We start from the raw sequence: 115,343 nt of genomic DNA, 5'->3' as shown, positions 1-115,343 counted from the left end.
CGGTGATGACGCGATCTCAACAGCATCACCGACCACCAGTTCGGCCATGCGTTACTCGGCCGATGGTCAGCAGTACATCTTCAACCTGGCGACCAAGACATTCCTCGCTGGTCACTACCAGATTCAGATTAGTGACAGTTCCTTCCGGACACCTGTCACGGCAGAGTTGTACCTGAAGAAGTAGTTCCACTGTTTCGATCCTGAAGGGGTGCTGCCGCATTGAGGCAGCACCCCTTCAGTCTTTTTGTAGCTATCACCGGCCCGCTACCCGCCATCTGGCGGCAGCAGCGCGGCTCGTCCCCCGTGGGCTGTGCGCTCGACTTCGCCTAGAGTTCGCCCATGAGTAGCCTCTGGGTCAATGTGGCTATCGTGCTGTGTTTCATCCTGATCGCTGCATTCTTTGTCGCTGCTGAGTTGGCGCTGGTAACCCTGCGGGACAGTCAGGTAGTGCGGCTAAGCGAGCAAGGCCGTCGAGGTCGACGGCTGGCGATATTGACCAAGAATCCCAATCGCTTCCTGGCTGCTGGCCAGGTAGGTATTACTCTGGCGGGCTTCATTTCGGCGGGCTTCGGTGCTGCGCAGATCGCACCCATCATCACGACGAGTTTGGTCGGCTGGGGGATGAATCCTTCCTTGGCGGACCCGCTCGCATTCATCCTGGTCACCGTCGTCATTGTGTTCATGTCCTTGGTGTTTGGCGAACTCGTGCCCAAGCGCATTGCTCTGCAAAGAGTTGAGGCAGTGGCATTGTTCGCTGCTGCGCCCATCGACATCACCGCCAAGATCTTTCGCCCGTTCATCTTCGCGCTTTCGCTGGCTACTGACGCTGTCGTGCGCTTGTTCGGCATCGATCCAAAGGCGGCCAAGGAGCAGATCAGCGGCGAGGAACTGCGCGATCTGGTTGCCGCACACGAAGATCTGACTGCGCAAGAGCGCGAGCTCATTGACGATGTGTTTTCAGCAGGCGATCGCGAGCTGCGAGAAGTGATGGTTCCGCGAACTGAGGTCGAGTTCCTGGCTGCCAGTGATCACGTTGCTGACGCCGCAAAGCAGGTAGTGGATCAACCCCACTCGCGCTACCCGGTGATGCGCGAATCATCAGACGACATCATCGGCTTCGTCCATATCCGCGACATCTTTGCGCCGACTTCAAGCAGTTCTGCCATCACGGTAGGTGAAATCGTGCGTGAGGTTCCAGCCTTCCCCGGCACCAAGGGAGTGTTGGCCACGCTGGCAGAGATGCGCCGCCATCGTCAGCATCTGGCTGTTGTTGTCGACGAGTATGGCGGCACCGCGGGCATCGTGACCCTTGAGGATCTCGTTGAGGAGCTCATCGGCGACATTCATGATGAGTACGACGCAGACGAGAGTCACTCCGATGCTCTTGCCTTTGGCAGCCTGGTAGTCGACGGATTGCTGAACGTCGATGACTTCACTGACGAATACAGCATTGAACTACCTGAAGGTCCTTACGAGACGGTTGCTGGCTTTGTCGTAGCCTGCCTCGGACACCTTCCAGAGCTGGGTGATCAAGTCCAAACAGCGACGCACCTATTTATCGTCGAGGAACTTGATGGCCGTCGACTCGCCCGCGTACGCGTGCAGCCACTGGCGATCACCGAAGACCTGGTGTCCGAGCCAGGCAGCTCTTTGCCAGAATGACGGACATGCCTCGACCCTCACGCGTGTTGTCCGGAATCCAGCCCACCGCTGATTCTTTCCAGATTGGCAATTATCTGGGCGCACTGCGGCAGTGGCTTCAGATGCAGCACGAGAACGATGCCTACTACGTCGTGGTTGATCAGCATGCGATCACCGTCGATCACGACCCCGCATTGCTGCGGCAGCGAACTCTGCTCTCGTACGCGCAGTTGCTGGCCATCGGCTTGGACCCTGAGCAGTGCACGATCTTTGTGCAAAGTCATGTGCCAGAGCACAGCCAGATGGCATGGGTGCTGGAATGCCAGACTGGCTTTGGCGAGGCCAGCCGGATGACTCAGTTCAAGGACAAGTCGCAAAAAGGTGGAGCTGATCGATCCACGGTTGGGCTTTTCACTTATCCGATCCTGCAGGCGGCCGACATCTTGGTGTACCAAGCCGACGCCGTGCCGATTGGCGAAGACCAGCGCCAGCATCTGGAACTGACTCGTGATCTTGCACAGCGCTTCAATGCCAATTTTGGTGAAACGCTCACCGTGCCCAAGGCCATGTATGTCACCGATACTGCAAAGATTGTCGATCTTCAGGATCCGGCGTCAAAGATGAGCAAGTCCAGTCCCGCGGGCTGCGTCTTTCTGCTCGATGATGACAAGACGATTATCAGGAAGATCAAGAGTGCAGTTACCGATTCCGAGCGCGAGATACGCTTTGATCCCGAAAACAAGGCAGGGGTCTCCAATCTCCTGACAATGCAACAAGCCTTGACTGGCAAGAGCATCGATCGGCTCGTAGTTGACTACGCCGACCGCGGCTATGGCGATCTGAAGTCTGAGACCGCTGAGATCGTCGTTGATTTCATCCGACCGATTCGAGACGGCGTTGACCAACTGATGTCAGATCCGGCAGAACTGCAACGACTCATGGCTCTTGGCGCGCGCAAGGCGCGCGCAACTGCTGCTCAGACTCTTGCATCTGTTTATGAGGCGATTGGCTTTGTGACTCTGCCGAGTTAGCGGAAGCTCGACCGGTTAGCGCAAGCGGCGGCGGCGATTTCTGCTGGCGTTGAAGCCCAGCAACAACGCGCCGATTACTGCAAGCACGATCAATCCAAGCCACCATGACGGTGACTGCGCAGGCGTGGTCGGAATCTTCAGTGCGGCTTGGCTGATGGCTGCCGATGCCACCGGATCTGGAGTAAGACTCGGTGCTGGGATAACCGTGGCGACTGCTTCTGCGGGTTGCTCTGCCTGCGGTGTTGCTGCCAGCGCGGAGCTTGAAGTCTGGGGTAGCGGCGTAGTGGGATCCACGAGGGTGCCGACCGGTGTGAGTTTGCTCAGGTTTGCAAATCCCCAGGCAAGTGCATCTTCGGCCGCGGTCTTGGATGCCTCCTTGATGCCCATGCCGACAAAGATCAGCGTGTGGCCTTTGCGTGTTGCCGCACCAACAAAGGTGCGACCGGCCTTGGTGGTGAAACCCGTCTTGACGCCGATAGCTCCCCGGAAACCGCTCGTGAGCATCTGATTGAGGTTGTAGATCAGGTGAGTTCCACCGCCCTTTGAAGGAAAGGCGTAGCGCTTGGTGGAAACGATGGTGCTGAAGTCAGATCTGGCCAGCCCTGCTCGCGCTATCAAGGCCAGGTCGTATGCGCTGGATACCTGGCCGGGACTGTCCAGCCCATTGGGAGTCGTGGCTTGAGTGTCAACGGCCTGCAATTGGTCGGCTAGCGCGTTCATCTCGTCAACAGTTGTCCGCACTCCGCCATTGGCCTGAGCGAGTGCCACTGCCGCATCGTTGCCGCTGGGCAGCATCATCCCGTAGAGCAACTGCTCGATCGTGTATTGCTTTCCGGCCTGGACCCCCACCTGAGCGCCATCGCTGTTGGCTGCTTTTGGCGTTCCAGTGAAAGTCCCATTCAGGGCTAGGCGCGGCAGGAGTGTCAGGGCGGTCAGGGTCTTCAGGGTGCTCGCCGGCGATCGTTGCTTGTGGGCTTTCTTGGCCGCCAGCACCTGACCTGTCGTGGCATCGGCCAAAATCCAAGTGTGGACTTTCAGCGCTGGTAGCGCATCAGCGCCCCCGCTCAAATCGACCTGGATACCGGGAAGATCGAGCTGCGCGCCGCCAAGACCTACTGCTGATGCAGGGCTAGCCATCAGCCCGAAAGCCAGGCATCCGGCCAGGCCCGCCACCAGAAGCTTGCGCATAGTTCCGTCATCGTAATAGGCCCGAATATTTGTGAGCCAGTTCGCACAAGGCCCACCCCTGACCCCCAGGTTCTAGCCCTATGATGCGTAGCGCAGTATTTCGCGTTTGATCTTTCGAAAGGTCTCACCTGTGAGTAGTTCACTCGATATTCCGCCGGCCAACAGTCCAGCAACTCGCACCAAGGCGAAGATCGGGGTTAGAACCCTCCGCACCGACCGATGGTGGCTGATGCCACTGGTCACCGTCATCGTGATCACGAGTTTTGTCGGGTACTCCACCTGGCGAGCCTTCGAGAATGCCTACTACTACGCCGAGCCGTTGATCTCTCCGTTCTACTCCCCGTGCCTGTCAACAGCCTGTACACCCGAAGCAGCGCAGTTCTTCTGGACTCCGTTTGGTAGTTGGACCATCTTCGGGATGGTCATCTCGCCAGCGCTGTTCATCCTGATCTTTCCCCTCGGCTTCCGCTTGACCTGCTACTACTACCGCAAGGCCTACTTCCGCTCTTTCTGGATGTCACCGCCTGCCTGCGCCGTCTCCGAGCCGCACACCAAGTACTCCGGTGAGACCCATGTTCCGCTGATCTTCAACAACGCGCACCGTTGGTTCTTCTACGCCGGTCTGGTGTTCAACGTAATCCTCACCTACGACGCGATCCTGGCCTTGCAGAGGCCTGGTTACTCGGGCTGGGCTCACGTGAGCATCGGCACGCTCGTGCTCCTGGCCAACGCCACTTTCCTTTGGCTGTATTCACTTTCCTGCCACTCCTGCCGTCACGCCATGGGCGGGCGACTGAAGCACTTCTCCAAGCACCCGGTGCGCTACAAGTTTTGGACCTTGGTCAGCAAGTTGAATGTCCACCATCCGAGATTCGCATGGATCTCACTCTTCGGTGTTGCGCTTGCCGATCTGTATGTGCGCGAAGTCGCCATCGGCGCCATCTCAAACTTCTACTTCTTCTAAGTCGACAAGGACATCTGACTCATGGAAAACATCGAGCGCATCGAACGCTACAAATTCGACGTCGTGGTCATCGGTGCCGGCGGCGCAGGTCTGCGCGCGGCAATCGAAGCCCGAGCGAATGGCAAGAGCGCAGCGGTGCTCAGCAAATCCCTATTCGGCAAGGCGCACACGGTCATGGCCGAGGGTGGCATTGCTGCATCCATGGGCAATGTCAACGACCGCGACAACTGGCAGGTGCACTTCGGCGACACGATGCGTGGCGGCAAGTTCCTGAATCACTACCGCATGGCCGAGCTGCACGCCAAAGAAGCACCTGATCGCGTATGGGAACTTGAAGCTTGGGGCGCGCTCTTTGATCGCACCAAGGATGGCAAGATCAGCCAGCGCAACTTCGGTGGCCACGAATACCCACGGCTGGCTCACGTCGGCGACCGCACCGGCCTGGAAATGATCCGCACCCTGCAGCAGCGCATCGTCGCTTTGCAGCAAGAGGACAAGCAGAAGACTGGCGAGTTCGAGTCAGGTCTGAAGGTCTTTGCAGAGTGCTCGGTCACCAAGATCTTCATGACCGGTGAGGGCGATGATCGTCGAGTTGCCGGCGTGCTGGCCTACTGGCGTCCAAGTGGCACCTTCGTACTGTTCGAGTCAGAGTCGGTTGTCATTGCAACCGGCGGCATCGGCAAGTCCTTCAAGGTCACCAGCAACTCGTGGGAGTACACGGGCGATGGCCATGCAATGGCACTTGAGTGCGGCGGCTCGCTGGTCAATATGGAGTTCTTGCAGTTCCACCCCACGGGCATGGTCTGGCCTCTGAGCGTCAAGGGCCTGCTCGTCACCGAATCAGTTCGTGGCGATGGTGGAGTTCTGACCAACTCTGAGGGCCGTCGCTTCATGTTCGACTACATCCCTGATGTGTTCAAGTCGAAGTACGCGACCACTGAAGAAGAAGCTGATCGATGGTACACAGATCCCGACAACAACCTGCGTCCGCCGGAGTTGCTGCCTCGCGATGAGGTGGCTCGCGCCATCAACTCCGAGGTCAAGGCTGGCCGCGGAACGCCACACGGTGGAGTGTTCCTCGACGTGTCCAAGCGTCTGCCAGCCGATGTCATTCGTGCCAAGCTGCCTTCGATGTGGCATCAGTTCAAGGAGCTGGCTGACGTCGACATCACCCAAGAGGCAATGGAGGTCGGTCCGACCTGCCACTACGTCATGGGTGGAGTCGAAGTCGATCCCGATACTCAGGCTGCGGTTGGGGTCAAGGGCCTTTTCGCTGCTGGCGAGGCCAGTGGGGGCATGCACGGCTCCAACCGACTCGGCGGTAACTCCCTGTCGGATCTGCTTGTCTTTGGTCGTCGCGCCGGACAGTTCGCAGCCGAGCACGTCGATGAGGTCCGCGGGCAGGGCAAGCAGACCCACGTGAGCGAAGCCGATCTGCAAGCCGCGCTGGATTGGGCACTGGCACCGTTTACTCGCGTTGAAGGCGAAAGCCCATACGCAATCCAGTACGACCTTCAAGACACCATGAACGCTCTGGTCGGCATCATCCGCACCGCTTCGGAAATCGAAGAGGCCCTGGTGAAAATCCAGGAATTGAAGGTGCGCATGGCAAACATGAAGGTCATCGGCGGCCGGGCGTACAACCCGGGCTGGCACTTGGCCCTGGATCTGCCCAAGCAACTGCTGGTCTCGCAGTGTGTTGCGATGGCAGCGCTCATTCGCGAGGAATCACGCGGCGGTCACACTCGCGAAGACTTCCCTGAGATGAGCGATGAATGGCGCAAGGTGAACCTCATCGTGCGCGCTGAAGCTCAAGAAGTCACGATCGTCAAGCAGTCACTGCCAACGATGACTTCTGAGCTCGCCGGACTGTTCGATGAATCTGAGCTCAGCAAGTACATGACTCTTGAGGAACTCGACTCACTAGTGGTAAGGACTCTCTGACAATGGGTTATACGGCGAAGTTCAAGATTTGGCGCGGCGACAATGGCAATGGCGCCCTTCAGGACTACACAGTTGAGGTCAACGAGGGCGAAGTCGTCCTTGACGTCCTGCACCGCGTGCAGGCCGAGCAGGCAAATGACCTTGCCATCCGCTGGAACTGCAAGGCAGGCAAGTGCGGCTCATGCAGCGCAGAGGTCAATGGCAAGCCACGCCTGATGTGCATGACTCGGATGAACACCTTCGAAGAAGAGCAGACCATCACAGTCACGCCGCTTCGTGCCTTCCCAGTCATTCGCGACCTCGTGACAGACGTCTCCTTCAACTACAAGAAGGCTCGCGAAGTCCCTTCCTTCCAGCCACCAGTTGGCCTCAAGCCGGGCGAGTTCCGCATGGAGCAGGAAGATGTCGAGCGCAGCCAGGAGTTCCGCAAGTGCATCGAGTGCTTCTTGTGCCAGAACACCTGCCACGTCGTGCGCGATCACGAAGAGAACCACGAGGCTTTCGCTGGCCCTCGCGTACTCATGCGCGTTGCTGAACTCGACATGCACCCGCTTGACACCTTGGACCGCAAGAAGATGGCGCAAGATGAGCTCGGTCTGGGCTACTGCAACATCACGAAGTGCTGCACTGAGGTCTGTCCAGAGCACATTCACATCACCGATAACGCACTCATTCCCCTCAAGGAACGAGTTGCCGACGTGAAGTACGACCCGATTCGCTGGCTCGGAAGCAAGATCGGCGTTCGCAAGAGCACTGATTGAGTTCATCGCACGGTGGGGGATCAGCCTGAGTTCAACAGTCTGCTGCCCACACACCGCCGTGCGTGAGTAATCTTGCCTGTTGTGACTTCCGTGAATGGTCTGATCCTGGCCGCAGAATTTGATGAGCCCACCCGCGCGGCCTGGATGGTCGAGGTCGACAAGGCAATCAAAGGGGGTGACTTCGACAAGATCCTGGTCAGCACCACTCTCGATGGCATTCGTATTGAGCCGCTCTACACCGCGGACGACGTCGCGGTTGAGTCTGATGAATCTGGATTCCCTGGCTTCTCTCCACTGACCCGCGGTGGTCAGATTTCCCCCCGTGTTGACGGTGCTTGGGACATCCGCGCCTCCATCGCACATCCCGATGTCGCCATCGCAAATGCACAGGCGCTGACAGAGCTTCGCAATGGCGCGACCAGTCTGGATCTTCACCTTGATCTCACCGGTGAGGGCGCTGGTGTGAGTGTGCGTTCGTCGGAGGATCTTGCTCGCCTGCTCGAGGGAGTACTGCTGGATCTCGCGCCGATTTCCATTCGCGCTGGCGCATTGTCAACAACTGCTGCGGCTTGGCTGGGCGAAGTACTCGAGGCTCGAAATGCAGTTGGCGTGCTTCCGGCTGGATGTCTTGGCCTTGACCCACTCAGCACACTTGCCTCGCAAGGAGTGCTGCCACAGACACCGACTGAAGCCATTGCCGAAGGCGTAATGATCGCTCGCGAGACCACCACTCCGCGCGTGCGCACCTTCCGTGCTTCGGCAGTTGTTGCTGCTGATGCAGGCGCCAGCGAAGGTCAAGAGCTCGCCTTTGCACTTGGCTCGGCCACCACCTATCTGCGAGCACTCGTTTCCGGCGGACTTGATGTGAGCACTGCCGCCGGGCAGATCGTGATTGAACTCGCGGCCGATGTTGATGTCTTCGCGACCATCGCCAAGCTGCGCGCGCTGCGCCACTGCTGGTCAACGGTGCTGGAAGCAAGCGGCCTTGAAGTTGATACACAGTTCCCGGGCCTTGTTCAGGTTGATGCACATGCTGGCGGTCGATGGCTCACGGTCATCGATCCTTGGGTGAACCTCTTGCGTGGCACTTCGGCCAGCCTTGGCGCAGTCGTTGGAGGCGCTGATGTGCTCACTGTGTCTGCATTCGACAGTGCGGTAGGGCTTCCGAGTGATCTCGGGCGACGACTGGCACGCAACACCCAACTCCTGCTGCAAGATGAATCCGGTATCGGTCGGGTGCTGGATCCCGCAGGCGGCAGCTACTACGTCGAAAGCCTGACCGACGCGCTGGCGGCCGAAGGCTGGAAGCAATTCCAGGCCATTGAAGCCGCTGGCGGGCTGGAAGCCGTGCTTGCAGCCGGCACTTTCCAAACAGATGTTGCTGCAACTGCAGCCAAGCGCGACAAGCTCATCTCCAATCGCAAGCAGGCGATCACCGGTGTCAGTGAGTTCCCGCTTATTGGTGAGCGTCGCCCAGAAAGCAGCGCTACGCCGCCGCTGGATTCACGGCCCGGCCTCTCGCAAGACGGCACAGTCACCACCGTGGCCCCGCTCAAAGCGCGTCGGCTTGCCGAGTCCTATGAAGCGATGCGCGTTGCAGCCGAGGCGGCCGCAACCAAGCCCACCATCTTCCTTGCCAACATTGGCGTCGGGCCCTCATATGTCACCCGTGCAACTTTCTCAAGCAACCTATTTGCCACCGGCGGCGTTGATGCGGTCGGTGATGGTGGCTACGCAGATGCCGCTGCGGCAGCCCAAGCCTTCAAGGGATCAGGAGCCACGGCTGCTGTCATTTGCGGAACCGATGCTGCCTACAGCGAGCAAGGCGTCGCATATGCCGAGGCGCTGAAGAGCGCTGGTGCCAGCTTCATCTATCTGGCCGGTCGAGCTGGTGATGCCAAGGATCAATACGAGGCCGCCGGTATCGATGACTTTGTCTATATGGGAGTCGACGTGCTCTCCACCTTGCAACGCCTACACACCAAGTTGGGAGTCTGAGATGGCGACCGTTCCTGATTTCAGCGGTATCGAGCTCAGCGCGCGCCAGCCCGGCAGCGATCATGCAGCCTGGGCAGATGCGGTCGCAAAGTTAACTGGCTCCCTGCCGGACAAGCTCGTGTGGGAAACCCCAGAAGGCATTGACGTGTCGCCGCTGTATTCGGCAGCCGACCTCGAAGGCCTGGACCACCTGCGCACCCTGCCCGGCCTGGCACCCTTCCTGCGCGGTCCGTACCCGACGATGTATGTCAATCAGCCGTGGACAGTGCGTCAGTACGCAGGCTTCTCAACTGCGCGTGATTCCAACGCCTTCTACCGCCGCAATCTCTCGCAGGGGCAGAAGGGGCTGAGCATCGCCTTCGACCTCGCGACACACCGCGGCTACGACTCCGATCACCCGCGCGTAGCAGGCGACGTCGGCATGGCTGGCGTGGCAATCGATTCAATTTTGGACATGCGCGAACTCTTCGATGGCATTCCGCTTGGCGAGATGAGCGTGTCGATGACGATGAACGGCGCTGTACTGCCGATCCTCGCGCTCTACATCGTGGCTGCTGAAGAACAGGGTGTACCGACTGAGAAACTTGAGGGAACCATCCAGAACGACATACTTAAAGAGTTCATGGTTCGCAACACCTACATCTATCCGCCGACCCCGTCGATGCGGATCATCTCTGACATTTTTGCGTACACCTCGGAGAAGATGCCGAAGTTCAATTCGATCTCGATCTCTGGCTATCACATGCAAGAGGCCGGAGCCACGGCTGATCTTGAACTGGCCTACACCCTCGCTGACGGCGTTGACTACATCCGTGCAGGCATTGCGGCCGGTTTGCCGGTCGATACCTTCGCCTCGCGCCTGTCCTTCTTCTGGGGCATCGGCATGAACTTCTACATGGAGATCGCCAAGCTACGCGCGGCCCGACTCATCTGGGCAAAGCTGGTCAAGGGCTTTGACGCCAAGAACCCAAAGGCGCTGGCGCTTCGTACGCATTCGCAGACTTCAGGCTGGTCGCTCACGGCTCAGGATGTCTACAACAACGTGATGCGCACCTGCGTCGAGGCGATGGCCGCAACCCAGGGGCACACGCAGTCGCTGCATACCAATGCGCTCGACGAGGCTCTCGCGCTGCCAACTGATTTCTCGGCTCGCATTGCTCGCAATACGCAGCTCTTCCTGCAGCAGGAGTCAGCCACTACTCGCGTGGTTGATCCTTGGGGTGGCAGTTATTACGTCGAGAAGCTCACTCGTGAACTCGCCGAAAAGGCATGGGCGCACATTCAAGAGATCGAAGAGCTCGGTGGCATGACCAAGGCCATCGAAGCTGGCATTCCGAAATTGCGCATTGAAGAGGCCGCGGCACGCACTCAGGCGCGTATTGACACGGGTCGTCAGGCCGTCATCGGCGTGAACCTCTTCCAACCAGAAGAGCCCGAGGACATTGACGTCCTTAAGATCGACAACGCGGCCGTGCGTGAAGATCAACTCGCCAAGCTCGTTCGGCTGAAGGCTGATCGCGATCAGTCAGCCGTTGATGCTGCACTGAAGGCGATCGAAGATGGCGCCCGCGAAGGCACTGGCAACCTGCTGGAGCTATCAGTCAATGCAGCACGTGTGCGCGCGACGGTTGGCGAAATCAGCATGGCGATGGAAAACGCCTGGGGCCGTCACAAGGCGGAAATTCGGACCATCTCTGGCGTGTACCGTCAGGAGATGGGCGAGAACGACGAGATCGTGAGCCGGGTGCGCACCCTGGTTGATGGCTTCGAGAAGAAAGAGGGTCGTCGCCCGCGCCTGCTGGTGGCCAAGATGGGACAAGACGGTCATGATCGCGGCCAGAAGGTCATCGCTTCAAGTTTTGCCGACCTTGGTTTCGTCGTCGACATTGGCCCGATGTTCCAGACTCCTGATGAAGTTGCCCGGCAAGCAGTTGAAGCTGACGTCGACATCGTCGGCGCCTCTTCCTTGGCCGCGGGTCACCTCACCCTCGTGCCAATGTTGAAGCAGTCCCTTGCTGACATGGGTCGTCCGGACATCATGGTTGTGGTTGGTGGTGTCATCCCGCCGCAGGATTTCGATGCGCTCTACGCGGCTGGCGCTGCCGCGATCTTCCCTCCCGGCACCGTAATTTCGGCAGCCGCAGAAAAGCTCCTGCAGCAATTGCTTGAATCGCGTGCATGAAAAAACCGCTGCCGCCGACTTCGGAGTTGGCTGATCTGATTTGCAGCGGTGATCGCATGTGGTTGGCACGTGCCATCACCCTTGTTGAAAGCCGCAAGGCCGAGCATCGCGCGCAAGCCGCCGAGTTGCTCACCACTCTCATGCCTGAGGTGGGCCGGGCCGATCGTATTGGCCTGACTGGAGTTCCAGGGGTTGGCAAGTCGACCTTTATCGATCAATTCGGCAGCAATCTGACTGCCGAAGGCCACCATGTGGCGGTGCTGGCTATTGACCCCAGCTCATCGCGTACGGGTGGTGCGATTCTCGGCGACAAGACACGAATGCAGCGTCTGGCCGTTGATCCCAATGCCTTTATCCGGCCCTCACCCGCGAGCGGCTCTTTGGGTGGAGTGGCGCGCTGCACGCGCGAGACCATGTTGTTGTGCGAAGCAGCCGGCTACGACGTGATCATCGTCGAGACGGTTGGCGTGGGTCAGAGCGAAACGACTGTTGCTGACATGGTCGACATCTTCGTGGTGCTCATGCTCGCCGGTGCAGGAGATGAACTTCAGGGAATCAAGAAAGGCGTTCTTGAACTGGCCGATCTCATCGCGGTGAACAAGGCTGATGGCGACAACGTCAAGAAGGCCAAGCTCGCGGCCTCTGACTATCGGCGGGCTATTCGGCTCATGACTCCAGAATCCAAGAACTGGACTCCGCCTGTGTTGACCTGTTCGGCGGCCGAGAACTCGGGCCTTGAAGAGATCTGGCACGAGATCCTGCGCCACCGCGAGATCAAGATTCTTAGCGGCGAACGTGAGTTGCGACGGCACGAGCAGCACCTGCGTTGGATGTGGTCGATGATCTCCGATCGCTTGCTTGATGAGTTCCGCGAATCTCCAGATGTCCAGTCGCAACTTGGCCAGATCTCCGAGGCGGTTCGTAATGGTGAACTGCCTGCCGCGGTCGCGGCTGATCGCCTTCTTGAGACGTTTTTGGGCGACGACACACCACTCGCGTAACACCAGAAATTTGCCAGCGGGTTCTCTCGGCATCACTAGTGCGCGCCACTAGGGTAGCCACAATCGCTTCATCCCGATGTTGTAGTTCTAAACACTCCGAGGGGGAGATGCATGAAAACCAACCTGAAGATTGCTGCGGCATTTGTCGCCGTGGCAGCACTTGGTCTAGCTGGCTGCAGTAGTACTACTAACAGCGCTGAGCCATCCGCGAGCTCCACAGTTTCTGACTTCAAGGCCTGCCAGGTCACCGACACCGGTGGTGTCGACGACAAGGGCTTCAACCAGACCGCATACAAGGGTGTGACTGACGCTGCATCACAGCTCGGCATCCAGGGTTCAGTACTTGAGTCACAGGCTGAAACCGACTACGCAACCAATATCCAGTCCTTCGTTGATCAGAATTGCAACGTGATCATCACGGTGGGCTTCTTGCTTGGTGATGCCACGGCTGCTGCAGCCAACGCAAACCCAACGATTCCTTTCAGCATCGTCGACTACGGCTATGACAAGGGAGTCATCAAGAACAACAATGTGCTGGCACAGGTCTTCAACACCAATGAGGCCTCATACCTCGCTGGCTACCTTGCAGCAGGAATGACCAAGACCGGCACCGTGGGTACCTTCGGTGGATTGAACATCCCGACCGTGACCATCTTCATGGATGGCTTCTACAACGGCGTGCAGAAGTACAACGCTGACAACGGCACCAAGGTGAAGGTCCTCGGCTGGAACCCCAAGACCAAGAAGGGTCTGTTCACCGAGAACTTCGAGAAGCTCGATGACGGCCGCACCTTCGCTCAGAACCTCGTTGATGAAGGCGCTGACATCGTGATGCCAGTGGCCGGACCAGTGGGCCTGGGCTCAGCAGCACTCGCCAGTGAGCTTGGCATTGACAAGCTCATGATCATCGGTGTGGATGCAGACCAGTTCCTGTCTGACAGCGCCAACTCTGGTGTGTACCTCACCTCGGTGCTGAAGAACATGGACGTCACCACATTCGACGCCATCAAGCAGGTCGTGGATGGCACCTTCAAGGGCGGGGTCGTCGTCGGCACCCTGGCCAACGGCGGTGTCGGACTTGCTCCGTACCACGATATGGAATCGATGGTTCCGGCAGCATTGCAGGATCAGATCACTGCTCTGCAGACTGGAATCATCGACGGTTCGATCAAGGTCGGCTAGTTCCAACGGAGGTGGGCGGGGTTCGGTACATCGGATCCCGCCCACCTGCATATCCGCATCAGGCATCTTCGTAGCGTGGGGGAGGGTGGCAATGGATCTTGAGTTGCGCGGTATTCGCAAGCAATTTCCTGGTGTGCTCGCCAATGACGATGTCAGTTTGGTGGCTCGCTCGGGCAAGGTCCTGGCCCTCATTGGTGAGAATGGTGCTGGCAAGAGCACGCTGATGAATGTGTTGTCAGGCATCTACCGCCCAGATTCGGGTGAGATTCTCATCGACGGCGTGCCGCAGACCTTCCATGACCCAGGCGCAGCGATTGCTGCGGGCATTGGCATGGTGCATCAGCACTTCATGCTCGTGCAGATTTTCTCGGTGGCCGACAACGTGGTGCTCGGAGTTGAGCCGACCACCTTCGGCGGCGTGATGGATCGCAAGCGCGCTCGTACTGAAGTGCGTGAGATATCAAAGCGCTACGGCTTGGCCGTTGATCCAGATGCAATCGTCGAATCCTTGCCCGTTGGTATTCAACAGCGAGTGGAGATCATCAAGATTCTGCTTCGCGGAGCGAAGATCATCGTTTTCGACGAGCCAACTGCCGTGCTCACCCCGCAAGAGGTTGAAGAATTCTTCGGCATCGTGGCCGAGCTCAAGTCGCATGGAGCCGCAATCATCTTCATCACCCACAAGCTCAAAGAAGCCTTGGCAATCGCTGATGACATCACGGTGCTGCGAGCCGGCAAGGTCGTGGGGCATGCCGATCCTGCCACGGCCACACCAGAAGAGTTGGCATCGATGATGGTGGGTCGAGACATCGATCTTTCTGTCGATAAGACTCCAGCGAAGCCCGGTGCTGTCGTGCTTGAACTGAACGAAGTCACGGTCACTGATGACTACGGCCGCAAGTTGCTCGACTCTGTGTCGATGACTGTTGCCGCCGGAGAAATCGTGGGCGTTGCCGGCATTCAGGGCAATGGTCAAACCGAACTCGTGCAGGCCATCACCGGACTCCTGCAGATAGAGACTGGCAAGGTGATTTTCGAAGGCCGAGATGTCACCAAGCTCGGTCCGCGCAAACTTCATGAAGCCGGCATTGCGCATGTGCCAGAAGACCGCAATCACATGGGCATGGTGGGCTCGTTCAGCCTGAGTGAAAATCTCATCCTGGATTCGTACTACAGCGATGAGTTCTCGCGAGGCATGCAGATGCATCGCGACGCCATCAAGGAATCGGCAGTTGCCTTGGTCCAGGCCTACAACGTCCGTCCGCCAAACATCGAAAATACTGGCGATGCGCTTTCCGGCGGCAATGCCCAGAAGATGATCGTTGCCCGCGAATTCAGCCGCGATGTGCCGCTGGTGATCTGTGCTCAGCCAACTCGGGGCATCGATGTCGGCTCGATCGAATACATCCATGAGCAGATTGTTCGCAAGCGCGATGAGGGTAAGGCCATTTTGATTGTCTCGACAGAACTCGATGAGATCTTCTCGCTGGCCGATCGCATTCTGGTGATGTATGACGGTGAGATCGTTGCCGAGCGCGTGACAAGTGAGACCACGCCAACGGAAATCGGATTGTTCATGGCAGGGAATCAGGCATGAGCGAGCAGACTCCATCGACTCCGGGCCCAAGCGCGCCAGATGCTTCGCCGCCAGTGATCACAGAAGAGTCGCTCAAGCAGAATCGCGGCTTCCTTCAACAGCTGACGACCAGTGTCAACTGGCGCGCCGGCATTCTGATTCCGTTCCTTTCCGTTGTGACGGCTCTGCTTATCGGCTTGGTGATCATCGTCTTGAGCGGTACTCCTTTGAGTGAGGCGCTGGAGGCCTACGGTGCTCTCCTGCAGGGTTCGGTGGGCTCCATCAAGGCGATTTCGGAGACTCTCACCGCTGCTACTCCGCTGATTCTGGTCGGCCTGTCCGTGGCAATCGCCTTCCGTGCTGGCCTGTTCAATATCGGTGGCGAAGGCCAGATGGCCATCGGCGGCATGTTCGCTGTCTTCGTCGGCTTCAGCTTTACCGGCTTGCCGTTGATCATCCACCTGCCGCTGGCGATTGTCGCTGGCCTCATCGGTGGTGCGATCTGGGGCTTCGTCCCCGGCGTCCTGAAGGCCAAGACCGGCGCCCATGAAGTGATCGTCACGATCATGCTGAATTACATCGCCATCCTGCTCGTCGGCTATTTGCTCAAATCATCGCTGTTCCAACGTGAGGGTCGCAGCGATCCGGTCTCCAGGACCATTGAGGACAGCGCAGCAATGCCGCAGTTGCTCGACTGGATCAATCCGTCCATGCGAATCCATTTTGGCCTGATCATTGCCTTGCTTGCCGCAGTGTTTATTCACTGGTTGCTTTTCCGCACCACCACTGGCTTTGAGTTCCGCGCAGTCGGAGCCAACCCAGCAGCGGCCAGATATGCGGGCATGTCGGTAGCGCGCGTGTACGTCATGGTGATGGTTATTGCGGGTGCACTGGCGGGGCTTGCTGGAGGTGGGCAGGTGTTGGGCGTACTGGAGCGCGTCACGCCGGGATTCACTGCTGGCGTCGGCTTTGACGGAATTGCGGTTGCGCTGCTTGGCCGCTCGAACCCTGCCGGAGTAGTGGCAGCAGCTGTGCTTTTCGGTGGCCTGCGCGCCGGTGGTCAGCAGATGCAGGTGTCGACTGATGTCGGCCTTGACATCATTTCTGTGATTCAGGCCTTGATCATCATCTTCGTGGCAGCGCCGGCGCTCATCAGCTGGATCTATCGGTTGAAAACACCGATGGCTGCTACCCAGATCAGCAAGGGATGGGCATCGTGACCGCTGCGGTGGAGTCCTACGAGGTGACCGGTCGCAAATCCAAGATCTTGTCGCGATCGCAGATCCGGAAGGCTCGCATTTCCGGTGTAGCGCTGTTTCTGATGGCGGCAGTGATTATGTTGGTTCTTGTCCCAGCCGTGAGTGGGGTTTCGACCTTTGGCATCAGCACGGTCACTGACTTCATTCAGCTGAGTCCGATCTCGGTGCCAAGTGCTGGGTCCTTGTGGATTCTCGCTGGAGTGCTGGCGTTCCTGGGCGCCAGCCAATTCATGCGCGGCTTCCAAGCCAAGACCACGATTTTCTTAGGCATGGGCTTCGGCGTCTTCGTGCTCGCGATGATGGTGTGGGCTTCAGCTGGTCAGCAATTCAGCCTTGTCAGCATGCTGGTGGCCACGGTTGCCCGTTCAACGCCCATTGCTCTGGGCGCTCTTTCAGGAATCTTGTGTGAGCGCTCAGGCGTGGTGAACATCGGCATCGAAGGCATGCTGCTTGGCGGAGCATTCACTGGTGTTGTGATGGGTTCGATACTCGGCGGCTGGATCGGGCTGATCGCTGCCACCATGACAGGCGGCATCCTGGCGCTGTTGCTCGCGGTGCTGTCGGTCAACTTCAGAGTTGATCAGATCATCATTGGCGTGGTCATCAACATCCTTGTGCTGGGGCTGACGTCGTTCTTGACCTCACAGTTGTTGATCAAGAACCCCGGCCTCAACGACGCTCCAATCTTTCCGGCCATCAAGATCCCAGTTCTGGGCGATATCCCGATCATCGGCCCGATGTTCTTCAACCAAACCGTCATTGTCTACGGGATGTTCTTGCTCGTGGGCTTGACCACATTCTTCCTCTTCCGCACGCGTTGGGGGCTGCGCACTCGCAGTGTTGGCGAAAACCCGAAAGCCGCGGACAGCCTCGGCATCAGCGTTGCGAAAGTGCGCTATCTCTCGGTGATCTACGGCGGCATGGTCGGTGGCTTTGCCGGCGCGTGGTTCACTTTGGGAACCGTCGGTCGATTTGATGAAGGGATGACGGGAGGCCGTGGCTTCATCGGTCTTGCAGCAATGATCTTTGGTGGGTGGAACCCGATCGGCGCCTTCTTGGCCTCGCTGGTCTTCGGCTTCTCCGATTCGCTGCAACAGAAGTTCGCCGTGCTAGATACTCCCATTCCGACGGAGTTTCTGGCGATGGCGCCGTATCTGGTGACGATCATCGTGGTTGCCGGACTTGTGGGCAGGGCTCGACCGCCGGCCGCTGACGGCCAACCATTTGAGAAGCAGTAGTCATGAGCGAAGTCATTGATTGGGATGGGCTGCGGGCTACTGCGATTGACATCATGCACAAGGCATACGCCCCTTATTCACACTTCAAGGTGGGTGTTGCGGGGCTGATGGAAGATGGTCGCATCGTCACTGGCTGCAATGTCGAGAATGCTTCATACGGGCTCACCTTGTGTGCCGAGTGCGGAATGGTCTCGAGCATTCACGCCACGGGTGGCGGCCTGCTGACGGCGATTTCGTGCGTCGATCAGCACGGCAACTCACTGATGCCATGCGGCCGATGCCGTCAATTGCTGTGGGAGCACGGCAGTGCAGCCACCCAGATCATGACCCCAGAAGGTGTGCTCACTTTGGCTGAAATCCTGCCTCAAGCTTTTGGACCAGCCGAGCTCGATTCCCGTGCGGAGGATTCACATGCTTGAGCCATTTGCTGCGGTCGACGTCATTCGAGCCAAGCGTGATCGCAATGTGCTCACTGATCCACAGATTGATTGGGTCATCGATGCTTATGTGCGCGGTGTTGTGGCCGACGAGCAGATGGCCGCCTTGGCGATGGCCATCTTCATTCAGGGCATGAATGAGCACGAGACCGTTCGTTGGACAACGGCGATGATCAACAGCGGCGAGCGAATGGATTTCACGCACCTTCCCAGGCCCACTGTCGACAAGCATTCAACGGGCGGAGTCGGCGACAAGATCACCCTGCCTTTGGTTCCGATCGTTGCTGCCTGCGGTGGAGCAGTGCCGCAATTGAGTGGCCGGGGCCTTGGGCACACAGGTGGCACCCTCGACAAGCTCGAATCGATTCCGGGCTGGCGCGCTCTGCTGAGCAATGAAGAGATGATGAAGATTCTCACTGACATCGGTGGCGTGATCTGTGCGGCCGGAGATGGCCTGGCTCCCGCTGATCGAAAGCTCTATGCCCTGCGCGATGTCACCGCAACAGTCGAGAGCATTCCTCTCATCGCGAGCAGCATCATGAGCAAGAAGATTGCTGAAGGTGCCGGTGGACTTGTGCTCGATGTGAAGACCGGTGCTGGCGCGTTCATGAGTGATCCGGAGTTGGCTCGTCAGTTGGCCCACACCATGGTCGCCATCGGCAATGACTCAGGGCTGCGCACACGGGCATTGATCACTGCAATGGATGTACCCCTTGGATTTGCTGTCGGCAATGCACTGGAGGTGCTGGAATCAGTCGAGGTGCTCGCAGGGGGAGGCCCGGCCGATGTCATTGAGCTCACCTTGACCTTGGCTCGCGAGATGCTCGACCTCGCTGGGATCCATGCTGATCCGGCGGCCACTCTGAAGGACGGTTCCGCGATGGATGCTTGGAATCGGATGATTCGGGCGCAAGGCGGGGATCCACTGGCCAAGCTTCCGCAAGCCCACGAAAGCCAGGAATTGCTTGCCTCTCATTCGGGGATGGTCACGCACATGGATGCTCTTGGCATCGGTGTTGCCGCCTGGCGCCTGGGAGCTGGGCGGGCTCGCAAGGAGGATCCGGTCTCAGCCGGCGCCGGCATCACCTTGCATGTGAAGCCAGGCGATCTGATCGAGGCTGGCGCGCCCATCCTGACGATGTATGCCGATGACGCAGCCCGGATCCCGCAGGCCCTGGAGGCCCTCCACGGGGCCGTTGAGGTCGGCCCGGCAGATTCAGTCATCAAGCGACTGCCGCTCATTTTGGAGCGAATCGCGCCCTGACGTTCATAGTCGCGAACCCCCGTTTGTCACTTCCCTGCCGCCTGTCGATGCGCCCCCTTTCGCCGCCTCGGCGATTAGGCAGAGAGGAGGGGGTTGCCTTAGCAATGCAATAAGAGGAGGCTCCGTTTATGCGCAATTTCAAGCGCGGCTCCTGGCAACGGAAGGAGATCACACTATGACCTTTGTTCAGATTATTGAGTTCACAACTTCGCGTCGGGATGATATGGAGGCGCTCTTTTCGCAATGGATAGCTGATGGTGAGATGCACGGCCTTGTGCAACGAGTCCTGTCCACAAGTGACCGAGACAGCCCAAACACCTATGTGACCATCGTGGAATTTGAGTCCTATGAGGCGGCAATGCAGAACTCCGAGCGGCCTGCCACAGGCGAATTCTCTGCACGGATGATGGCGTTATCCGACGGCGAGCCGATCTTTCGCAATCTTGATGTCACTACTCAGTGGTCGGCGCAATAGGCGACAACTTCAGAATCGTCAACGAAATTGGTCGGCGCAGTTTGTCGAGATCGCGCGAGCCGCTGAGATGTCAGCATGCCAGTAATAACCATATGTACCGAACCAATCAACGATGTATGGATCTTTGAATGGAAGGACAGATCATGACCAATCTCTACAAGCAAAGCGTCGCGGCACCGAGTGAGACCAGAGAATTCTTAGACGGTAAGGGTCGCATGGACTTGGTGACGCTGGACGGAGCTCTCGTTGGATGCGGCACCTTCGAGCCTGGCTGGCGATGGTCGGAGCACGTGAAGCCCATCGCCGGTACTGACAGTTGTCAGGCGGCACACATGGGCTACTGCGTTTCTGGCCACATGACAGTTCGCATGAACGACGGACAGGAGATCGAATTCGGCCCTGGTGATTTCATGATTGCACCACCCGGGCACGACGCATGGATTGTCGGAGACGAACCCTGCGTATTGGTCGATTGGCAAGGTGTCGCTGATTACGCAAAGCGGTAATCCAGCTAGGGCTTCATCTCTTCAAAGAACTAGCCTCGACCCCATTGGCAATATCGCAGCGGACGAAAGCGGCTCCAGAAGACCCGAGACTGTCATCTATGTCGGTAGACATCAGTCCTCATGGAAGTAGTGCTGCAGTACTTTGACGGTTGCCCCAACTGGGTTGAGGCGGACAAGTTGCTGCGCGAAGCTCTTGCCCAGGTGGGTTCTTCTGGAATTATTGTCAAGCATCAGAAGGTAGAGACCTTCGACCAGGCCGTCGCAGCAGGGTTCATCGGATCGCCGACGATACTCATTGACGGGCGCGATCCCTTCGCGGTTGTCGGAGCCCAGGCGGGAATGGCATGCCGGGTCTATTCGACTCCGGAAGGGCTGAGCGGTTCACCGACACTCGAACAACTGGTTGCTGTACTGCTCAGATGACCAACCTTTGAAGGGCGTTCCGACTGCATTTTCTGAGTTGGAGTCCGACCTCGGTTTGCCCAGCTATTGACCATTGCTACTGCTTGACTGCCTCCTCGGCTTTGGTCGGGTGAACTGAAAAGGAGCACTGCTCCCGCCAGCTGGTCGAGCAGTTGGGTGCGCGCCGTCTAACACAGCACCCGCAAACTGCAGCAGGACTCGGCTGAGGTCTTAAGAGCTTTTGGAAGCCCGTGCATTTCGTCTGTGTCCGAGGGCAGAGATCCAGCAGTTGATGAGGCGCGCCTACGAGCGCCAATTATTGGAATTTGATCGGCTTTGGGTTTCCCGAGTCTTGACCTCGACCATGCGCTTTGAACGCGGCGCGGATTCAAGCGATCCCTTGCTGTGGTTACCGGTTACCGGTTACCGTTTACCGGATGCCGTGTTTGGCGCTGTGCGCGCAGCTCATTTAGGCAATGTCGAGTACTTGCAGATCATGGCGAGAGATCGTCGCGTTGAACTCATCGACGGCAATGGGATCTGAGATGCGCGAAGCCCCGGGCACTGGCGTCTGGCGTGAGTTTCTCTGGCTGTTCGGCAAGATTGATTCTTCAGTTGAGCCGCACGAAGCCCACTGAGTTCTTCTGGGCGATAGCGTGACGGCATGCTTGATGCCGGAAACTTCGCGCCAGTTCCCTCGGATCTCATTGCTCGAGCCCCCAAGGTCTTGCTGCACGATCACCTCGATGGTGGGCTTCGTCCGGCGACCGTAATCGAGCTCGCGGCTGATTCGGGATATGCGGATCTGCCGGCGACTGAACCCGAAGCACTCGCCTCCTGGTTTGCCGATGCGGCGTATTCGGGATCCCTCGAGCGGTATCTGGACACCTTCAAGCACACCGTGGGCGTCACGCAAACCCAGGCTGCTCTGCGCCGGGTCGCACGTGAATGCGCGATTGACCTGGCAGCCGACGGAGTCATCTATGCCGAGGTGCGCTACGCGCCCGAATTGCACACTCAACTCGGGTTGACTCTTCCGAGCATTGTTGAAGCAGTGCTTGCTGGCTTCGCCGAAGGGGAGCGCGAGGCCGCGCGCTTGGGCCAGTCGATTCGCATCGGTGTGCTGCTCACGGCGATGCGCACGGCCACTCATTCGCGCGAGATCGCTGAGTTGTCCGTTGCGTTCCGCGATCGCGGAGTGGTGGGCTTCGACATTGCTGGCGCTGAGGCTGGCTATCCTCCAACTCGGCATCTGGATGCATTCGAGTATCTGCGCCGAGAGAATGCGCACTTCACGATTCATGCTGGTGAGGCCTTCGGACTGCCGTCGATCTGGGAGGCGATCCAGTGGTGTGGTGCCGATCGACTCGGGCATGGCGTGCGCATTGTTGACGACATCACAATTGAAGCTGATGGTCAGGTCACTCTTGGACGGCTCGCCGCATATGTGCGCGACTGCCGTATCCCTCTGGAGATGTGTCCGAGTTCCAATGTGCAAACCGCAGCAGCTGCATCGATCGCGGAGCATCCCATCGGCCTGCTTCGCCGATTGGGCTTTCGCGTCACGGTGAACACCGACAATCGTCTGATGTCTGGCACGTCGATGACTCACGAGTTGGAATTGCTCGTCGATGCTTTTCATTACGGACTCGATGACCTCCAGTGGTTCACCGTCAATGCGATGAAGAGCGCATTCCTGCCCTTCGATGAGCGGCTCCAGATCATCAACGAACAGATCAAGCCCGCCTATGCAGAATTACGGGCGGTGCTTGCTGAGCGGCTGATCAACAATCCGGCATAAGTCGAAATGCGTCAAAGACCCATCGGGTGCCACACCGTCTTGATCTCCAGGAACGCAATCATCTGCAGCAGGCTCGGGGTCTTGTCGGCCCGCACAGTTGAGCGCTGTACTCGCTTCAGTGTTCCGGCGGCCTCGCGCTCAAGTTCGACGGCAAGCTCTGGATCATCCACGCCGCTGAGATCCAAGGCATTGACATCGCCGTGGCTGGCCAGCCAGGGCAGGATTTCTGCGGCGCTGCCCGTCAGAATGTTCACCGCGCCAGCAGGCATGTCGCTGCTTTCGAGTACCTCGGCCATGGTGATGGCCACGATCGGTTGCAACTCGCTGGCCAGAATGATGGCGGAGTTGCCACTTACGATGATCGGTGCCAGCACATTTACCAGACCGAGAAGTGCTGGAGTTGAAGGTGCTGCTGCCACCACCACCCCAGTTGGCTCAGGTACCGAGAAGTTGTAGTAGGGGCCCGCGACCGGATTGGCCGTGCCCACCACCTGCGTGAGCTTGTCGGCCCAGCCCGCGTACCAAACCATGCGATCGATCGCTTGCTCGACTTCTTGGCGTGCCTTCTTCGCGGAGCCTCCTCCGAGGAGTTGCAGCTCTTCGGCAAATTGCGCACTGCGACCCTCCATCACCTCCGCGATGCGATACATCACCTGGCCACGGTTGTAGGCAGTAGCAGCGGACCATGAGTTGAAGCCCTTGCGAGCTGCGAGCACTGCGTCGCGAGCGTCCTTGCGGCTTGCCTTGGCCATATTGGTCAAGAACTCGCCATCGGCGGTGTTGACCTCAAAGACTCGTCCCGATTCACTGCGCGGGAACTGACCGCCGACGTAGAGCTTGTACGTCTTGCGCACCTCCAGTCGGTCGTTCATGCGCTTGCCCCCTTCCCGTGGCCTTGCAGGTAGGGAGCCAGACCGTGGACTCCACCCTCTCGACCAAAGCCAGATTCCTTGTACCCGCCAAAGGGGCTGGCTGGATCAAAGCGGTTGAAGGTATTGGCCCAGACCACGCCAGCCCGCAGGCGATTGGCCATCCACAGGATTCGGCTGCCCTTCTCGCTCCAGACGCCTGCGCTGAGTCCATAGGGGGTGTTATTCGCCTTTTCCAAGGCCTCCTCTGGAGTGCGGAAGGTGAGCACTGACAGCACTGGGCCAAAGATCTCTTCGCGAGCAATGCGATGCGCTTGGGTGACGTTGGTGAAGATGGTGGGAGCAAACCAGAAGCCTGCTGCCGGGATCTCGCACGGTGCTGTCCAGCGCTCGGCGCCTTCTGCATCGCCGGCCGCAGTCAGTTCAGTGATGCGCTCCAACTGCACCGATGAGTTGATGGCACCGATATCTGTGTTCTTATCAAGGGGATCGCCCAATCGCAGGGTCTCGAGTCGACGCTTGAGCGCATGGACGACTTCATCAGCCACCGATTCCTGCAGCAGCAGCCGACTGCCAGCGCAGCAAACTTGTCCTTGATTGAAGAAGATGCCATTGACTATGCCTTCGATCGCCTCATCCAATGCCGCATCTTCAAACACGATGTTTGCGGCCTTGCCTCCCAGTTCGAGACTGAGACCCTTGCCGCTTCCTGCGAGGGATCGCTGGATCGAACGGCCAACAGCAGTGCTGCCGGTGAATGCCACCTTGTTCACGTCGGGATGTTCCACCAGCAGTCGTCCGGTCTCGCCGGCACCTGTGACGATGTTGACCACCCCGGGCGGCAGATCGGCCTGCTGGCAGATCTCGGCGAACAAGAGCGCTGTCAGTGAAGTCGTCTCGGCCGGCTTCAGCACAACAGTGTTGCCTGCTGCCAGTGCGGGTGCGATTTTCCAGGCGAGCATCAGCAGTGGAAAGTTCCAAGGGATCACTTGACCAACGACTCCGAGTGCCTTGGGCTCGGTGCCGAGTCCGGCGTACTCAAGCTTGTCGGCCCAACCCGCATAGTAGAAGAAGTGTGCTGCCACAAGGGGAATGTCGACATCACGAGATTCACGAATGGGCTTGCCGTTGTCCAAAGACTCCAGAACCGCAAGTTCACGGGAGCGCTCTTGAATGATCCGCGCGATGCGAAAGAGGTATTTGGCTCGTTCGCGGCCGGACATTCGCGACCACACTTTCGTGTACGCAGTTCTTGCAGCCTTGACTGCAGAGTCGATGGCTGCGGCGTCGGCTTCGGCAACGAGTGAGAGCACTTCTTCGGTTGCCGGATTGATGCTTGCAAAAGTGTCGGCACCGTCGACGAACTCGCCATTGATGAACAGACCGTATTGTGGCGCAATGGTGACGATCGACCTCGACTCAGGTGCCGGTGCGTATTCGAATGTCATGAATCCTCGTCCCTAGTCGATCGTGACGTAATCGGGGCCGGAGTAGTGACCGGTGCTCATGCGCTGACGCTGCAGCAAAAGATCGTTGAGCAGGGTGGACGCGCCGAAGCGGAAGAGATCGGGGATCAGCCAGTCTTTGCCGAGAGTCTCGTTGACCAGTACGAGGTACTTGATGGCGTCCTTGCTCGTGCGAATGCCGCCTGCCGGCTTCATGCCGATGCGGCGTCCGCTGATCTCATGGAAGTCGCGAATGGCTTCAAGCATGACCAAGGTGACAGGCAGGGTTGCAGCTGGCGTGATTTTTCCGGTAGAGGTCTTGATGAAATCGGCGCCAGCAAGTATTGCCAGCCAACTCGCACGGCGAACATTGTCGAGAGTCTGCAGTTCGCCAGTTTCAAGTATCACTTTCAGGTGTGCGGTGCCACAGACGGACTTGACTGCCTTGATCTGATCGAACACCAGAGCGAGATCGCCTTCGAGGAAAGCGCCACGGTCAATCACCATGTCGATCTCGTCGGCGCCGGCTTCGACAGAGTGCACCGTGTCTGCAAGCTTCACATCGAGTTCAGCTCGACCACTGGGAAAGGCCGTTGCAACGGCGGCCACATGCAAGGTGCTGCCGACTTCGGCTCGAGCAGTTGCCACCATGTCGCCGTAGACGCACACCGCCGCTACATGTGGCACCGAGGTATCCAGCGGATCGGGATGCTTGGCCTTGGCACAGAGGGCTCGGACCTTGCCAGCAGTGTCCATGCCTTCCAAAGTGGTGAGATCGACCATGCTGATCGCGGTATCGATCGCCCAGGCCTTTGATGTTGTCTTGATCGAGCGAGTCCCCAGCATCGCGATGCGTCCCTGTGCACCAACCTCGTCGACTCCTGGCAGGCCCGCGACCAGACTGCGCATTGCGGCACTGGACTGTCCGGCCTCTTCGAGGTCCCGAGCAGTCAGTCTTGGCACGTTCTCACCCTAGCCATTGACGTGCGTCGTCGGCGATCCTCGCGAGGGCGGCTTGGGCCGCCGTGCGTGCGGCGCCGACATCGGATCCCTGCACTGGCTCGATGACCTGCAAGTAGCACTTGACCTTGGGCTCAGTGCCGCTGGGACGCACGATCACCCGACCGCCTCCCTCGAGAGTGAATCGGAGTCCGTCGGTCGGGGGAAGGCCATCGCTCGGCAACTCGAGGTCATCAACCGCTTGTACTGCGAGGCCGCCAACGCTGGTCGGCGGATGTTGACGCAGTGCCTGCATTGCGTTGGTGATCAGCGTCGGATCAGCGAGGCGAACCGAGACCTGCGCAGTGGCGTACACCCCGTGCTGAAGCGCTAGTTGATCCAGAAGATCCTGAACGGTGCGGCCTTCGGCTTTCAAGATTGCGGCCAACTCTGCGAATAACAACGCTGCGGTGATGCCATCCTTGTCGCGCACATGCGCTGGGTCAACGCAGTAGCCCAGCGCCTCTTCGTAGCCGAACGCGAGGTCAGGTACTCGGCTGATCCACTTGAACCCAGTGAGAGTCTGTCGATACTCCACACCGGCGCGCTCTGCGATGGCCTTGAGCATCGAACCGGATACCAGTGACTGCACGAGAGTGCCACGGTTTCCTCGTTCAAGCACCCACCAGCCCAGCAGCCAACCCACTTCGTCACCGCTCAACATCCGCCAACCGAGGGTGGTCGCATCAGGAATACCTATTGCGCAGCGATCAGCATCGGGGTCGCTGGCGATTATGAGATCCACTCGCTGCGTTTGAGCCAAGGCGAGTGCCAGGTCCATGGCACCGGGCTCTTCTGGGTTGGGGAAGGCCACGGTCGGGAAATCGGGGTCGGGCTGCAGTTGCTCTGGTACGGCAATCACTGATGGAAAGCCTGCGCGCTCGAAGACGCGCTCAAACAGCTCGCCGCCAACTCCGTGCATGGCTGTGTAGACCGCGCGTACGGATCGGGCGGTCGAATGTGAAACCAAGGCCACGGCAGTTTCGATATAGGCATCAATGACTTGTTCGTCAAGAGTGAGCCATTCGGAGTCAATCTGGGCCGAAGGCAACTCCTTGGACGCGGCTACTCGATCAATCTCTGCGCTGATCTCCGCGTCAGCAGGCGGCACAATCTGCGATCCATCACCCAGGTAGACCTTGATGCCGTTGTCGCGAGCTGGATTGTGGCTGGCTGTCACCATGACGCCTGCGGCGCACCCAAGCCATCGAATGGCAAAGGCCAATAGCGGGGTGGGCAGGGCTCGGGGAAGCACCATCGCGCTGAGCCCGCTCTGAGATAGCACTGCAGCCACATCGTGCGCGAAGTCTGCTGATCGATGACGTGCGTCGTGACCGATCACCACTGAGCCACCGCCATGGGCGAGCAGGTACCTCGCCAGACCCGCAGCCGTCTGTTGAACCACGACTCGATTCATCCGATTCGGACCTGGCCCCAGAGCTCCGCGGATGCCTGCCGTGCCGAAGGCGAGCCGAGTAGCGAAGGAATCCTCAAGTTCACGAATTGCTGGAGCCGCACCAGCCTGCGCGGCCGAGATGAGTGTGCTGAGTTCGGTACGGCTTTGTGGGTCGGGATCGATCGCCAGCCAGGCTTGCGCCGCAGCCAGCACTTCGGTCATGCCAGCTCCCGAATGACCCGACCGAGCAGCACACCCATCGATGTTGAGGCAGCTTTGCCGGCGGCAAGCACTTCCTGATGGTTGAGGGCCTCCCCACTCATCCCTGCAGCAAGATTGGTGACCAGTGAGATTCCAAGAATCTCCATCCCAAGAGATCGGGCGACGATCGCTTCAAGGGCAGTGCTCATCCCGACGAGAGTTCCGCCGATCGCACGTAACATGCCGATCTCGGCGGGAGTCTCGTACATAGGGCCGCGGAACTGTCCATAGATGCCTTCAGCAAGAGTGGGATCAAGTTCCTTGCAGATTGCTCGCAGTCGGCTGCTGTAGAGATCAGTGAGATCAACAAAGTGAGCCCCGTGTAGAGGCGAGGTGCCGGTGAAGTTGATGTGATCCTTGATGAGCACTGGCGTTCCTGGTTGCCAACTGGGGTCCAGCCCACCGCAGCCATTGGTCAATACGATGGTCTTGCAGCCGGCCGCGGCTGCGGTGCGTACTGCGTGAGTGACAGCGTCAACTCCGCGCTCTTCATACAAATGTGTGCGTCCGAAGAACACGAGCACCCGCACTCCATCTGCATCGATGCTCCGTACGCGCCCAGCGTGGCCAGCAACAACTGGCGAAGTGAAATGCGGAAGCTGGGTCATCTGGACTTCAGCAACAGTGGTGCCCAAGGCTTCGGCCGCTGCAACCCAACCAGATCCAAGCACGATGGCGACATCGTGCTTCGGGATGCCGGTGAGTTGGATCAAGACCTCAGCGGCCTGCTGCGCATGTTCCAGGGCTTGGATTGTGCTGGGGTGATCGGTCACTGTGTGAATCTACCCGCGCACAGCTCACGAGTCACTGATCGCGCTGGTCCGAATGCAGGTGTAGGTGACGCGCGGCCTCAGCGATGGAGCCGGAAAGACTCGGATAGACGGTGAAAGCGCTGGCTAGTTCGTCAACAGTCATCCGCTGATGAATGGACACTGTGAGCACATGGATCAATTCACTCGCATTTGCACCAACTACTACCGCGCCGGCGATCAATCGCGATCCTCGGCGACACAGGATCTTCACGAAGCCGTCGTACTGTTCCTGCATCTTGGCTCTCGCGTTTGTATTGAGTGGCAAGATCACGACATCTCCACGGAACTCACCGTCATCGAGATCTTTTTGGGTCAAGCCAACTGTCGCGATTTCAGGGTCGGTGAACACGGTGCTCGACACGAGAAGACGATCAAGTGGTTGCACGGCATCGCCCAGCGCATGCCACATAGCGATGCGGCCCTGCATCGCAGCGACCGATGCAAGCATCAATACGCCCGTGCAGTCGCCAGCGGCGTAGATGCCGCGGGTGGAAGTGCGCGAGACCCGATCAACGCGAATGAATCCATTGGCATTGGTATCGACGCCTGCCCCTGCAAGTCCGAGCATCTCAGTGTTTGGGATTGATCCAACTGCCATAAGTGCATGCGAGCCGTCGATGAGTCGACCATCTTCAAGCTCGACGACCACGCCATCGCCCTCGCGACGGACAGCAACTGCACGAGCGCGGGACATGACCTCCAGGCCACGTCGGGCCCAGACTTCTTCGAGCACTCTTGCCGCATCAGGATCTTCTCCTGGCAGCACGCGATCGCGCGAGGAGATCAGCACCACGCTGCTGCCAAGACCGTGGTACGCGCTGGCGAACTCAGCACCCGTGACACCAGAGCCGACAACAATCAGGCGTTCTGGAACTTCGGCGAGGTCGTAGACCTGTTCCCAGTTCAAGATGCGCTCACCATCAGGCATCGCATTGAGCAATTGCCGCGGGCGAGCTCCAGTGGAGATCAAGATGGTGTCAGCGCGATAGGTGTACTCGTCGCCCTCGGAGGTTTCCACGAGTACGGAGTTCGCACCGTTGAGGCGTCCCTTGCCTCGCACCAGGCGGACTCCCTCGCGTTCCAAGCTCAGGCGGATGTCTTCGCTCTGCGAACTGGCGAGCGCTTTGACGCGCGCATTGACGGTGGCCAGATTCACGCTGAGCAGATGCGCCGCGGCTTCTTGCCCGTCGAGCAGCACGCCGAGCCCGCTTGATTCGGCTGTGGTCATCATGACGTTCGCAGTGGCGATCAGAGTCTTGCTTGGGACGCAGTCGGTGAGCACTGCCGAACCACCAACGCCATCGCTGTCAACCAGAGTGACATCGGCACCCAACTGTCGGGCGACCAGCGCAGCCTCATATCCGCCGGGGCCACCGCCGAGGATTACGACCGCTGTCACCTTGTTTTCCTTTTCGTTAGCAGCGGTAGGCGGCTATTCGCCCTTGATCTCCAGCAGAACCGTTCCGTTCGGCACGGTCGCACCAGGCTCGGCAGTGAGGTTAGTGATGACACCCGACTTGTGTGCGTTCAAGGGCTGCTCCATCTTCATGGCTTCCAGCACCACCAGGAGATCGCCTGCGGCAACCTGCTGACCCTCGGTGACCTCGACCTTGACGACAGTGCCTTGCATCGGAGCAACCAGCGCATCGCCATCAAGGACTGCGGTTGCCTTCTTGCTGCTCGAGCGTGGCGCCTTGGTGGATTTGCTTCCACCACCGATCACCCCATCGCCAGGAAGGCTGACTTCCAGGCGTTTGCCATTGACCTCGACGACCAGGTTCTGCCTGGCGTCAACGACGGCAAGTCCGCCGCTGAAGCCGCCATAGGGCTGGATCTTGTTGTCGAAATCCTCGTCGATCCAACGGGTGTGCACGGTGAAGGCTGCTTCGGGATCAGCAGGGGCGAAGTTGGCGTCGTGCACGACTGCCCTGTGGAAGGTGAGTGCAGTGGCGATGCCTTCGATGACGAACTCATGCAGTGCGCGACGGGCGCGCTCAAGGGCCTGAGTGCGGTCCTTGCCGGTGACGATGAGCTTGCCTATCAGCGAGTCGAAATTGCCGCCGATGACATCGCCCAGGCGCGCACCGGTGTCCAGGCGAATGCCCGGACCGCTCGGTGGCCGCCAGACGATGAGCTCGCCGGGACCTGGCAGGAATCCGCGGCCAGGATCTTCGCCGTTGATGCGGAATTCAATCGAGTGACCACGCAGCTCTGGGTCTGGATAGTCAATGGCGCCGCCGTCGGCGATCCGGAACTGCTCGCGAACCAGGTCAATGCCAGAAACTTCCTCGGAAACGGGGTGTTCCACCTGCAAGCGGGTGTTGACCTCAAGGAAGGAGATCGTGCCGTCCTGGCCGATGAGGAATTCGCAAGTGCCGGCATTGACGTAGCCCGCTTCTTTGAGAATGGCCTTGGACGATTCGTAAAGAGTGGTGGTCTGAGCTTCGGTCAGGAATGGGGCAGGAGCTTCCTCGACCAGCTTCTGGTGACGTCGTTGCAAGGAGCAGTCGCGAGTGGAGATGACCACGACATTGCCATGGATGTCGGCAAGGCATTGAGTCTCAACGTGACGGGGCTTGTCGAGGTAGCGCTCGACAAAGCACTCACCGCGTCCGAAGGCAGCGGTTGCCTCGCGTACAGCTGACTCGAAGAGTTCAGGGATTTCATTGAGTTTGTAGGCGACCTTCAAGCCACGTCCGCCGCCACCGAATGCTGCCTTGATGGCAACCGGAAGACCGAACTCCTTGGCGAAGGCGACAATCTCGTTGGCGCTCTTCACGGGCTCAGGTGTGCCGGGAACCTGTGGCGCGCCAGCCTTCTGTGCAATGTGCCGAGCCGAGACCTTGTCGCCGAGGGCGCGAATGGCTGCGGGTGGCGGCCCGATCCAGATCAGGCCAGCATCGATGACCGCTTGGGCGAAGTCGGCATTCTCGGACAGGAAGCCATAGCCGGGATGCACAGAGTCAGCGCCGGAATCAGCGCAGGCCTTGAGGATCTTGTCGAAGACGAGGTAGGAATCACTGGCGGTCTCGCCGCCAAGGTTGTATGCCTCATCGGCCATGCGCACGTGCATCGCGTTGCGATCGGGCTCGGCGTAGACAGCGACCGAGGTCAGTCCGGCATCGCGGCAGGCGCGAATGACACGGACGGCAATCTCGCCCCGGTTTGCAATCAGTACTTTGCGCACTTTGTTGGCCTCTTCCTCGCGTATATGCAGGTGGCACTGTATCGACACAGGGCGCTGAATGCGCACCGCCCATCGACGTCAGTCTTGGGTCGAGCCGTCTGGCTGGAGTCCGACCCAGAGGTCAGTCCACGTCACTTCAAACTGTTGTAGGAGCAGTCGCAGTAGGGGCAGGGATAGTCCAACCACATTCGATGAATCTCCGATGATCCGCTCGATGAATGGTCCCCCGAGAGCATCGAGGGTGAAGCCGCCAGCCACCTGAAGGGGCTCGCCACTTGCGATATAGGCCTCGATCTCGGTGCTGGTGGGGGTGGCATGGAAGACCTCGGTGCTGGCCACCTCGCCGAGCTCCTTGCCTGTGCTGGGTTGGATCAGCCAATGACCGGTCCGAAGGAAGGCGCTGCGGCCAGCCATCTGCTGCCAGCGGGCTCGGGCGGCTTCGGCTGAGCCAGGCTTGCCGTGCGCAACACCGTCGACATCGAGCACTGAGTCACAGCCGAGCACGATGACGTTGTCTTCGGCCGAGAATCGCTGTGCAACATCGCGGGCCTTGGCCTGGGCCAGGGCCAGACACAAATCGATGGGCGCAATCGGAGAAAGAGTCTGGGTCAGTGCATCTTCATCGACTGTGGAGACCTCAATCTGCGCAGTCACGCCAGCATTGGCCAGCAGCATCCGACGTGCAGGAGATGCCGAGGCCAGTACGAGTGAGGTCACGCCTTACTGAGGCATCGTCGATGCGCGCCAAGCAGTCGCACTTGGCCGTGGAGTGCTGTGGATGCCGCGGCTGAGGTCGTTCCAGAATGAAAAGTGATGTGGTGGTGTGGCATCGGGAGTAAGGCTGGAAACGATGGCCAAGATTGCGGCCAGTTCCTCTTCGGTCGGATTGCCACTGATGACCCGAAGCACCGGACGCTTGGGATCTGGGTGCTCGGAGGTCACAGCGGGATATTTCCGTGCTTGCGCGGTGCGCGGTTGGTGCGCTTATTGCGCAGGTTGCGCAGGGCTCGGATGATCACCACTCGAGTGTCGTGAGGCTGGATGACACGGTCGATGTAGCCGCGTTCTGCAGCACGGTAGGGGTTGGCCAGGGTCTCCTTGTATTCCTCGATCAACTCCGCCCGCTTGGCGACAGGATCGGTGGCCTCAGCCAGTTCCCTGCGGTACAGGATGTTTGCAGCACCTTCGGCGCCCATCACTGCGATTTCCGCAGTGGGCCAAGCCAGGTTGATGTCCGAGCCCAGGTGCTTGCTCGACATCACGATGTAGGCGCCGCCATAGGCCTTGCGGGTGATGACGTTGATCATCGGAACGGTGGCCTCGGCGTATGCGTAGATGAGCTTGGCGCCGCGGCGGATGATGCCGTCCCATTCCTGATGAGTGCCGGGCAGGAAGCCAGGGGTGTCAGTGAGGGTGATGATTGGGATGTTGAAGGCATCGCAGGTGCGAATGAAACGAGCCGCCTTCTCTGAGGCTGAGATATCCAGGGTGCCAGCGAACTGCATTGGCTGGTTGGCAACGATGCCGACGCTACGACCTTCAACTCGACCAAAGCCGCAGACGATGTTTGGCGCGAACAGAGCCTGGATCTCCAGGAAGTCGCCATCGTCGAGGATGTGGCCAATGACCCGGTGCATGTCATATGGCTGGTTGGGTGAATCGGGCACAAGGGAATCGAGCTCGTAGTCATCTTCGTTGAGTTCAAGGCTGACGTCGGTGTCGAAGACTGGGGCCTCTTCGAGGTTGTTGCTTGGCAAGAAGCCGAGTAGTGCGCGCACGTACTCGATGGCCTCCTCTTCGTTTGGAGACATGTGGTGCGCGACGCCGGACTTGGTGTTGTGCGTCTGGGCACCGCCGAGCGCCTCCATCGCCACTTCTTCGCCGGTCACTGTCTTGATGACATCGGGACCAGTGATGAACATGTACGAGGTCTTCTCGACCATGATCGTGAAGTCGGTGATAGCGGGGGAGTAGACGGCGCCGCCAGCGCTTGGTCCCATGATCATCGAGATCTGCGGGATGACGCCGGATGCAGCGACATTGCGCTTGAATATCTCGCCGTACATGGCCAGTGATGCAACGCCCTCCTGGATGCGCGCGCCACCGGAGTCGTTCATACCGATGACTGGGCAGCCAGTCTTGAGTGCAAGATCCATCACCTTGACGATCTTCTCGCCGACGAGTTCACCAAGGGAGCCACCGAAGGTGGAGAAATCCTGAGCGAAGACGCAGACCGGACGACCATCGACAGTGCCGTAGCCGGTGATGACGGCGTCGCCCAGCGGACGCGTCTTCTCCTGTCCAAAGTCATGCGAGCGGTGGCGGGTAAGTGAGTCGACCTGCTGAAAGGAGTGCTCATCGAGCAGCATTTCAATGCGCTCCAGGGCCGACAGCTTTCCGCGAGCATGCTGCTTGGTGATGGCCTCCTGCTGGCGGCCGTCGGTCTCAGCCTCGTAGTCAGCCAGCACCGCTCCCTTGCCTGCGGTGGTGTGACTGTCGATGCTCTTCTGGTCCTTCGCTACGGCGCTCATCGGGCCTCCTCGCGCGTTACCTTAGTGGCGTGACCGATCCGGATGCGCGAACTGCCCTGGACATGCCCGCCTTGATTGCCGACTTGCAGGCAGCAGGCTGGGCCGGCCCGATACCTACTCTCTTGGACACTACTGAATCAACGAACAGTGATGTCGCGCGGCTTGCAGAGGCCGGCGCGGTTGAGGGCTCCTGCATCGTGGCCGAACACCAATCGGCAGGCCGGGGCCGGCTGGATCGACAATGGGTCAGCCCACACGGTGCCGGGCTCTGGATGTCAGTTCTGGTGCGCCCTGCAGACATGCCTCGCTCAAGTTGGAGCTGGCTGCCGCTGCTGGCCGGACTCGCATCGGCAAATGCAATCCGCTCGGTGACTGGAGTCCAGGCAGAGGTGAAGTGGCCCAATGACCTCGTGGTCGTCGATCACAGTTCTCGCAAGCTCGGTGGGATTCTGAGTGAGGCTCATGGTGATGATGCCGTTGTCGTGGGCATTGGGTTGAACGTTTCGATGACTCGGGCCGAGCTGCCCGTTCCAACTGCTACGTCGATCACCCTTGAGGGCGGCAGCGCGGGACGCGAAGCCTTGCTTGCCGCCGTGCTCGGCAATTTTGCTCGCTGTCTGGCGCGCTGGAGGGCGCAAGACGCGCAGTTGTTTGTCGAATATCGCGATCTCTGCGCGTCGATCGGCCGGGTGGTCGAGGCCACTCTGCCCGATTCAGTAATCGTCCACGGACTCGTGCTTGATGTTGATGACAACGGACAGTTGATCGTCGATGACGGCACCGCGAACGTGATGGTCACCGCAGGCGACGTAATTCATGCCAGTATTTAGACGTAATTCATGCCAGTATTTAACTGTGACGTATCCAGCAAAACTCTTGGCGCCGGGCGAATCCATCGTCTATGAGCTCCGGCCACATTGGCGCGGGCTCATCATCCCGATCTTTTCATTTCTCGTTGAGGTCTTCATCCTGACCGCTCTATTCCTTTGGTCTGATGTCTCATGGTTCCGATGGGCTCTCGGCGCGATATTCGTCGTCCTGGTCGTGTGGAGAAGCGTGATCCCCTTTTTGCGCTGGATCACGACCGAGTATGTCTTCACTGATCGACGCATCATCGTGCGGCAGGGGCTGCTCACCAAGGAAGGCCGCGATATGCCGCTGGCCAAGACGAACAACGTCACTTTCCGCCAGAGCATTCTTGGGCGGATGCTCAACTATGGCGATCTGGACATTGATTCAGCCAACGCTGATGGGAGCTTGATCGTCAAGGACGTCACCAATGTCGAAGAGATACAACGAGATATCTATCGGCTGCAGGAAGAAGATGACACTCGTCGTCGACGCAATGGTGGCGAGTCCGGCCTCAGCTAGATGAGCGTGGCAGCGTCGCGTTCGGCGACCTCCTGGTCGGCCGGATTTCTTGGCACTAAAGGGAATACCCATTTGCGATAGCTCCAGAATCGGAACATCGTGCCCAAGCCAAGCCCGATGACGTTAGCGCTGAGGTTGTCGGCCAGCGCGCTGGTGAAGCCCAGGACGTAGTGACTGAGGTAGAGGCAGCCAATGGCGATGAGCATGCCAACGCCATTGAGCAGGAAGAACATAGCGAGTTCGCGGCTCATATGCGTGCGACCGCGATGACGGAAAGTCCAGTACCGATTGCCGAAGTACGCAACCATGGTGGCAACTGCGACGCTGACGATCTTTGCGCTGATCGGACGATCAAACATCGGGCCCTGGCCGCCTGCGAAGCGCAGATAGTTGAACAGGCCAATGTCGACAACGAGAGCTGAAAGACCCACGAGCCCGAACTTGGCCACCTCGCGGTACAGGGCGCGAAATTGATCGAGGAAACCGATCGCTGCCCGCACGACTGCAGGCCGCTGGTCGGTTGATGGCATTAATGCAGCATACCTATGCATTTTGAGCGACTTGACGATTCTGCGGCCATCAGCCGCCGGTAGATTGGGGCAGTGACGCAAGCAGATGGTGCTCCCACTGTCGGGATGATTGGTGGAGGCCAACTTGCGCGAATGAGCGCCGAAGCCGCCACCGCCTTGGGCATCGGATTTCGAGTACTTGCGGCGTCTCCTACGGATCCCGCGGCGCTGGTCGTGCACGATGTTCACATTGGTGCGCACGATGATCCAATTGCCGTCTCGGCATTCGCCGAGGGCTGCGATGTCGTCACCTTTGATCACGAGCATGTGCCCACCGCAATCTTGGAGGGACTGCTTGCCCGGGGGATCGCGGTGCGACCCAGTCCCAGTGCGCTGGCCCACGCCCAGGACAAATTGCAGATGCGGGTCGCGCTCACCGCGATCGGCGTTCCATGCCCGGCCTGGTCGCAAGTGCTTGCATCTGCTGACGTTGAGCACTTCGCGCAAAGCCATGGCTGGCCGGTCGTGCTGAAGACTTCGCGTGGCGGCTATGACGGCCGTGGAGTCTGGGTTGTGCGCAGTGCCGACGAGGCAAGTGCCGTCATGGCAACGCCGCTGTTTGCAGAATCCTTCTGGTTGGCAGAGCAGTTCGTGCCATTCACGCGGGAGCTTTCAGCTCAGGTTGCCCGATCACCGCATGGGCAAGCCGTCGCTTACCCAGTCGTGCAGACGACGCAAATCAATGGCATCTGCGCCGAAGTCATCGTTCCTGCGCCAGAGCTCAGAGAGGAACTCGCGCTCGAAGCGCAGAACATCGCCCTACGAATTGCGCGCGACCTTGATGTGGTCGGGATGCTTGCTGTCGAACTCTTTGAGACCTCGGACGGACTTGTCGTCAACGAGCTTGCGATGCGACCGCACAACTCCGGCCACTGGACCATCGAGGGCGCAGCTACCAGTCAGTTTGAAAATCATCTCCGGGCGGTGCTTGACCTGCCGCTCGGTGATCCGCGCATGCGCGCGCCACATGCCGTGATGGTCAACGTGCTCGGGGGATCCGTTGGCAATCTCTACTCCGCATACCGCCACGTGTTCGCGCGAGATCCGGAGATCAAGGTGCACCTGTACGGCAAGGAAGTTCGCCCCGGTCGCAAGGTTGGTCACGTGACTTTGCTTGGGGAGGACGCCGACGCGTTACTGGTGCGCGGGCGCCATGCAGCAGACTACTTCTCTGGCGTTATCGATGAATGAGGGAGAGACCATGGCAGATCAGCCGTTGGTGGGCATCTGCATGGGCAGCGACTCAGACTGGCCGACGATGCAGGCTGCAGCCGATGCACTCGATGAGTTCGGCGTGGCCTATGAGGTCAATGTCGTCTCCGCACACCGCATGCCGCACGAGATGGTCGAATACGGTGCAACTGCAACTGACCGCGGTCTGCGTGTGATCATCGCTGGTGCCGGCGGCTCGGCACACCTGCCCGGCATGCTGGCAGCGCTCACTCCGATTCCGGTCATTGGCGTTCCCGTTGCCGTTGGTTCCCTTGACGGCATGGACTCACTTTTGTCGATTGTTCAGATGCCTGCTGGTGTTCCTGTTGCAACTGTGGCGATTGGCAATGCGCGAAACGCTGGCTTGCTCGCGGTTCGTATGCTCGGCATCGCCGACCCCGAGCTCATGAGCTCGATGGTTGATTTTCAGCGTGAACTGAATGCCTCGGCCAAGATCAAGGGTCAGAAGATCAAGCGTTAGGTTCTTAAAGAGTTAGGCGTTTGGTCGGCCCAAGGCTCGATAGCTGAAGCCAGCATTTCGCCAAGCATTCGGGTCCAGGATGTTGCGGCCGTCAATGAGGTTTCTCTCGCGCACAACGGCGGCGACTTCGACCGGATTCAATTCGCGGTACTCAGTCCACTCCGTGCCATGCAAGATGAGATCGGCGCCAGCAAGCGCTTTGATCACATCGGCCTCGTAGTTCATATTCGGATAGACCTTGGCGGCATTGACTAGCGCCTTGGGATCATGCACGACTACACGAGCACCGGCATTGCTCATCGCCACAGCAACGTCGAGTGCGGGTGAATCGCGCACGTCGTCGCTGTTCGGCTTGAAAGCCGCTCCGAGCACGGTCACCGCCTTGCCTGCGAAGCTGCCGCCGAGGATGGCTCGAGCCAGATCCACGACATGTGAACGTCTGCGGAGATTGATCTGGTCGACCTCGCGCAAGAACATGACCGCATCTTCAGCGCCAAGTTCACCGGCGCGGGCCATGAAGGCGCGAATGTCCTTGGGCAGGCAGCCGCCACCGAAGCCAAGGCCAGCGGACAGGAAGCGATTGCCAATGCGGGGGTCGTAACCGATCGCCTCGGCAAGTTGCGCGACATCCGCGCCAGCTGCCTCACATACCTCGGCCATGGCATTGATAAATGAGATCTTGGTGGCCAAGAAGGAGTTGGCTGCAACCTTCACGAGTTCTGCGGTGGGGAAATCCGTGACCAGGAACGGGGTGCCAATGGCGATCAGAGGTGCGTAGACCTCTCGTAGACGATCCTCGGCCTCTTGGCTTCGCACGCCGACGACCAATCGGTCAGGAGTGAGGGTGTCCTCAACGGCAAAGCCCTCGCGGAGGAACTCCGGGTTCCACGCCAGCTCAACCTCGGACACTGCCACGGCCTTCAATCGCTCAGCGATGAGCGCAGCGGTGCCGACGGGCACCGTTGATTTGCCGACCACGAGCGCACCTGGCCGCAAATGCGGGGCAAGGGCTTCAATCGAGGACATGACCTGGGACAGATCAGCACGCTGAGCACCGGCAAGCTGCGGAGTTCCCACACAGATGAAGTGGATATCGGCGAAGTTCGCGGCCTCGGCTATGGAAGTGGTGAAGTTCAGCCGCCCGGCTTCGATATTGCGTTCCAGCACCTCGTCCAGCCCGGGCTCGTAGAAGGGCACATGACCGCCCTGCAGGGTGGCGACCTTGGCTGGGTCTACATCGACTCCGATGACCTCGAAACCCAATTCCGCCATACAGGCAGCGTGGGTTGCCCCCAGATAGCCGGTGCCAATGACGGAGAGTCGCAAAGTCATGCCGCAAGGCTACCGACGCGGCCACCGCCTGCCCCTCTACGCTGACCTCTGTGAGCAATCCGGTAGCAGTGCTTCGTGACCAGGGCCGCAAGATCAAGCGCGGACCGATCCCGGGCTTGCCCGAAGGCCTCACGCTCAAGATCAAGCCGAAATCGTGGCTGGTGAAAGCCGCTGGCGTTGATTCCTTGCAGCAGTTGGCCGTGATGGTTATCGGTGGACCTCCAATCACCCGTGTCGATGTCCGAATCTCGGTGTGGAATCCGCCCAAGGGATGGACGGGTGCCCCTGTGCTGCCCAATCTCTCTTCGGTCTGGCTGCATGGCCATGGCAAGGGAATCCTGCTTGAACTTGTCGTAGCCGAGGCAATCGATCCCGGACTGTTGCTGGCCGCGGCTGCTCGCATGTTGCAACCGATGGCGCCGCTGGGCATTGGTCCGATGTTGAGTTTCGCTCCTGGCCTGCCAGCCGAGGCAGCCTCGCTCGTCGCTGATCTGCACGACGTGGTGCAGCCCTCCGAACGAGCCAATGTGCACCTTCGCCGAAGCGACACTTTGGTGGCGTCGTCGGCTGTCTCGGTCGATTCGATCGAACGTGCGCGCACGGTCGTCATTGATGACTCGCGCACGACTTGGTCAGTTGATGGAGTCGACCACGAGGTGCATGTCAATCCGCTCGTCCATCGGCCGCTGGGCCGTGCCTCCACTGGCCCATGGGAATTGGGAGACGCCTCTGTTCAAGTGGGCGAACTCGTCATCGAGGGCCCAGGGATCCATGTCCGGACTGACCAGGATCTCAATCAGGCCGAGGTGCTGGAACTGTCCGCCATCGGTGGAGTCCGGTGCAATGTGCCGCTTCCCGCACGCTGGCAGGCGCAGTTGGAAGCCTGCGGAATCCTTGCCCGCCATCAAGTTTTTCCGCTGGATGACATGGACTGGCTGGTGCAATCGGTGCACGCGCGTCGGCATGTGCTGCGTGTGCACTCTCCTGCAGCAGCACTTGATGCCTGGCCCAGCGTCAGCATTATTTTGATGACGCACCGGGATAGGTTTGTCGATCACCTCGTCACTCAGCTTTCGCAGATTCGCTATCCAAAGTTGCAGATTCTCATTGGTTTGCATGGCGTGCAGATCGATCACTCCAGGTTCAGAGCGATTCCGGGCGATGTCCAGGTCATCGATATCAGTGGCGAGGTTCCATTCGGAACGGCACTTCAGCAGTTGAGCCAGCGAGCTGATGGCACCTTGATCAGCAAGATGGACGACGACGATTTCTATGGGCCCGAGCACATTTGGGATCTGGTGCTGGCGCGGATGTATTCAGGCGCGACCCTGGTCGGCAAAGCTCTGGATTGGATTCACGTCGAGTCTGCCAATGCGACGGCTTTCCGTCCCGAATACCCCGCCGAGAGTTATGCGCCATTCATCGCCGGCGGAACCGTGCTGATCTCCCGTGCTGATCTGGATGCCGTGGGTGGCTGGCGCCCGGTGCCGAAATCGGTCGACCGGGCCCTGATCAATCGGGTTCGCGACACGGGTGGCGCTATCTATCGCACCCATGGTTTGGGCTACCTCTATGAGCGGCGCGGTGAGGGGCATACTGCCAATGCCGTGGAGGAGCATTTCCTGACCAAGACCACGCGAACCTACGAGGGCAGGATTGAACACGAGGTCTTCGGGACGAGTGCATGACCCAGGCTCCGCTTGGGGAACTTCCGAAGGTCAGCGTGATTATGCCAGTGCTCAATGAGGAGCGGCATCTACGCGAGGCAGTGCTCCAAATTCTGGCTCAGGATTATCTGGGTGAAGTGGAAGTCGTGATCGCTGTCGGGCCATCCAAGGACGCGACCATGCAGGTTGCGCGTGGCCTCGTTGCTGATTTTGACTCTGTGCACGTCGTTGAGAACCCGAGTGGCAAGACTCCAGCGGCGTTGAATGCGGCAATTGCCAAGGCTACGGGCGAGGTTGTGGTGCGCGTTGACGGTCACGCGCTCATTCCGAACGATTACGTCGCCCGTGGAGTTGCGGTTCTTGAGCAGACCGGTGCTGACAACGTCGGAGGCATCATGGATGCCATCGGATCCACCCCCTTCGAATCAGCGGTAGCTCGTGCGATGACTTCGCGCTTTGGCGTGGGAGGTGCGGCCTTCCATGTTGGCGGCGAACCGGGTCCGGCGCTGACGGTGTACCTGGGTTGCTTCCGCGCCGAAGCACTTCAACGAGTTGGGGGCTACGACGAGAGCATGGAGCGAGCGCAGGACTGGGAGATGAACCTGCGCATTCGCCAGACCGGTGGCGTGGTGTGGTTCACGCCGCAGATGCGTGTTGAGTATCGACCAAGGGCTAATGCTCGAGCCTTGGCTCGGCAGTACCACGACTACGGACGTTGGCGACGCGAGGTTGCTCGTCGCCACCCCGAGACAATCTCCTTGCGCTATCTCGCCGCGCCGGTGGCTGTGATCCTGGTCGCCCTTGGTCTTATTGCGGGTGCAGTCGGCTTGGCATTGGGCGTGAGTTGGCTCGCACTTCTCGGGCTTGCGATGCCAGTGGGGTATCTGCTTGGCAATCTCCTTGCATCAGTGTCAAGTGCGCTGGGAAGTCCGCGGCTGAGTCTGCGCGCGGCATTTGCACTGCCGGTGGTCTACGGCGCCATGCACGGCGCTTGGGGCCTGGGCTTTCTTCGCGGAGCGCGCGGCGCATGAAACTTTTCCGCAGGCACAAGCGGCGCTGGTCAGTGGTGACGTCTGCTCCTGCCGGATCAGCTGGTGAGCAGTGGGGGGACACCTGGTTTGCTCGCGATCTGGTGGCTGCCCTCAATGAGCAAGGTCAGAATGCAAAGGTCATCGCCCGCAATCGCGCACACGCTCAAGAGCGTTCTGACGACGAAATCGTCGTAGTACTGCGCGGCCTCAATGAAATTACCCCGCGCAAAGGCCCGGGCGCCTTGTGGCTGCTGTGGGTCATTTCGCATCCGGAATTGGTGAGCGAGCAAGAGGCAGCTGGCTATGACACGGTCTTTGCTGCGAGCAAGCATTGGCAGCCAGGATTTGTCGATGCGGTGCCATTGCTGCAGGCGACGAACCCTCGACGCTTCACTCCTTCGGCAGCTGCTCCCGACTCCGGGGAGGAACTGCTCTTCGTCGGCTCCACGCGCGGACAATTTCGACCCGTCGTCCGCGATGCCCTTGCCGCTGAACTTCCACTTTCCCTTTATGGGGTTGGCTGGCAGGAATACGTCGGCACTGATCGCATCAGCGGGGATTTCTTGGCGAATGATCGACTGCCAGCGGCCTATGCCGGTGCTCAAGTAGTACTTAACGATCACCATCCCGACATGGCCGAACTCGGTTTCCTGTCCAATCGACTCTTTGACGCCACAGCAACCGCGACTCGCGTCATCAGTGATCGTGCACTGGGTCTGGAGGAGGTCTTTGACGGATTCGTACACACCTACGCGTCAGCGTCTGAACTGCACTCGCTGTTCACCGATCGAGATGCAGCCTTCCCGCCCTATGAGGCCCGCCTTGAGTTCGCTCGCACCATTGCGCAGGAGCACAGCTTCTCGGCCCGAGCCAGCGCGCTCATTGCACATGCGGAACAGTTGCGGAATTTGCGATGACAAAGATTGTCGACGGATCAAAGGCCACAGTGCACGCAGGTCCAGTGAGCCGAGCAGCAGGAGTCGCCTATTCGCTGGCCCGGCTGCTGCCCTTGAGCAACAGGATCTTGATTGATGTCAACAGCCAACGCCCGGTGGACTCGGCCCTGTCATTCCTGAGTGCCCGATGGAGGACGCAGCACGCAGGCATTCGTCAGGTCGTGATCACACCGAGAGTCAGAGACAGCTGGCGGCACTCTTGGCATCTTGGCCGCTCGCGTTGGTTGGTGACCAACGAATTGTTCTTCAGCCGTCTGCCCAAGCGCGAGGGTCAATTCATGTTGGTGGCAGTGAATGAACAGCCCCTTGTTCGCAGTGGACGAGACAACCCGGACTGGGTACTGCAGCCAAGCTCGGAGCGTCGACCCTCGAGGTCGCAGGTCGACCGGTGGGATCTCGTCGTGACATCGAGTCCATTCGCGACGCAGGTGCTTCGCTCATCGAGTGGATATGTAGGTGAGGTGCTCGAGGGAGTCTCAGCGTTTGCTGACGCAAGTGCTACTGCACTGGATGATCCACAATTGCGGATTCGTCTTGCCTTGAATCCGAATCTGCCAGTCGTGCTGTGTGCCCTCGCGTCATCGACGAGCGCCATGCAGGCAGAAGCGCTCGTGCAGGCATTTGCCGGGCGTATGCAATTCAGGTTCGTCACTGATGACGGATCTCGAGTTCACAGCTCTCAGGTCTTTGACGATCTGCCCTCGTGGTGTGCCGCTGCGGACCTGCTGGTGACCGATTGGTCGAGCTTGGCCATGGAGTTTGGCAGTCTCCAGCGCCCGATCGTTGCCTTCCAGCCTGACCACCTTGATGTGGTTCGGCGTCGCGGAACATACCTGGATCTCCCAACCGTGTTGCCCGGTCCAATGGTTACCACGATGAGCGAACTCTTCGAGCAACTCCAAGTGTGGCTCGCCGATGGCGATGCCGGACTAAGTGAATTTGGTAAGCGATCCAGTGCCTTTTCTCAGTTTGGCGCTCCGCCCAAGAGCGTGGCTGCAGAGCGCATCTGGCAGTCATCGATGGGCTCGCGATGAAGCAGCGATTGGTGTTGCTGGCCAACAACGTCGACGAGATTGGCGGAGCCCAGAGGGTCGTCCACGCGCTTGCCTCGGGGTTTGCTGATCGGGGCCACGATGTGACGGTCATCGGAATCGAACCGCGCGAACCGCGTTCGGACTTCTCCGCAGCGAACTATCGAGTTGAACGACTGCTCGAGGCTGCCTATGACAAGGAGGAGGGGCCAGAGCTGCAGGCGCAGCGGTTTGCCGCGCAAGCCAAGCTGCAGTCAATTCTTGATAGTGGCCCCCAGGGATTTATCGTCACCGCTCAGGTCTGGGCAATGGAGCACATCGCGCGCTGCAATATTGATGGCTGGCGCACGATCGGGCAGTATCACTCGTCATTCCAGGCGGCCAGCTTTGGCCCAGACCTTCAGCGGATCCTAGATGCCTACAGCGAGGCTGATATCTTCCTCGCATTGACTCAAGCCGATGCGCGGCTGTTCACTGCCGCCGGTCTCAGCAACGCCTCGGCAATGGCGAATCCACTGCCTCGCTGGCCCGAGGGCATGGCCGATTCTCACTCGAAGACCATCACCTATCTCGGCAGATTCTCTGCGGAGAAGGCACCGATGACCCTCATTCAGGCTTGGCGGATCCTGACCGAGCAAGGAGAACTGCCTGAATGGGAACTGCAATTCGTCGGCTCAGGCCCGCACGAAGGTCAGATTCGCGATGCCGCGGAGTTGCTTCCTCGTGTGCAGGTTTGCGAGCAGGTTGCCGATCCTTATGCAGTTCTGGCTGCCACCGGAATTCTTGCGGTGCCATCACTGGTGGAAGGCCTGCCACTGGTGATCATGGAGGCCCTTGCCTGCGGTGTCCCTGTTGTAGCCAGCGACTGTTCTGCTGGAGTTCGGGAACTGCTCGCCGAAGAAAGCTGTGGGGTGCTGGTGAACCGCGGGGACTCTGCTGATCTGGCTCGCGGATTGCTCGCACTCGGCAAGGATTCAGATCTGCGCACCGCAATGGCCAGCCGCGGCCCGACGCACATGGAGGGATATCGGCTCGAGCGCATTCTTGATCTTTGGGAGCAGGTCTTCACTGACGTATTGCGTTGAATCGCCTAGAGGTGTTTATTGGCTCGGGAGAGGTCTTCTGCGAAATCAATTTCAACCACAAAGTATTCGGTGATGTCCAGAGGTAGCACTTGCAGTGATTCCTTTTCGATGCTGATCTCGATCCCACGCTCGAAGTAGTCGCTGTCCTGGCAGGCCTCCAGGCCGCGAATCAAGGCAGCGCGATCAGTTCGGCTGATGTAGTTGATGCCCACAGCCTCGCCGAGCGCAGGGTTGACTTGCTTGGAAAGCGCATCGATGAAGCCGTTGGAATCGATGGTGTACTTCACCTCTTCTTCGGCCACTGCGGCAGTGTTCACGCAGACGAAGGATTGATCGGCATCAATCAGGGTCTTTGCTCGTTCCAACACCATTGGGTCGAACACGACGTCGCCATTGAGCCAGAGCACACCACCGTCGGAGACCTGACGCAGCGCCTTCAACAGGCTGCGATTGGTGTTGGTCTGGTCGAAGGACTCGTTGTACGCGTAGGAGACATCCGGAAAGGCCTCAAGGATCGATTCGAGCTTGAAACCCACAACGATCAGCACGCGCAGTTGCTCGCCGAACACCTGTTGCAGATTGTCCAGTTGCTGCCTCATGATGCTGCGCCCATCAGCAAGTGGGGTCAGTGGCTTGGGCCAAGGTTGCTTGCCAAGCCGAGTGCCCATCCCTGCGGCCAAGATGACTGCCTGGTAATTCACGTCAGCGCCTTCCGGTGGTTGCCCGCTGCTGGGCTGAGCACTCAAGGGAGCACCGTTTTGGGTGCTGCCCGGAGTGGTCACAGTGATCATGACTGGCAGTGACCTATCGTAACGGCGTGCTCTCTGCCCAAGGATGCTTCGACTCTCCGGCAAGCCGGGCATGCGCGATGGAGATGCTGTGAGCGATCCCGAACGTCCGACTCATCCAACGGTCGCTCAGATCCGCGAAGTCTGCCAGCCACCAGCAATTCGCGGTCGTAAGAACTCTGAGCACTGGGTGGCCGATGTCTACCTTCGCGATATCTCGCCGTACCTGACTCGAGTGCTCTTGCGCACCCCCATCACGGCGAATCAAGTCACTTGGTTGATGGTGGCCACGGGTGCATCTGCGGCTCTGTGTGTCTTGATCCCCGGGATTCTCGGCCCGATTCTGGCCGTACTGCTCGGACAGATGCAGATGCTCTGGGATTGCTGTGATGGTGAGGTTGCCAGGTGGCGCCGGAAGTCCTCGCCCAAGGGTGTCTTCATTGACCGTGTTGGTCACTACACCACTGAAGGTCTGATTCCCATTGCGCTGGGCATGCGCGCTGCGGGTTTCCCGGACGCCGGTTGGACGAATTCAATCTGGCCATTCCTGGGAGCGCTGCTGTCCGTCATTGTTTTGTACAACAAGGCCCTGAACGACATGGTGCATGTCTCGCGCGCATACAACGACCTGCCCAAACTTGTCGACAAGGAAGAGGTAGGCGTTCCCCAGAACTCGGGCCTGCGCAGCCTGCGTTCTGTGGCGCGGTTCATTCCCTTTCACCGGGCCTACCACTCAGTTGAATTGACCTTGCTGATCCTGGTCGCCGGGATTGCCGATCTCTTTGTCGATGATCTGCAGGCAACGCAGATCCTGCTAGTCGCGCTTGTGCTCTTTGGCGTAGTGACGATTGTTGGGCACCTGGCCTCGATTCTGTCCTCGGGCAAACTTCGATGAGCCTGCCCAAACTTGGCGTTGTTCTGCTGACGATGGGCAGACGGCCCGAAGAACTCGCGCGCGGTCTTGCTTCGCTGCAATCACAAGTCGGTGTGGAGTTGGACATCGTGGTGGTGGGCAACGGCTGGCAGCCGGTAGATCTTCCAGCCGCAGTCAAGGCGCTTTATCTGGAGCACAACTTGGGAATCCCGGCTGGAAGAAACGCTGGCGTGGCAGTGGTCCAAGGCGAATTGCTGTTCTTCCTTGATGATGATGCTGCGTTGGCTGATGCACATTTCCTGGCAACGATCGCCCAGAGATTTGCCGCAGACCCCCAGTTGGGCTTGCTTCAACCGCGTGTTGTTGATCCCGCAGGCTTGGCGGCTCCGGCGCGGTGGGTGCCTCGACTGCGCGTTGGTGATCCAGCCGAGCCCGGACCAGCGACCTCGCTGTGGGAGGGCGCAGTGGCCATTCGCCGTGATCTCTTTGATCGCATCGGTGGCTGGCCCGATGAGTTCTTCTATGCTCACGAAGGCATCGATCTGGTGTGGCGAGTCTGGGACGAGGGCTTCACCCCTTGGTATGCAGGTGACCTCGAGGTGCACCATCCAGTCATTGATCCGGCTCGACATGTGGAGTACTACCGACTCAATGCGCGCAATCGGGTCTGGTTGGCGCGCCGGAATCTGCCCTTGGTCTTGGAGCCGATCTATGTTGGCACCTGGGTTGGAATGACCCTGTTACGCGTTCATGATCGCCAGGCTCTGCGCGCCTGGTTCGGTGGAATGTCCGAAGGCATGCGGGTGCGCCCGAAAGGTCGTCGCGTGATGCATTGGAGCACTGTGTGGGCGATGACGAAGGCTGGTCGTCCGCCCGTCATCTAAAGCGCTGCGTCGCCTTGAGCCAGTTAAGAAGCGCAGAAGGATTCATCGCCAGTGTTGAGATTTGAGTACACGTCACCGGCCGCGGCACTGATGACCACTGGCTTGATTGAGGTGAAATCCGGCCCGATCGTCAAGGTCATCCGCTGGCCCTTGCCGGTTGCGTCTGCTTTGGCACTCGCGGCCCATGTCAGGGTCTTTGCACTGGTATCCCACTTCGGATCGAAGGTCACCGTCGTAGCCGTCACAGGTGCTGGCGCGTTGCCGACGCCCTGCACGCGGTAACCCTCTGCCTTCAGTTGCTTGGCCACTTTCTTTGCCAGGCCCTTGGTGGCCGTGCCGTTTAAGACGTCGATGTAGATGCCCGATGGTGGCGTTGAGAGAGTCGGCTGGCCGGTGGTCGTCTTCGGTGGGTAGGCAGTGTCGTTGATCATTGCCTTCCACACCGGACGAGCCTTCTTCACGTTCTCAACCACATTCGCTCCATCGCCCGCTGGCTTCCAGGGCATGGTTAAGAAGGTGATGTCGGCTGGGCGAATGTCCTTCATGGACAACGCCAATTCCTTGAGGTTCTGCAGATCAGCCATTTGCGGGTTCGCCGTCAGCGACTCTGTTGCGGCATTGAGCAAGCCGATCAGCGAAGCAGGATTCAGCAGGGTTCCGCTGGAGAGCACCTTGCGAGACAAGGACGAGATGAACGCTTGCTGGCGACGAATGCGAGAGGTGTCCGAGCCATCGCCCAAAGTCTTGCGAGCGCGCACGAAAGCCAGGGCTTCATTGCCGGTGACCAGGTGCTTGCCGGCGGAGAGCTTCAGTCCGCTCTTGGGATCATTCACCGGCTTCGCCAGACAAATCTCGACTCCGCCAATGGCATTGACAATTTTCTTGAAGCCCCCGAAGTCGACCTTCACGAAGTTGGTGATGTTCATTCCTGTCATCTCATTGACGACTTTCAATGTGCACCCCGGGCCACCGAAAGTGAAGGCCTCGTTGAACTTCACGTTGGTGCCGCTGACGGTCTTTCCCTTCTTTGTGCACGAGTAGCTAATCAAGGTGTCGCGGGGGATGCTCACCGCAACTGCGTTGCCGCGGTCGGCACTGACGTGCAAGAGAATGGCGGTGTCTGAACGCTCGCCACCGAATTGCCCCGGCTTTCCAAAGCCGCCGTTGCCCTTGCCGGTGCGCGAATCGCTGCCAAGAATCATCAAGTTGAGCGGCTTCATGTTGCCGTTCTCGTCAAAGACCAGTGGGGAGTTTGCGTCGGTCGTACCGAGCTCTTCGCTGACATCCAGAGTCGTGATATTGCCTTGCAATTGCCCGATCAGGTGGTTGACCCCTGCGCCAATGACGGCAGTGACCAGGACGGCTCCAGCGGCAATAGCGGCCAGGATTCGCGGCCAGCGGCGGCGGGAAGAGCGGGGCATGAATTCCTTCGGTCTGATGGGGGTGCGGATCATCGTAAGTCGCGGGAGCCTGAGTTACCGTGGCTAGGACGGCGTGTTGACCCAAGAGGTTCCCGTCGGCAGTCCATATGTGATGGATGTGACGCATGAGGCGTGTGATGATGGTGGTTCGCCGACCGCCGTGGCGTGGTGACGGTTTGTCCGATTTCGGCCAGAAGGGGATCCGATGGTGACTGGAGTCAACCCTCGGCGACCCCTGATCTGGTGCACCAGCCTCGCGGTGCTGGCCACCGGCTTGATTCTTCCGGTTGCCCAATGGCCCACTGCCGAACGCTCTGCAGTGACGCCAACGGAGCAATCGATCACGCTGACCGGAGTAGATCCGGGAGCTGTCAGTGACTCAGCAATAGCCATGGCATCTTGGTCAGGTGACGGCCTCGTGCAGGCTTTGCCGCTGGCCAGCCCTGCTCGCGTCACTACTGCTGCTGTGAGCACGGTTGCTCCATTGCGACCAGCCTTGGCGACTCGAACCATCGACACACAAGATTTTGGGCTGGTCGCCGTCACTGCTGATTCGCCACTTGATGAGCGAACTCGCGTGCTGGTGCGCGTGCGCGAATCAGGACAGTGGTCCAGTTGGGAACAACTCGAACCAACCGATGATCGCCCGGACCCAGGCTCCGCCGAAGCTGCAGCCGCTCGCTATGGCACGGCACCACTGCTGACTGGTACTGCCGACGGAGTCCAAGTACGCATGGATACGCCCGATGGAATTAAGCCAGCGAATGCCCAAGTGGTGCTATTCGACAATCCAGTTGTGAAGCAGGACGCTGACTTGCCAGATTCCATGGCAGATACCGGCCCCATCGCAACAGTGGAGGCTGCGACTTTGGGGGCCCCACGGCCAACGATCATCAGCCGCGCCGAGTGGGGCGCCGATGAATCCCTGAGACGTGGAGCCCCGAGTTACGCCGGCACGATCAAAGCAGCGTTTCTTCATCACACTGTGACAACCAATGACTACACGCCGGAGCAGGCAGCGCAGCAGGTTCGCAATCTGTACTCGTACTTCGTCAAGGGCCTGAAGTACTCCGATATGGCTTACAACTTCATCGTCGATCGATTCGGGCGCCTATATGAAGGTCGCGCCGGCGGCATGGATCAAGCCGTCGTCGGTGGTCACACCGCTGGCTTCAATCAGGACACCTTCGCCGTGTCGGCTCTGGGCAATTTTCAAACTGCGGCACTTGCACCGGAGCAAATGAATGCCATTGACGATGCCGTCGCTTCGCTCTTCGCGTGGAAGCTCGGCCTGAATCATCGCGATCCGAATGGCACGACGCCGCTGATCTCTGATTCGTCCGCTGGTACTTCGAAATACAAGGCTGGGCAGATTGCCACGGCGATGGTGATCGGCGGACACCGAGACATTGGTTCAACTGCCTGTCCAGGCAAGTACCTCGAACCACAATTGCCAGCTATTCGTGCAGCAACAACAGCCAAGCTAGGTGTCACTGCTGTGAATCCAGCGGTCAGTGCACCTGTGCCGTGGGGCGCGGGACAACAACTCGTTGTCAGTGCGACGACCAACGCGCCACTGACGTGGACCATGAGCATCGCTTCGCGATGCGGAACAGTCGTGCGTAATCTCTCAGGTACTCAAGCGGCAGCCGGCGCACTATCAATTGGCTGGGATGGTCTGGACAGCACAGGAGCGCAAGTACCTCCTGGCGCCTACACCTTTGTGCTGAATGGCACGAGCGGGGCCGACGCCATCTATCCCTGGACCGGCACCGGGGTCATCAGCGCAACGGCGAACTCGCCAATTGATCCTTGCGGCCCACCAGATTCCTTCTCATTGACCGGAAGCGGCTATGGGCATGGAGTTGGCCTTTCGCAATGGGGTGCCTATGGCATGGCCAAGGAGGGCTTCGACGCCAGTTCAATCGTCGCCCATTACTACCCGAACACTTCGGTCGCGCCAGTCCAAGATGACATGGACATTCGCGTGAATCTCTTCTATCGAGTGGCGACGGCACGGATGCGCGCAGAAGCACTTGACGCTGGTGGCGGAGCAATTGAGGTGACAGTTGGCGCGACTGTCGTGGCCGGTGGTCCCAACGACGTCTTCACATTCAATGTTGCTGGAGGCGCCGTGAACGTGCAGCGAACCGTGAATGGCCAGACGAGTTCGATTGGCACCGCCCCTTCAGCCACTGTGAAATGGGCGGGCACCAGAGATGCTGGATCTGCTGTCGGTCCGACTACTGCTGCCAATGTGATCGGGCCAAACGGCTCGTTCACGACCCCGGGCCACCGCTACCGCTACGGAAAGATGGAGGTCATTGCAACCTCCTCACCGAACGGTCCGCGCCTGAATGTCGTCAATCAACTCCGCCTGCATGATGAGTATCTGTACGGCATCTCCGAAGTCTCCAGTTCGTGGCCAGATGCTGCAATGCAGGCACAGGTCATCGCCGCTCGTTCCTACGCAATGGCCAAGATCGCTGCCGGAGTACGCAAAGCATGTGATTGCCATCTTGATGATGGCAATGGCCCATTCGGCGACCAGTTCTTCGTCGGCTGGGCGAAAGCCAGCAGCGCCAAGGGCGATCGATGGCTTGCGGCCGTGAATGCGACCTTGGGCTCGGAGACCACGGGCATCGCAGCGCTGTACAACGGACAGCCGATCAGCGCCTTCTACAGCGCATCCACGGGTGGAATCACCAACAGCTCAAAGGATGTATGGGGCGGGGACCTGCCCTATTCGACCAATGTCGATGACCACTGGTCCTTGAGCCCTGACAACCCGAACGCGAGCTGGACAGTCAATGTGCCGCAGGCAGCTATGGCTGCAGCGTTTGGCGTGCCCGCTGTCTGGAAGGTTGCCGTGGCCGAGCGGCTCGCGTCGGGAGCGGTGCGAACACTTTCCGGAACCATGCAAGATGGTTCACAGCGCACGATCTCAGGCGACACAATGAGATCCAAGCTCGGCTTGAAATCTTCATACATCAACGCAGTCAATGGACAAGCAGTTCCGGGCGCACCGACAATCACTCCCGGCGCAACTCCAGCTCCGGCTCCCACGACAGCGCAACTGCCAGCCGCGGCAGCAACGATCACCATGGCCATCGGCCCGACGAGCAAGCCAAAGGCCGGCACCTCGTTGAAGTTCAAAGGTCGAGTTGTTCCCGCCGTGGCTGGGCTGGTGGTGCAAAGGCAAATGAAGGTCGATGGCGTCTGGCAGCTCAAGGCGAGTACGACAACGAAGCCGAATGGGCACTACCGCTTCACGATCAAGAAGGCGGTGCCGGCCGGGGCGCAATATGAATACCGTGTGGTGGCGCTGCAGAACGGCGCTGAAATCGCGTCGAGTGCTTCGGGGATCATCAACATCCGTAAGTAGTTACTTCCGAAAGCTATTGCCAAATTCGAGTTGTGCCCTCGCGCTGTGCGGTCTGCTCTGAATCCTGCCCGTCACACAAGACCACGGCCCCAGCGCCGACAAGCGGGTGCAGCGCTGGAATCACCCACGAGGCGAATGCACTCGTTGACGCGCGGTTCAGCAAGATGCGTGCGTCGGTGCCGTCGTGTTCGACTGCCCACATCAAGGCTTGCTTGCGCGTCAGCGCCAATCCATCGAGGAGTTCAATAGCCGGACCGTCGCCACCGACAGGCTCCACAAGCAATGCGTCAGGTTGCATTCGACAAAGACTGGTTGCATCGACCACCGTGTTCGGCAGCCCCTTGTCTACAAGCCCTAGTGGATGCAGTGAGACCACCCACGGTTCTTCTGCATCTGTGCAATTCAGCGCTGAGTCCAAGTCGGCCACAAGCAACTCGCAATCAACGGGATCACCATGCTCGACAATCACTGCGCCTACCGTCCAGGCAGCCAGAGTCCACACCACTCGCTGCCAATGCCAGGGCAGATGCATCGCGATGCGCGCGCCCGGTTCAAGCTCGGCTTCAGTCACCAATGCGCCAGAAGTCTTCGCGATGGCATTCAGCAATGAGGTGCCGGAGAGCTCGGTGCGATTTCCCTCGTGATCGATCGACGTCAGGAAGGGAAGGCTCGGTTGGGTCCTGGCTCGATGAACGACAAGTGGCCAGATCGAACCATCCAGGAGAAGTGCCATGCGGCGAACCTAATGCTTGCTACCTGGCACTCCGGGGGTGTGGCACAGTTGCCGAATGACTGAAGCAGTGCTCCTTGTCGGAGGGCAAGGCACTCGCCTTCGCCCACTTACGATCAACACCCCCAAGCCGATGCTGCCCGTCGCTGGAGTGCCATTCACTGTGCATCAGATCACGCGCGCGCGTGATGCCGGTGTCACTCGCATCGTGCTCGGTACGAGCTACAAGGCCGAGGTCTTCCGCGAGTTCATCGAAGGCAGTGATCTCGGCATCGAGATCGTCATCGCCACCGAACCTGAACCTCTTGGCACCGGCGGCGCCATTCGCTTTGCCGCACGACACCTGAATTCTGGTCCAGAGGATTCTGTGCTCGTCTTCAATGGCGACGTGCTGTCCGGCGTTGACATTCAAGCCCTTGTCGCGCATCACGAACAGAGCAAGAGTGATGTGACTTTGTACTTGACTCCTGTAGACGATCCTCGGGCTTATGGGCTTGTGCCTACCGATAGAACTGGCCGCGTGACTGCATTTCTGGAGAAGCCGACCACTTTGGATGGCATCGTCACCAATAACATCAATGCCGGCTGTTACGTCTTTCGTCGAGATGTCATCGACCGAATTCCGGCTGGACGCGTGGTGTCGGTGGAACGAGAGACCTTCCCAGACTTGTTGGCTTCAGGCGCCTTGGTCTCTGGCGTGGTCGACGGCGGTTACTGGCTTGATCTGGGAACTCCATTGGCCTTTGTACAGGGCTCCCGCGATCTGGTGCTGGGGCTCGCACCTTCGCCTGCAGTACCGGTGCATGGCGATGTCCTGGCGATGGAAGGCGCAGTGATTGCCGACTCGGCGAATGTGCACGGCGGATCTGTCATCGGACGCAATGCAAGCGTGGCTGAAGATGCAGTCGTGAACGGTTCAGCGGTCTTTGACAATGCCCGCATTCTCGCGGGCGCCCGAGTCAGGAACAGCATCATTGGCGTCGGTGCGGTGATTGGCGAGGGTGCGCATCTCGACGGGGTGGTGGTGGGCGATGGTGCGGTGATCGGCGCTCACAACGAATTGCTTACTGGAGTGCGCATCTGGCCAGGTGCCGTGATCGGCGACATGGCCATCCGCTTCTCAAGTGACGGCTAGGCCTAATCGAAATTGATGATGGAGTTCTTGGGATCGCGAGGGTCGCGACTATTTGCTTCCGCGGCGGGGTAGCCCACAGCCAAGGCGCCCAGGGGCTGGTAGGACGCTGGCAGGTTCAGTACTTGCTGCACGATATCCGCGCAGAAGATGGTGGAAGAGATCCAGGCTGATCCGAGGCCATCGGCGGCCAAGGACACCATCAGGTTCTGCATTGCCGCGCCACCCGCGACCATGAACAGATCTCGTTCAGCAGCATTGCGTTTCGCGTCGGGGTACAGGTGCGCTGCCCCTGCCATTTCCAGAAAGCCAAGGACAAGTACTGGTGCGGTTCGCAGGATGTCTCCGCGGGCAACGCGAGCGGCGATGGCGGCTTCATCGATTCCTTCGGTCGCCCGAAGATCCTGAACCCATTTCTCGGTCATCGCTTGCAATAGCTGTGCGCGAATAGGTTCATTGCGAAGAATCAGGAACTGCCATGGCGTGGTGTGATGCGGCGCAGGAGCGGTGATCGCACTTGCAACTGCGTCGAGCAATGCAGCGTCGGGAACGACCTCACCAGTGAACTGCCGGATGGTCCGTCGATTGGCCGCTGCTCCGCGTTGTCCCGCCGTGATGGCCTCGGCCGTGCCGAGGGTGAACATGTCCTCGTCCAAGGGTCTAATCAAATCTGCGGCTGAACTTTGCGTTTGTGCCGAAACGTAGAAACCAAGCCCGCGAACAACAGCGACGGGACATTCGCTCAGTTTTCCTTTGACGAGATCGGCAGCTGCGGCGATTTCGTCGGCGATCGCAATCACCGTCATCTCGAGTGTGCGGCCGAACTTGTCCACGCGCCCAGTGTGATCATCGAGAACAGTGAGCCCAGCAGAGCCAATTGCCACGTCGGTGACCCCCATGCGCCAAGGACGTCCCATGGTGTCCGTAATGATCACGCCAAGCTCGCGGCCCAAGCCGAGGTTCAGCGCATCCATCAAAGAGTGCGCTGATGCATCGGGATGCTCCGGCAACAGCACGATGTGCTCGGATTCAACATTGCTTGCGTCGACTCCCGCAGCTGCCAGGACCAGGCCGTGCTTGGTCTGCACGATGCGCGTCTGGCCACCTGGATGGCGCTTGGTGGCCACAACGCGGACGGTCTCGGCCGCAATCGCTTCATCTCGAGATTGTGCTTCGACAATTCGGCCTTCGGCCTTGGCCACCACTTTGCTGGTGATGACCACGATGTCGCCGGACTCGAGCCCGGATGAGCCATCTGGCCATTGCAACGAGGCCAGGGCCGGGATGAGCAGTTCAGCGAGGTCGTCGCCGGGTTGAAATTCAGGGAGTCCGGTCACCGGAACCAGGCTGAGCGATGTCACGGCTCAGCCCACCAGAGCAAGGGTGGCGGCAGCGAGTGCCGTGGTGGCCTTCGGATCGGACATCAACAGCGGGGCTGCGACCACGCGAATGCCCGCCGCGGCGATATCTGGAGCACTTGCCGAATCCTCGTCGGCAATCAGCCATGCATCGAGGTAGCCACCGGCACTGCGTGCTCCGTAGTGCAAGGCAACAGCTGCCGCTGAGGTCGCTACGCCGATAGCTTCCAGACAGGCGTCTGCCATGCCGCGCACCGGCGCGCCTCCGATGATGGGGGAGACCCCAACGACTGGAGCACTTGTCGCGCGAAGAGCCTCAGCGATGCCTGGCACTTGCAAGATTGCGCCCACTGAGACAACCGGGTTGCTCGGCGGCAGTATCACCAGGTCGGTTTCCAGGATGGCTTCGATCACTCCCGGTGCGGGCTTGGCATCATCGATCCCGATCATCACAAAGGCGTGAGCCGTGAGCTGGGCGCGATGTCGAATCCACCACTCCTGAAAGTGGATGGCAATCCGGCCTTGCTCGGGGACGTCAACGACCACATGAGTTTCGGCTCGCTCGTCGCTCATCGGCAGCAAGGTGACGCCTGGCTGCCAGCGATCGCAGAGTGCGGCTGTGACCTCAGAAAGTGTGAAGCCTGATTGCAGTGATTGAGTGCGAATCAGGTGCGTGGCCAGATCGCGATCGCCCAAGCCAAACCACGTGGGCTCCACTCCGTAAGCGGCCAGCTCATCTTTTACAGTGAAGTGCTCGTCCTCGCGGCCCCAGCCGCGCTCGGCGCTGATGCCGCCGCCCAGGGTGTACATCACTGTGTCCAGATCAGGGCATACGCGCACTCCATGCACCCAGATGTCATCGCCTGTGTTGCCGATAACCGTCACCTTGGTGTGGCTGCCGCCTTGGCCATCGGGATTGCTTGCCCGCAGATGGTCGAGCAAGCCGACCAGAAAACGAGCCCCGCCGATGCCACCGGACAGGACAGTGATGCGCGAAGGGACGGGGTTCATGAGTGCATCCTGCCAAGCGCCAGCCCCTGCGCGCGCGTCGCCTTGGCAGGGGACATTTGGGTCGTTTTTCGGCGTGTCGTGTTAATTCTGGGAAAACCATGTCTGATATGCCGGATTTCAGGTTGACGCGAGCAAATCACAACGATGTAATACGGCCTCAAGACAATTGCAATGTTCCAGTAAGGGTCGAGGAGGTCGGATTCGTGACCGACAGCATTCCAGCAGGGCTGACCTTGCTTCCGATGACCGAGGTCGAAGAACTCGGATGGCAAGAGCAGGCGCTCTGCGCACAGACTGATCCTGAAGCATTCTTCCCTGAAAAAGGCGGAAGTACACGTGAAGCCAAACGTGTCTGCCTGTCGTGCGAGGTACGTGTCGAGTGCCTGGAATATGCCCTTGAACAGGACGAGCGATTCGGTATTTGGGGCGGTCTGTCCGAGCGGGAGCGCCGCCGCTTGAAGAAGCGCGCCATCTAGAGTGGTCAGGTGCAGTCGGATTTCGAAGAGTCAGAACTCCAATCCGCTGCTGACTTAGGCGCCGCCGCCGAATTTGAATATGCCGATTCGGTCGTAGTCAGCGCGCAAACTGCGATCGAAGATCTGGCCTGGACCGAGTGGTTCAGTGAGGGCGATGAGGATCTGGGTCCGGCCCAGCCCCGCCGCCACCATCACGTCACAGCAGTATTAGTCAGCCACGATGGGGACACTTGGCTGCCTGCCGTGCTCACCACTTTGGCCAATCAGACCCGCCAGCCCAATGCCTTCGTGGGGGTCGACACCGATTCCCACGATCAAAGTCCGGCCATGCTGCGCAACTCACTCGGTTTCGACCGAGTCATCGCGGCAGATCGCAATGCCGGATTCGGGCAGGCGGTCGCGGCTGGCCTTGAGCATGTCGGGCAGGTCCGGGTTGCGCCCTCTCAGGATGCCGGCGAGCTGATCACCTGGATCTGGCTGCTGCACGATGACAGCGCCCCCAACGCTTCGTGCTTGTCCGCCCTGCTCGATGCCGCCGATGACCAGCCAGAAGTTGCGGTGCTTGGTCCCAAGATTCTGGGCTGGCATGATCAGCGGCTGCTCCTGGAGGCTGGTTTCAGTGTCACGGGCGCCGGGCGCCGTTTCACCGGCCTGGAGCGACGTGAGCACGATCAAGGCCAGCACGATGGCGTGCGCGACGTGCTCGCCGTCAGCTCCGCAGGCATGCTCATTCGTCGTGATGTCTGGGAACGCCTCAATGGCTTTGACCCTCAGCTTCCGCTCTTTCGCGATGATCTTGATTTCTGCTGGCGCGTGCACCGCGCTGGCGAGAGAGTCATCGTTGCCACCAATGCTGTGCTGCATCACCGTGAGGCCGCATCACACGGACGCCGCACTGCGGATCTGGCTCCGCACCACCATCGGGCCGATCGCGAGGCCGCGGTGCATGTACTGCTGGCCCAGAGTCGGACTTGGGCCAGTCCCTTCATCGCATTGCGGCTGTTTCTCAACAGCGCCGTTCGCGCGCTCGTATATCTGATTGGCAAGGACTTCACTGCTGCAGGAGACGAAGTCCAGGCTGTCTTGAGCATCGTGCGGCATCCTCGTCATCTGGCTGATTCGCGCCATCGCATTCACCAGACTTCGATCGAACCGGTATCGGTCGTCAATCGATTGCGTCCTCACTTGGCCTGGCAGGCCCGTCAGGCTTGGGAGGCTCTGCTTGGCATTGCGTCCACGAGTGGGGCGTCTTCAGGTGGATCGGCAACAATCGTTGAAGCCGGACCAAGCGATGAAGCGTCAGATTTCCTTGATGTGTCCAGCTCAGGGCTGGTGAAGCGGCTCCTCTTTCGTCCCAGCGTTGCCTTGGTCTTGGCGTTGATGCTGTTTGCGGCCGTTGCCACCCGTGGCCTTTGGTGGGGCGATGGCGTCTTGCAGGGAGGGGCCTTGCTGCCCACTCCCGATGGAGCCACCGACCTTTGGGCGATGTACACCCAAGGCTGGCATGACGTCGGCCCTGGCTCGATTGCACCGGCACCGCCATTTCTTCTGATGGTCTTCGCAACTGGGGCATTGCTGTTTGGCAAGAGTGCGCTCGCCGTGCAGTTGGTGATGTTGCTGGGTCTGGCCTTTGCCGGTTGGGCCGGCTACTTCTGCTTGCGATCGCTGATCAGCAGCAAGCCAGTGCGCGTTTGGGCAGCCGTGATGTACGCAGTGCTTCCCCCTGTCACAGGTGCGATGACAGCAGGCCGACTTGGCACAGTGATTGCTGCCATTGCCTTTCCCTTCGCACTGCGCTCATGTGTGCGCTTGGCAACGACCAAGACGACATTGCGCAGGGCTGCCGGAACCGGTCTGCTTCTCGCAGTGCTCATCGCTGCAGTTCCGTTTTTCTGGCTTGTTGCTGCGATCTTTGCCATCGCACTTGGAGTCGTCAGTTGGCGACAGGATCCAGTGGCCGCCAAGCCGCTCCTGCAGCGCCTCGTGCTCGCAGTGGTGGCACCAGTCGTGTTGCTCGCGCCATGGAGTCTGCAGTGGTTTTTGCAACCGGTCCGATTCCTGACCGCCTCTGGCGAGCACAATCTGAGCGACCAAGATCTCACGCCCTTGTCAGTGCTGCTGATTCACCCGGGCGGCCCGGGCATGACGCCGATCTGGATAACGACGGGGCTCGTTGTCGCAGGTCTGCTGGCGCTGCTTCGTCGCGACCGTCTCCTGCCCATTGCCATGGCCATCGGCCTTGGGCTCGTCGGTCTTGCTTTCGCGATGCTCCAAACCATCGTGATGGTGACGCCACCTGGCGCAACTGATGTAGTGCGGCCTTGGCCGGGTGCGGCAACCTTGGTGTGGGGGGCTGGGCTCGTACTGGCCGCCGCACTCGCCGCTGACGGTCTGCGTGACCACATCGCTGGGGCCAGTTTCAGCTTCGATCAGCCGATCGCTGTCGTCGTCACCGTCCTTGCGGTGCTGACGCCGCTGGCCTGCGCACTGCTGTGGTTCCCAAATGCCGCTGACGAGCTGCACAAGTCATCACCCAGTGCTGTGCCAGCCTTTGTGGCAGCCGATTCACTCAGCCCCTCTGCGCCGCGAACCCTCCTCCTGCGAGCTGACAGTGCTGGCCGGGTGCTCTACACGATGCTTAACGGCCCTGGCCCAGTCCTCGGTGATGCAGACATGGCGCCGCCAGGAGAAGTCTGGGATCCAATCGATGCCGAAGTGGCGGCATTGGCCTCAGGCCGAGGCGGCAATGAGATTGAAGTTCTCAGTGGTTACGGCGTTCGATTCGTACTGCTCGCCAAGGGCACCTCGATGAATCTCATCCCGATTCTTGATGGCGAGCCCGGCCTTCGCCGACTGTCCAGTTCCAACGGCGAAGTGCTGTGGGGCATTGACGGCGTCACCTCGCGCGCGCGACTGCTCGCCAATGGCAAGGCATCCGAACTCAACGTCGTTAGTGGAGATCCGGCAAGGGTTGCAGCCGTCGGCGTTGGCACTGAGCCGTATCTGGATGACACTCTGGAATCGGCCACCATTGATCGGCAACTCGTTGCTGGCGCCTTGGCCAACGGCGGTTGGAAGGCCGTGGCCATTGATCCAAAGACGGGCGAGGAGACGGCACTCGAAGCAGTCACTTCGCCTGGCTCACTTGAGTGGTCGCAAGCATTCACCGTGCCTGCCGATGCCACGCAGGTGCAAATTCGATTCGATGCCTGGACCCGCACACTGTGGATGTGGATGCAGTTCATCGTCCTGATCGTGCTGGTCGTTCTGGCATTGCCGACCCGACGCATTGAGGAAAGCGATCCTGATCTGGATGGCTTCGGCTTCCCTGTCGAGGGGGTGAGCCATGAGCGCTGAGCTGCCTGAGGCTGAGCCCGGTCAAGATCTTGAAGAGTTTGCCGCTGCTCCATCGCAATCAGGATTCTTGCTGCGCATTGCTTTCATCAGTGTCGCGTTGATTCTGGGGCTGGGTCTGATTGGCCAATTTGGGATCAACTCTGATGTCGATCAAGCCTTGGCAGTCGAGCCGATCCAGTCCTCTGTCCTGCTGTGCCCTGAGCCTGGGGTGGGTGCTCAGGCTGGATCCCGAGTGACGGCAGCTGTCGTGCCCGGCCAGGCTGGTCAGGATCAAGGTGCTGGTCAGGTCAACCTGACCACGCTGGTTGGCAAGGAATCCGCCAAGGCTCGGTTGACGGCACCTGGTGCTCAGACCGAAATTTCCGCCGGCGGACGCAAACTTCCGCCGATCAGGGTCGTGGGCACTGGATCCCTGGCACCTGGTCTTATCGCTAATCAGTGGAGCCGCTCGCCGCGCGGTCAAGGACGCGGCATGGCCAGTACTCCCTGTGACTCAGCGGGTTCTGACTTCTGGTTTGTCGGTGGTGGCGCTGTTGCTGGTCGCCAAACGCGAGTCGTGTTGGTCAACCCGGATGCCTTTGCCGCTGTAGTTGATCTGGTGATCTACGGACCTGACGGCATCGTTGATGCCCCGGGCGGACGCGGGCTTGTCGTGCGCCCCTTGCAGCGCATGTATGTGCGCATCGATGCATTGGCCCCTGGAGTTGCGACTTCTGCCATCCACGTCATTGCTCGTACTGGTCGCATCGGTGCATCGATCGACGACGATCAAATGTCCGGGCTGCATTCAGTTGGCACCGAGTGGGTTCCGCGTGCTGCCGCACCGGCAATGCATGTCTACGTCCCGGGTGTCTTTCCTGGCAGAGGTGCGCGAGTGCTAGCCATCGCTGCCCCTGGAGATCAGGACGCTCAAGTCTCGATCAACGTGATGACGAGCGACGGCACCTTCCAGCCAGCCGAACGCGATCAGATCATCGTCCCCAACGACAGCGTCGTGAGCCTGGACATGTCATCGGTGACGCAGGGACAGCCGGCAACTTTGGAGTTGACTTCCGATCAACCGATCGTCGCAGGCATGCGCCAATTCTTTGGCAGCAAGAGGCAGCAAAATGACACTGCGTACGCATCTGGTGTTCAGTCGCTGACCACAACAGCAGCGGTCAGCGGTCTGCCTGTCCAAGGGGCTACGCGAGTGCGGCTGTCACTCACAGCGCCCAAGGGCGAGGCCAAGGTCAAGATCTCGCTGTATCCCTACCTCGGTCGCGATGTTGTCTCCACTGCTGTTCAAGTACGAGAGGTCACCATCCCGGCGGGCTCGGTGAAGTGGATCCCACTCAACTTGCAGCAGAACTCGGCCTGGTTCACCGCAGTGGTGACCCCGGTCAACTCCGCGCCGTTCCTGGTTGCACATGAAGTACTTGAGCGCTCCAGTTTCGGCGATCTCGTCACTGGCTATCCCTGGCAGCCGCTGCGCACCGGAGTCGCGGTTCCGACCGCGAATGAGGATGCCGCCCTTCCGGTGCAGAAGTAGGTTCGGCGCGTCCTGCCCTGTGTTCCTCATGAGTGCCGCTAGCGTGCCGGTGTGGCTCGTCGTCGCTGTTCCAAGCCCTCATGTCAGGCCCCCGCGGCCGCGACACTGACGTATGTCTACGCAGATTCCACGGCTGTCCTTGGGCCTTTGGCCACCTACGCTGAGCCACATTGCTACGACCTGTGCCAAATGCACAGTGAGCGCCTGACGGCCCCTCGAGGCTGGGAGATCGTCCGCATCACTCCTGATCCTGATGCGCTGAAGCCGACCTCGGATGATCTTGAAGCCCTTGCCAATGCTGTTCGCGAAGCAGCGCGTCCGCGCTACGTACCCGGTGGCGACATTGACCACCCGCCTGTTCCCAACGGTGCTGTGGAAGTTGCTCGACGTGGCCATCTGCGGATGCTCACCCACGATGAGTCATACGTCGAGCCAAATTCTGGCGAGGATTTCTAGCCCGCAGGCTTCGCTGAACAGACCGATAGCCTTCCTTCGTGCGCAAACATCAACAGGGCAGCCTTGAGCAGGTAATCAAAGCTTACGATATCCGTGGCATCTATCCCGATCAGCTCGACTCCAGCCTCGCCTACGACGTAGGCGCGGCCTTTGTTCGGGTGCTCAAGCTGGCCGCCCGCGATGGCGGACCTGGGGCGGTGGTCGTGGCTCACGACATGCGGCCCTCAGGCCCGGAACTCGTTTCAGCTTTTGCTGATGGGGTGCAGGACCAGGGTTGTGATGTCGTACTCATTGGTCTTGCGAGCACAGACGGCCTCTACTTTGCGTCGGGCCGGCTGAACCTTCCCGGAGCCATGTTCACCGCCAGTCACAATCCAGCCCAGTACAACGGAATCAAACTGTGCAAGCAGGAAGCCTCGCCTGTGGGGCAGGATTCCGGGCTGCGCGAGATCCGCGAGCTCATCGAGCAAGGCGTGCCCGCTTTTGATGGTCCGCGCGGAGACTCGCGCTCGCAGGACATGCTTGCCGACTACGCCAGCTACATGCGTGAGCTCGTTGACGTCTCCTCGGTGCGACCGTTGAAGGTGGTGGTCGATGCTGGCAACGGCATGGGCGGCTACACCGTTCCGGCCGTGCTACAGACCGGCGCTGGGCTACCAGCCCTTCCGTTGGACGTGATCCCTATGTACTTCGAGCTTGATGGCTCATTCCCCAATCACGAGGCGAACCCCATCGATCCTGAGACTCTTGTCGATTTGCAGGCCAAGGTGATCCAGGTTGGCGCTGATCTCGGACTCGCATTCGACGGCGATGCCGACCGGTGCTTCGTGGTCGACGAGCGAGGTGAGCTGGTAAGCCCATCAACCTTGACCGCACTCATCGCTGTTCGCGAACTTGCGAAATCTCCGGGTTCGGCTGTGATCCATAATCTGATCACCTCGCGCTCAGTGCCCGAGGTGATCCGCGAACATGGCGGCATTCCCATTCGCACTCGCGTTGGTCACTCCTTCATCAAGGCACGGATGGCCGAGACGAATGCTGTCTTCGGCGGAGAACACTCCGGGCACTTCTACTTCCGGGAGTTCTGGCGTGCTGATTCAGGCATGCTCGCAGCGCTGCACACCATTTCTGCTTTGGGCCACACTCCCGAAGGCACCACTTTGTCTTCGATGCTTGCCCAATACATCCGCTACTCGCTCAGTGGAGAGATCAACACTCAGGTTGCCGATCAGGGCGCAGTGACGGCTGCGATCAAGGTCGAATACAGCAAACTGCCCGGCGTCGAGGTCGACGAACTTGATGGATTGAGCATCACCGCCCCCGACTGGGGCTTCAACGTCCGCCCGAGTAACACCGAGCCCCTGCTGCGCCTTAATGTGGAGGCCAAGGATCCAGCGCGCATGGAACTGCTTCGCGACGAGCTGCTCCAGCGCATGCGTTCCGCGTCTTAGTCACCTGTAGGGGAGTCGCTATGAGCACTGCGCCACTTGGTCTTGATACCGCCCTGTGGCAGGTCCTTGCCTGCCCATGCGATGCGCACGGTGAACTGACTGCTAATGAGCAATCGCGGACGCTGACTTGCGTTGTCTGCGGCCTGGCCTTTCCTGTGCGTGACGGAATACCGGTGATGCTGCTCGACGAGGCGATCGCGCCCGGACAGGCCTAACGTGTCACTAGTGGTGCGGGGGGCATTGAAGGAGTCCGACTGGGGGATCGTGGATGGGCTGGTCCGATGGGCCGGTGCCGCCACCGGTCGGCCGCAGGCCGAACTCTGGTACGGAGCCCACCCAGGCGGACCTTCGCCCCTGGTCGACCCAGAGGGTGTGGAGACCGGTGCAGTTCTGGACACTGATCTCATTGGCGGGGATGTGCCAATCCTGGTGAAGTTCCTGGCTGCTGCCCGACCTCTGTCGATACAAGTGCATCCGCAGGCTGAATTGGCCGCCGACGGGTACAAGGCGCAGATCTCCAGCGCTGACTCGCCTGCGGTGTATGCGGATCGCTCTGAGAAGACTGAGATGCTGATCGCCCTGGAGCCCTTCGAGGCCTTTGCTGGTTGGCGCGAGCCGACGGAGTGCGTGAGTTTTCTTCGCGCGCTGCAGTCTGCGGTGGACGACTTCGATCCGAGTGCAGCGATCGCAGCCATCGTTGATGGAGATTTTCGGTCTGCGATACCAGTGTTATTGGCGAGCAGTTCCATCGCAGCGATCGCGGCACTGGGACAGTCGGCACAGTTCATCGGGCTTCCACAGGCCGAGGTCGATGCCTACTTGCTTGTTTCCGCCGATTACCCCAAGGACCCCGGGGCACTTCTCACTCCGCTGCTCTCCTTCCGCGTTTTGCAGGCCGGTCAAGCGCTATTCGTGCCAGCTGGTATCCCGCACAGCTACATCCGCGGGCTCGGCATTGAGGTGATGACGTCCAGCGACAACGTGATTCGTCTCGGATTGACTTCGAAGCCGGTGTTCCTCGAATACGCCCTGCAGGCGCTGGATCCGGAAATCCAACCGCAGTTCATCACCGCGGCAATCGGCGATGAGCTCAATCCGGCCAGCGCCCCATTCCGCGCTCAGCTCATGCGCGATGGAGCAGAGGAATTGCCAAGTGGGAGCTACCGAATCGTGCTCTCGGTGGAAGGCAAGGCAACAGTGAGTTGCATGGGCGAAGAGATCACTTTGTTGCCTGGGATGGCCAATGTGATTCCTGCGACCGATCCAGAGGCTGTTGTGCGTGCCGAGGGTCTTACCGCCGTCTTCCGGGCGTTACAGGAAGGCGAGCAATGAGCACTGAGGGTGGTATGAAAGCTGTCATCGCTGCTCTCATGGCCAATGTCGGCATCGCCGTAAGCAAGTTCATCGCCTTCGCCTTCACTGGCTCCTCGTCGATGCTTTCTGAGGCGATCCACTCGGTGGCCGATTCTGGAAACCAGATCCTTCTGCTCATCGGCAATAAACGGGCGAGTAAGCCAGCCGATGAGCATCACCCCTTTGGATATGGGCGTCGTCGTTATGTCTACGGCTTCGTCGTCTCAATCGTGCTGTTCATGGTTGGTGGCCTGTTCTCCCTGTACGAGGGCTTGCACAAGTGGCAGCATCCCGAACCGCTCAATGACTGGTGGATAGCCGTCGTGGTTTTGGGCATTGCGATCGTGCTCGAGAGCTTCAGTTTCCGAACGGCGATTCGCGAGGCAAACCTCTCACGCGGCAAGCGATCCTTGCCGAAGTTCGTGCGCGATGCGCGACAGCCAGAACTGCCCGTCATCCTTCTTGAGGATTTCGGTGCGCTCATCGGTCTGGTGTTCGCACTTCTTGGCGTGGGCCTGGCCGTCATTACCGACGACGGTCGCTTCGATGCCCTGGGTGCTATGGCGGTTGGAACCCTGCTCGTTGTGATTGCGGTGTTCCTAGCGATGGAAATGACCACCATGCTGGTGGGCGAGAGCGCATTGCCCGAAGAAGTGGAAGCCATCCGAGCCGCACTTGAATCAACAGATGGCGTGCTTCGAGTGATCCATCTGCGAACGATTCATGTCGGCCCCGACGAATTGCTCGTTGGCGCAAAAATCGCAATCGCACACAGTGACACTGGTCGCGAGATAGCCGATGCCATTGATGCCGCTGAGAAGAGCTTGCGTGCGGCAGTGCCGACCGCGAGATACGTGTTCCTTGAGCCTGATATCGATCGCGGCTCCAAACAGGTGACGATCGAGGCGGACTAGCGTCTGCGCTGGAATCGCCAGATCGACGCAGCGGCTGCAAGAGGCCACAAGTTCAGCACCACGGCAGCGCTGCGCTCGGCCAGGCCGACCTTCGGCGCGTCACTGACAACCGAAGCGAAGAACCACCCAGTGGCAACCACAAGAACGCTTCCGGCAGTCATCGCGACAGCTGGACGCAGTGCCCAGGGAGTGGAAGCGCCTCGCTGCCAGCTCAGGAGCGGCCAGGCGGCCAAGGCAGCGAAAGATCCGGCAGCCACCACCCCGTGTAGTGGTGCGGCTTGGCCTGCTGTGGGCAGTGGGCTCATTGCCACCAGAAGAGTGAACACTCCGCCTGTGCCCAGCACAACCCGACCGGCGCGTGCTGCGGGCTTCAGTGCCAGGGCAGTGCCGATCTGACTGACGCCGACTCCAGCCAGGGCAGTGGTCATCAACCAACCATCAGTGGCATCGGCTCCAGCCAGAGCGCTGATGGTTTGGGTGGTGGAATCAAATCCATTGGTTTGAAGGCGTGCCGCAATCGTCCAGCCAGCGACCAGAAGAATCGGGGCGGCCGCTGCAGTGAGCAGACCCCAGCGCGGCATGAATTGCATCCGCGCAGAGTATGGCCTGCTCGTTTTGGTCACATTTCCCCCATGAGCGCGTTGCACTTTGGCCCTTCGGGGCATCTCTGGCACAATCGCACCTGCCGGACCAACGAAGCCTCGTGACGTTCGCGCCCAATCCGCTCAACTCACGAGGAGAATTCCATGTCCGTGTTCAAAGCTGATGGCAGTCCAGACTTCAAGGTCGCCAATCTGGATCTAGCTGAGTTTGGCCGCGATGAAATTCGTCTGGCCGAGCATGAGATGCCTGGGCTCATGGCAATGCGCGCCGAGTATGGCGCTAGCAAGCCACTGACCGGCGCCCGCATTACTGGTTCACTCCATATGACCATTCAGACAGCTGTGCTGATCGAAACTCTGGTTGATCTTGGTGCCGATGTGCGGTGGGCTTCATGCAACATCTTCTCAACTCAAGATCACGCTGCTGCCGCGATCGTCATCGGTCGTGACGGCACGGTCGCAAAGCCCAATGGTGTGCCGGTGTATGCCTGGAAGGGCGAATCACTCGAGGAGTACTGGTGGTGCACGGAGCAGATTCTGGAATGGCCAGATGGCAGCGGCCCGAACATGATTCTCGACGATGGTGGCGACGCCACCCTGCTCGTGCACAAGGGTCGCGAATTCGAGCTGGCCGGCGTGGTGCCTGCAACAGATGAGAGTGACTCTGAGGAGTACCGAGTCATCCTGCACACCCTGCGTGAATCACTGGCGAACTTCCCTGACCGATTCACCACGATCGCTGCTGGTATCAAGGGCGTGACCGAAGAAACCACCACGGGTGTTCATCGTCTGTACGAGATGCTGCGCGCGGGCGAGCTGCTCTTCCCAGCCATCAATGTCAATGACTCGGTGACCAAGAGCAAGTTCGACAACAAGTACGGCTGCCGTCACTCGCTCATCGATGGCATCAACCGGGCGACTGACACCCTCATCGGCGGCAAGGTGGCTGTGGTCTGTGGCTATGGCGACGTTGGCAAGGGTTCGGCTGAGTCACTGCGCGGACAGGGCGCTCGGGTGATCATCACCGAGATTGATCCCATCTGTGCGCTCCAGGCCGCAATGGACGGCTACCAGGTTGCTCGCATTGAAGATGTCATCGGCTTGGCCGACATCTTCATCACCGCCACGGGCTGCTACGACGTCATCACTGCTGAGCACATGGAGCGGATGAAGCATCAGGCGATCGTGGGCAACATCGGTCACTTCGACAATGAGATCGACATCGCCGGGCTCGCAACACTGCCGGGCATCAAGCGCAAGACCATCAAGCCACAGGTTGATGAGTGGACTTTCGCCGATGGTCACTCGATCATCATGCTTTCCGAGGGCCGCTTGTTGAACCTCGGCAACGCCACCGGTCACCCGTCGTTCGTGATGAGCAACTCCTTCACCAATCAGGTGCTCGCGCAGATCGAGCTGTTCACCAAGCTGGATCAATACCCACTTGGTGTCTACACCCTGCCCAAGCACCTCGACGAGAAGGTTGCCCGCCTGCACCTTGATGCCCTCGGCGTTGGGCTGACCGAGCTCACCAAGCAACAGGCCGAGTACCTCGGCGTGGATGTTGTCGGGCCATACAAGCCGGACCATTATCGATACTGATCAATCCTTGGATGGGGCGTTCGGAGTGAGAAAGTTCTCCGAGCGCCCTTCTCATTCCTCCGTATGCTCGCAGTCTTAGCCTTTGTCGTAGGGAGTGCAGATGCGTCTGGCAATTCTTGGAACCGGATCAGTCGGGCAGAACATTGCAGCCCGATGCGTTGAGCTCGGCCACGAGGTCGCGATGGGCACGCGTGACCCCCAAGCGACATTGGCGCGTACCAACTCCGACAGCGAACGCAGCCAGAACTTTGCTGAATGGGCTGCCGAGCATCCGCCGATACGGGTGCTCTCCTTCAGGGCTGCTGCAATGTTCGGTGATGTCGTGGTGAACGCCACGTCGGGTTCTGTGACCCTGGAAGCGCTGCATGCAGCGGGAGCAGACAATCTTGCTGGCAAGGTGCTGATCGATGTGACGAATCCACTCGACTTTTCAGCTGGCTTCCCGCCTACCTTGACCGTCAAGGACACCGATTCCCTCGGAGAGCAGATTCAACGGGAATTTCCAGATGCGAAGGTGGTCAAGTCACTCAATACCCTGACGGCGAGTCTCATGGTCAATCCACGTGAACTCGCGGGTGGCGAGCACAGCGTCTTTGTCTCCGGTGATGATCCTGAGGCCAAGCAGATGGTTGCTGATCTTCTGCATGAGTTCGGCCACACCGATGTCATCGACCTCGGTGACATCACCACAGCACGCGGCACTGAGATGTGGCTACCACTTTGGCTTCGCCTCATGAGGGTACTTGGAACGGCCAACTTCAACGTCAAAGTCGTGCGCTGAGTCGTGATCCTCTGAATGCATTTCTACCGACGGGCTTCTTCCGCGATTGCTGTTGGACTCGTGTTCGGCGTGCTCGCAGTTTCAGGATTTGAACTCGGGGCAGTCGTCGCTGATTCGAGCTCAACGCAGCAAATGATCGGAAAGTCAGTAAAGGGTCGTGCCATAGTCGCGACTCATCTGGGGCCGAACTCCGCACCTATTCGCATCGTGGTTCTCGGGCAGATGCATGGCAATGAGCCTGCCGGGCGCAGAGTGGTGAGCCTGCTGGAAGCCCGTAATCTGCCGACGGATGTCCAACTCTGGTTGATATCGACTGTGAATCCTGATGGCTCTGCTCTAGGCACTCGCCGCAATGCCCACAAGGTCGACCTCAATCGCAATTTCCCAAATCACTGGAAGATAACCAAGAAGCGTTCGCCCTATTACGCGGGACCGCGTGTTGCCAGCGAGCCCGAGACCCAAGGACTTATGGCCTTTCTGAGCGCAGTCAAGCCGACAGCAGTCATCTCATTTCATCAGTCGTTCGGCATGGTCGATGACCCGTACCCACGTGGGCATGCCGCCGCGAAGAAGTTGGGGGAGTTGCTTGGTCTGCGTACCGGCATTGTCCCGTGCCGCGGTGTCTGCAACGGAACAATGACCGGCTGGGTAAATGCCGAACTGCAAGCCATCGGCATCACCGTCGAACTGCGATCGAATGTGACACCAGCTGCCGCACAACGCGCTGCGACTGCCGTCATTGGGCTTGGAGCCTGGCTCGCGGGTACGCCCGTCCCGATTCCCTCGCCGTCCTCGACAAGCACGCCGACACCAGTTCCGACACCAAGCCTTGGGCCCACACCAATACCTCTGCCAACAGTCGTGGTTGAGCCAAGCCCAAGCGCGTAGTTATCGGCGATTGGCCATCGCTTGCCTACGATTGGCGCATGAGCGAAATCCTGGGCCTTGCCACGGTCATCTTTCCCACTGCTGATCTGCAGGCATCCAGGACTTGGTGGCAGCAAGCACTGGGCAAGGAGCCGTACTTTGATGAGCCCTTCTACGTGGGATTCGATCTCAATGGCTATGAGCTCGGCATCAATCCGGGTGCGCCGATTGACAACGGTCCGGTTACCTATTTGCGCACCGAGAACATCGAACGGGCGTTCTCGCAGTTCATCGACAACGGTTGCACAATTGTTGGTGGGATCAGCGCCGTTGGTGAGGGCATTCGCGTAGGCGAACTGCGCAACCCCGAAGGCTTTGTATTCGGCGTGATCGAGAACCCAAACTTCACCAAGTGAAGTCGGGGTTCTCGAAGCCTTAGTTCTCGCGAATCGTCAGCACTGTGACCGATTGGCCACCGGCGACGGCGGTCGAAGTCGTCGCTGAGGCAACGCTTGTCGAGCCGTCCGTCTTGCGAATTTCGATTCGACCGTCGGTAGGGATGTTGTACGTGGATCCGACGGTCACACCGATGCCGAGCAATGCTTGCGCGCTCAGATTGGCATGCAGAATCTTCTGATCGTCGGAGAGGATGAGCACTCCGTCATCCATCGTGGCGATGACATGGGTGAACGGCTCAGTGGCCAGGTTGATTCGATCCTGATGACGAGCCTGCTCACTTTCGTCGGCTCGTTTGATTGCTCGTTCGCTCACCAGTGACAGCACGATTGCCAGCACGGTGATGAACAAAGTCATCACCAACTCGGCTGTGATGACGAACTTCCAGTTGTCATTGCCTCGGCCGGTTGCTTGAGCCAGACCCAGATGGGCAGCGGCGATTGAGAGAGCGACTTCTTCGTCCGCTTGCTTGAATGCCGGATTTTGGATGATCGCGCGAACGCCTTCAGCGGTGTAGGCCGATGAGAGGGCGAGGTCGACTGCCTTCTTGGCCTCTGCTGTGTAGGTCACGATTGAGGCCTGGAGCTCAGCAGTTCCGGGGGCATGTGGGCTGGTCACTTTGTTCAACTCAACCTTGTAACCAGGGTTGAGTTGTTCAAGGGAGGCGAGCATTTGATTGCTATCGCTTGCGATGTAGCCACCGGCTGCAGCCTTGAGGTTGTAGTTCAGGGTCTCCCGGCTGGATTCGGAGCTGCTCAGAATCGTCGACTGGGTGTTGTAGCCATTGACCTCGTCAATGATCTTGTTTGCGTAACTGAACCAGATGGCCCCCACGACAACGGGGAGCACGCATAAGACGACGAGGGCGATGCGACGCCGAATTTTGTTCCTCTGCTTGCGGGTGTTCGCGTTCCGATCACGTTTTGACGCCACTTACTCACAGACCCTTCTCGGTGGATCACGGAAGGCTAGCGGCTGGGCTGCACTTGGGGGCGTGATTTGCGTTGATCCGTGCAGTTTGCCCGCGCTACTGGGTATGCAGGTTCATGAGTGGCACGATGAGCGTATGGATCATCCTTCGGACTCTGGCTCACTGGGCAAGGTTCTTGTGGTCGATGACGATGCGGCTCTGTCGGAGATGTTGGGCATTGTGCTGCGCCAGGAGGGATTCTCCGCGGAGTTTTGCGCTGACGGCGCCTTGGCTCTTGACCGATTCAGGACTTTTCAGCCAGACATTGTGCTGCTTGATGTCATGCTCCCTGGGATGAATGGCATTGAGATTTGTCGAGCCATTCGCAAGGAGTCTGGCGTTCCAATCGTGATGCTTACCGCTCGCAGCGACACCGTCGATGTCGTGGTGGGGCTTGAATCGGGAGCCGATGACTATGTGGTCAAGCCCTTTAAGCCGCGTGAGCTGATTGCTCGGCTTCGCGCCCGAGTTCGCCGCGGCGACGACGCAGCTGCGCAGCCGCTGGCCATTGACGATCTCAAGATCGATGTTTCAGGTCACAAGGTTGCCCGCGATGGCGAGATGCTGTCGCTCACGCCCTTGGAGTTCGATCTGCTCGTGTGTCTGGCGCGAAAGCCAGGTCAGGTATTCACACGCGAAGCTTTGCTGCACGATGTCTGGGGCTATCAGCACGCGGCCGATACCCGATTGGTCAATGTGCACGTGCAGCGGCTGCGTTCCAAAGTCGAGCGTGATCCTGAGCGACCTGAGTATGTGCTCACTGTGCGAGGGATTGGCTATAAGGCGGGACCCGCTTGACCGCGTTCCTCCATGTGTGGCATCGCTTTACTGCAGCACTGAGTCGGGTTGCTGGTCCATTTCGATGGGTCAAGCGCGGCTGGCGAGGTTCTTTGCTGCTGCGCATTACGACGATCACCCTGGTCTCCTCATTCGTCGTGCTCACAGTCCTAGGGGTGACCTTGCTGAGCAAGGTCACAACTGGATTGATGGGCGCAAAGGAGGAGACCTCGATCTCGGAGGCCTCCGCAGGCTTGATTGAGGCGCAACGACTCATTGAGGCCGCTGAGGCCTTGCCGACTGCGCCGTCGCCCGGGCGCCAGGTCGATGCGATCGTCGCGGGCCTTGGATCGCACGGCGGTTCGCCTGCGCAATTCGACATCCTGCTGCTTGCCGCCGTACCAGGGCAGTCGCTCCCAGAGCGCGGCACAAACCTGGTGTCAACGTCAAGCATTGATCCAGAACTTCGACTGGCGTTATTGGATAGTCAGAGCCAACTCTGGACTTACGACCCGATCAATTACATCAACGGCTTCACTGTACCCGGCCTCGTCGTTGGTGCTCCGCTAGATATTCCGTCACTGGGCGAATACAACTTGTACTACCTATTTCCGCTCACTCAGGAGCAGCAGACCTTGGATCTCGTGCGAGGTGCTGTGCTGCTCACGGGTGCGTTGCTCTTGGTGTTGCTCACCCTTATTGCTCGCCTTGTTACGCGATTGGTGGTGAACCCTGTTCGTGAGGCAGCGCGTACTGCTGCGCTACTTGCCGAAGGCCAGTTGTCCGAACGAATGACCGTGCGTGGCGAAGACGAACTCGCACAGCTGGCAACAACGTTCAATGACATGGCATCCAGCCTGCAGCAGCAGATCAAGCAACTCGAAGAGTTGTCGCGAGTGCAACAACGATTTGTCGCCGATGTCTCACATGAGTTGCGCACCCCTCTGACGACCATCCGAATGGCAGCAGATCTCATGTTCGAACGTCGGGTGGAGTTTGATGCGGCAACTTCGCGCGCAGCCGAACTTCTGCAAGACCAACTCGACCGCTTTGAGGAACTCCTGGTCGATCTCCTGGAGATCTCTCGATTTGATGCTGGCGCTGCGGTGCTTGATGTCGAGGCTTGTGACGTGAATGCGTTGGTTGCGCGCGCTGTAGAGCAAGCGCGGCCATTGGCAGTGCGCATCGACACTAGTTTGGATTTCCTGCCATCGGACTTTTCGTCCGTCGTGGCCGCCGACAGCAGGCGAATCAATCGAGTGGTGCGCAACTTGCTCGACAACGCCATTGAGCACAGCGACGGCAAGGGTGTTCTTGTGACCGTCGGCGCCGACGAGGAAGCAGTGGCAGTCACGGTGCGCGATTTCGGCTTGGGACTGCGGCCAGGCGAATCCGGCCTGGTATTCAATCGCTTCTGGAGAGCCGATCCGGCGCGGGCACGCACCACCGGAGGCACCGGGCTCGGCCTTTCGATTGCGTATGAAGACGCCCGCTTGCACGGAGGCTGGCTGGAAGCTTGGGGAGAGCCCGGTCAAGGCTCAAACTTCCGACTGACCTTGCCGCGCGCGGTGCGAGGGCCGCTGATGGAGTCGCCTTTGCCCCTGATCCCTGTCAACTTCGAGGCAATCGAATCCGAAGACCCCTCGGCACTGCGGCTGGATGCGATTCCTCGTCCGGCTTCTCAAGGATTTCAATTGCCACCACGATCGGGGCGCACATGAAAGCCCTGCGAATTGCAACAGCGCTGACCGCAGTTGGTCTTTTGCTGAGCGCTTGTGGCGTCTTGCCATGGTCGGTTACCGCACAGGTGCCCGAAGGTGGATCGATCCAGCAGGGCGACGCAAGTGCAGCCAATCGCGAGGATCAATTCATCCGAGTCATTCCGCAGAGTCCGCGCAAGGGCATGACACCAGCCGAGATCGTGCAGGGATTCTTGGATGCCTCGGCTGCTTTCGAAAACGATCACGAGGTTGCTCGCCAATTCCTCACTCAGTTATCAGGCAATGCCTGGGATCCAAATGCAGGGGTGCGCGTATTCAAGGGTGCGCCAGACCTCGTGAGCAATGGACCCGTTGTGCGATTCGCTGCTCCACTGGCCGGAGAGATTTCAAGGCGAGGTACGTATCAATTAGCGAATGCAAATGCCACGCTCAACGCTGAGTTCACCCTCGAGAAGCAGAGCGACGAATGGCGCATTGCGAAGCTTCCTCAGGGGCTTGAACTCTCCACGGTCGACGTGGCGCGAGCCTTCCGACCGCTTTCGGTCTACTACTTCAATCCGCAGTACAGCACCTTGGTACCAGATGTCCGCATGATTCCGGTACCGGGCAATGGGGTGGCCACGGGTTTGATTCAGGCGTTACTGGACGGACCCGATCCGTGGTTGGCGCCCGCGGTGAAAACAGCCTTCCCCTTGGGCGTTGGCCTCAATTTTGACTTCGTCGGAGTCAATTCAGGCGTGGCCAAGGTCGATCTCACTGCCGACGCGCTTTTTGCTTCCGACAGTGTCCGTTTGGTGATGGCGCAGCAGATCGTCGGGACTCTGCGTCAACTGTCTGATGTGAGTGCAGTCAGCATCACCTCTGGAGGACAGCTCCTGACCATTCCTGGAGTGCCCTATCCAATCCCGCGCGATGAGTGGCCAAGTATTGACCCGTCCGGGCTTGATCCAGGTGCTGAAGCTGTGTTTGCGAATGCAGGCGGTGTCTCCAAGCTTGCCAAGGGTCAGGCGCAGCAGATCGTCGGCTATCCGACTTCTGCGAACTCAGCATTTACCCAAGTCGTGGTGAATCGCTCTGGAGGACTGCTGTCTGGAGTGGACGCTCTTGGCCGGGTCTGGAGCGCATTGATCGAGACCAACACCACTTGGTCGAAGTTGCCGATCACGCGAGCAATCCAGTGGCTGGAGTTCGACGCCAATGGTGGGCTGTGGGTGTGGGATCCATTCAATGGGCTAGCGGTCTGGGATGCACCTGGACCGATCAAGGACATTTCGGTTACGGGCATGCCCTACGGCGCGACCTTGGTCAAGGCAGTTCCCTCGCGAGATGGAGCCAGAGCGGCACTCATCATTCGAAAGTCTGGAACGACCTCGGTCTATTTGGCACGCATTGAACGAAACGTTGAAACTAATGTGCGAGTGATCTCCGGTCTGCGCCCATTTTCGCCAACCGCAACTGGAGTGCTTGATCTTGATTGGTCAAGCGCAAACTCGCTGGCCTTCATCGGCCGGATTGGCAATGGCGATGTGCAGGCCTTTGATCTTGACCTGGCTTCTGGCGCGCTCGCCCCACAAGGCGGGCCCGAAAATCCGGAGTCCATTGCTGCCGCGCCTGGACTTCCCGTGCTCATCGCTGCCAAGAACGGCCTCATCTATCAACTCGATGCCGGCACCTGGACAGTCCGCACACCCGGCTGGTCGCCCGCTTATCCGAGTTGAGTGGGTCAGATCCACAGCCTCGCCGGTGTGCTTGCCGTTCAGTTTGATGAACATCAACCTGAAGCATGCTGTTTATCGCAAAGCTGACGACTGCGGTTACGGGCCTTGTTCAGGAAATGGCCGATGTCGCACTCTCACGGGAATGCCTGGCTTGTGGCCGCGAGGGTCCCGTGCTCTGTCTACGTTGCCGAGCGCGACTGCCTGAAGTTCCGGCGAGGCGCGATCAAGAACCTGCAGTGTGGTTCGCGGGGGAGTACGAAGGATTGCTGCGCGAGCTCGTACTTGCTCATAAGGAACGGGGAGTTCGTGCCTTGAGTCCCATTCTAGGAGAGTTGTTGGCGCATGGAGTGTGGGCTGCGGCTCCTGGCACTGAAGTTATTGCGCTTGTTCCGATTCCGGCACACCGCAATTCAGTGCGGATCCGCGGACGAGACTGTTTGAATGAAGTGTCGCTCGCGGCCGCGAAAGCACTGCAGTCGCGCGGTCGAGTCTGCACGGTTGAACCACTGCTGCATTGGCGGCGTGAGACCGCTCGTCACGCCGGTCAGTCGGCTCGTGGCCGACTGGATGTTCAGGAGGCCCTGACCGCGAGAGCCCCTCGCGGTCGGGCAGATTCGGTGATCGTTGTTGACGATGTCATCACGACCGGGGCGACAGTGGCCGAAGCCGTGCGTGCGTGTGCGGATGCTGGAGTTCAGATCAGTGCTGTGGCGTGCGTTGCCAGCCGCAGTCTGCGAACTAGGTGAGCCGAGTGATGCCTTCCTGCACTCCTTTGACCACGGCCTCCATGCGGGATCGGGCCGGAAGCTTTTCAAGGATGCTGCGCACGTGGTTCTTCACGGTGTTCTCACTTATGCCAAGAGTCTGGGCTATGTCGCGATTGGATTGCCCGGCGGCCATGGCATGCAAGACCTCGCGCTCACGTCGAGTGAGCTGTGGTCCGGTCCACACTTGACCGCCACCCATCTCGAGAAGATCATCGGCAAGCAAATCGGCGAACCAACAGTCCATCAAGTCGCCCCTATGCACTAGGCCACGGCGCATCGGCTGCTCGTGCACAGCGAATCCGGCTGATTGCGCAACTGCTCGAGCTGCTTCGTTGCCGAGCAGTGCTCGCCAGGTCACCACATTGAGATCCAGAGAGCTGAAGCCCCAGCGGCAAGCCAGCCGCACGGCACGCGTGGCAATGCCACGCCCGCGCAACCATGGAGCAACCAAGAAGCGGACGGTCGCCGCGCCGTGGCCATCTGGCTGCAGGTGGACGGAGCCTGACCAGCGATTGTCAGTGTCGGCGATCACCCAAGTCGGCTGATCCCACCAATGCACCGGATTGGTGACCTTGTCCACCCACGCGCGAGCATCCTGCTCGGTGTAAGGGCTGGGAAGATTGGTCCACCGGGCCACTTCTGGATCCTGACATCCAGTGGCAATTGTGGGGATATCGCGACTCTCTGGCAGGCGTAGGAGCACGACGCCATCGGTCAGCGTCGGGGGATTCTTGGGCGCCATGGGCCGTGCAGCGACTGACACGTCAGGCAGTCTTGCAGGGCACCGGGGAGAATCTGGCAAGTCCCCTACGATGGAGAGTCCAGCCAGGTCAGCTGGCTGATGATTGACGAAGGAAAGGTCGCTTCACAGTGCGAGTGCTCGACAAGATCCTGCGCGCCGGCGAGGGCAAGATTATTCGCAAACTTCACGCCATCGCTGAAGCAGTCAATGCCATCGAAGAGAACTACACCTCGATGAGCGACGCCGAGTTGCGCGCGCTGACTGATGAGTACCGGGAGCGCCTCGCCGAGGGCGAGACTCTCGACGATCTACTGCCCGAAGCCTTCGCGACAGTGCGTGAGGCTGCCACGCGCACTCTTGGCCAGCGACACTTCGATGTGCAGATCATGGGTGGTGCTGCCCTGCACATGGGCAACATCGCTGAGATGAAGACAGGTGAAGGCAAGACTCTGGTCTCCACGCTTCCTGCCTATCTCAATGCGCTCAAGGGTGATGGCGTGCACGTGGTCACCGTCAATGACTACCTGGCTGAGCGTGACTCGGAGAACATGGGTCGCGTCCATCGCTTCCTCGGCCTCGAAGTCGGCGTGATCTTGTCGAACATGACTCCTGCCGAGCGGCGTATCGCCTATGCAGCCGACATCACATATGGCACCAACAATGAATTTGGCTTCGACTACCTGCGCGACAACATGGCGTGGAGTTCTGAAGAGCTCGTGCAGCGCGGCCATCACTTCGCTGTGGTCGATGAAGTCGACTCGATTCTCATTGACGAAGCCCGTACCCCGTTGATCATCAGCGGACCAGCTGACCAAGCGACCACTTGGTACGCCGAATTCGCGCGCATCGCGAACCTGCTGAAACTCGATGAGGACTACGAGGTTGACGAGAAGAAGCGCACCGTCGGTGTTCTCGAATCAGCGATCGACAAGGTCGAAGATCAGATCGGAATCGACAATCTGTATGACACGGTCAACACCCCACTCGTGGGCTTCCTGAACAATGCCATTCGCGCCAAGGAGCTCTTCAAACTGGATCGCGATTACGTGATCATGGACGGCGAGGTCCTCATTGTTGACGAGCACACCGGCCGCATTCTGGCTGGTCGTCGCTACAACGAGGGCCTGCATCAATCCTTGGAAGCCAAAGAGGGCGTTGAGGTCAAGGCCGAGAACCAGACTCTGGCCACCGTGACCCTTCAGAATTTCTTCCGTCTCTACGGCCAGCTCTCGGGCATGACCGGCACGGCGATGACCGAGGCCAATGAGTTCTCGCAGATCTACAACCTTGGCGTTGTACCGATCCCTACCAATCGCGACATGATCCGGCTGGACAGCGCCGATGTCATCTACCGCACTACCGAAGCCAAGCTTCAGGCCGTAGTAGCCGACATCGTCGAACGCAATGCCAATGGACAGCCGGTGCTGGTTGGCACGACTTCAGTTGAGAAGTCAGAGCACCTGAGCAAGTTGCTGAAGCAAAACGGAGTGCCGCACGAAGTGCTCAATGCGAAGTACCACGATCGAGAGGCACACATCGTTGCTCAGGCCGGTCGCAAGGGTGCCGTCACGGTATCCACGAATATGGCCGGTCGCGGCACCGACATCATGCTCGGCGGCAACCCAGAGTTCATGGCCGCGGCCGCGCTCACCCAGCGTGGAATCTCAATCGTGGAAGACCCAGAGGCATATGAAGCAGCATGGGGTGGCGCGCTTGAGCAGGCCCGCACGGCCGTCCTCGCCGAACATGATCAGGTGATCTCGGCTGGCGGGCTCTATGTGCTCGGAACCGAGCGCCACGAATCACGCCGCATTGACAATCAGTTGCGTGGTCGCTCCGGCCGTCAGGGTGATCCGGGCGCATCGCAGTTCTACCTGTCCCTTGAAGACGATCTGATGCGATTGTTCAAGGCCGACATGGTCGATGCCTTCCTTCGTCGCTTCAATGTTCCTGACGATGTTCCGATCGAGGCGAGCATGGTCTCCAACGCCATCCGCTCGGCGCAGTCGCAGGTTGAAGCCCGAAACTTCGAGATTCGCAAGGATGTTCTGAAGTACGACGACGTGCTCAACCGTCAACGTCTCGTCGTCTACGCCGAGCGCCGACGCGTGCTCGAAGGCGAAGACATCGAAGAGCAGGTCCGCAGTTTCATCACTGACACCGTTGAAAGTTACGTCCGCGGTGCAACGGGCACGGGATACCCAGAGGATTGGGATCTTGACCAGCTCTGGACTGCGCTGAAGACCTTGTACCCAATCCAGGTCACCGTTGAAGAACTCGAGGAAGCCAGCGGCGGCAGTCGCGCGGGCCTGACCAGCGACTTCCTGACTCATGAACTGCTCGACGATGCCCAGAGCGCCTATGACGAGCGCGAAGAGGCGCTCGGCGAAGATGTCACTCGCGAACTCGAGCGTCGGGTGATCTTGTCGGTGCTGGATCGCAAGTGGCGCGAACATCTGTACGAGATGGACTATCTGCGCGACGGCATCGGTCTGCGTGCCATGGCTCAGCGAGATCCATTGATCGAGTATCAGCGTGAAGGCTATGAGCTCTTCAACGCGATGATGGATGGCATCAAAGAAGAGACTGTCGGCTACCTGTTCAACGTCCAGGTCGAAATCGAGCAGGCAGAGGATGGCTTGATTGAGGTCGGGCCTGATGGCAGCGAACTCATCGCGGCTGAAGTGGTCTCCGAAGTCATAGTGCCTGGGCTTGCACCTGCTCGCCCCGCGCATCTTGAGTACTCAGCTCCAGGTGAATCCGGTGATGTTGTGCATGACTCAGTGGATGTCGATGTTGATCAGGAGATTGATCCGAACTCGAGTCGTGCTGATCGACGCCGTGCTGAGCGAGCTAATCGCAAGCGTCAGGGCTGATCAGCCAAGAGCGATAGCAGTGACTTGCCAGGAATCGGCAATCGCCTCGAACCTCATTGCCACCGCTCGACCACGACCATCTCCAACGAGTACGGCCGAGGTCTCAGCCACCCCGGGCGCGACGGGGCAGACGCGAATGGCGCGCACCTGCTGAAGGGAACGCATTGCAGACCTGGCATTGCGCCCCTGCACCGCACTTGGATGTCGTCGTGCGGCCTTGCCTCGAGCGGCGAGCATCGCCAGTTCACGCTTCTCCACCCAACGGGTGAGTTGCTGAGCTGGGCGATCCCCGCTTGCCACCTCAGCGATTGCGCGTGCCATCCGGGCAACCCAGATGGGCGGTGGAATGGGTGGCCCGCCGGGCACTGTGGCCGGACCGTTTGTTGGATGCTTCGCGGTGGGAGTTCCTGGGACAAGCCGCAGGTGCCGCGGAACTTGCGGCACGGCCGGAGTGCCAGGAGCAATCTCCCAGACCAGAGGCAGTGCGAGTTGCTCTGATTCGACTTTCGCCGAGGCGAGCACTGGTGCAGGTAGGCGATCCAACAGCGTGGACACGGCGGGCTCCTTGCCGCTCGGGCGCGGTCGGGGGTTCGCGGATTGAGATGCTTGTGTTTGCGTGTGTTGATTGGTGTTTGGTGATGTTTGCATGGCTGGCGCAGTTGCTGCAAGGTCGGCGGCTGATTGTGGATGAACTGACGCGGCTGTGGACGACGGATTTGCCAAGCGACGGGATGCTTCTTGATTGTTCATGACTGTGGAGTTCCCCCGCTGGCTGCAGGCCAAACCACCAGCGTCACTTCCTTGCACAACCCGAACAATCTCCAGTGGTGACGCCCGCTTGTCCCAACTATGGGAGGCAGCTGAAGCGAGTCTGCAAACTGAGGTCTCCCTCGAAGTGCTGGCTGAGGCCAGCTCGATAGCCGACGCAGAACGCGCGCGAACTCGCATGATTGACACGCTGTCCTTGACTGGCGCTCGACTCTCACTCGCATGCCAAGGAGGGGTCACAGTGATTGGGCACGTGGTGAGCAGTGGCAGTGATCTCGTTCTTGTCGAGCACGAGAGGCAGCAGCTCACCGGTATTGCCGTGTCATCGCTGATTCGCGTATCTGGTGTTGACCATCGTCTCCCGCAAGAATCGCCAACTGCGCCCCTCACCTGGACTCGGTGGCTGCGTTCGATCAACAACCAGAAGCTTGGGACAGTCCGGATTGTCACCAGCGATGGATGGGTGACGCACGGCGAAATTCGCTATGTGGGCGCTGACTTCATCCGCGTTGCCGAAAATCGCGGAGGAGAAACTGATGTGATGATCACGTCCATCAGCGCAGTCACGGTCTCGAGTGTGCGTCTGTCTGAGTGAACGGATGCTCGGCCAGGAATTCATGAGTCTGTTCGTACATCCGAGCGATGTAGTCCTCGAGCATCTGGTGCTCCACGCGCCACTGGCCGCGGCCGCCGATCTTGAGCGCGGGCAATTCGCCATTGCGTACGAGCGCATATGCCTGTGAGGCAGAAATATTGAGCGACTCAGCTACGTCAGCAAGAGTCAGAAAGCGTGAATTCGGGGCGGACACCGATGCATTGTGCAACGCAAATGCACGATGCGCGCGGTTGTCCACAGGCGGCCGGACGCACCCGGTCCCTGTGGATATTCATTGGTGTCGTGCTCGCCTTCAAGTGATCGTTGTTCTTCGAGGTAGTTCGAACAGCTGGGGGTCAGATGTTTCGCAGGGGTGCGCGCAGCGCGCGTTCGGTCAAACAGGTCGTGCGCTGGACGGATCTGCGTTTGTGGCTCGGACTCGGGCTGGTCATCGGCTCAATGTTCGCGGGGGCCTTTGTGCTCTCTTCTGGCGAACAGTCAGTCACCATCTGGCGAGCTGCAACAGATCTTGCCGTTGGTGATGTGCCTCAGGTTGAAGCAATATCGGTTCGCCTCGATGATTCTGCAGCCGCATATCTGCCAGCGACTTCGATCCCGGAAGGGCGCATGCGCGTGCCAGTGACAGCAGGGGCATTGCTGCCAGCCGCCGCAGTGGGAGCAGCCGAGCCAACAACTGGGCGTCTGGTCACGGTCCCCGTTGACTCCCTGCACTCTCCGGTGGGACTGGCACCAGGAGACGTGGTTGATGTGTGGGCAACGACAGACGACACGAGCAACCCAGCGCCGCCATCCTTGGTGCTCGCGCAAGCCCATGTGCAGGCCGTAGACAGGGAGAATATCGGCGTGGGCGGCGAAGTGCCCGTTGTGCTTGAAGTGGCGAGCAATCAGGCCGCTTCGATAATTGCGGCCGCGCGCGGGCAGATCTCTCTTGTTGAAGTGCCACTGCCGGCCCAGTTTTCGGAATCAGTGGCTCGCTCATGACTGAACTGGCGTGCATCTTGGCGGCGCCCGATCTTGCCCTGGAACCCGAACTTGTTGCTCAGTCATCCGCATTCGGCCTGCGCATCGTCCGTCGCTCACTTGATGCGGCCGATCTGATGGCCGCGGCTGCCCTCGAGCCGCATCTGGCAATTGTCGTGACATGCGCACTGCCACGGCTGACGCGCGATCTCATCGCTCGCCTCTGCGCTGATCGGCTAGTCCTTGGCCTTGCTCCCGATCCGCAAAGTGCGCAGCAGTTGCACGCCTGGGGAGTCGCCGACGTCGTTGATGTGCGCTCGTCTGGGCAGACGATTGCGGATCTCTGCTCTGCTTTGAATGGTGTGCCGCGAGTTCATCAACGAACAGAGCAGCACGGAGTGTGGTCGACAGGTGCCTGGGCGCCGATGTCAGCTGCACAATTCGTGCGGGTCCCCAGCGCAGCGTCCTCGCCAATGCCAGTGCAGACGAGAGGATGAGTGATCTCGGTGTGGGGAGCTCCCGGAGCTCCAGGTCGAACCAGCGCGACGCTGATGCTTGGGCAGTTGTTTGCACGCCGCGAACTGTCGGTCTGTCTGATTGATGCCGACACGATGGCGCCGTCATTGCTGCAGATCCTCGGGGTCGCCGAGAACGCCAGCAGCTTGGTCGTGGCCTGCCGTTTCGCTGAGCGCGATTCACTCACCGCGCCACGACTGATGCAAACCGTGCGTTCGATCGATGATCGGCTCGTTGCTCTTGGGGGAGTCATTCACTCAGACGAGTGGGGCGATGTGCGAGCGGCCGCAATCGCTGCTGTCGTGGAGATCTGTCGCTTGAGTTTCGACCTCACGATCATCGACATCGGATCCGGGATGGAGCGCGGACATCCTGCTGATCTTCTTTCCACGCGACGATTCGAGGCGGCGAGCTCCGCAGCTGCCGCGTCTGATGCTCTCGTCGCGATCGCCCAGGCCACTCCGCTTGGCATCACGCGACTTCTGCAACACCTGCCTTCGGCCAGCAGCTCATCGGTACCTCCTGTTGCACTTGCCGTAGCACCGGCTTCGGGCAAAGCCTCAGCCTCAGCCGCTGTCAAGAGTCTGCGCGATTACGGTATGCAGCTGCCGATTTTCGAATTGCCACGATATTCAACAGAAGAATTAGTTCAGGTTCGGATGCGCCCGGTCGCAACGAGGCGCAAATTTGGTCGGGGCTCGGACTTGACAGCGCTACAGGCCTGGATTCAAAGCGCTGTCGCAGACGCTAATCGCAGCTATGGAGACGGAAGCACCACAACGGCGGTGCCCACATGAGCGAATTTGTAGACCGCTGCAGCAGCCTTCTCTGAGAGCCGCACGCACCCGCCGCGGGCGATGGCCAGACCGAGTTGCTTGACGGAGTGCATCCTCGTGCCGTCGTAATAGCGCGGAATCGCATGGAGTCCAATGGGCGACTTGGTGTCAGGTCCGTAGGTGAAACGCACCATGTGATTGAAGGTGACCTTGGAATTGGGATTATTGGCCACGGGGGACTTCGAGAAGACGTGATAGACCCCGGCCTTCGGACGATCAAATCGCCCCACAACTGGGTAACGAGCCACCACCTCATCAGCCTTGTTGATGAGCCATACCGTCATCAAGGCTTTGTCATAGACCACGCGTTTCATGCCAGCGTGATTGAGATCGTTTGGATAGGCAGGCACGCGCTTGGCCTTGCTCGTGCGTGTTGCTGGCTTGGGTGGCCTGGTGTGTGCTGGAACGTGCGTGGTCGTTGGTGAGGGTTCGACCGTTGCGATTGGGCTCGGCTCAGCGGTCGCTGCGTCAGCAGTACGCGAGTTGAAGGCAAGCCACACTGCGGCGGCGAGGATGACCACGGCCAGAGCAGCGGCCAGCGTTGACTTGACGGGACTGAGCCTTGTTGACAGGGGGAAGTACTGCACATATCCGTTGTACCGCAGCGTTCGCCAAATTCAGTGTTGCCGCACGGGGGGCTTCGTCAGGTGGTTTCTGCATTGCGCAGAAGCCAGCCGTTGGCAAACTCCTGCTCCTTGTTCAAGTAGCGCTCAGTTTGTTCAAGGGCGAGCCGCTCGACCTTGCCTCCGACGAAAGGAATAGCTGCCTTCAACTCGCCGGTGGTAAGCACAGTGGTGCGCTTGCCATCAAAGGTCATCAGCACGGTGCCGCGGAAGGTCAACGGTGCACTGAATTGCACCTCGAAACTTCCGTTGCAAGAACTGGCATCAGCCGGCCGCCAGTTCTGATGCTCAGTAATGGTGAGGGTCTCACCCACAATTGAGCGTGCGTACGAGGGCATGTCCGCAGGCAAGGTCCGAACGATCACGAGGTCGATGGACCCTTCGCTGCTGTCAGTTCGTGTATGGGTCACAGTCAGCGCTCCGGTGGCCTTGGCTCGCTCAGTGATGTAGTCCGCATTGCACACCATGGAGAGCACGTCGCCTGGAGACGCCGAGTAGACCTGATTGCATTGCAGTTGGGTACCCACGCGACAAACCTTCCTTCTCCAGTTAGCGTAGACGTGTGACTGACGTTGTAACCGCAGTGATCAGCGCTCTAGGTGATGACGCACATCAGTCGCAGCAAATTCTGGCTCGCAAGGTCTTTCGCTATGTCTCTTGGGACGACGTCAGCGGATTCACGCCTGCCATGCTCGTTCGTCAGCTTGACGAGTTTGCGGCAGCAGCTGATGAACGGCCACATGGACGGCCCAATGTTGAAGTGCACGATCTTGAAGGTTCTGAGGTCGCGCTGGCGACCATCGTTGTTGATGACATGCCGTTCCTTGTTGATTCCCTCGCCGGCGCGCTTCACGTGGAAGGCCGCAATCCGCGTCTGATCTTGCATCCGCAACTCATCGTTCGTCGTGATGCTGACGGACGGCTAATAGAGATTTTCGATCTCGAGACCGATGATCCGCGCCCCGACGGGACAACGGTCGAGGCCTGGATCCAGATCCAAATGGAACGTAACTACGTCAGTGATGACAATCGGCAGACGGCGGATCATCTGCGACGAACACTGCGCGATGTTGGCGCGGCTATTCACGACTGGCCGCTTATGCGCGAGAAGGCGAGTTCGTTGGCGGCCGAGCTCGATCAGACGGTCAACCCTGGGTGGTCGCCAGATGAGGTCTGCGAAAGCGCGGCGCTGCTCCGCTGGATGGCCGACGAACATTTCCTGTTCGTCGGTTACAAGGAGTACTCGCTGTACAGCGATGGTGAGGGAGATGGGCTCAAGCCGATCCCCGGGACTGCGCTGGGAGTACTGCGCGAAGCTGATTCATCTGGGGGGCATGCGATCGATGAAGCGTGGGTGCGACTGTCTGCACTCGCGCAAGAGCATGCGCACGATCGCTTTCCGCTCGTCTTGACCAAGGCGAACTCCAGATCCACGGTGCACATCCCGAGTTATCTGGACTACGTCGGAGTGAAACTCCTGGACGAATCGGGAGCGGTCATTGGTGAGCGTCGTTTCCTGGGCCTGTACACCGGCGCAGCCTTCACCGAGAGCATCACGTCAATCCCAATTCTCAGAGAGCGCTTCGTTCGAATGCTCGACACCATGGATGTTGCACCCGACTCGCATACTGCAAGAGATCTACGGCAATTGATCGAGACCCTGCCGCGAGACGAGTTCTTCGCAATGCACACCGAGCAATTGATCGAACTTGCCCGGGCGGTCATGCATCTGGATGAACGACGTCAGGTGAAGGTCGTCATTCGACCAGACGATTACGGCCGGTATGTATCGGCGTTCGTGTTCTTGCCGCGTGATCGGTACAACACCGATGTTCGCGTTCAGATTGAAGACATCTTGCAGACCGCATTTGAGGCCGTGTCCGTTGATCACTCCGTGCAGGTCACTGAAGCCCCAAACGCGCGCTTGCATTTCATTCTGCATCTACGAGAAAGCTCGCCCACTGCTACCAAGAATCTTGGGGAAATCGAGCAGGCGATCGCAGCGGCGGCGCAAACCTGGCTGGACGAGTTCACGGCAGAAGTGGTTGCCGTTGTCGGAAGTGAACGTGCATCCACATTCCTCTATCAATATTTCGACGCCTTTCCGGAGGGATACAAAGAGAGATTCGCACCACTGGTGGCGGTTCGCGATGCGATGACGATCGCCAAACTTGATACCGACGAACTCGCTATTGAGATATCGGGCATGCCCACTTCCGGTGTGACAGGCGCCGCGGAACCTGCACGCATCAAACTGCTTCGTGCAGGTGAGCCGATGTCCCTCTCGGCCGTGCTCCCGCTTTTGCAACACCTTGGGGTTGAGGTGCTTGACGAATACCCCTTCGAGATTGAGCGAAAGGGCTTGCACTCGGCTTGGGTCATGGACTTTGGCGTCCAACTTCCCGATGTTGACCTGCCTTTGCGCGAAAGCCTTGATAGCCGCTTCTCTGACGCATTGCGGGCTGCCTGGAGCGGTGCAGCCGAATCCGATGACTTCAACGGACTTGTGGTTCGCGCAGGCCTGCATTGGGAGCATGTGGTGCTCTTTCGCAGCTACGCGCGCTACCTTCGCCAGCTCGGCACCGCCTATGGTCAGGACTATCTGCAACAGACGCTGTTGAACAATCCTGCGTTCGCCGGGCTGCTCATCGAACTTTTCGACTCGCAGCTCAAACCGGGGTTCAGTGGTGATCGCGCGGTCGCGCGCACGGAACTCACCAGTCGTTTTCTTTCCGACCTTGACTCGGTGCCATCACTTGACCATGACCGCATCTTGCGCTCCTTTCTCGCATTGGTCTTGGCGACAGTTCGCACCAATGCCTTCCTGCCTGGTGTGTTCCGAGAATCGCGCGCTCTCGCGTTCAAGATCGATTCGCGCAGTATCGCCGACATGCCCCTGCCCAAGCCCCTAGTTGAGATCTGGGTCTACTCACCACGCGTTGAAGGAGTGCACTTGCGCTTTGGGCGGGTCGCTCGCGGCGGAATCCGGTGGAGCGATCGGCGTGAGGATTTCCGAACTGAGGTACTAGGGCTGGTCAAGGCTCAGGCGGTCAAGAATGCAGTGATCGTGCCGGTAGGCGCCAAGGGCGGCTTCTATGCAGCCGGTGCTGCCGATGTAGCGACTGATCGAGAAGCTTGGATGGCCGCTGGCAAGGACGCATACATCGAATTCATATCCGCCCTCCTGGATCTAACGGACAATCTGCAAGCAGGCCAGGTGATCGCACCGGCGAATGTCGTGCGAAGTGACGGCGACGACCCGTATTTGGTTGTCGCTGCTGACAAGGGAACCGCGAGCTTCTCCGACCTTGCCAATCGACTTTCCCTCGAGCGCGGATTCTGGCTGGGCGATGCCTTCGCCAGTGGCGGATCGCATGGCTACGACCACAAGGCAATGGGCATCACCGCTCGCGGTGCTTGGGTTTCGGTGCAGCGCCACTTCCGCGAACTCGAAATCGACGTGCAGAGTCAGCCGTTTACGGTGGTCGGCATCGGCGACATGAGCGGCGATGTTTTTGGCAATGGCATGTTGCTGAGTCAGCAGACGCGACTCATCGCGGCCTTTGATCACCGCAGTATCTTCATCGATCCAGAACCAGATGCTCAGGCGAGTTTTCACGAGCGACACCGGATCTTCGACCTGCCGCGATCGAGTTGGGCTGATTTCGATCCGAAGCTGCTCTCACCCGGTGGCGCAGTCTTCTCCCGCAGCGCAAAGTCGATTGAAATATCCGAAGAAGCTCAGATTGCTCTGGGCCTGCCCAACGATGTTCGCATTTTCGCTCCCGATGAGCTCATCAAGGCGATCCTGCAGGCCCCGGTGGATCTGCTGTGGAACGGTGGCATCGGCACCTATGTAAAGGCCGTCGATGAAACCCAGCTCGATGTTGGTGACAAGGCTAACGACGCAATTCGCATTGACGGTTATCAACTTCGATGCGCGGTGGTAGGTGAAGGCGGGAATCTAGGTTTTACCCAAGCGGGACGCATTGAAGCCGCGCATGCGGGAGTGCGTCTCAATACTGACGCTATCGACAACTCGGCAGGTGTCGATACTTCTGACCACGAAGTGAATCTGAAGATCCTGCTCGATGACCTGGTACAACGCGGATCGATCTCGGTTGAGGGGCGCGATGTCTTGCTCACCCAGATGAGTGACGCAGTGGCTGCTGCAGTTCTAGGCGACAACTATGACCAAAATGTTGTGCTCGGCAACGCGCGATCAGCAGCCCCAGTAATGCTTGCTGTTCATCAGCGATTGATTCGCGACCTTGAACATCGCGGGCTCCTTGATCGCCAGTTGGAATTCCTGCCCTCTGATGAAGAAATTGAACGCCGCCGCATGGCAGGGGAGGGCCTGTGCTCGCCGGAACTCGCCGTGCTACTGGCCTATTCGAAGATGGCGCTGACAGAAGAACTGAACTCGGCGCACATCGGTGCGGATCCTTGGTATGAGTCTGCTCTATTGTCGTACTTCCCGAGTGCGCTGACTGATCAATTCGCAGCAGAGGTCAAGACGCACCAACTGCGCAACCAACTCGTCTCCACTGTGGTGTGCAATCACATCGTCAACACAGGAGGCATCACTTTCGTATTCCGGGCAGTTGAGGAAACTGGAGCCACAGCGGTCGAGGTGGTGCATGCCGCGGGGGCGGCATCAGCGATCTTCGGAATTGACGAACTCACATCGGCAGTCAATGCGCTCGATCTTGTCGCGCCCGTCGCGGCGCAAGATGCCTTGCACCATGGCATTCGCCGGCTGCTTGATCGGGCGACTCGATGGTTGTTGAACGCCAAGGGTGGCCATCTGGCTCCGCAAGCATTGGTCGACACGTATCAGCCGGTCATTGCCGAGTACCGCAGCTACGTTCGCTCACATCTGCCGTCTGGAGTCATCGACAACATGCGGCTGCGAGCCGACGAGTTGATCTCTTTAGGTGCGCCGGTTGAGTTGGCCGAGGAGGTCAGTGGTCTTCTCGAGGTCTTTGCCCTCCTCGACATCGCTGATGTGGCTCGACGCACGGGTATTCCTCCCGAAACAGTCATACCGCTGTACTTCACGATCACAGAGGCCTATGGCATCGATCCCCTGCTGGTCGGCATCTCAGCACTGCCGCGCGGGGATCGTTGGGGGGTACTTGCCCGACATGCTCTGCGCGCTGATCTCTATGCGGCGGCGGCAGACCTGACTGAGCAGGTATTGCACATGGATCAAGGCTCCCCGTCCATCACTTTGGCCTCGTGGGAGGGGCATTTCGCGAGCAGCACCGGACGTGCCAAGGGCACCCTGTTGGATATTGCCGCTACGGAGCATCCGGATTTGGCAACCCTGTCGGTGGCGCTGCGCGCCCTGAGAACTCTCGTGGCCCAGACTCGGGAATAATCGGCGACCTGCCGACGCTTTGCAACAAGGACAACTCCAGTGAGCCAGTTCGTCGAGCCGGTTAACATGGATCACTGCTTGAGCGTTCATCTAATTTTGGAGTCATCGTGAGCTTGCCACCCCTGGTGGAACCTGCAGCCGACCTGAGCGTTGACGAGGTTCGCCGTTACAGCCGACATCTCATCATTCCCGATGTTGGTATGGCTGGGCAGAAGCGACTCAAGAACGCCAAAGTGCTGTGCGTTGGCGCGGGTGGGCTCGGCAGCCCCTCGCTGATGTACCTTGCCGCCGCCGGTGTAGGCACTCTGGGAATCGTCGAGTTCGACATCGTTGACGAATCCAATTTGCAACGCCAGATCATTCACGGACAAAGCGATGTTGGCCGGTCAAAGGCTGAAAGTGCGCGCGACAGCGTGCGCGAGATCAACCCCTACGTCACAGTGAACTTGCACGAAGAGCGGCTGGATTCATCCAATGTGATGGAGTTGTTCTCGCAGTACGACCTCATCGTGGATGGCACTGACAACTTCGCCACCCGTTACCTTGTCAATGATGCTTGCGTCTTCCTGGGCAAGCCCTACATCTGGGGTTCCATCTACCGTTTCGACGGCCAGGCCAGTGTCTTCTGGTCCGAGCACGGCCCTTGCTATCGCTGTCTGTACCCAGAGCCACCACCACCAGGCATGGTTCCTTCGTGCGCTGAGGGTGGCGTGCTCGGCGTGCTGTGCGGATCCATCGGGTCCATCCAGGTGACCGAAGCCATCAAGGTGCTGACTGGCATTGGCGAGACTCTGCTTGGCCGCTTGATGATCTATGACGCTTTGGAGATGAGCTACCGCAAGGTGAATATCCGCAAGGATCCCAATTGCGCGATCTGTGGTGAGAACCCCACCGTGACGGAGCTCATCGACTACGAAGCCTTCTGCGGAACGATCTCCGATGAAGCTGCTGTAGCCGCGATGAACTCGACCATCTCAGTTGTCGATCTCAAGCGGATGCTTGATGACCGCGATCGTGGTGAGGATGACTTCCTGCTCATCGACGTGCGCGAGCCGGGCGAGTACGAGATTGTGCAGATCCCAGGTTCGGTGTTGATCCCCAAAGGTCAGTTCCTGGATGGCCATGCTCTCGCAGACCTACCGACCGATAAGCGCGTGATCATCCATTGCAAATTGGGTGGTCGTTCAGCTGAGGTGCTTGCTGTGGTCAAGGGCGCTGGCTTCTCAGATGCCGTGCATGTGGGCGGCGGCGTGCTCGCCTGGGTCAACCAGATTGAACCCGACAAGCCCACCTACTGATCACGAGCACTTGCTCATACAAAGCAATAAGGGTGACTGGAAACAGTCACCCTTATTGCATTCCAATGCGTGAACCGCTCAGCCAGCGACGATGTCGCCCTCAGGCGCTGACACTTCAATGCCGAGCGACTTCAGGTAGGCCGTGGCTCCATCAAGATCAGTTGTTTCGCCCTCGAGATCCAGCACCATCCAGCCGACATGCTGATCGATGTTTGCCCGGCGAATATTCGGAATGACCTGGTGGTGCTTGACCATCATGTAGATGATCGGCTCGGTCGTGGTGTCTGGGCCGAAGGTCAACTGCAAGTGGCGGTGAGGCATGTAGGCCATCTTACGGGTGGCACTTTAGAGGGCGCCACGCTTGGTGAGCCAGCTGAAAGCCCAGTAGCCCGGAATGGTGGGGATCCAGAAGGTCACCACGCGGTAGAGGAGCACTGCGGACAGTGCAACGCCGCCGTCAAGGCCTGCTGCCGTGAGACCAGCGGTCAGTGCAGCTTCTACGGCGCCAAGACCGCCGGGAGTTGGCGCGGCTTGGCCGATGGTGGCACCGGCGAGATACACGACGGCTACCACCGCGATGCTGAGATCGCCACCGAAAGCCTCGATGCTGGCATAGAGCACGGCGATGAAGGCGAAGTTCAACACGAGGATGCCGCCGATGCCCTCGAGCAATTTCAGTGGACGCTGCGCAACGGTGATCAGGCGCGGACCCACTTCGCGCAGCAGGGGACCAATGCGTTCATGGGTGAGTCGCCGCACCTGAGGGATGGCAAACAGTCCGACGATGATCACTGCGATCACCACGACCGCGATGACGACGATTCTTGGCGGCTGGAAGGTGAAGTCCGCCTGCGTGCCTGCCGCCAGACCGAAGGCCAGAAGCAAGAGCATGTGCATGACGAAGGCCATCACTTGTGACACAGCCACGCTGGCAGCTGCAAGCGCCGGATGCACTCCTGCCTTTTGCAGAAAGCGCATATTGATGGCCACCGAGCCAAGGGTTGGCGGGGAGACCAGGGTTGCGAATGCCCCGGAGAGTTGAGCCAGGACGGTGCGATGGAGAGAGAGTCGTTCAGGGACGAATCCGGAAAGAGACCACGCCGCCGCCAGGTAGGTGATGACGCTGAACAGCACGGCGCCGATAGCCCAACGCCAGTCGGCAGTGGTGATCAGCTTGACAAGGTCAACATCCGCCAACTGCGTAAGGAGCACGTAGCCGGCGACGGTGCCGACCACGGCCAGGATCAAGGTGCGCGGCTTGATGCGTTGGAGTTGAATCGGCTTGACCTCGTCGTCGGGGCCGATCTCGATCAGGGTGTTGCGCAATTCGACGAGCAGATCTTTGTGGCGTCGAAGAGCTTTGCGAGAAGGAGCCGACAGCGCGACAGTTTGCAATGCGGGCACAGTGCGAGAAAGGCCTGCAACGCCAAGCACTGTGCGTCCGGTGGCGATCGCTCGGTCGGCGCCAGCGAGAAGCGCGAGCGTACAGAGCATTTCGGCGAGGTCGATGCGCATTGCGACGTCGGTTGCCGCAACGGACCCGGTGTCCTGGCCAACGAGCCACACTGATCCGTCAATGCCTCGGATGATGTGCTCGGCATGCAGCGATCGATGACTGATGTGACGTTCATGCAGTGTGCGCAATGCCCGCCAGGCTTGTTCGAGATCGGCATCGGTCAGTTCATCGAGTTGCGCAAAGCTCGAGCCCTCGATGAACTCGTAGGCGAGCACATAGGAGTCGGCGTTGATCTCTGATGCGAGCAGCAGTCGTGGTTCTGCCGCTCCGGCGGCTTCAGCTGCATAGGAGGTCAGCGCGGCATGGTCAAGAGTGCGGCGCATATTCGATCGGCCGCTGACTTGATCCTCGCGCAAACGCAGGGCCGTCCAGGCCGCCGTGGCCAGTCCAGCGCCTTCCATATCTCGGTCGAAGACTGTCACGCGCAGGACCGCGCCGATGCGTGTGACAGCCTGGTATCTGCGTCCACGCCTCGTGGTGTCCTGTGCCACTAACGAGATCACTGGGTAGCCGCCGAGTTCGAGTGCCTGGGCAATGGCCACGCCCGATGGTCGTGAGGTTGGCGTGCCAAAGGCGTAGCGGACGATCAAGCCGACTCCCCAGCCGATCGTGATCGAGATCAGCATGCCGGCCAGGGCGATCGCCGAGCTCAGCACAGTGACGATCGCGACTGAACCGATGATGACCACGCTCAGGACGCTCCATGGGCGCCGACCCATCAGGCGAGCAACGGTGATGAAGGCGATGAGCCCGCCCAGAATCGGTGCCGTCGAGGCGCCGCCCGAACTAGCCGAACCTGTGAGCGCGGTGAGCAATCGCGGTGAATCAAGGTGTGTGACCACCATGGCCAGCGCCGTGAGCAGCACGATGGTGAACAGCGACGCGATGAATGAGTCAAGCAACTGCCGCAGCCTCTTGCGGATGACCAAAGAAACCGATGCTGCAATTGGCAGGCCCAAGGTTCCAATGCCGCCGACCACATTGAGCACGAGGATGATCAATGAGGGCAGGAGCCTGGCTCCCGTTGAGAGGTCGGCGTCAAGTCCGGCACTCGTGCTGGAGGCGAACCAGGCAACCCCCACCGTTCCAAAGGTCAGCGCCACGGCCAACAAGAAGCGGGCCAGATCAAGCGGGCGACGCACCCGGGGCGGGATGACACCATCCTCGATGATCACTGTTGCGTGCACCGCGGACTCGCTGGCGGGCTGGTCTGAGCGCCCGTCCTGGAATTCCACGGGCTGGTCGGTCACGGGGGCCATGGTGTCAGACCCGACCTGAGCACGCTGCGCACTGAACCACCTCAGCAGAAGTCAGGCCTAGGTGGTACCAATGGCCCATGAGCACCACGGCGAGGGAGCCAGGTTTGCGTCGCGTCTGGGAGCTCGATAGGTCTGCCCTTGTTTCGAGCAGTTCAGTTGAGCTCGATGCCGATCAGCAGCAAGTCGTTGACCACTGCCATGGGCCATTGCTCGTGCTGGCAGGCCCTGGCACCGGCAAGACCACAGCCATCGTTGAGGCGATCTTGGCCAGGCTGAACGATCCTGCGGATCCAATAGCGCCTGAGCAGGTGCTCGCGCTCACCTTCGGTCGCCGAGCCGCCGCTGATCTCCGCGACCGTCTGGTCGGACGGCTCGACGGAGGCGTCCTGCCTACCGTGGCCACTTTTCATTCCTTCGCCTACGGGCTGCTCCAGCAGACCGCCACCCCAGAGGATTACCGCGAGCCCCCGCGCCTGCTCTTTGGCGCCGAAGAAGATGTGCGCATTCGCGAGCTGCTGATGGGTGCCATCCAGGACAGGGCAATCCAGTGGCCCGATGATCTCCTAGGAGCCGTGGGCACCCTCGGCTTAGCCAATGAGGTGCGTGCTGTTCTTGCGCGAGCCAAGACTTTAAACCTGACTTCAGAGCAATTGCGTTCCATCGGCCGTAGGTCTGAGCGCCCCGCTTGGGAGGCACTTGGCGAACTTGCTGCGATCGAGAGCCAGGTGATGGCCCTTGAAAATGTCCTCGACTACGTCTCGCTACTCAGTGAGCTCGTGGTGCGCTTGCGCTCGGACCCAAATGCGCGCGAACGCTTTCGCTTCATCGCGGTCGATGAGTATCAAGACACCGATCCCTTGCAGATCGCTCTCTTGCGCGCACTTGTTGGTCCGCGCACCACGCTGATCGCAGTCGGTGATCCAGATCAGGCCATTTATGGATTCCGTGGAGCCGACGCGCAGGGCATCTTGGATTTCCCGAGCGCGTTTGGCTCAGTCGCCACGCCTGCGCCCATCGTCGTGCTCGGGTCGACAAGGCGCTTTGGTTCAGCAATCCGCGAAGCCGCAACGCGCATCATCACCAAGGTGCCATTGCATGGCCTTCCCTCCGATGTCGTGGATCGCCACCGAAACCCGGTCACTGATTCTGAGCAGATCGATGAGCCAATCAGCATCCGCTCATACGAGAGTGAGCTGACGCGCGCGGCCGGTATTGCGCAGCAGATGCGCGAGTTGCATCTGCATTCGGATATTCCGTGGTCTCAGATGGCTGTGCTGGCGCGCAGCGGTCAAGATATGGCCACGATCCTTCGGGCGCTCCGGCAAGCCGGTGTGCCCGCAGTTGTGGCGGCCGATGAGATTCCGCTGCGTATGGAGCCAGCAGTCGGCATGTTGCTGCTCGGCCTTGAGGTGGCGGCAAATCCGCAGCGCATCACGGTTGCCCAGGCAGCTGAACTTCTCGCTGGTCCCATGTGCGGGCTCGACGTCACGCAACTTCGGCAGCTCGGTCGTGCCTTGCGCGCTGAGGCTCGAACACTCCAAGCCTCGTCAACCCCGCCCCCATCCGATCAACTGATCTGTGAAGTCCTCAGGGGAGTGCGTGCCTGTCCGAGTGATGAGCAACTGCACGAGATCAGCAATGCCATCGATCGCCTGCGAGGTCTCCTCAACTCGGCCCATGAGCAGATCACCAATGGTGCGACTGCGTCCGAAGTGCTCTGGACTCTGTGGTCGGGCGAAGTTGCCGGGCACGGTCGGGCGCATGGCTGGTCTGATCGCCTGCGCCGATCTGCCCTGAACGGTTCAACTACGGCGGATCACGATCTTGATGCAGTCATGGCCTTCTTTGATGCCGCTCAACGAGATCCCCATCGCTTCCGAGGCTTCCAGGGCCTTCGCAATTTCCTGCTGGCGCTGCGCGATCAGCAACTGCCAGCTGAATCGGTAGCCGAACGTGGCGTGCACGGAGAAGTCGTACGCGTACTCACTGCGCATCGGGCCAAGGGGCAGGAGTGGCAGTGCGTGTGGGTCATTGGGGTGCAGGAAGGGCAGTGGCCTGATCTTCGGCCGCGAGGCAGCGTGCTTGAAGCCGATCGGCTCACCGCAAGCGGCTTGGGTCCGGCAGTGTCTCCTGGTGAACTCTTGGCTGAAGAGCGACGGCTCCTATATGTCGCCATCACCCGTGCCCGTCGAAGTTGTGTCTTGGCAGTCGTGCAGACAGCTGACGAATCTGGACCGCAACCCAGCAGATTTCTCGACGAACTGCAGGTGCCTTGGTACAACTCACAGGCCCGGTTGCCAAGCATCACGGCGCTGCCGGTCCTAATCGCCAGATTGCGAGTAACGGCGCTTGATTCCGAGTCACCACCTGGCCTTCGTGCTGCTGCACTTGATCAACTGCGGCAACTTTCGGCACATCGGGATGATGCGGGCGAGGTGCTCATCCCAGCAGCACAGCCAGAGCGCTGGTGGGGAGTGCTGGAACCCACTGAACTTCACATTCCACTTCGTCCCGCCGATCGCCCAATCGGACTTTCGGGAAGCGCCATCGAGAACATCATCACCTGTCCACTCAAGTGGTTCCTTGAACATGATGTCCACGCCGATGTCGCGCGCGGAGAGGCCACCAAGTTCGGCAGCGTCATCCATGCCCTGGCTGATTTCATCGCCAAGGGTGAGGTGCCTGACGAACTGGATGCAGCCGATGAGTGGATCGATCGAGTCTGGAGCGATCTTCGATTCGAGGCGCCTTGGCAGAGTGTCAGTGAACGCCGTCTTGCGCGCGAAGCTCTCGCTCGCTTTCTGAAATATCAGCATCAGGCCGAGCGCGAACTCTTTGCCACTGAAGAAAGCCGGATAGCCGTCATCGAAGTTCCCACGCCTGATGGCGGAGTAGAGCAGGTCCGCATTCATGGTCTGCTGGATCGCATTGAAATTGATCACCTCGGTCGTCAGGTCGCCATCGACTTGAAGAACATGAAGCGTCCGCCTGCTGACAGCGATGTTCCCGAGCACGCGCAACTAGGCATGTACCAACTGCTCCTGCGTGAAAACGGTGCCGAGGTCGGTGGCGCTGCGCTCGTGCAATTGCGCAAGGGCACCACTGCCGATCCCGAGTCCCCAAAGGTGCAGCTCCAAGCAGCTCTTGATTCGCAGTCGCCCACCTGGATCGAGTTGGAGTTGGGTGAGGCAGCAGAACTTCTCCGCAGCGAACGCTTCGAAGCCAGGGTGAACAAGTTCTGTGACTTCTGTACCTATCGCTCCATCTGCCCAGCGCAGGCTGCTGGCGAGCAGGTGATCTCGTGAGCGAGATATCCCGTCAGCAACTCAACGGCGTGCTGGGTCTTGATCTCAGTAATGAGCAATGGCAGATCATCAGTTCGCCGCTTGAGCCCTCAGTCGTGGTGGCTGGTGCTGGCTCTGGCAAGACCACGTCGATGGCGGCTCGCGTTGCCTGGCTCGTGGGCAGCGGCTGGGTCGATGCTGATGCGGTCCTCGGCCTGACCTTCACGAACAAGGCGGCAGCTTCATTGGGCAGCAGCATGCGTCGAATGTTGAATGCCATGGACTCAAGCCAACTGCGTCCGCTATCTGACGACGAATTCGCATTGGCGGCCGAACCGCAGGTCCAGACGTACAACGCCTTTGCAGCTCGTATCTTGAGTGATCATGGGATCCGCATCGGTCGTGAGCCAGGTGCCCGCCTGCTGACCGACGGTGCCCGACAACAACTCGCGTACTCCGTGGTTTGCACAAGTCTGTTACCGCTTGATGCCCTTGAGAAGAATCCCGATTCCATCGCCTCGGATCTGCTACGTCTCGACGATCAGTGCAGCGAGCTCGATCTCGATCCTGCATCACTCATGCAATGGGATCAAGCACTCGTTGCGTCGCTGACTGCGGTTGAACCGCTGCAGAACAATGGCAAAGAGACTCGGCAAACGGCGGCCAAGCGAATACTGCTCGCACAACTCATCCAAGACTGGCGAGCGGCAAAGCTCAGTCGTGAGGTCATTGACTACAGCGATCAAACCCGACTCGCCCTCGAATTGGTCCGTAGCTTCCCCGATGTCGCAGCCGAGGTCCGCGAGCAATTCGCCGTGGTCTTGCTCGATGAATATCAGGACACGTCGATAGCGCAACGACATCTGCTGCAAGCACTCTTCGGTGAAGGTCACCCCGTGACTGCTGTCGGCGATCCATGCCAGGCGATCTATGGCTGGCGTGGAGCAAGCGTGGACAATATCGAGAACTTCCCGCATCACTTCCCAGCAAGCCGCGGTGGGCAGTTGCTGCCAGCCGCGCGCTACACCTTGAGTGCCAACCGCCGTTCGGGTCACTCGATCCTGGCCATTGCAAATGAACTCTCTCATTCCCTGCGCGCTCAACACACTGGCCTTCTTGAGTTGCAATGGGCTGATACTGGCAAGGGTGCGGGCGATGTTGCTGTCGGACTGTTCGAACACATCTCGCATGAACGATCCTGGATTGTTGATCGGATCCGGCAGTTGGGTGCTGTGACTGATCAGCGGTGGGGTGACATTGCGATCCTGGCAACCACCGGCAAGGAGCTTGCTGCATTTGCGACTCTGCTGACCGCTGCTGATGTTCCTGTGCAATTGCACGGTGCAGCTGGCTTGCTGAGCAAGCCGCTCGTTGTTGAAGTGCGAGCCGTGCTCGAAGCAGTTGTCGATCCGATAGCAAATCCGGCAGTCGTGCGATTGCTCGCCGGGCCTCGTTGGGCCATTGGCCCGCGCGATCTCGCCGCACTCGGCGTGCGAGCAGTTGAGTTGGCAGGTTCAGCCCACCGCGTCGACGCACAGGATGTCGGCGAAGCCCTTGACGAGGCGGTGGCCGGCGCCGATGGCGTGGAGATGACTTCGCTGAGTGATGCCACTTTCGACTTGGGCGATCTGAGTCGCTATTCGCCCCAGGCCGCCGCTCGCTTGCACAACTTCGGACAGGAACTCGCCGAATTGCGACGACATTCCAGCGATCCGCCGGTCGATTTCCTTGGCCGCATCCTTGCCACAACCGGGCTCGATGTTGAACTGGCGCTTGCCACCGATGATGCGCAACTCAGCTGGATGAGCTTCGTTCGCTTCGCCGCGGAATTCACAGATCTCGAAGGTCGCTCAACTCTTAGTGCCTTTCTTCGCCGACTGCGCGACGCAGAACGCTTTGATGTTGATCTCAGCGTCGATGTCGTACAGCGTGCTGATGCAGTGCAATTGATGACGGTGTTCAAGGCCAAGGGCTTGGAGTTTGCACATGTATTCGTTCCGGGATTCGTTGATGGAGCCTTCCCAGGAGGCAATGCCCGAGGTCAGTGGCCAAGCAGTGCAGTAACGGTGCCGTGGCATCTGCGCGCTGATGCCACCGACGCATTGCGCAGTTATCCCAGAGCAGATGAGAGCCCGCGAGCCAAGGATTACAGGGCGTACCTTGATGAGTTGCGTGCCTTGCAGCAGATCGACAGCGAACGCCTGGCGTATGTGGCATTGACCCGAGCTCAACACACTTTGATTGTTACTGGCCATTGGTGGGGGACGACACAAAAGGGAACGCGCGATCCGGCCCCCTACCTCGGCCGGGTGGGTGAGGCCAGTCAAGGCGGCATCGGCAATGTCGTGATCTGGGAGCCCAAGCCGGAAGACGCCGTCAATCCATTTCTCCTGGAGAGCCAGGGGGTGCTCTGGCCCGCTCCAGTTGCTTCAACTGCATTGCTGCAGTCGCTCAGCGCTGATATCGCCGACTCAACGACAGTTCCACCACTCGAACTGTCTGAGGAGGAGCAAGCCCAGGTCTCTCAGTGGGAAGCAACTGCTCGAGTGCTCGTTGAAGAGGTCCGACTTCAGCGCCAGCCGGTTGTCCGGGTGCCGCTTCCGGCCTCCCTTTCTGCCAGTCAACTCATGCGTGCAATGAGTGAGCCGGCATCACTCGCCCGTGATCTCGCTCGACCAATGCCTTCGGCAACGTCTGTCGCTTCGGCCCGAGGCACTGCAATGCATGCCTGGATCGAGACCCAATACGGCCAACAGTCGTTGCTTGATCCTGATGACCTCCCAGGCTCCGCAGATGTTGATATTGCCAGCGACGAAGCGCTAGACGAGTTGAAAGAGGCCTTCAGTCGCAGTGCCTTTGCCAACCGTCAACCATTCGCGATTGAACAAGCATTCGCGATGGTGCTAGGCGGACGAGTGGTGCGCGGACGCATCGACGCTGTGTTTGAAAGCAACGGCCGATTCGATGTCATCGACTGGAAGACGGGCATCGCCGATCATGTCGATGCCTGGCAGTTGGCGCTGTATCGACTTGCGTGGTCGCGGATCGCCCAAGTGCCACTTGAACACATCGATGCCGGATTCCTGATGATTCGCACTGGCGAACTCCTGCGTCCGGTGCTGCCCGATCTGAGCGAACTCATTGCTTAGGCGGAGATTCCTCGGAGATCACAATGGGCTCAGCAGAATCCTCTGGGTGGGTGGCGGCAGCAATAGCCGCACCGGCCTCTTCTGTCGGTTTGGGACGAGTCCCGATGAGTCCGCGCATCCATTCGCGCGAGGGCTCCTCGACGAATTTCCACATCAACCAGGCGATGAACACCGCTCCTACGACCAGCCCGAGGACGCCCAATGCGTAGAGCCCCCCGGAGTTGATGCCGACTTCCTTCATCCCCGCTCGCCACAGCCCGAACCAGACCAAGTGCGTCATGTAGAGCGAGTAGGAGATGAAGCCGCCGAGCACGAGGGTCTGCGTTCCCAAAGTGCGGGTCAGGCCGCGGCGGGAGAGTGCAAGTGCGCCAATCCAAGCGATCAGGAACGGCACGAGCAGCAGGTGGAAGTACGGCGGCAGCTCTTCCAAGTCCTCGCCCAGTTGCATCACGGGCGGCTGTGCGGCTGGCATGTTCGCCAAGATCACTGCGCCAGCGATCACGCAGATCGGCAGCACGATCGTCAGCACAGTCGCGACTCGTTCCACTCGCGGATCGGGATCCCCTTGCAGCCCCGGGTGTGCTCGAGTCACGATCAGATACGTCAAGCCGCCTGCACAGAATTCGGTGAGCACGCGGATTGTCGAGCCCCAGTTGTCGGTGTAGAACACGTCAGTCTTCGTGAGCCCGTAGACAATCAGAGGAATCAGGATCACGATCCATGCCGCCAACAGGCCCCAGGTGGGCAGGCTCTTACGGAAGCGCCACAGCACCAGCACGATGAATGGGAAGAGCAGGTAGGCCAGCCACTCCATCGACAAGGACCAGGCCACAAAGTTCCAACCCCTTTGCGGTGAAGGTCCCCATTCCTGGATCAGCAGGAGTTGCTTGATGAAATCCCAGGGCGTGAGCCAGTCGCGATCAAGAGCGTCGCCAGTGAGCTTGGCTTGGGCGACAACGGCAAAGCCGGCGACGAACAGCATGACCAGATGAACCGGATAGATCCTCCCCAGACGCAGCCACAAGAAGAATCCTGAAGCCCGCACTTTGAACCCAGGACCCATGCGTTCCAAATAGGTATGGGCCAGGATGAATCCGGACAGGGCAAAGAAGAGATCGACACCAAGTCGCCCGACCCGGAAGAAGTCAGTGACCATCGGGATGTCGGTGATGCCAAGGGTGTTTAGGGGTCCCTGCAGGTGGTAAGTCAGAACCCAGAATGCCGCGACGAAGCGGACACCGGTCAACTGACGAATAAAGACGTTCAAGCACACTCCCGACGCAATCGCAGGTCATGATCGTGGCACGCCAATAGGCTCGAGCACGTGACGGACACCCGACTCCTTGCTGATCTCCTCTTTGCTCAACCTGGATTAGACCGCGCCTCGCATCTGCGCACAGACCCCCAGTTCGTCGAAAATCTCTTCAGTGATGAAACGCGGGTGATGTGGGTCAACCAAGGGGAGTCGCCGATTGACCCGGACGCCGATACTCCAACTCTTCTCTTGATGACCGGCACCGAAGCGCTCGAAATCATTGGTGATGATCGCTCCGGCGTCAGTTTCCTGGGACTGGATCCCGATGGTGTCATTTTCGTCGCCGTGCATCTGCAGGATCGGGCGCAGTTGCCAGGGGAACAGTTCTGGATGGGCTTGCGCGATGCCGGCCGCGGCCTCTCCGATGTCCACGCCTCAGCCTTCGTGGGCGCGATCGGTCTGGACAACTGGCGCAATAAGCATCGGCACTGCACGGTTTGTGGGGGCGAACTGGAGCTCACCCAAGCCGGTTGGGTGCTGCGATGCGCAACTGATGGCCTCGATCACTTCCCGCGAACGGACCCGGCGATCATTGTTCTCGTGCGCGATGCTCAGGACCGCGCACTGCTCGGTCGGCACGCCAACTGGCGCGGTGGCTGGATGTCGACCCTGGCGGGCTTTGTCGAGCCCGGAGAGTCGGCAGAGGCGGCAGTTCGTCGCGAGGTATTCGAGGAAACCGGTGTCGTGATTGGCAGCGAAACCGATGCAGTCACCTATCTCGGAAGCCAGCCCTGGCCATTTCCTGCTTCGCTCATGATGGGGTATCACGCCCTTGCGTCGAATACCACCATCAATGTTGATGAAGTGGAAATCTCAGAAGCGGTCTGGTTCTCAAGGGATGAGATGCGGGCGGCTTGCGAGAGTGGCGATTTGCGCCTCCCACCGAATACTTCAATCTCCCGAATGCTGATTGAACGCTGGTTCGGTGAGACCTTGCCGGGCGATTGGTCGCGCTAGGCGCGGGCGAGCTGAGCCTTCACCTGAGCCAGTGATGGGTTGGTCAGTGCGGTGCCGTCTTGGAAAATAATCGTTGGCACCGTCTGATTGCCACCGTTGACCTGCTCGACCAGAGCCGCAGCCTCCGGGTCGGCTTCGATGTTGATCTCTTCGAAGGCAATTCCCTCACGGCCAAACTGGGCCTTAAGCCGGGTGCAATAGCCACACCAGGGAGTGCAGTACATCTTCATGGGATACACGGTAACCCGTGACCCTGGTGTCGGGGGCAGGCACTACCGTCCGACAGGTGACTCCTGAGTCAATTCTGGCCTCCCTCGACGAGGAGCAGCGGGCTGTGGCCACCAGCATCGGAGGCCCACTTGTGGTGCTGGCTGGCGCCGGAACTGGAAAGACCCGAGCAATTACGCATCGCATTGCCTACGCCACTGCCACTGGGGCCCACGAGCCCCGGCGCACCCTGGCCGTCACCTTCACCACGAGGGCGGCAGGTGAAATGCGATCACGGCTGCATGGGCTCGGGGTTGAGGGCGTCAGCATCCGCACTTTTCACTCAGCGGCACTGCGGCAGTTGCGCTACTTCTGGCCACGCATCTCAGGGCAAGAGTTCCCGCAACTGCTCGCCAGCAAGGCTCGGTTTGTGGCTGAAGCTGCCGCGTCGTGTGGACTGCCGACTGACAAGGCAGTGGTTCGCGACCTCGCATCAGATATTGAGTGGGCCAAGGCGCATGAATTCAGCCCCACTGATCTTGGCCGTGATCAACGCTCGCTGGCTCGGGTCTGGAGCATCGACATCGCCGACGTTGCTCGTGCCTACTCGGCTTATGACGATCTGAAGGCGCGCCGGGGCCAGCTTGATTTCGAAGATGTGCTCTTGGTGACCGTCGGAGCTTTGCGTTCGCGTCCGGACATTCTCGACGAGGTGCATCAGAACTACCGCTGGTTCACCGTCGACGAATATCAGGACATCAACCCAGTGCAGCATCGACTGCTCGGATTGTGGCGAGGCGAACGTCAGGATGTCTGCGTTGTTGGTGATGTCAGCCAGACCATCTACTCCTTTACTGGAGCTTCACCTGAGTATCTTCTGAATTTCCGCAAGGAGTTCACCGATGCCACCCAGATTGAATTGGTGAACTGCTATCGCAGCACGGCTCCGATCGTTGCGGCCGCGAACGCAGTCATTGCCCAGGCGGCGACTCCCGGAAGTCTTCAACTGCGCGCTGTTCGTACTGGTGATTCGATCAAACCGGCGGTGCAGGTATACAACGACGATGTTGAAGAAGCCTCAGAAGTTGCCAAGCGCATTCTGGATCTCATTGCGAAGGGAACTCCAGCCAAGGAGATTGCAATTCTCTTTCGAGTCAATGCGCAATCGGCTGAACTTGAATCCGCCCTCAGCGATCAGGGTGTGCCAATAATGATGCGCGGAGTTGAGCGCTTCTTTGATCGAGCAGAGGTGCGCGAAGCCGTTACGCGTCTTCGTGGGGCTGCGCGTGGCGGTGAGCATCCGGGTCTGCTGGGCGACGAAGTGCGGTCAGTGTTGAGCGCGGCCGGCTGGTCATCCGAACCTCCCCGTTCTGGTGGCGCGGTGCGTGAGCGTTGGGAGTCCCTCACCGCATTGATCGGCTTGGCCGATGAACATCCCGAAGTCCAGCTTCCGGCATTCATCGCAGTGCTTGATCGCCGGGCCGACGCCCAACATGCGCCGGTCGCCGATGCTGTGACTCTGGCCTCGCTGCACTCGGCCAAGGGACTTGAGTGGAGTGTCGTCTTCATCGTTGGCTGCTCCGATGGTTTGCTGCCCTTGCAATATGCCGAAACCGATCTGGCCATTGAAGAGGAGCGCCGCCTGTTCTATGTCGGGGTCACCCGAGCCAAAGATGAGCTGTACTGCTCATGGTCGCGCTCGCGGCAGCCCGGTGGGCGGGCCAGCCGCAAGCCCAGTCCGTTCCTGGATGCCATCAACGCGACTCCGAGCGGGGGTGGAAGTGTGCGCGGCCGCGTGCACTTGGGCTCGGGCAAGCAGCGCGCGGAGCGAGTGCGCAAAGGTCCAGCACGCTGCTCCAATTGCGGCAAGGCATTGGTGACTGCGCCTGAGCGCACCCTTGGCCACTGTCACGCCTGTCCAGTTGATCACGATGAACAGACCTTTGAATCACTGCGCCAATGGCGGCTGCAACTTTCGCGGGAGCGCGAAGTGCCGGCATATGTCGTGTGCACGGATGCCACGCTGATGGCCATTGCTGAGCAGCAGCCGCAGACTCTCGATGCACTTGCGGCAATCCCTGGCATCGGGCCGGCAAAGTTGGCTGAGTTTGGTGAAGCGCTACTTGATCTCGTGCGCAATTAATCCGGCAGGTAGCCCGGTACCCACTTCTCCAACTCAGCGCGCATTGGCACTGTTGCGTCGAGCTGGCACAGCACACCGATACCGCCGAGCCACACTCGATGGATCAAGGCGTATTCCGGTGGCAGATTGATTTTCAAGCCGATGGTGAAATCAGGATCGCGGTAGTCATTGATGCGACTGAACTGACCGCGCATCCATTCGCGAGTGAAGGTGAAGCTCTCGTGTCTGCTCGGTTCCACAAAGGGATCCAGGTAACTCAACAGTTGCTGAGGATCAAGATTGGTGTTCTGCTTTATGAAGCCTTCAGCCCGCAGCCCTTCCATCACGGTGGCGGCATCGCCCATGTCAGCCACGCGAAGAAGGGTTCCCAAGGCGATCGGAAGGCCAGTTGGGAGTCGAGCTACAGCGCCGAAGTCCAAGGCACAGAACAAGCCTTCGGGGGTGATGCGGTAATTGCCTGGGTGCGGATCGGCATGCAACAGCCCCACGCGCATAGGTCCGGCGAGCAAGAAGCGGATGTACTGCGTTCCGGCGAAGTCGCGTTCCTCTTGTGTGCCATTTGCGATCACGGCGGATAGTGCAATGCCATCCACCCATTCGCTGACGAGCACATGCGGCGAGCTGACAACTACATGCGGAACGACTACATCAGGGTCACCTTCGTAGGCGTTGGCGAACTCGCGTTGATTATCGGCTTCCTTGAGGTAGTCCAACTCCTCGATCATGCGCGCCTTGAGTTCGTCGATAAGTGGCTTGATGTCCATCCCGGGAATCGCGGCCGACATCATCTTGCCAAGGCGACCGATCTGATTGAGGTCGGCTGTAAGCGCCTTGTCAGCACCGGGGTATTGCACTTTGACGGCAACGATCCGACCGTCGTGCCACTTCGCTTTGTGCACCTGGCCGATGGAGGCCGCAGCAGCGGGAACGTCATCGAAGCTCGCAAAGCGAAAGCGCCAATCCGAGCCCAATTCCTGTTCGAGGATTTCGTGAATGCGGGAGGCGTCCATTGGCGGCGCTGAATCCTGCAATTTGGTCAATGTTTCGCGATACGGAGCAGCGAACTCCTCGGGCATCGCTGCCTCGAAGATGCTCATTGCTTGGCCAAACTTCATCGCCCCGCCCTTGAGCTCGCCCAGCACCTTGAAGAGCTGTTCGGCGGTGCGCTGCTGAATATCGGCGGCGACCGACTCTGCACTCTTGCCACCAACGCGTTTGCCGAATCCAAGTGCCGCACGACCGGCATAGGCAGCAGGCAGGGAGGCGAACTTCGCACTTCGCCTGATTGCGCCCTTGGGAAGATCCGGCATGGGCTCATTGTTACCCCGTTGCGGTCAGCCGGCGACCGCAGGCTCAATTACCCATTGGCATTCGCACAGGGCATGAGCTGGACGAGCTTGCTCATCGACTGTGCCATCTGGAAGTCGAATCTCGTACGCAAGGTTGCTCCAGTTGCCCACGACGACAGGACTATCGACCCATGCACGGGCCAGACGAGCGGCCTGTGAGGCAATCAGTTGAGCCAGCAGCCGGTCAATAGGGGCTTGCGACAGCCTGCTGATTGCCGCATGCAGTTGCATTGAGACTCCTGCCCAATGGGGATCAGCATCGCGGGTGTGGAGGTAGGAGCACCGCAGGCAGCTCGTCTGTCCGGGAACCACGAGCGGCCCGGCTACACCTCGATCGCCGTAGGCAGACACGAACAGATGGGCGCTGGCGGGCTGAGCCAGTTCCATCGCGGCCACTTCAGCGCCGATGACTGGATGCAATCCAATGATGATCAAGAGATCAGCACGCCCGCCGTCGATGCTCGCAGTAAGCCCGGCCGCCCGCATTGCCTGGCGAGTCGCTTCAGCGAGAACAGGCGGTGCATCGAGTTCGCCAGTACCGCGGATGGCGTAGTGCGTGCGATGGCGCAGGTTCAAGGCTTGGTCAGCGAGCCAGCTGGATCCCAGAGTAAGTAATGCTGCTGCGTGATCTGGGGTAGCTGAGTCGCGTTCCGGGGTGGTGATGAGCCGCCAGGCCTCAGGCATCGATCCGGCATCGTCGATGGCACCTATTTGGGAGGCCATCACAAGTAGGTTCCAGCGGTGCTCGGCCTCAGTTTCGCGATCGGCGAATTGCGCCATCAGCTGAGCAACCGTGCGCAGCCCATCCAGTGTCAGCAGCCATTGAGCTGAGCCAGGATCCAGCGACACGATGCGATGGAGCCGGCCTTCGCCAATTTGCGCGATGCCAGGTGCCCTCCACAGCAGCGGGCACTCAGATCGATAGCGCGGACGGGCTTGGGAATTGTTGATCCAGATGTTCGTCACCTGGGCAGCCTGCGCGAAGCGCCCTGTGGATAGCCAGGTGAAAAACACAGCAGCTTTGCGCTAGGGGGGGGGAAGTCTGTCCGTTTTGTTATGATTTATAGACAAAATCTAGGGGAAACACCCGTTTCCATGAGGAGGGCAGCCTGGGTCTGACCCTGCTGTGCTCTAGGGTGGCAGTGCCTGCCCAGCGGGCACGTGGCGAGGCCACAGCCGTACACCAGCGGACCACGACAGCACCCCGAGTGGGTCAAGAACACAGGAGGGCCATATGGCCGAGGAGAGCTACACCGGCGAGGCGTACTGCGTGAAGTGCAAGGCAAAGCGCGAGTTCACCGGTCACGTTGAAGAGACCAATGGCCGTCGCTTCGCCAAGGGCATCTGCCCCACATGCGGAACCAAGGTCACCCGAATCCTGGGTAAGGCCTGAGCGAACTTATGAAGGCGGGACATCCTCGGATGTCCCGCCTTCATCTTTTGGGGTTACCGTTTCTCTATGAGCAGCGATCTCCCCTTTGGCTTCGGCGTCGGTGATTCTGGCCAACCTTTCGACATGCAAGCCCTCGGCGCTGCTTTTCAGCAGTTCGGGCAGATGCTCTCGAGCGCTCCGGCCGAATCAGGGCCAGTGGCTTGGACCATCGTTGAGGATGTCGCCCGAAAGGCGCTGCAGACCACGGGTGACCCGGTTGTTGCAGATGCTGAGCTCCGATCGATCACCGCTGCTGTAGAACTTGCCAACCATTGGTTGGACGAGGCCTGCACCTTCCCCGAATGCACCGTTCCTGCGCAGGCCTGGAGTCGAGCGCAGTGGCTTGAATCCACCATGCCAGTCTGGCGCCGAGTGGTGGAACCCATCGCTACTCAAATGCAAAATGCAATTCCCGCGAATATCCCTGCTGAATTGAGCTCCATGCTCGGGCCATTGCTTGGCATGGTTCAGCAACTGAGCGCTGTGGCCTTCAGCAATCAACTGGGTAACTCACTGGCAGGCTTGGCACGCGAAGTGGTCAGCGCCTCCGATATCGGCATTCCGCTGACCGACGGCGCAGTGGTGGCTCTGGTGCCGAGCAACGCCACCCAGTTTGGCGAAGGACTTGAGGTGGCCGCTGATGATGTGCGGCTCTACTTGGCCCTGCGGGAGTGCGCGCACCAACGGCTCTTTGCTCATGTGCCATGGCTGCGCGCTCGCGCGATCGGTGCGCTCGAGGCCTATGTGGCTGGCTTGCATGTCGATCAGGATCGCCTGCAGGACATGCTTCAAGACGTCGACTTCGCCAACCCCGAAGCCATGCAGGAACTGATGACATCTGGCTTGATGACTCCCGAGGACAGCGAAGAGCAACGCGCAGCACTCGCACGACTTGAAACTCTGCTCGCTCTCGTTGAGGGCTGGGTTGACGACGTAGTGACAGAGGCGACGCACGAACGCCTGCCTGCCGCAGTTGCGCTGCGCGAATCGATGCGCCGCCGCCGGGCAGCGGGCGGCCCGGCCGAAAAGGCCTTCGGCTCTCTGGTCGGATTGGAGTTGCGCCCGCGAGCACTGCGCGAAGCGGCTACCTTGTTCGCCGCCGTACGCAGTCAGGGCGGCTCAGGCGCTCGCGATGCGCTTTGGGGTCACCCAGATCTCCTGCCAGATGCCGAAGATCTCAAGGATCCCCTTGGCTTCATTGAGCGCTCGGCAGCCACCGATGAAGACCAATAATTTTTCGTCCACATCCAATAATCTGAGTTTCGCCTGTTCAGGGTCTGTTTTCTGAAGTCGTCCTCAGTTGTGTCCACAGCGATATCAACCGCGCATCCACAGCTTCTACCGTGCCTGTCCCCAGGTAGTCCACAGTCATGTCCACAGGGCACCGAGCCAACCTCGGAACTTTCATTGACTCTGCTGTGAGCGCTGCCTAGGTTTGCGCGTCGACAGGACCCCCAGGGATAACGAGCCGCAGTGAGCAAGGGGAAGGTTCACTGCGCGCGGCGAGGCCTTGGGGGTCTTGGCAATGTCGGCCTTGGCGGTCCTTGGGTACGCTGAACGCATGTCGGCCTTGATGTGGTGGCTCATCCCACTCGGCGCAACCTTTCTCGCTGTTGGATATGCGATGTATCGCGGCCGCCCAGAGCGCCCGATGGAAGGCCAGGAAGGCATGCAGACCTTGCGCGCATTCCAAGAGGCAATGAACCGGCCAATGCCTCCCGAGATCCCCATTGAAGACCAGGACCCCTCAGATTCTGATGAATTGCCCAGGTGAGCGTGGCTCCACCTCGCCTGCCGATGTCCAAGCGAGCGCGAGTGCTGTTCTTGAGTGCTGCAAGCCTGGGACTGCTGCTGCTCGTTGCCCTGCTGCTGCCTGTTCCATTTATTCGCCTTGCTCCCGGACCGACCTTCAACGTCGTAGGCGAGCTTGAAGGCAAGCCAGTAATCCAGATTGACGGAACCACGACCTATCCCACGACTGGCCAACTCGACATGACCACGGTCCTTGAGTCAGGTGGACCTCGGGGTGGGCTGACCTTTGTCGGTGCCCTTTCTTCATGGTTCAACGCCTCCGACGCCGTGATCCCGCGGGAGTTGATCTATCCCGACGATCTCTCGGGCGCCGATGTCGCGGCCGAGCAAGAGGCCCTGTTCAGCTCTTCAGAGTCCGATGCCATTGGTGCGGCAATGAATTACTTGGAAGAACCGGTCAAGGTTCAGGCGATCATTTCGTCCGTCACTGCCGCGGCGCCAGCTTCGGGATTGCTCGAGCCCGGTGACGTGATCCTCTCGGTCAACGGTACGGCAGTTACGGATCCTGCTGCAGTGAGCAAGCTCGTCCGCGCGAAGCCGGTGGGCAGCACATTTACTTTCTCGATTCAGCGCGATGGCAAGCAGCAGGAGGTCACGGTGACCTCTGCGGCAAGCAAGACCGATCCGAAGATTCCATACATCGGCATCGGCGTCGGAGTCAGCTACCTGCCTGATTTCCACGTCTCGATCAACGTCGGCAATGTTGGCGGTCCGAGTGCTGGCTTGATGCTGAGCGTCGGCATTGTTGACAAGCTCACCCCGAATGATCTTGCTGCCGGCCACGTCATCGCGGGCACGGGCACGATCACGCCCGATGGCAACGTTGGGCCAATTGGCGGCATCCGCCAGAAGCTGGCAGGTGCTCGATCCGGTGGGGCTGAGCTCTTCTTAATGCCAGCTACTCACTGCAAAGAGGCTGCCGGACATATTCCTGACGGGCTGACGTTGACGCCCGTCAAGACCTTGGCCGAGGCAGTGTCCGCTATTGAGAACTGGACTGCGGGCAAGACTGTCCCAGCCTGCCCTGTGCAGCCGTAGCCGCCTGACATAGATTCCTCACGTGTCCTTCAATTTTCCCGGTTCCCGTGATCGCTCCACTTCGCCTACCCAGGAGCGCCGACGCCGTGGTGGAGTGCTCATCCCGACCATCGTCATTCTTGGCGTCATCGTCGTTGGTTTCGTCATCTTCACCGGCTTCTACACAGATCTCCTTTGGTTTGAGTCGGTAGACAAGGCTTCGGTTTTCACCGTTCAGCTCGTCACCAAGGTGCTGCTCTTCCTTGTGTTCGGTGGCTTCATGGCAGTCGCACTGCTGCTGGTGATGTGGTGGTCGTGGAAGTCGCGGCCAGAGTTCCGAGCAATGACTCCGGAGCAGGCAAGCCTGGATCGTTACCGCGATGCAATCGATCCGTATCGAGGTCGGCTGGCCATTGGGCTTGCGATTGTCATGGGCTTGTTCGCTGGCTTGGCGGCTTCATCGGAGTGGGACACGTATCTTCAGTTCCGCAACTCAACCGACTTCGGCATCACTGATCCTCAGTTCGGTATGGATCTCTCCTTCTTCACGTTCACCCTGCCATTCATTCAGTACATCCTCGGTTTTGGATTTGCTGTGCTGGCACTTGCATTCATCGCAGCGGTGATCGTGCAGTACTTGTACGGAGGCCTGCGCCTCCAGCCCAAGGGCGACCGTGCGACACCTGGTGCTCAAACGCAGATCTCAATTCTGATCGCATTGATTCTGTTCTTGAAGGCCATTTCCTATTGGTTTGATCGCTTCGCTCTTGACACCCAAAGCCAGTCGCTCGTCGTCGGTTTCACTGGATTGAAATACACCGATGTGCATGCTGTCTTGCCATCACTCAATATCTTGACTTTCGTTTCATTGATCGTCGGTGTGCTCTTCTTGGTCAACGCCTTTCGACGTGCCTGGGTGATCCCGCTCATCGGCCTTGGCCTGATGGTGCTGACAGGCATCGTTGTCGGGGTTCTCTATCCGCTGTTCGTACAGCAGTTCCAGGTTCGTCCAAGCGAATTGGTCAAAGAGCAGCCGTACATCGCGCGCAACATTGATGCCACCCGCGATGCATACGACGTTTCAAGTGCAGAGGTCAACGACTACCCGGGCACAGTGGCGCCGCCGACATCCAAGGTTCTTGCTGCCAGCCAGGGAACCTTGAGCAACATTCGACTGCTGGATCCCGCCGTCGTTTCACCCACGTACAACCAGCTTCAGCAAATTCGCGGCTACTACTCGTTCAACGACACCCTCGACATTGACCGCTACCCGCTCGATAAGCGCACGCGCGGCGCAGTTGTCGCCGTTCGCGAGATCAACCTGAATGGAATCTCCGAAGGCCAGCGAAACTGGACCAACGATCGAACGGTCTACACCCACGGTTATGGCTTCGTGGCTGCCTATGACAACACTGCGCAGTCGACCGGACAGCCGGATTTCTTTGCAAGCAACATCCCGCCAGCGGGGGTTTTGCAGGCTAAGCAACCGCGGGTGTACTTCGGCGAGAACTCTCCTTCGTACAGCATCGTCGGTGCTCCTGAAGGTCAAGCTCCGGTCGAACTCGACTATCCCGATGATGCGAGCGCCACTGGTCAGAAGAACTACACGTATCAGGGCGGCGGTGGCGTGGCCATGGGATCCTTCTTTGACCGACTGTTGTTTGCTACGAAGTTCCAAGACTCGAACATCATCTTGTCGGATCTTGTAAATTCGGATTCCAGGATCTTGTTTGATCGGGATCCACTGACGCGCGTCAGCAAGGTTGCGCCTTGGTTGACTCTTGATCAGGATCCGTATCCCATCGTTGCCGACGGCGGTATCAAGTGGGTGGTCGATGGATACACGACCTCGAACAACTATCCGTATTCCAGTCGCGTATCGCTTTCCGACGCAACTAGTGATTCGCTGACCACGCGCACACTCGGCAATGGCATCACGCCAATTGATCAGATCAACTACATGCGCAACTCAGTCAAGGCCGTCGTTGATGCCTATGACGGCACCGTGACTTTGTACGCATGGGATGCAAAGGATCCGGTTCTGCAAACCTGGATGAAGGCCTTCCCTGACACTGTTGAGCCTCGATCAGCCATGACACCTGAAGTGCTTGCACACGTGCGATACCCGCAGGATGTATTCAAGGTGCAGCGCACGATCCTGAGCCGCTACCACGTGACCGATCCGGTCACCTTCTACAACGGCACTGACGTGTGGATCGTTCCCTTCGACCCCACAATCTCGCCGGCACAGGTGTTCCAGCCTCCGTACTACCTGACTTTGCAAATGCCCGGTCAGCTGGCACCGGCATTCTCTTTGACGTCGACATTCGCGCCTTCGCGTAGGCAGACCCTTGCCGGATTCATGGCGGTGAGTTCTGATCCGCTCAAGGACTACGGGAAGATACGTGTGCTCCAATTGCCGAGCAACACAACCATTCCCGGTCCCCAGCAAGTGCAGAACACATTTGAATCTGATCCGCTCGTCTCTTCGCAACTGTCCCTGCTTCGACGCGGAGGCTCCGAGGTGGAACTTGGCAATCTGCTCTCGTTGCCTTTCAACGATGGACTGCTCTACGTGGAGCCCGTGTACTTACGCGCTGCTTCCGACGGTTTTCCATTGCTGCAGAAGGTGTTGGTCGGCTATGGGCAGAACGTTGCAATGGAAGACACCCTTGTAGCGGCATTGAACAAGGTGTTCTCGATCTCGCCAGATTCTGGTGTCAACGCGATCCCCAATAGAAGCGATATCTCGCCAGGCGATACAGCCACGCCTTCACCTACACCTTCGGCTACTGCCAACGGCACTGCAGAATCGCAATTGAGTGAAGCCTTGTCTGATGCGCAGAAAGCATATGACGCCGGACTCGCAGCTTTGGCTAACGGTGACTTCACTTCGTACGACCAGGCGCAGAAGCGGCTCGCTGCTGCGCTGAAGCGTGCGGCAACGGCGCAGGCGAAAATCACGGGCAAGACCAACACGACTTGATCAATCTGCCCATAGGCGGATATGGGCCTGGAGCACATTTACATGCTCGGGGTGCTGGACAGCCCAGATTCCCCGGCGGGCGGGGCAAGGATGGCCGCAGGGCAAGCACCAATACCCAGACGGCACGCCGCTGGACAGTTCGCCTAGTGTGCACGGCATACTGCGCCAGCGCCGCGCGCGCCCACCTGCTGCGAAGGGCTGCCCCATGGAGAACATCAACGCTGCCGACACCGCCTGGGTCATGGTGTCTGCAGCCCTCGTCCTGCTCATGACGCCCGGACTGGCTCTGTTCTACGGGGGCATGGTGCGGGCTAAGAGCGCCCTCAACATGATCATGATGAGCTTTACCGCGCTCGGTGTCGTCACCATCGTGTGGCTGCTCGTCGGCTACTCGTTGGCGTTTGGCACGGACTCCGGTGGAGGGTTGATCGGAGACCTGCGCAACGTCGGTCTCGTCGATGCCCTCAACCAGACCGTTGGCGCCCCGGGACATCGCATCCCGATGCTCGCCTACGTGATGTTCCAACTGACTTTCGCCGTGGTGACCACGGCGCTGCTCTCCGGTGCTATTGCGGACCGCACGAAGTTCGGCTCATGGATCGTCTTCACCATCGTGTGGAGCCTGCTGGTGTATGTCCCCATCGCCCACTGGGCCTTCTCCTTCCAGGACGGAACGGGTGGCTGGATAGGTGACCGGCTCGGGGCCCTGGACTTCGCGGGCGGCACCGCAGTGGAGATCAACTCCGGGGCGTCGGCGCTGGCCCTCGCGCTCGTCGTTGGGCATCGGCTCGGCTTCCGCCGCGACCCCATGCGTCCTCACAGCCTTCCGCTGGTGCTGCTCGGCGCCGGACTGCTGTGGTTCGGCTGGCTCGGGTTCAACGCCGGTTCAGCGCTCGCTGCAAATGGCTTGGCCGCCACGGCCATGGTCAACACCCAGGCAGCGGCCGCGGGTGCCGCGCTGTCGTGGATCGCCTACGAGAAGTTCCGCGACGGCAAGGCCACAACTCTAGGAATCGCCTCCGGCGCAGTTTCGGGCATGGTGGCAATCACTCCGGCCTGTGGGTTTGTCACGCCCCTAGGGGCCCTTGCTATCGGGCTCGCGGCGGGCATCATCTGTGCTTGGGCGGTGGGGCAGAAGTACCGGTTGGGCTTCGACGACTCTCTTGACGTCGTCGGTGTGCATGGCGTTGGCGGATTCGTCGGCATGGTCGGTATCGGCCTGCTTGCCGCAGTCATCGTCAATCCCAATGGCGCCAACGGGCTCTTCTACGGCGGTGGTATCAGCCTTATGGGCAAACAGCTCCTGGCCTGCGCCGGCACCGCCGCTTACGCCTTCTGCGCCACTTGGGTTATCGCCATGGTGATCATGCGCACGATGGGCTTCCGGGTGACGCCTGGGGATGAGATGGCCGGACTCGACACGACCCTGCATGCCGAGAGCGCGTACGACCTCGCCGGCGTCGCCGGCGGAGGCGTCCTGGGCGGAATGCACCCCATGAGCAACCGCCGTCCGATGTCCGAGGACGACAACCGGTAAAGCTCGATGCTCGCTATTGGACCCGCATTAGGTCCAGGAGTGGCTTTCCCGTAGGCTTTCCAAGCCGAAAGGTCACCGCGGGGTGGAGCAGCTCGGTAGCTCGCTGGGCTCATAACCCAGAGGTCACAGGTTCAAATCCTGTCCCCGCTACAGATGTGAAGTCCCGGGACATCGTTAACCCCTGTCCCGGGACTTCGTTTATTTCGGGGGTTGTTTCTTTCTTCGTCCGCCGCGTTGGGGACTGCCTTTGGGTGGTCCGGGTTTGAGTCCGCGGGGTTGGTAGTTGCGGGTGGGA

The 115,343-nt window shown here is 59.6% G+C and carries 97 protein-coding genes and 1 tRNA gene (1 of these 98 running past the window's edge); 67 read left to right on the top strand and 31 right to left on the bottom strand.

Annotated features, from left to right (window positions below; all coding sequences use genetic code 11):
* The 3 genes from Q7L55_09935 to trpS form a co-directional block, all read left to right on the top strand.
* Window positions 1–184, top strand: partial view of a PxKF domain-containing protein gene (locus tag Q7L55_09935; protein MDO8732869.1) — the end only. Its footprint begins 830 nt before the window's first position; 184 of the gene's 1,014 nt are visible here — the last part of the coding sequence; the start codon falls outside the window, past its left edge; its stop codon occupies window positions 182–184.
* A 155-nt stretch (window positions 185–339) separates the two neighbouring features.
* Window positions 340–1,662: a hemolysin family protein gene (locus Q7L55_09930; GenBank protein ID MDO8732868.1), complete on the top strand. Its 1,323-nt coding sequence runs from the start codon at window positions 340–342 to the stop codon at window positions 1,660–1,662.
* Entirely contained in the window at window positions 1,659–2,672 is a 1,014-nt protein-coding gene (trpS, locus tag Q7L55_09925; protein MDO8732867.1) for a tryptophan--tRNA ligase, read from the top strand. Before Q7L55_09930 ends, trpS begins: the two co-directional genes overlap by 4 nt.
* 15 nt (window positions 2,673–2,687) lie before the next feature.
* Here the strand turns inward: trpS and Q7L55_09920 are convergent, their stop codons facing one another.
* The gene (locus Q7L55_09920) at window positions 2,688–3,860 is read right to left on the bottom strand and encodes a serine hydrolase (GenBank protein ID MDO8732866.1); all 1,173 of its coding nucleotides are present in this window, start codon (window positions 3,858–3,860) and stop codon (window positions 2,688–2,690) included.
* 130 nt (window positions 3,861–3,990) lie between these two features.
* Between Q7L55_09920 and Q7L55_09915 the strand changes: the two genes are divergently transcribed.
* From Q7L55_09915 to Q7L55_09835, 17 genes are all read left to right on the top strand, one after another.
* Window positions 3,991–4,824 (top strand): hypothetical protein, encoded by an 834-nt coding sequence (locus Q7L55_09915; protein ID MDO8732865.1) that lies wholly within the window; start codon window positions 3,991–3,993, stop codon window positions 4,822–4,824.
* A gap of 21 nt (window positions 4,825–4,845) precedes the next feature.
* Window positions 4,846–6,768, top strand: a complete 1,923-nt coding sequence (locus Q7L55_09910; GenBank protein ID MDO8732864.1) for a fumarate reductase/succinate dehydrogenase flavoprotein subunit — start codon at window positions 4,846–4,848, stop codon at window positions 6,766–6,768.
* A 2-nt stretch (window positions 6,769–6,770) separates the two neighbouring features.
* On the top strand, window positions 6,771–7,529 hold the full coding sequence (locus tag Q7L55_09905) for a succinate dehydrogenase/fumarate reductase iron-sulfur subunit (GenBank protein ID MDO8732863.1): 759 nt from the start codon (window positions 6,771–6,773) through the stop codon (window positions 7,527–7,529).
* Window positions 7,530–7,610: 81 nt separating this feature from the next.
* On the top strand, window positions 7,611–9,527 hold the full coding sequence (locus tag Q7L55_09900) for a methylmalonyl-CoA mutase subunit beta (protein ID MDO8732862.1): 1,917 nt from the start codon (window positions 7,611–7,613) through the stop codon (window positions 9,525–9,527).
* A 1-nt stretch (window position 9,528) separates the two neighbouring features.
* Window positions 9,529–11,709, top strand: coding sequence for a methylmalonyl-CoA mutase (scpA, locus tag Q7L55_09895; GenBank protein MDO8732861.1), 2,181 nt, complete (start codon window positions 9,529–9,531; stop codon window positions 11,707–11,709).
* Window positions 11,706–12,710: a methylmalonyl Co-A mutase-associated GTPase MeaB gene (meaB, locus tag Q7L55_09890; GenBank protein ID MDO8732860.1), complete on the top strand. Its 1,005-nt coding sequence runs from the start codon at window positions 11,706–11,708 to the stop codon at window positions 12,708–12,710. Before scpA ends, meaB begins: the two co-directional genes overlap by 4 nt.
* A gap of 111 nt (window positions 12,711–12,821) precedes the next feature.
* Window positions 12,822–13,892 carry a BMP family ABC transporter substrate-binding protein gene (locus tag Q7L55_09885; GenBank protein ID MDO8732859.1) on the top strand — a complete coding sequence of 357 codons (1,071 nt, stop codon included), beginning with the start codon at window positions 12,822–12,824 and terminating at the stop codon, window positions 13,890–13,892.
* A 91-nt stretch (window positions 13,893–13,983) separates the two neighbouring features.
* Window positions 13,984–15,489 (top strand): ABC transporter ATP-binding protein, encoded by a 1,506-nt coding sequence (locus tag Q7L55_09880; GenBank protein MDO8732858.1) that lies wholly within the window; start codon window positions 13,984–13,986, stop codon window positions 15,487–15,489.
* Window positions 15,486–16,688, top strand: a complete 1,203-nt coding sequence (locus tag Q7L55_09875; GenBank protein MDO8732857.1) for an ABC transporter permease — start codon at window positions 15,486–15,488, stop codon at window positions 16,686–16,688. Before Q7L55_09880 ends, Q7L55_09875 begins: the two co-directional genes overlap by 4 nt.
* Window positions 16,685–17,965, top strand: a complete 1,281-nt coding sequence (locus tag Q7L55_09870; protein MDO8732856.1) for an ABC transporter permease — start codon at window positions 16,685–16,687, stop codon at window positions 17,963–17,965. Before Q7L55_09875 ends, Q7L55_09870 begins: the two co-directional genes overlap by 4 nt.
* Window positions 17,966–17,967: 2 nt before the next feature.
* Window positions 17,968–18,384, top strand: coding sequence for a cytidine deaminase (locus Q7L55_09865; protein ID MDO8732855.1), 417 nt, complete (start codon window positions 17,968–17,970; stop codon window positions 18,382–18,384).
* Window positions 18,377–19,666 carry a thymidine phosphorylase gene (locus tag Q7L55_09860; GenBank protein MDO8732854.1) on the top strand — a complete coding sequence of 430 codons (1,290 nt, stop codon included), beginning with the start codon at window positions 18,377–18,379 and terminating at the stop codon, window positions 19,664–19,666. Before Q7L55_09865 ends, Q7L55_09860 begins: the two co-directional genes overlap by 8 nt.
* 175 nt (window positions 19,667–19,841) lie before the next feature.
* Window positions 19,842–20,141 (top strand): hypothetical protein, encoded by a 300-nt coding sequence (locus Q7L55_09855; GenBank protein MDO8732853.1) that lies wholly within the window; start codon window positions 19,842–19,844, stop codon window positions 20,139–20,141.
* 143 nt (window positions 20,142–20,284) lie between these two features.
* Complete coding sequence (locus Q7L55_09850) at window positions 20,285–20,647, top strand: cupin domain-containing protein (protein ID MDO8732852.1); 363 nt, start codon at window positions 20,285–20,287, stop codon at window positions 20,645–20,647.
* Between the two features lie 120 nt (window positions 20,648–20,767).
* Window positions 20,768–21,070, top strand: a complete 303-nt coding sequence (locus tag Q7L55_09845) for a thioredoxin family protein (protein ID MDO8732851.1) — start codon at window positions 20,768–20,770, stop codon at window positions 21,068–21,070.
* A gap of 271 nt (window positions 21,071–21,341) precedes the next feature.
* A complete protein-coding gene (locus Q7L55_09840; GenBank protein MDO8732850.1) occupies window positions 21,342–21,593 on the top strand; it encodes a hypothetical protein in 252 nt (83 codons plus the stop codon).
* Between the two features lie 120 nt (window positions 21,594–21,713).
* Window positions 21,714–22,850 carry an adenosine deaminase gene (locus Q7L55_09835; protein MDO8732849.1) on the top strand — a complete coding sequence of 379 codons (1,137 nt, stop codon included), beginning with the start codon at window positions 21,714–21,716 and terminating at the stop codon, window positions 22,848–22,850.
* Between the two features lie 11 nt (window positions 22,851–22,861).
* On the opposite strand, the gene Q7L55_09830 is transcribed toward Q7L55_09835, so the two are convergent.
* From Q7L55_09830 to Q7L55_09785, 10 genes are all read right to left on the bottom strand, one after another.
* On the bottom strand, window positions 22,862–23,722 hold the full coding sequence (locus Q7L55_09830) for an aldehyde dehydrogenase family protein (protein MDO8732848.1): 861 nt from the start codon (window positions 23,720–23,722) through the stop codon (window positions 22,862–22,864).
* On the bottom strand, window positions 23,719–25,167 hold the full coding sequence (locus tag Q7L55_09825) for an aldehyde dehydrogenase family protein (protein ID MDO8732847.1): 1,449 nt from the start codon (window positions 25,165–25,167) through the stop codon (window positions 23,719–23,721). The genes Q7L55_09830 and Q7L55_09825 overlap by 4 nt, the downstream gene beginning before the upstream one ends.
* Before the next feature lie 12 nt (window positions 25,168–25,179).
* Window positions 25,180–26,073, bottom strand: a complete 894-nt coding sequence (gene deoC, locus Q7L55_09820) for a deoxyribose-phosphate aldolase (protein MDO8732846.1) — start codon at window positions 26,071–26,073, stop codon at window positions 25,180–25,182.
* A gap of 58 nt (window positions 26,074–26,131) precedes the next feature.
* Window positions 26,132–27,781, bottom strand: coding sequence for a phospho-sugar mutase (locus tag Q7L55_09815; protein MDO8732845.1), 1,650 nt, complete (start codon window positions 27,779–27,781; stop codon window positions 26,132–26,134).
* Entirely contained in the window at window positions 27,778–28,593 is an 816-nt protein-coding gene (locus Q7L55_09810; GenBank protein ID MDO8732844.1) for a purine-nucleoside phosphorylase, read from the bottom strand. The genes Q7L55_09815 and Q7L55_09810 overlap by 4 nt, the downstream gene beginning before the upstream one ends.
* Window positions 28,594–28,624: 31 nt before the next feature.
* Window positions 28,625–30,031 carry an NAD(P)H-quinone dehydrogenase gene (locus Q7L55_09805; GenBank protein ID MDO8732843.1) on the bottom strand — a complete coding sequence of 469 codons (1,407 nt, stop codon included), beginning with the start codon at window positions 30,029–30,031 and terminating at the stop codon, window positions 28,625–28,627.
* Window positions 30,032–30,064: 33 nt separating this feature from the next.
* The gene (locus tag Q7L55_09800) at window positions 30,065–31,819 is read right to left on the bottom strand and encodes a biotin carboxylase N-terminal domain-containing protein (GenBank protein MDO8732842.1); all 1,755 of its coding nucleotides are present in this window, start codon (window positions 31,817–31,819) and stop codon (window positions 30,065–30,067) included.
* 78 nt (window positions 31,820–31,897) lie between these two features.
* Entirely contained in the window at window positions 31,898–32,536 is a 639-nt protein-coding gene (locus Q7L55_09795) for a nucleoside triphosphate pyrophosphatase (protein MDO8732841.1), read from the bottom strand.
* A 3-nt stretch (window positions 32,537–32,539) separates the two neighbouring features.
* Entirely contained in the window at window positions 32,540–32,761 is a 222-nt protein-coding gene (locus tag Q7L55_09790; GenBank protein MDO8732840.1) for an acyl-CoA carboxylase subunit epsilon, read from the bottom strand.
* Window positions 32,758–34,350: an acyl-CoA carboxylase subunit beta gene (locus Q7L55_09785; protein ID MDO8732839.1), complete on the bottom strand. Its 1,593-nt coding sequence runs from the start codon at window positions 34,348–34,350 to the stop codon at window positions 32,758–32,760. The genes Q7L55_09790 and Q7L55_09785 overlap by 4 nt, the downstream gene beginning before the upstream one ends.
* A gap of 29 nt (window positions 34,351–34,379) precedes the next feature.
* Between Q7L55_09785 and Q7L55_09780 the strand changes: the two genes are divergently transcribed.
* Window positions 34,380–35,180, top strand: a complete 801-nt coding sequence (locus Q7L55_09780) for a biotin--[acetyl-CoA-carboxylase] ligase (protein MDO8732838.1) — start codon at window positions 34,380–34,382, stop codon at window positions 35,178–35,180.
* Window positions 35,181–35,205: 25 nt separating this feature from the next.
* The gene (locus Q7L55_09775; GenBank protein MDO8732837.1) at window positions 35,206–35,721 is read left to right on the top strand and encodes a PH domain-containing protein; all 516 of its coding nucleotides are present in this window, start codon (window positions 35,206–35,208) and stop codon (window positions 35,719–35,721) included.
* On the opposite strand, the gene Q7L55_09770 is transcribed toward Q7L55_09775, so the two are convergent.
* Window positions 35,718–36,251 (bottom strand): GtrA family protein, encoded by a 534-nt coding sequence (locus Q7L55_09770; GenBank protein ID MDO8732836.1) that lies wholly within the window; start codon window positions 36,249–36,251, stop codon window positions 35,718–35,720. The two genes, Q7L55_09775 and Q7L55_09770, sit on opposite strands and share 4 nt — an antisense overlap.
* A 72-nt stretch (window positions 36,252–36,323) precedes the next feature.
* Between Q7L55_09770 and Q7L55_09765 the strand changes: the two genes are divergently transcribed.
* Window positions 36,324–37,481 carry a 5-(carboxyamino)imidazole ribonucleotide synthase gene (locus tag Q7L55_09765; GenBank protein MDO8732835.1) on the top strand — a complete coding sequence of 386 codons (1,158 nt, stop codon included), beginning with the start codon at window positions 36,324–36,326 and terminating at the stop codon, window positions 37,479–37,481.
* 10 nt (window positions 37,482–37,491) lie between these two features.
* Window positions 37,492–37,983 (top strand): 5-(carboxyamino)imidazole ribonucleotide mutase, encoded by a 492-nt coding sequence (purE, locus tag Q7L55_09760; protein ID MDO8732834.1) that lies wholly within the window; start codon window positions 37,492–37,494, stop codon window positions 37,981–37,983.
* Window positions 37,984–37,995: 12 nt separating this feature from the next.
* Here the strand turns inward: purE and Q7L55_09755 are convergent, their stop codons facing one another.
* Complete coding sequence (locus Q7L55_09755) at window positions 37,996–39,315, bottom strand: UDP-glucose/GDP-mannose dehydrogenase family protein (protein ID MDO8732833.1); 1,320 nt, start codon at window positions 39,313–39,315, stop codon at window positions 37,996–37,998.
* A 50-nt stretch (window positions 39,316–39,365) separates the two neighbouring features.
* Between Q7L55_09755 and Q7L55_09750 the strand changes: the two genes are divergently transcribed.
* The 5 genes from Q7L55_09750 to Q7L55_09730 are packed head-to-tail and all read left to right on the top strand — an operon-like array spanning window position 39,366 to window position 45,085.
* The gene (locus Q7L55_09750; GenBank protein MDO8732832.1) at window positions 39,366–41,003 is read left to right on the top strand and encodes a hypothetical protein; all 1,638 of its coding nucleotides are present in this window, start codon (window positions 39,366–39,368) and stop codon (window positions 41,001–41,003) included.
* Window positions 41,000–42,013 carry a glycosyltransferase family 2 protein gene (locus Q7L55_09745; GenBank protein MDO8732831.1) on the top strand — a complete coding sequence of 338 codons (1,014 nt, stop codon included), beginning with the start codon at window positions 41,000–41,002 and terminating at the stop codon, window positions 42,011–42,013. The genes Q7L55_09750 and Q7L55_09745 overlap by 4 nt, the downstream gene beginning before the upstream one ends.
* On the top strand, window positions 42,010–42,930 hold the full coding sequence (locus Q7L55_09740) for a hypothetical protein (protein MDO8732830.1): 921 nt from the start codon (window positions 42,010–42,012) through the stop codon (window positions 42,928–42,930). The genes Q7L55_09745 and Q7L55_09740 overlap by 4 nt, the downstream gene beginning before the upstream one ends.
* Window positions 42,927–44,003, top strand: coding sequence for a CDP-glycerol glycerophosphotransferase family protein (locus Q7L55_09735; protein ID MDO8732829.1), 1,077 nt, complete (start codon window positions 42,927–42,929; stop codon window positions 44,001–44,003). Before Q7L55_09740 ends, Q7L55_09735 begins: the two co-directional genes overlap by 4 nt.
* Window positions 44,000–45,085: a glycosyltransferase gene (locus tag Q7L55_09730; protein ID MDO8732828.1), complete on the top strand. Its 1,086-nt coding sequence runs from the start codon at window positions 44,000–44,002 to the stop codon at window positions 45,083–45,085. The genes Q7L55_09735 and Q7L55_09730 overlap by 4 nt, the downstream gene beginning before the upstream one ends.
* A 5-nt stretch (window positions 45,086–45,090) precedes the next feature.
* On the opposite strand, the gene Q7L55_09725 is transcribed toward Q7L55_09730, so the two are convergent.
* Window positions 45,091–45,786, bottom strand: coding sequence for a phosphocholine cytidylyltransferase family protein (locus Q7L55_09725; protein ID MDO8732827.1), 696 nt, complete (start codon window positions 45,784–45,786; stop codon window positions 45,091–45,093).
* Window positions 45,787–45,964: 178 nt separating this feature from the next.
* On the opposite strand from Q7L55_09725, the gene Q7L55_09720 reads away from it, so the two are divergent.
* Together Q7L55_09720 and Q7L55_09715 are read left to right on the top strand one after the other, a co-directional pair.
* Complete coding sequence (locus Q7L55_09720; GenBank protein ID MDO8732826.1) at window positions 45,965–46,768, top strand: CDP-alcohol phosphatidyltransferase family protein; 804 nt, start codon at window positions 45,965–45,967, stop codon at window positions 46,766–46,768.
* Window positions 46,765–47,631 carry a glycosyltransferase gene (locus Q7L55_09715; GenBank protein ID MDO8732825.1) on the top strand — a complete coding sequence of 289 codons (867 nt, stop codon included), beginning with the start codon at window positions 46,765–46,767 and terminating at the stop codon, window positions 47,629–47,631. Before Q7L55_09720 ends, Q7L55_09715 begins: the two co-directional genes overlap by 4 nt.
* A gap of 23 nt (window positions 47,632–47,654) precedes the next feature.
* On the opposite strand, the gene Q7L55_09710 is transcribed toward Q7L55_09715, so the two are convergent.
* The gene (locus Q7L55_09710; GenBank protein ID MDO8732824.1) at window positions 47,655–49,052 is read right to left on the bottom strand and encodes an LCP family protein; all 1,398 of its coding nucleotides are present in this window, start codon (window positions 49,050–49,052) and stop codon (window positions 47,655–47,657) included.
* A gap of 205 nt (window positions 49,053–49,257) precedes the next feature.
* On the opposite strand from Q7L55_09710, the gene Q7L55_09705 reads away from it, so the two are divergent.
* Window positions 49,258–52,437: a SpoIID/LytB domain-containing protein gene (locus tag Q7L55_09705; GenBank protein MDO8732823.1), complete on the top strand. Its 3,180-nt coding sequence runs from the start codon at window positions 49,258–49,260 to the stop codon at window positions 52,435–52,437.
* Window positions 52,438–52,450: 13 nt separating this feature from the next.
* On the opposite strand, the gene Q7L55_09700 is transcribed toward Q7L55_09705, so the two are convergent.
* Window positions 52,451–53,170, bottom strand: a complete 720-nt coding sequence (locus tag Q7L55_09700) for a TIGR03089 family protein (GenBank protein MDO8732822.1) — start codon at window positions 53,168–53,170, stop codon at window positions 52,451–52,453.
* Window positions 53,171–53,225: 55 nt separating this feature from the next.
* Between Q7L55_09700 and Q7L55_09695 the strand changes: the two genes are divergently transcribed.
* On the top strand, window positions 53,226–54,302 hold the full coding sequence (locus Q7L55_09695; GenBank protein ID MDO8732821.1) for an NDP-sugar synthase: 1,077 nt from the start codon (window positions 53,226–53,228) through the stop codon (window positions 54,300–54,302).
* A gap of 2 nt (window positions 54,303–54,304) precedes the next feature.
* Here Q7L55_09695 and Q7L55_09690 read toward each other — a convergent pair whose 3' ends face one another.
* Window positions 54,305–55,660, bottom strand: a complete 1,356-nt coding sequence (locus Q7L55_09690; protein MDO8732820.1) for a coenzyme F420-0:L-glutamate ligase — start codon at window positions 55,658–55,660, stop codon at window positions 54,305–54,307.
* Window positions 55,661–55,663: 3 nt separating this feature from the next.
* Window positions 55,664–56,668, bottom strand: coding sequence for a 2-phospho-L-lactate transferase (cofD, locus tag Q7L55_09685; protein MDO8732819.1), 1,005 nt, complete (start codon window positions 56,666–56,668; stop codon window positions 55,664–55,666).
* A gap of 242 nt (window positions 56,669–56,910) precedes the next feature.
* Here cofD and Q7L55_09680 point away from each other — a divergent pair, with 242 nt between their 5' ends.
* From Q7L55_09680 to Q7L55_09645, 8 genes are read left to right on the top strand one after another with little or no spacing between them, the layout of a single operon-like run.
* The gene (locus Q7L55_09680) at window positions 56,911–57,144 is read left to right on the top strand and encodes a WhiB family transcriptional regulator (protein ID MDO8732818.1); all 234 of its coding nucleotides are present in this window, start codon (window positions 56,911–56,913) and stop codon (window positions 57,142–57,144) included.
* Between the two features lie 9 nt (window positions 57,145–57,153).
* Window positions 57,154–60,501 (top strand): glycosyltransferase, encoded by a 3,348-nt coding sequence (locus Q7L55_09675; protein MDO8732817.1) that lies wholly within the window; start codon window positions 57,154–57,156, stop codon window positions 60,499–60,501.
* Window positions 60,491–62,032, top strand: a complete 1,542-nt coding sequence (locus Q7L55_09670; protein ID MDO8732816.1) for a DUF5719 family protein — start codon at window positions 60,491–60,493, stop codon at window positions 62,030–62,032. The genes Q7L55_09675 and Q7L55_09670 overlap by 11 nt, the downstream gene beginning before the upstream one ends.
* A gap of 51 nt (window positions 62,033–62,083) precedes the next feature.
* Window positions 62,084–62,488, top strand: coding sequence for a DUF3499 domain-containing protein (locus Q7L55_09665; GenBank protein ID MDO8732815.1), 405 nt, complete (start codon window positions 62,084–62,086; stop codon window positions 62,486–62,488).
* Between the two features lie 38 nt (window positions 62,489–62,526).
* The gene (locus Q7L55_09660) at window positions 62,527–63,939 is read left to right on the top strand and encodes a phosphomannomutase/phosphoglucomutase (GenBank protein MDO8732814.1); all 1,413 of its coding nucleotides are present in this window, start codon (window positions 62,527–62,529) and stop codon (window positions 63,937–63,939) included.
* A gap of 20 nt (window positions 63,940–63,959) precedes the next feature.
* Window positions 63,960–64,154, top strand: a complete 195-nt coding sequence (locus tag Q7L55_09655; GenBank protein ID MDO8732813.1) for a Trm112 family protein — start codon at window positions 63,960–63,962, stop codon at window positions 64,152–64,154.
* A gap of 1 nt (window position 64,155) precedes the next feature.
* Window positions 64,156–65,271, top strand: a complete 1,116-nt coding sequence (gene manA, locus Q7L55_09650; GenBank protein MDO8732812.1) for a mannose-6-phosphate isomerase, class I — start codon at window positions 64,156–64,158, stop codon at window positions 65,269–65,271.
* Window positions 65,268–66,206, top strand: coding sequence for a cation diffusion facilitator family transporter (locus Q7L55_09645; GenBank protein MDO8732811.1), 939 nt, complete (start codon window positions 65,268–65,270; stop codon window positions 66,204–66,206). The genes manA and Q7L55_09645 overlap by 4 nt, the downstream gene beginning before the upstream one ends.
* Here the strand turns inward: Q7L55_09645 and Q7L55_09640 are convergent.
* Complete coding sequence (locus Q7L55_09640) at window positions 66,203–66,796, bottom strand: DUF998 domain-containing protein (protein ID MDO8732810.1); 594 nt, start codon at window positions 66,794–66,796, stop codon at window positions 66,203–66,205. The genes Q7L55_09645 and Q7L55_09640 overlap by 4 nt on opposite strands.
* A gap of 156 nt (window positions 66,797–66,952) precedes the next feature.
* Here Q7L55_09640 and ahcY point away from each other — a divergent pair, with 156 nt between their 5' ends.
* The 4 genes from ahcY to Q7L55_09620 all read left to right on the top strand — a co-directional run bounded on the left by ahcY (window position 66,953) and on the right by Q7L55_09620 (window position 70,474).
* The gene (ahcY, locus tag Q7L55_09635; protein MDO8732809.1) at window positions 66,953–68,410 is read left to right on the top strand and encodes an adenosylhomocysteinase; all 1,458 of its coding nucleotides are present in this window, start codon (window positions 66,953–66,955) and stop codon (window positions 68,408–68,410) included.
* A gap of 100 nt (window positions 68,411–68,510) precedes the next feature.
* Window positions 68,511–69,191, top strand: coding sequence for an NAD(P)-binding domain-containing protein (locus Q7L55_09630; GenBank protein ID MDO8732808.1), 681 nt, complete (start codon window positions 68,511–68,513; stop codon window positions 69,189–69,191).
* A gap of 15 nt (window positions 69,192–69,206) precedes the next feature.
* Window positions 69,207–70,079, top strand: a complete 873-nt coding sequence (locus Q7L55_09625; GenBank protein MDO8732807.1) for a DUF2817 domain-containing protein — start codon at window positions 69,207–69,209, stop codon at window positions 70,077–70,079.
* Window positions 70,080–70,117: 38 nt separating this feature from the next.
* Window positions 70,118–70,474: a VOC family protein gene (locus Q7L55_09620; protein MDO8732806.1), complete on the top strand. Its 357-nt coding sequence runs from the start codon at window positions 70,118–70,120 to the stop codon at window positions 70,472–70,474.
* A gap of 19 nt (window positions 70,475–70,493) precedes the next feature.
* On the opposite strand, the gene Q7L55_09615 is transcribed toward Q7L55_09620, so the two are convergent.
* Window positions 70,494–71,363, bottom strand: coding sequence for a PAS domain-containing protein (locus Q7L55_09615; protein ID MDO8732805.1), 870 nt, complete (start codon window positions 71,361–71,363; stop codon window positions 70,494–70,496).
* Between the two features lie 217 nt (window positions 71,364–71,580).
* On the opposite strand from Q7L55_09615, the gene mtrA reads away from it, so the two are divergent.
* From mtrA to Q7L55_09595, 4 genes are all read left to right on the top strand, one after another.
* On the top strand, window positions 71,581–72,282 hold the full coding sequence (gene mtrA, locus Q7L55_09610) for an MtrAB system response regulator MtrA (protein MDO8732804.1): 702 nt from the start codon (window positions 71,581–71,583) through the stop codon (window positions 72,280–72,282).
* Window positions 72,279–73,982 (top strand): MtrAB system histidine kinase MtrB, encoded by a 1,704-nt coding sequence (gene mtrB, locus Q7L55_09605; GenBank protein ID MDO8732803.1) that lies wholly within the window; start codon window positions 72,279–72,281, stop codon window positions 73,980–73,982. Before mtrA ends, mtrB begins: the two co-directional genes overlap by 4 nt.
* Window positions 73,979–75,700: an LpqB family beta-propeller domain-containing protein gene (locus tag Q7L55_09600; GenBank protein ID MDO8732802.1), complete on the top strand. Its 1,722-nt coding sequence runs from the start codon at window positions 73,979–73,981 to the stop codon at window positions 75,698–75,700. Before mtrB ends, Q7L55_09600 begins: the two co-directional genes overlap by 4 nt.
* A gap of 65 nt (window positions 75,701–75,765) precedes the next feature.
* Window positions 75,766–76,446, top strand: coding sequence for a phosphoribosyltransferase family protein (locus Q7L55_09595; GenBank protein ID MDO8732801.1), 681 nt, complete (start codon window positions 75,766–75,768; stop codon window positions 76,444–76,446).
* Here the strand turns inward: Q7L55_09595 and Q7L55_09590 are convergent.
* On the bottom strand, window positions 76,439–77,230 hold the full coding sequence (locus tag Q7L55_09590; GenBank protein ID MDO8732800.1) for a GNAT family N-acetyltransferase: 792 nt from the start codon (window positions 77,228–77,230) through the stop codon (window positions 76,439–76,441). The genes Q7L55_09595 and Q7L55_09590 overlap by 8 nt on opposite strands.
* Window positions 77,231–77,337: 107 nt before the next feature.
* Here Q7L55_09590 and secA point away from each other — a divergent pair, with 107 nt between their 5' ends.
* Entirely contained in the window at window positions 77,338–80,085 is a 2,748-nt protein-coding gene (gene secA / locus Q7L55_09585) for a preprotein translocase subunit SecA (protein MDO8732799.1), read from the top strand.
* Here secA and Q7L55_09580 read toward each other — a convergent pair whose 3' ends face one another.
* Entirely contained in the window at window positions 80,086–80,640 is a 555-nt protein-coding gene (locus tag Q7L55_09580) for an Rv3235 family protein (protein ID MDO8732798.1), read from the bottom strand.
* A gap of 283 nt (window positions 80,641–80,923) precedes the next feature.
* Here Q7L55_09580 and Q7L55_09575 point away from each other — a divergent pair, with 283 nt between their 5' ends.
* On the top strand, window positions 80,924–81,448 hold the full coding sequence (locus Q7L55_09575) for a hypothetical protein (protein MDO8732797.1): 525 nt from the start codon (window positions 80,924–80,926) through the stop codon (window positions 81,446–81,448).
* Here Q7L55_09575 and Q7L55_09570 read toward each other — a convergent pair.
* A complete protein-coding gene (locus Q7L55_09570) occupies window positions 81,417–81,662 on the bottom strand; it encodes a helix-turn-helix domain-containing protein (GenBank protein MDO8732796.1) in 246 nt (81 codons plus the stop codon). The two genes, Q7L55_09575 and Q7L55_09570, sit on opposite strands and share 32 nt — an antisense overlap.
* A 146-nt stretch (window positions 81,663–81,808) precedes the next feature.
* Here Q7L55_09570 and Q7L55_09565 point away from each other — a divergent pair, with 146 nt between their 5' ends.
* From Q7L55_09565 to Q7L55_09555, 3 genes are read left to right on the top strand one after another with little or no spacing between them, the layout of a single operon-like run.
* The gene (locus Q7L55_09565; GenBank protein MDO8732795.1) at window positions 81,809–82,450 is read left to right on the top strand and encodes a hypothetical protein; all 642 of its coding nucleotides are present in this window, start codon (window positions 81,809–81,811) and stop codon (window positions 82,448–82,450) included.
* Window positions 82,447–82,926 carry a hypothetical protein gene (locus Q7L55_09560; protein MDO8732794.1) on the top strand — a complete coding sequence of 160 codons (480 nt, stop codon included), beginning with the start codon at window positions 82,447–82,449 and terminating at the stop codon, window positions 82,924–82,926. Before Q7L55_09565 ends, Q7L55_09560 begins: the two co-directional genes overlap by 4 nt.
* Window positions 82,927–83,742 carry a hypothetical protein gene (locus tag Q7L55_09555; GenBank protein ID MDO8732793.1) on the top strand — a complete coding sequence of 272 codons (816 nt, stop codon included), beginning with the start codon at window positions 82,927–82,929 and terminating at the stop codon, window positions 83,740–83,742.
* On the opposite strand, the gene Q7L55_09550 is transcribed toward Q7L55_09555, so the two are convergent.
* Window positions 83,703–84,368: a L,D-transpeptidase gene (locus Q7L55_09550; protein MDO8732792.1), complete on the bottom strand. Its 666-nt coding sequence runs from the start codon at window positions 84,366–84,368 to the stop codon at window positions 83,703–83,705. The two genes, Q7L55_09555 and Q7L55_09550, sit on opposite strands and share 40 nt — an antisense overlap.
* 56 nt (window positions 84,369–84,424) lie before the next feature.
* The gene (locus Q7L55_09545; GenBank protein ID MDO8732791.1) at window positions 84,425–84,931 is read right to left on the bottom strand and encodes a DUF2505 domain-containing protein; all 507 of its coding nucleotides are present in this window, start codon (window positions 84,929–84,931) and stop codon (window positions 84,425–84,427) included.
* A gap of 35 nt (window positions 84,932–84,966) precedes the next feature.
* Here Q7L55_09545 and Q7L55_09540 point away from each other — a divergent pair, with 35 nt between their 5' ends.
* Complete coding sequence (locus Q7L55_09540; protein ID MDO8732790.1) at window positions 84,967–89,787, top strand: NAD-glutamate dehydrogenase; 4,821 nt, start codon at window positions 84,967–84,969, stop codon at window positions 89,785–89,787.
* A 107-nt stretch (window positions 89,788–89,894) separates the two neighbouring features.
* Window positions 89,895–91,085, top strand: coding sequence for an adenylyltransferase/sulfurtransferase MoeZ (moeZ, locus tag Q7L55_09535; protein MDO8732789.1), 1,191 nt, complete (start codon window positions 89,895–89,897; stop codon window positions 91,083–91,085).
* A gap of 78 nt (window positions 91,086–91,163) precedes the next feature.
* Here the strand turns inward: moeZ and Q7L55_09530 are convergent, their stop codons facing one another.
* Window positions 91,164–91,406, bottom strand: coding sequence for an NIL domain-containing protein (locus Q7L55_09530; GenBank protein MDO8732788.1), 243 nt, complete (start codon window positions 91,404–91,406; stop codon window positions 91,164–91,166).
* A gap of 24 nt (window positions 91,407–91,430) precedes the next feature.
* Complete coding sequence (locus Q7L55_09525; protein ID MDO8732787.1) at window positions 91,431–93,851, bottom strand: lysylphosphatidylglycerol synthase transmembrane domain-containing protein; 2,421 nt, start codon at window positions 93,849–93,851, stop codon at window positions 91,431–91,433.
* A gap of 86 nt (window positions 93,852–93,937) precedes the next feature.
* Here Q7L55_09525 and Q7L55_09520 point away from each other — a divergent pair, with 86 nt between their 5' ends.
* Together Q7L55_09520 and Q7L55_09515 are read left to right on the top strand one after the other, a co-directional pair.
* Window positions 93,938–97,165 (top strand): ATP-dependent DNA helicase, encoded by a 3,228-nt coding sequence (locus tag Q7L55_09520; protein MDO8732786.1) that lies wholly within the window; start codon window positions 93,938–93,940, stop codon window positions 97,163–97,165.
* On the top strand, window positions 97,162–100,293 hold the full coding sequence (locus Q7L55_09515; GenBank protein MDO8732785.1) for an ATP-dependent DNA helicase: 3,132 nt from the start codon (window positions 97,162–97,164) through the stop codon (window positions 100,291–100,293). The genes Q7L55_09520 and Q7L55_09515 overlap by 4 nt, the downstream gene beginning before the upstream one ends.
* Here the strand turns inward: Q7L55_09515 and Q7L55_09510 are convergent.
* The gene (locus tag Q7L55_09510) at window positions 100,283–101,560 is read right to left on the bottom strand and encodes an acyltransferase (GenBank protein MDO8732784.1); all 1,278 of its coding nucleotides are present in this window, start codon (window positions 101,558–101,560) and stop codon (window positions 100,283–100,285) included. The genes Q7L55_09515 and Q7L55_09510 overlap by 11 nt on opposite strands.
* A gap of 57 nt (window positions 101,561–101,617) precedes the next feature.
* On the opposite strand from Q7L55_09510, the gene nudC reads away from it, so the two are divergent.
* Complete coding sequence (gene nudC, locus Q7L55_09505; protein MDO8732783.1) at window positions 101,618–102,565, top strand: NAD(+) diphosphatase; 948 nt, start codon at window positions 101,618–101,620, stop codon at window positions 102,563–102,565.
* On the opposite strand, the gene Q7L55_09500 is transcribed toward nudC, so the two are convergent.
* A complete protein-coding gene (locus tag Q7L55_09500; protein ID MDO8732782.1) occupies window positions 102,562–102,795 on the bottom strand; it encodes a mycoredoxin in 234 nt (77 codons plus the stop codon). The genes nudC and Q7L55_09500 overlap by 4 nt on opposite strands.
* Before the next feature lie 56 nt (window positions 102,796–102,851).
* Between Q7L55_09500 and Q7L55_09495 the strand changes: the two genes are divergently transcribed.
* Complete coding sequence (locus tag Q7L55_09495) at window positions 102,852–104,915, top strand: ATP-dependent DNA helicase UvrD2 (GenBank protein MDO8732781.1); 2,064 nt, start codon at window positions 102,852–102,854, stop codon at window positions 104,913–104,915.
* On the opposite strand, the gene Q7L55_09490 is transcribed toward Q7L55_09495, so the two are convergent.
* Together Q7L55_09490 and Q7L55_09485 are read right to left on the bottom strand one after the other, a co-directional pair.
* A complete protein-coding gene (locus tag Q7L55_09490; protein MDO8732780.1) occupies window positions 104,912–106,225 on the bottom strand; it encodes an AarF/ABC1/UbiB kinase family protein in 1,314 nt (437 codons plus the stop codon). The two genes, Q7L55_09495 and Q7L55_09490, sit on opposite strands and share 4 nt — an antisense overlap.
* 24 nt (window positions 106,226–106,249) lie before the next feature.
* A complete protein-coding gene (locus tag Q7L55_09485; GenBank protein MDO8732779.1) occupies window positions 106,250–107,230 on the bottom strand; it encodes a hypothetical protein in 981 nt (326 codons plus the stop codon).
* A gap of 268 nt (window positions 107,231–107,498) precedes the next feature.
* Between Q7L55_09485 and Q7L55_09480 the strand changes: the two genes are divergently transcribed.
* The 7 genes from Q7L55_09480 to Q7L55_09450 all read left to right on the top strand — a co-directional run bounded on the left by Q7L55_09480 (window position 107,499) and on the right by Q7L55_09450 (window position 115,198).
* Entirely contained in the window at window positions 107,499–107,657 is a 159-nt protein-coding gene (locus Q7L55_09480) for a DUF5679 domain-containing protein (GenBank protein MDO8732778.1), read from the top strand.
* Between the two features lie 66 nt (window positions 107,658–107,723).
* Entirely contained in the window at window positions 107,724–108,929 is a 1,206-nt protein-coding gene (locus Q7L55_09475) for a zinc-dependent metalloprotease (GenBank protein ID MDO8732777.1), read from the top strand.
* Between the two features lie 328 nt (window positions 108,930–109,257).
* Complete coding sequence (locus Q7L55_09470; GenBank protein MDO8732776.1) at window positions 109,258–109,470, top strand: hypothetical protein; 213 nt, start codon at window positions 109,258–109,260, stop codon at window positions 109,468–109,470.
* A 2-nt stretch (window positions 109,471–109,472) separates the two neighbouring features.
* Window positions 109,473–110,546 (top strand): PDZ domain-containing protein, encoded by a 1,074-nt coding sequence (locus Q7L55_09465; GenBank protein ID MDO8732775.1) that lies wholly within the window; start codon window positions 109,473–109,475, stop codon window positions 110,544–110,546.
* A gap of 22 nt (window positions 110,547–110,568) precedes the next feature.
* Window positions 110,569–113,511: a UPF0182 family protein gene (locus tag Q7L55_09460; GenBank protein ID MDO8732774.1), complete on the top strand. Its 2,943-nt coding sequence runs from the start codon at window positions 110,569–110,571 to the stop codon at window positions 113,509–113,511.
* Between the two features lie 205 nt (window positions 113,512–113,716).
* Window positions 113,717–115,048: an ammonium transporter gene (locus Q7L55_09455; protein ID MDO8732773.1), complete on the top strand. Its 1,332-nt coding sequence runs from the start codon at window positions 113,717–113,719 to the stop codon at window positions 115,046–115,048.
* Window positions 115,049–115,124: 76 nt separating this feature from the next.
* A tRNA-Met gene (locus Q7L55_09450) sits at window positions 115,125–115,198 on the top strand.
* Window positions 115,199–115,343 lie beyond the last annotated feature (145 nt).

This window comes from Actinomycetota bacterium (assembly GCA_030650795.1).
GTDB lineage: Bacteria > Actinomycetota > Actinomycetes > S36-B12 > S36-B12 > UBA11398.
This window is presented reverse-complemented; position numbering and strand designations above follow the sequence as displayed.

Bases quoted from the DNA above. Each gene is read 5' to 3' on its own strand.
- Q7L55_09930 (MDO8732868.1), top strand. From the start codon at position 340: ATGAGTAGCCTCTGGGTCAATGTGGCTATCGTGCTGTGTTTCATCCTG.
- trpS (MDO8732867.1), top strand. From the start codon at position 1,659: ATGACGGACATGCCTCGACCCTCACGCGTGTTGTCCGGAATCCAGCCC.
- Q7L55_09920 (MDO8732866.1), bottom strand. From the start codon at position 3,860: ATGCGCAAGCTTCTGGTGGCGGGCCTGGCCGGATGCCTGGCTTTCGGG.
- Q7L55_09910 (MDO8732864.1), top strand. From the start codon at position 4,846: ATGGAAAACATCGAGCGCATCGAACGCTACAAATTCGACGTCGTGGTC.
- Q7L55_09905 (MDO8732863.1), top strand. From the start codon at position 6,771: ATGGGTTATACGGCGAAGTTCAAGATTTGGCGCGGCGACAATGGCAAT.
- scpA (MDO8732861.1), top strand. From the start codon at position 9,529: ATGGCGACCGTTCCTGATTTCAGCGGTATCGAGCTCAGCGCGCGCCAG.
- meaB (MDO8732860.1), top strand. From the start codon at position 11,706: ATGAAAAAACCGCTGCCGCCGACTTCGGAGTTGGCTGATCTGATTTGC.
- Q7L55_09885 (MDO8732859.1), top strand. From the start codon at position 12,822: ATGAAAACCAACCTGAAGATTGCTGCGGCATTTGTCGCCGTGGCAGCA.
- Q7L55_09880 (MDO8732858.1), top strand. From the start codon at position 13,984: ATGGATCTTGAGTTGCGCGGTATTCGCAAGCAATTTCCTGGTGTGCTC.
- Q7L55_09875 (MDO8732857.1), top strand. From the start codon at position 15,486: ATGAGCGAGCAGACTCCATCGACTCCGGGCCCAAGCGCGCCAGATGCT.
- Q7L55_09865 (MDO8732855.1), top strand. From the start codon at position 17,968: ATGAGCGAAGTCATTGATTGGGATGGGCTGCGGGCTACTGCGATTGAC.
- Q7L55_09860 (MDO8732854.1), top strand. From the start codon at position 18,377: ATGCTTGAGCCATTTGCTGCGGTCGACGTCATTCGAGCCAAGCGTGAT.
- Q7L55_09855 (MDO8732853.1), top strand. From the start codon at position 19,842: ATGACCTTTGTTCAGATTATTGAGTTCACAACTTCGCGTCGGGATGAT.
- Q7L55_09850 (MDO8732852.1), top strand. From the start codon at position 20,285: ATGACCAATCTCTACAAGCAAAGCGTCGCGGCACCGAGTGAGACCAGA.
- Q7L55_09845 (MDO8732851.1), top strand. From the start codon at position 20,768: ATGGAAGTAGTGCTGCAGTACTTTGACGGTTGCCCCAACTGGGTTGAG.
- Q7L55_09840 (MDO8732850.1), top strand. From the start codon at position 21,342: ATGAGGCGCGCCTACGAGCGCCAATTATTGGAATTTGATCGGCTTTGG.
- Q7L55_09835 (MDO8732849.1), top strand. From the start codon at position 21,714: ATGCTTGATGCCGGAAACTTCGCGCCAGTTCCCTCGGATCTCATTGCT.
- Q7L55_09830 (MDO8732848.1), bottom strand. From the start codon at position 23,722: ATGAACGACCGACTGGAGGTGCGCAAGACGTACAAGCTCTACGTCGGC.
- Q7L55_09825 (MDO8732847.1), bottom strand. From the start codon at position 25,167: ATGACATTCGAATACGCACCGGCACCTGAGTCGAGGTCGATCGTCACC.
- deoC (MDO8732846.1), bottom strand. From the start codon at position 26,073: ATGCGCAGTCTGGTCGCGGGCCTGCCAGGAGTCGACGAGGTTGGTGCA.
- Q7L55_09815 (MDO8732845.1), bottom strand. From the start codon at position 27,781: ATGACCGAAGTGCTGGCTGCGGCGCAAGCCTGGCTGGCGATCGATCCC.
- Q7L55_09785 (MDO8732839.1), bottom strand. From the start codon at position 34,350: ATGAGCGCCGTAGCGAAGGACCAGAAGAGCATCGACAGTCACACCACC.
- Q7L55_09770 (MDO8732836.1), bottom strand. From the start codon at position 36,251: ATGCCATCAACCGACCAGCGGCCTGCAGTCGTGCGGGCAGCGATCGGT.
- purE (MDO8732834.1), top strand. From the start codon at position 37,492: ATGGCAGATCAGCCGTTGGTGGGCATCTGCATGGGCAGCGACTCAGAC.
- Q7L55_09755 (MDO8732833.1), bottom strand. From the start codon at position 39,315: ATGACTTTGCGACTCTCCGTCATTGGCACCGGCTATCTGGGGGCAACC.
- Q7L55_09745 (MDO8732831.1), top strand. From the start codon at position 41,000: ATGACCCAGGCTCCGCTTGGGGAACTTCCGAAGGTCAGCGTGATTATG.
- Q7L55_09740 (MDO8732830.1), top strand. From the start codon at position 42,010: ATGAAACTTTTCCGCAGGCACAAGCGGCGCTGGTCAGTGGTGACGTCT.
- Q7L55_09735 (MDO8732829.1), top strand. From the start codon at position 42,927: ATGACAAAGATTGTCGACGGATCAAAGGCCACAGTGCACGCAGGTCCA.
- Q7L55_09730 (MDO8732828.1), top strand. From the start codon at position 44,000: ATGAAGCAGCGATTGGTGTTGCTGGCCAACAACGTCGACGAGATTGGC.
- Q7L55_09715 (MDO8732825.1), top strand. From the start codon at position 46,765: ATGAGCCTGCCCAAACTTGGCGTTGTTCTGCTGACGATGGGCAGACGG.
- Q7L55_09710 (MDO8732824.1), bottom strand. From the start codon at position 49,052: ATGCCCCGCTCTTCCCGCCGCCGCTGGCCGCGAATCCTGGCCGCTATT.
- Q7L55_09705 (MDO8732823.1), top strand. From the start codon at position 49,258: ATGGTGACTGGAGTCAACCCTCGGCGACCCCTGATCTGGTGCACCAGC.
- Q7L55_09700 (MDO8732822.1), bottom strand. From the start codon at position 53,170: ATGGCACTTCTCCTGGATGGTTCGATCTGGCCACTTGTCGTTCATCGA.
- Q7L55_09695 (MDO8732821.1), top strand. From the start codon at position 53,226: ATGACTGAAGCAGTGCTCCTTGTCGGAGGGCAAGGCACTCGCCTTCGC.
- cofD (MDO8732819.1), bottom strand. From the start codon at position 56,668: ATGAACCCCGTCCCTTCGCGCATCACTGTCCTGTCCGGTGGCATCGGC.
- Q7L55_09680 (MDO8732818.1), top strand. From the start codon at position 56,911: ATGACCGAGGTCGAAGAACTCGGATGGCAAGAGCAGGCGCTCTGCGCA.
- Q7L55_09670 (MDO8732816.1), top strand. From the start codon at position 60,491: ATGAGCGCTGAGCTGCCTGAGGCTGAGCCCGGTCAAGATCTTGAAGAG.
- Q7L55_09655 (MDO8732813.1), top strand. From the start codon at position 63,960: ATGAGCACTGCGCCACTTGGTCTTGATACCGCCCTGTGGCAGGTCCTT.
- Q7L55_09645 (MDO8732811.1), top strand. From the start codon at position 65,268: ATGAGCACTGAGGGTGGTATGAAAGCTGTCATCGCTGCTCTCATGGCC.
- Q7L55_09640 (MDO8732810.1), bottom strand. From the start codon at position 66,796: ATGCAATTCATGCCGCGCTGGGGTCTGCTCACTGCAGCGGCCGCCCCG.
- ahcY (MDO8732809.1), top strand. From the start codon at position 66,953: ATGTCCGTGTTCAAAGCTGATGGCAGTCCAGACTTCAAGGTCGCCAAT.
- Q7L55_09630 (MDO8732808.1), top strand. From the start codon at position 68,511: ATGCGTCTGGCAATTCTTGGAACCGGATCAGTCGGGCAGAACATTGCA.
- Q7L55_09625 (MDO8732807.1), top strand. From the start codon at position 69,207: ATGCATTTCTACCGACGGGCTTCTTCCGCGATTGCTGTTGGACTCGTG.
- Q7L55_09620 (MDO8732806.1), top strand. From the start codon at position 70,118: ATGAGCGAAATCCTGGGCCTTGCCACGGTCATCTTTCCCACTGCTGAT.
- mtrA (MDO8732804.1), top strand. From the start codon at position 71,581: ATGGATCATCCTTCGGACTCTGGCTCACTGGGCAAGGTTCTTGTGGTC.
- Q7L55_09600 (MDO8732802.1), top strand. From the start codon at position 73,979: ATGAAAGCCCTGCGAATTGCAACAGCGCTGACCGCAGTTGGTCTTTTG.
- Q7L55_09595 (MDO8732801.1), top strand. From the start codon at position 75,766: ATGCTGTTTATCGCAAAGCTGACGACTGCGGTTACGGGCCTTGTTCAG.
- Q7L55_09565 (MDO8732795.1), top strand. From the start codon at position 81,809: ATGTTTCGCAGGGGTGCGCGCAGCGCGCGTTCGGTCAAACAGGTCGTG.
- Q7L55_09560 (MDO8732794.1), top strand. From the start codon at position 82,447: ATGACTGAACTGGCGTGCATCTTGGCGGCGCCCGATCTTGCCCTGGAA.
- Q7L55_09530 (MDO8732788.1), bottom strand. From the start codon at position 91,406: ATGCCTCACCGCCACTTGCAGTTGACCTTCGGCCCAGACACCACGACC.
- Q7L55_09520 (MDO8732786.1), top strand. From the start codon at position 93,938: ATGAGCACCACGGCGAGGGAGCCAGGTTTGCGTCGCGTCTGGGAGCTC.
- Q7L55_09500 (MDO8732782.1), bottom strand. From the start codon at position 102,795: ATGAAGATGTACTGCACTCCCTGGTGTGGCTATTGCACCCGGCTTAAG.
- Q7L55_09490 (MDO8732780.1), bottom strand. From the start codon at position 106,225: ATGCCGGATCTTCCCAAGGGCGCAATCAGGCGAAGTGCGAAGTTCGCC.
- Q7L55_09480 (MDO8732778.1), top strand. From the start codon at position 107,499: ATGGCCGAGGAGAGCTACACCGGCGAGGCGTACTGCGTGAAGTGCAAG.
- Q7L55_09475 (MDO8732777.1), top strand. From the start codon at position 107,724: ATGAGCAGCGATCTCCCCTTTGGCTTCGGCGTCGGTGATTCTGGCCAA.
- Q7L55_09470 (MDO8732776.1), top strand. From the start codon at position 109,258: ATGTCGGCCTTGATGTGGTGGCTCATCCCACTCGGCGCAACCTTTCTC.
- Q7L55_09455 (MDO8732773.1), top strand. From the start codon at position 113,717: ATGGAGAACATCAACGCTGCCGACACCGCCTGGGTCATGGTGTCTGCA.